Origin of the sequence: Bradyrhizobium sp. DOA1 (assembly GCF_001593325.1) — a bacterium.
Taxonomy (GTDB): domain Bacteria; phylum Pseudomonadota; class Alphaproteobacteria; order Rhizobiales; family Xanthobacteraceae; genus Bradyrhizobium.
Map to the genome: position 1 here is coordinate 23,314 of NZ_JXJM01000001.1, position 115,343 is coordinate 138,656.

The window sequence follows — 115,343 nt, forward strand, 5'->3', positions numbered from 1 at the left end:
GGCGCGCCACCAGCCTGCTCTATCACGTCGCAAGCGCGGTCGCGCTCGCCTGGGAGGCGCACCGCATCCACGACATGCGCGGCGATGCGCGCCGGCTGCTGCTGTCGCGTCTCGTGGTCGACCATCGCGTGTCGCCGGGTGATCCGTTCCGGCTGACGGAAAATCCCGTGCAGGCCAAGATCGCCGCACTGCTGCTTGGCGACAGCTCAGCCGGCATGAGCCAGGTTGGCGAACTGGTTCTGGCGGCGTAGGCTCGCTGCTGCCGCGACCGCAGTCCACCTCTCCCATGGGGAGAGGTGCCGAGCGGACGACCAACGAAACAAAAACACCGAGGAAACACCGATGAAGGCCGCCGTCCTCCATGAAGTCAACCAACCGCTCGTCATCGAGGACATCAGCCTGCCGAAGCCGGGCCCACGCGAGGTCTTGATCCGCACCGCGGTCGCCGGCCTCTGCCACTCCGATCTGCATTTCATGGAGGGGCTCTATCCGCATCCGTTGCCCGCGGTGCTCGGGCACGAATCCGCCGGCGTGGTCGAGCAAGTCGGCTCCGACGTCACTTACGTCAAGCCCGGCGATCATGTCGTCACCTGCCTCTCGGTATTCTGCGGCACCTGCGACAACTGCACCACGGGCCGCACCGTGCTCTGCACCGACACCACGGTGAAGATGATGCCGGGCGTCTCGAACCGGATGCAGTGGTCGAGGCCCGAGAAGCTGCACCAGTTCCTCAATCTGTCCTCCTTCGCCGAGCAGATGCTGGTGCACGAGAACGCCATCGTGAAGATCCGTAAAGAAATGCCGCTCGATCTCGCCGCCCTGATCGGCTGCGGCGTTATCACCGGCTACGGCGCGGTGGTGAATACGGCCAAGGTGACGGCCGGCGAGACCGTGGCGGTGATCGGCTGCGGCGGCGTCGGCATGGCCGCGATCAACGGCGCGCAGATCGCCGGCGCCGGCCGCATCATCGCCATCGATACCAATCCGGCCAAGCTCCAGCTCGCGACCAAGCTGGGCGCGACCGACATCATCAATCCTGCCGATGGCGACGTCGTCAAGCAGGTGCGCGATCTCACCAATGGCGGCGTGCATCATTCCTTCGAGGTGCTCGGCCGCAAGGAGACCGCCGAGCAGGCCTTCGGCATGCTGACGTCCGGCGGCACCGCCACCATCGTCGGCATGATCCCGTTCGGGCAGAAGATCGAGCTGCATGGCTTCGACTTTCTGCGCGAGCGCAAAATCCAGGGCTCCTCGATGGGCTCGAACCACTTTCGCGTCGACATGCCGCGCCTGGTCGATTTCTACCTGCGCGGCCGGCTGCACCTGGAGGACTGGATCTCGGCCAAGCTGAAGCTGAGCGAGATCAACGAAGGCTTCGCCAACATGAAGGCCGGCAAGACGCTGCGCAGCGTGATCATGTTCGATAGCTGACCACACTGACGGCGTCATCGCCCGCGCAGGCGGGCGATCCAGTACGCCGCGGCAGTAGTTCGTTGGCACAAATGCCGCCGCGGAGTACTGGATGCGCCGGTCAAGCCGGGGCATGACAGCGAAGGTTCGGAGGCAATATGCTCGACTCACCGCGACACGTGCGCGGACACCGCGAGCCATCTGCCGTTCTGCTTGGCCCAGCAATCGGTGTACCGCCCCGTCGCCTGCTGGCCATCGGCCGTCGTATAGCTCGTTGCGGCGTGGATGATGGCGAAGTCACCCATGATGCGGATATTGACGTCGTGCGCGTGCAGATTGCGGATCGCGATCGGCCGCGCCGTCTGCTCCAGGAAGGCGGCGCGGTTCACAAGCGTCTTGTCCGGATTCGAGCAGTAGAACTCCGGCGCCAGGATCTCGTCGAAGCGCTTGACGTCGCAATTCTGCACGGCGGCGACATAGTCGTGGTTGAGCGCGGTGAGCCGCTCGAGGTCGTCGCTCATGGTGTTCCTCCTCCTGTTATTCCGGGGCGCGAAGCGCGTATCCGCAATCTCTATGTTGCTTGACCCGTCATTGCGAGCGTAGCGAAGCAATCCAGAAATGTCTCCGCGGATGCTGTCTGGATTGCTTCGTCGCACCAGCGCAAAATTGCTTCGCAATTTTGTCGCGGGCTCCTCGCAATGACGCGTGGGCGAGCGCTAATCGTCAAACATAGGCGGCGGCACGAATCCGCCGAATTCGCGCTCGATCAGCTCGGCAAGCTTGAGCGGCGTCCTGTCCTCGAGAAAGGGGCCGACGATCTGCACGCCGATCGGCAGGCCGTCCTTCGACAGGCCGAGCGGAACGGCCGTTGCCGGCAGGCCCGGAAGCGTCGCAATGCCCGGCCAGGCGAGTTGGTCGGAATAGGGATAGTCCTTGCCGTCGATGCCGATCGTTCGCAGGCGCTGCTCTGGCGAATGATCATGCGGAAACGCCGGCGTTGGCATGATCGGGCAGATCACCGCATCGAAATTCTTGAACAGCGCGCGCCATTGCGCGCGCAGGCCGGCGCGGGCACCGGCGTCGAGCACCCAGGCGCGGTGGCTTTCGGTCGCGCCCCGCAGGCGCTCCGCACTGAGGCTGCGGTCCTCGGGCGACAATTGGCTCGCCCGGGCCTGCACGTCCGCAAGCTCCTCCGGCAGGAAGAACGCGCCGAGAAAGCCCAGCAGCATGCGCATGTACAGCCGGGACGTCTCGGCGAAGTCCGGCAGCAGCGGGCTCTCGCGCGCGACCGCCACGCCGGCCTTCGAAAGATCGGTCGCGAGTTTGTCGATTGCGCCGCGCACGTCCCGGTCGGTCGGCAGCAGCGGGTGGCTCTCGATCAAGAGAACACGGAAATCCCGCAGTGACTGATGCCGTGCCGCCGGCAGATCGAGCTTGTAGGCGACCCCGGCTTCGAGCGGATCCGGTCCAGCCATGACGTCGAGCAGCAGAGACAGATCCGCTGCCGTGCGCGCCATCGGACCGATGACGGCGAGATCGCCCTCGCGCGGAATGGCCGGAAACGGCGGCGGCGTCTCGCCGCGCGCTGCGCAGAGATTGATGGTCGGCTTGTGGGCGAAGATGCCGCAATGAAACGCCGGCACGCGCAGCGAGCCGCCGATGTCGGAGCCGGTGGCGAGCGCGCAATAGCCCGCGGCGAGGGCCGCCGACGATCCCCCGGACGATCCCCCCGGCGTGCGGCCGAGGTCATAGGGGTTGTTCGTGGTGCCGTAGATGTCGTTGTAGCTCTGCCAATCGCCGAGGCCGACCGGGACGTTGGTCTTGCCGAGGATCACGCCACCAGCCTGCTTGATGCGCGCCACCGGCAGCGCATCTTCGGCAGGCTTGAAGTTCTTCTGCGGGACGAATCCCCAGGTCGTCGGAAGGCCGGCGACGTTGAAGGATTCCTTGATCGTCAAGGGTAGGCCGAGCAGCGGCTTGCGCTCGCCGCGCGCCAGTGCGACATCCGCCTCGCGTGCTGCAGCGAGCGCGCGATCGAAATCGCGCACGCAGATCGCGTTGATTCTGCCGTCGTGCCGTTCGATGCGGCCGATCGCGTCCCGGGTGAGCTCGACCGCGGAAACCTTCTTTGCCGTCAGCGCAGTCGACAGCTCGACGGCGCTCTCGAAACTCCATTGCGATCCGGCCACTGCACGTCTCCTGTTCTTATTATCCAAGATGATGCGCAGTTTGGCCGGATGCCGCAACGGGTGTTTGATCGCGATTGATGTGCTGCCGGTGACTCACCGGGAAGGTCCAGCCCATTTTATGTGTCAGCTATGTCTCCGAACACCTGTCAGTGATCTGTCCGGTCTAAACATCAGGCCGGGGCATGACAGCGAGTATGAGGTTGCTACGCCGCCCCGATCACGATCCCCACCGCCAGCACGATGGCGCCGCCGAGCACGATCTGGAACACGGCCTGGAGGAACGGCGTGTCCATGTAGCGCGAGCGGATGAAGGCGATCGCCCACAATTCGAAGAACACGACGACGCAGGCGATTGCGGTCGCGATCCAGAATGCGTTGGCCCAGCTGTCGGGTACCAAATAAGGCGCGGTGTGGCCGAGGCCGCCGAGCGTCGTCATCGCGCCGCAGGTGAGGCCGCGCAGCCAAGGCGAGCCGCGCCCGGTGAGCGAACCATCGTCGGACAGCGCTTCCGCAAAGCCCATGCTGATGCCGGCGCCGATCGAGGCGGCAAGGCCCACCAGGAAGGTCTGCCAGTTCTGGTGCGTGGCGAAGGCCGCGGCAAACAGCGGCGCCAGCGTCGAGACCGATCCGTCCATCAGCCCGGCGAGCCCGGGCTGCACATACTGCAGCACGAACATCCGCCGCCGCGTGCGGTCTTCCTCGGCGCGCACGTCAGGCTTCAAGATCTCGTCGGTGAGCGCGATCGCGCGGTGCTCATGATGCTTCTCTTCCTCGGCGAGATCGCCGAGCAGGCGGCGCACGCTGACATCCTCGGCCTGCTCGGCGGCGCGCGCGTAGAAGCGCTCGGCCTCGAGCTCCATGGTCTCGACCTCTTTCCGGATGGTGTCGAGCGGCAGGTTCTTGGTCAGCCAGATCGGGCGCCGGCGCAAGAAGCCTTTGACGTCGTCGCGGCGGATCGGCGGCAGGTGTGGGCCAAAACGCTGCTCGTAGAGCTGGAGGAGGCGATGCCGATGGCCGCGCTCCTCCTCGGCCATCTGCTCGAAGATCCTGGCCGTGTCCGGATAGCGCTCCCGCAGATCTTCGGCGAAGGTCATGTAGATGCGGCTGTCCTCCTCCTCGGAGGAGATCGCGACCGCAAGCACCTCGCGCTCGGTCAGCTCGGAAAAACTCTTCACGGCGGCCCTGGCACAAGTTTAGAATTATTCTAAACTATATAGGGTGCCCTCGTTCCCCGGTCAAATCAGCCGGTGCAAGTCTTGGCGAGAAACTCCAGCAGCAACCTGCTCACCTCGGCCGGCTGTTCCTGCTGCACCCAATGACCGGCGCCGTCGACGAGATGGCAGCCGAGCATCTTCGTGCAGCCGCGTCCCTGCATTGCTTCGTACACGCCCGGGCGCTGGTAGGTGCCCCAATCCTGCTTGCCCGAGATGAAGCAGGAGGGCACGTCGATGCTTCGCCCGGCGAACAATTGCATCTCGTTGTTGAGCATGCCCGACGTGCCGTAGCGATACCATTGCAGCCCGCCCTGGAATCCGGTGCGGCCATATTCCGCGGCGTAATAGGCGAGATCGCTGTCCGGCAGCCATTGATTGGCGGCGATCGCAGCGGGCGAGGGCATCTCCTTCGAGACCGTTTCGGCCATGGTCTCATTCAAGTCCATGACGTAGTAGGTCGGCAGCTTTGCCAGCTCGCCTGCGGACCATGACTTCAGCGGATAAGGCTTGTTGTCGGTCCAGTCCGCACTCTTGTGATGATAATAGGCGCGCAGGAAATCATGCAGGCCCTGCGGGGCCTGCTGCATCTCGGCATTGGCCTGGCGTGTCGAATAGTACCATTGATAGTGCTTTCGCGGACGCGGCAGCGCGGCGAGCTCGCGATGAACGGGATCTTCCACCGCGGGCTTCGACGGACGGTCGACCGTGTCGAACGGCAGCGCCGGTGGTCCGCCGAAGGGCGCGCTCATCATCGTGACCGAACGAAACACATCGGGCCGGATCAGTGCGCACCAGGCCGCGACCGGGCTGCCGAAATCGTGCCCGGCCAGATCGACCTGCCTGTAGCCGAACGCCGACACCAGGGCGAGCGCGTCGCGCACCAGATTCAAGAGCGAGAAGGGGGTGAGATCGTCGTCATACTCGGCGCTCCATCCCGTCGTGCGGCCATAGCCGCGCTGGTCCGGCGCGATCACGTGATAGCCGGCGGCGGCGAGTGCCGGCATCACCTTGCGCCAGGAGAAGGCGAGCTCGGGAAAGCCGTGGAGCAACAGGATACAGGGCCGCTCTTTGGTTTCGAAGCCGGCCTCCAGCACATGCATCCGCAAGCCGTTGATGCCCTCGACGTAACGCGAGCGAATGCCGGCGGGCAGGGGGATTTCGGGGAGATCGGTCATGGTGTTCTCCACTCGGGCAGTATTGTAGGGTGGGCAAAGGCGCAAAGCGCCGTGCCCACCGATCTCCCACAACAGCCTGGTATGGTGGGCACGCTTCGCTTTGCCCACCCTACAGGTGCGGTGTCTTAGTCACACCGCCGCGCAGACGAATGCGTGGCCCTTGCGCTTGATCTTCCCGACCGACGGCGAGGGGAAATGCGCGGTGCAGCACAGCGTATCGGTGTCACAATAGCGCTCGAGAAAACTGCGGCGCGTTTTTGCTGCTGCGGGCGGATCGACGTCGAACTTGATCGACAGCTCCGGATAGAGCGTCTGAAGCGGCGAATGCATGAGATCGCCGGAGAACACCGCATCGTCCTTGCCACGGCCCATCGTGATGGCGATATGGCCCGGCGTGTGGCCGGGGGTCGGCAGGATGCGCACGTGATCGCCGAGCTGGTGGTCGTTGCCGACGAGCTCATGGCGCTTGGCCTCGACCACCGGCAGCACGCTATCGGCGAAGGGTGGCACCTCCGCCTTCGCGTTCTGGGCGAACCAGTGATCGAATTCCTGCTTGGCGAATAGATAGCGCGCCTTGGGGAAGGTCGGCACCCAGCGGCCGTTTTCCAGCCGCGTATTCCAGCCGACATGGTCGACATGCAGATGCGTACACATCACGAAGTCGATGTCATCGACCGAGAACCCTGCGGCCTTGAGGCCGGTTAAATAGGTGTCGTCGGTCTTCATGTTCCATTTCGGCCGCTGCGGTCGCGGCTTGTCGTTGCCGATGCAGCTGTCGATCAAAATGGTGTGGTGCGGCGTCTTCACCACGTAGGACTGGAAGCACAGCAGCAGCACGTCATGCTCGTCCAGCGCCTTCGCCTCACGCATCCAGGCCCGGTTCTCGGCCAGCACTTCCGGTGTCAGCCCCGGCAGCATCTCCAGTGCCGGGACGAACGAGGTTTCCTGCTCGATGACGCGATGGATGGTGAGATCGCCGACCGAGTATTTGAGGCTCATGAGGAACTCCGCTGCTATGCGGCTGGAGGCACCGAGATCTTCACCGAGGGCCGCTCCAGCATCTTCTGGTGGAAGGCGTCGAGCTTCGGATAGGCCTTGCGCCAGCCGCAATCGGCGAAGCGGAAGTCGGCATAGCCGAGCACGCAGACGAGACCGATCTGCGAGATGTCGAACGGGCCGTTCAGCACCTCGGGCATGTTCTCGAAGCGCGCCATGCCGGTCCAGGCCCTGTTCCAATGGTCGTCCGACCAAGCCTGCCATTGCAGGCCCTGCGGCCGCACCATCTTCTCGTAGCGACACAGCAGCATGGAATCGAGCATGCCGTTGATCAGCGAGTGATTGGTCTTCGTCTTCCAGCGCCGCGGGCCGTAATCCGGCACCAGGCTGCCGCCGGCGAGCTCGTTGAGATATTCGACGATGACGTAGGAGTCCAAAATGACGTCGCCGTCATTGGTGATCAGCACCGGCAACTTCTTCAGCGGGGTGATCTTCGAATAGTCCTCGTTGGCCGTGCCCGGCGCGACGGTCGCGGGCACGAGCTCGATCTTGTCGATCAGCCCGAGCTCGATCGCGGCGATGCGCACCTTGCGGGCAAAAGGCGAGGCGGGGGAGAAGGTGAGTTTCATTGAAGGTATCCTACGATGACTTAACGACAGCTCTCTCATCCGTCATGGCCGGGCTTGACCCGGCCATCCACGTCGTTCCGCAATCCGCACCGTAAGACGTGGATGCCCGGGTCAAGCCCGAGCATGACGACGGAGTGTGACGCGCGCGCCTTACGCCGCGATGATCTCCTGGCGCTGCTCGCCAAGGCCTTCGATGCCGAGCGTGACGACGTCGCCGACATTGAGGAAGGTCGGCGGCTTCATGCCGAGGCCGACGCCGGGCGGGGTGCCTGTCGTGATGATGTCGCCCGGCAGCAGCGTCATGAACTGCGAGACGTAGGAGACGCACTTGGCCATGGAGAAGATCATGGTCTTGGTCGAGCCGGTCTGGCGACGCTGGCCGTTGACGTCGAGCCACATCGACAGATCCTGCACGTCCTTGATCTCGTCCTTGGTGGCGAGCCACGGCCCGAGCGGGCCGAACGTGTCGTGCGACTTGCCCTTGGTCCACTGGCCCAGGCGCTCGGTCTGGAAGTGGCGCTCGGACACGTCGTTGCAGACGCAATAGCCGGCGACGTAGTTCAGCGCGTCGGCCTCCGAGACATATTTGGCGCGCGTGCCGATGATCGCGGCGATCTCGACCTCCCAGTCGAGCTTGGTCGAACCGCGCGGCTTCTCGACCGCGTCGTTCGGCCCGGACAGCGAAGTGTTCGCCTTCATGAAGATGATCGGCTCGGTCGGGATCGCAGCGCCCGTCTCCTTGGCGTGGTCGCTGTAATTGAGGCCGATGGCGACGAATTTCGAGATACCGGTGACCGGAGCGCCGAAGCGGGGCTTGCCGGAAACGGCCGGCAGCGAGGCAGGATCGATGGCGGCCAGCTTCTTCAGGGTATCAGGCGAATAGGCTTCGCCGGTGAGGTCCTTCACATGCGCCGACAGATCGCGCAACTGGCCGGATTTGTCGATCAGGCCGGGCTTCTCCGCACCCTTCTCGCCATAACGAACAAGCTTCATTCTCGTTTCTCCCTGGGAATGGACCGATCGGTTAACAGCTTCATGGAACAGGGCGACGGGAAATTCAACCGCCCAAAACGGGGATCACCCCAGCGCCACGAACCTGAACGCGTCACCGTCGCGCTTGATATGCCCGGCCGAATAATGACCGCCGATCACCAGCGTCGGCGTGTTGGCAAACCGCGAGAACAATGCGTGCCGGCTTGCCGCCGATTGCGCGGGGTCGGTATCCACCGTCGAGCACCAGTCGAGATGCGCCATCTGGCAGGGATGATGGGCAACGTCGCCGGTCAGAAGCGCCTGCTCGCCATCGGACTCGATCAGGACGCTCATATGTCCCGGACTGTGACCTGGGGTTGGGATCAGCTTGATCTCCTCGCAGAGCCGCTGGTCGCTCTGGACGAGCTCGGCCTGGTCGGCATCGACCACCGGCTTCACGGAATCATTGAACACCGCGACCTTGTCCGGCTCGGCCGTGTAATCACGCCAGTGCTCATATTCGATCTTGCCGAAGACGTAGCGCGCCTTCGGGAAGGTCGGCACCCATCGGCCGTCGACCAGTCGCGTATTCCAGCCGACATGGTCGACGTGAAGATGCGTGCACAGGACGGTGTCGATGCTGTCAGGCGGAAACCCCGCCGCGGTCATGGTCTCCAGGAACGGCGTGCTGCGGTTGTTCCAGGTGGGGACGCCGCGGCCCTGCTTGTCGTTGCCAAGACCGGTGTCCACCACGATCCGGCGCGAAGGTGTCTCCACCACCAGCGAATGGATCGACATTTTCAGCCGGCCTTCTTCAGTGGCGAAATGCGGGATCAGCCAGGGCAGCTTCTGGATCTCGTCGTTGGTCGCGGCCGGCAGGATGAAACGGGTCGAACCGACCGTCTCCATTTCGACAAATTTCGTGATCTTGACCTTGCCGACCTTCCACTGCATCCGGCGCCTCCCTGTGTTCTTGCTCTTGCGCTGGAACATGCACGCTTTCTGCCAGCGAGCGCAATGGATCATCTGCGGTGATGTGGCGTTATCGCGGGGAACCGGAAAAGAGTCGAAGAGGAAGCCATGCCAGAGCTTGCGATTTCCGCGGAGAAGGTCGCCTTCATCATCGAGAAGGCGCGTCAATTCGACGTCAAAGAGGGGGCGTCCGATCCCGATTCCGGCTCGAACGCGGCCGACGACGATATGATGGACGTCCTCGATGACGACGGCTCCGATCCCGTCGTCAACGAGCTCGGCAGCTTCATGATCGCGTTGAACGAGGACGAGCAGCTCGATCTCGTCGCGCTGACCTGGCTCGGTCGCGGTGAGGGCACGATCGACGATTGGAATGATCTGCGCGCCCGGGCCGTGGAGGCGAGGAGCGAGTATCACAGCCCGCGCCGCGAGACCGTGCACTATCTGCTCGGCGAACCTATGCTAGGTGACCTGCTCGCCGACGGGCTCGAAGAATTCGGCATCGACTGGACCGACGAACGCACGACGGCCGATTCCTCCGCTCCGAGCCAGCAGGACGAAGACGAGCCGACGAAGCAGCGGTGAGTGCCGGGCCTCGCGGCGAGCTCGAATTCATCGCGCCCCGACACCTCCACATCGTCATGGCCGGGCTTGACCCGGCCATCCACGTCGTCCTGCACAGTCAAAAGAACGTGGATGCCCGGGACAAGCCCGGGCATGACGATCTTCCGTAGATTGCGCAGTTGCGGATGCGCTGATGACTCACAACGTCCCGGGGAACGCGCCGCCATCCAGCAGGATGTTCTGCCCCGTGATGAAGCCGGCCTTGGCGCCGCACAGGAAGGCGCAGGCATAGCCGAACTCGTCGGGCTGGCCGAAGCGGCCGGCGGGGTTGAGCTTGGCGCGCTCGGTCAGGATCTGCTGCGGCGTGACGCCGCGTTTGTCCGCTTCGGCCTTGGCTGTGCCGGTCAGACGATCGGTCTCGAACGGGCCGGGCAAGAGGCCGTTGATGGTGACGTTGTTGATCACGGTCTTGCGCGACAGGCCGGCGATGAAGCCGGTGAGGCCGGCGCGCGCGCCGTTGGAAAGGCCGAGAATGTCGATCGGCGCCTTCACCGCCGCCGAGGTGATGTTGACGATGCGGCCGAACTTGCGCGCCATCATGCCGTCCACCGTGGACTTGATCAGCTCGATCGGGGTGAGCATGTTGGCGTCGATCGCCTTGATCCAGTCGTCGCGCGTCCAGTTGCGGAAATCGCCGGGCGGCGGGCCGCCGGCATTGTTGATGAGGATGTCGGGATCGGGGCAGGCCTTCAGCACGGCATCGCGCCCAGCGGGCGTCGTGATGTCGCCGACGATCTCGGTGACGGTGACGTCAGGATAGGCTTTACGGATCTCGTCGGCCGTCTTCTTCAGGGCTTCGGCGCCGCGCGCAGTCAGCGTGACGTGAACGCCGGCCTCCGCCAGCGAGATGGCGCAGGCGCGCCCGAGGCCCTTGCTGGATGCACAGACGATGGCGCGGCGACCTTTGATCCCAAGATCCACTGTTTCACTCCCGTAAATGTCAGGCAGGTTTGGATGCAGCTACTCTAGCCAACATCGCGGCCGCTGGTAAGGGATGGGCTCGCACCAAAATGCATGCGCGTCCGCGCCGCGATGCAAATGAGCATGCATGATCCGGACCCGAAGGACGCGTAGCGAAAGTGCGCAGCGGTTTTCCGAAAAGATCATGCGAAAACATGAGGTGCGATCTCATCGCGCTCAGATGCGGCGCTCCCGCTTGAGGCGGTCGATGGCGGCCGCGGCGTCCGGCGGCAGCGACTTGAAGCCCATCTGTCCCGCCGCCGAGAACAGCGGCCGCAGATGCGAGCCCGCCAGGAACGGCGGCTGGTGGCTGACCGGCACGATCTGGTCGAACACCAGCACCAGCGTGGTGGCGACGAGGCCGACCCTGGCCGCGCCGAGCGCCGCGCCGCCGAGCCGGTCGCCGATGCCGGCCTCGCCAACGGTGTCGTTCAGCGCGACGCGGCCGATATGGCCTAGCAGCATGCCGACCACAACGAAGATGGCGAAGAACCAGATCCAATTCTGCAGCAGCGGTGGATTCGGGTTGGCCGCGATCTGCGGCACGATTAGCGGCATCAACGTCACTGCCATCGGCGCGGCGAGGAGATAGGCGAGGATCGTCATGGCGCTGCGCAGCAGGCCGGTCCTGAAACCGAGGCCGACCGCGATGGCGAGTGCCGAATAGACCGCAAGATCGAAGCTGTTCATGGGAGCCCTGCCGCGACGGAACGAATGAACGCCGAACCGATCATTCCGGTTTCAGATCGCTAAAATCGTCTGTATTGATGGCTCCAAAGCTCAGGACACGCGCAAGGAATACGTCATGTCAGACCTATTCGACGTCAGTGAAGAAAACATCCTCGTCACCGGCGCGAGCCAGGGACTGGGGCGGCAATTTGCCCGGGTGCTGGCGGCCCATGGTGCATCCGTCGCGCTCGCCGCGCGCCAGACCGAGAAGCTGAGGGGCCTTGAAGAGGAAATCCGCGGCAAAGGCGGCCGCGCCGCCGCAATCGCGCTCGACGTCACCGACACCGCCTCGATCGCGAAGGCCGTCGATGCCGTGGAAGCCGCGCTCGGCCCGGTCACGGTGCTGATCAACAATGCGGGCATCGCCATCGAGAAGCTCGCGACCGAGCAGACCGAGGCTGATTGGGACGCCGTGATCGGCGCCAATCTCAAGGGCGCCTATTTCCTCGCGACGGAAGTGGCGCGGCGCATGATCGCGCGCGGGCAGCACGGCAACATCGTCAACATCGCCTCCGTGCTCGGCACCGGCGTGCTCAAGGCGGTCTCGCCTTACGCGATCTCCAAGGCCGGCATCCTCCAGGCCACGAAAGCGATGGCGCTCGAGCTTGCGGGCCAGAACATCCGCATCAATGCGCTGGCGCCCGGCTACATCGACACCGAGATGAACCACGCCTTCTGGTCGACGCCCGCAGGCGAGCGCCTGGCCAAGCGCATCCCCCAGCGCCGCGTCGGCGCCGAATCCGATCTCGACGGCGCGATCCTGCTGCTGGCCTCGAACGCGTCGCGGTACATGACGGGGAGCGTGGTGACGGTGGACGGCGGGTTCTTGTTGAATTGATTTTCTCCCGCGCCCAACAGGCGGTTTTCACTCGACGTCGTCCCGGACAAGCGCGTCCAAAGTGCGCGCCGGTCCGGGATGACAGCGGAGAATGACGCGCCGGCCTTGCGCTACTGCAGAACGCGCGGCCATGGTGCGGAGGCATCCTCCAGCATTCCAAGCGGGGAGCGTGTCGAGGATTGGTCCAAGCTGCGACCCGGGGCAGGGTCCACGGCGATCCCCTCAATGGGCGTCCGCCCCTGGTTTTCTTGCGGCCCAGCGGCCCTTGGCGGAACTCCCCGCAAGTGCGCGCCAAGCGGACCCAAAATCGGTCCATCCGCCTGTCATAAAGTCGAAAAAAACGTGCCCGCAGCCCTTTCCAAAGGGAGCCCATCTTGATACATACGCCCCGCACCCGACGGGCTTGGCCCCGGGGTTGCCTTCCAAGGAAGCCTTTGGGACGAATGAGGCAAGCCACGCCACCAGCGTAGGCCTCAACCCACCGTCCCCGAGATTTAACAGAAGGCGTGCACGTGTTTAACGCGGGGTGGAGCAGCCCGGTAGCTCGTCAGGCTCATAACCTGAAGGTCATAGGTTCAAATCCTATCCCCGCAACCAAATTCGGATTGACCGGATCCGATACGAAAATGGCCCGCTTGATGCGGGCCATTTTTGTTTTGGGATGAGGCGCCGAGCTGATGCGGCCTCGCGCGACAATGTTGTCGCGCTGTGCAGGATCAAGTTGCATCTTCCAAGTGCGACAACCTGACGCATTTCATATAAATATCAATAACTTAGGTCGGCTTCGACTCCGGAATGTCGAACTTGTTGTATGCGCGCAACGGCTTTTCATTTGCTCTTCCGGTAACATTTTCTTGTTCTGGAATTTGGAATTGGAATTGGGGGTTGGGGTGAAAAAGCTGACATCACTGACGGGCGCTTCGTTGGCTGGCGCCTCGATCATGGTTTCTGCCGGAGCTCTAGCCGCCGACCTGACTGTGAAGGCGCCACCCCGACCGGCCTGGGTCAACAGCTGGGCCGGGCCCTATATCGGCGCTTATTTCGGTGCGGGTGCTGGACATGTGACGGACTCCTCGACTGGCAGTTTCGCCAACAGCTCACTCTCGACCAACGCCGGCGTGGTGACGTCGAACTCGACCTTGGTCGGGACGACTGCGAGCAATCTTTCGGGCGACGTGACCGGTTCGATGGTCGACCTGTTCGCGGGGTATAATTGGCAAACCGGGAATATCGTTGCCGGCGGGCAGGTTGAAGGCACGGTCTTTTCCGATGTCGCCTTGAAGCCGTTCGGCAACCAGACGTTCAACAGCGTCAGCACCAACGTGCTGCTCGGTGCGGTGACCTCGACGACTGCCGGCACGGCGACCGTGCAGAGCAACCAGCAGCTGCGCTCGCGGGTCGGTCTGATCGGCCGGCTCGGTTTTCTCGCGCGTCCGGACCTGCTGCTGTATGGCCTCGGCGGCCTGGAGCTCGGTCACTTCACCTTTGCCGACAGCGCCGACCCTTTCGGCGGCGGCAACAACAAGTGGGTGGCCGGCTACACGGTCGGCGCCGGCGGCGAGTTGAAGCTGACCGGAAACTGGTCGCTGCGCGGCGAATACCGGTACCTGAATTTCGGCTTCAACCGGAGCGCAGCCACCAACTCAACGGCCAGCTCGGCGACTGGCGCAACCACGTTTATCTCGACCAGCAGCGAATCTTCCTCGACACGGACGAATGCCGATTTCCACCTGGCCAAGATCGGTCTGGTCTACCAATTCGGTGATTCCGGGCCGCTGTCCGCGATGGCGGCGATACCGCCGGCGGGACGCGGGCCTTCATTCGCTAGCGCCTGGGGTGACAGCTGGGCCGGACCCTATATTGGTGCTTACTTCGGTGCCGGCGCCGGGCGCGCAAGACAGACCTCCACGAGAATCGACGACGAAGGCAGTGTCAGCACTGTCGGCGGGACGTCGGCGTTCACGCAATCAGGATTCGGCAATCTCGCCGGCGATATGACCGGTTCGATGGTCGATTTGTTCGCGGGCTACAACTGGCGAACGGGCAATGTCGTACTTGGCGGACAGGTCGAAGGCACCCTGTTCAGTGATGTCACCACGAAGACGGTCGGCAACGAGGCATACAGCTCGGTTTCGACCAACAACGGCGTCGTCACCTCGACAAGCTCAGGGACGAACAGCATCGAGGACCGGCAGCAGTTGCGCTCGAACGTCGGCGTGATCGGCCGGGCCGGTTATCTGGTGACGCCGAATGTACTGCTGTATGGCCTGGGCGGCCTCGCGCTGGGGCATCTGACCTATCCCGACAACTATCCCGACTCGGAAGTCCGCGTCGGCGGCAAGAACGGCAAATGGGTGGCTGGTTACGTCGCGGGCGCGGGCGGCGAGGTCAAGCTGACGGACAGCTGGTCGCTGCGCGGTGAATACCGCTACATGCATTTCGGATATGACCGCAACGAGCCGACGGGTAGCTCGCAGACATCCGTATCGGGTGGCGGCACCACCACGTCCACCAACAGCACCGTCAACGGGCGGCATATCGACGCCGATTTCCACGTCGGCAAGATCGGACTGGTTTATCAATTCGGCGCGTCAGGAACGCGGTCGGCAATGGCGGCACTGCCGGGCCCGGCCTGGAACGACGGCTGGGCGGGACCTTATATCGGCGCCTATTTCGGTGCCGGCGCCGGACGTGCCGCGGAAACCATCGCGACGAACAACACCAGCACCAGCACGATCACCATCGTCGGGACCACGACGTCCACCAGCACCCAATCGACGAACGGCCGTCCCGTCGGCGACGTGACGGGTTCGATGGTCGATCTCTTCGCCGGCTACAATTGGCGCGCCGGAAGTGTCGTGGCCGGCGGGCAGATCGAAGGCTCGGTCTTTTCCGACGTGACGTTCAAGACCATCGGCCCTCACACATTCACCTCGGTTGACACCTCGAACGGAGCCGTCACCTCGACGTCTTCAGGCTCGCAAACGGCCGGCAACCGGACCCAGCAGCAACTGCGTTCGAACGTCGGCGTCATCGGCCGGGCCGGATATCTGGTGACGCCGAACGTGCTGCTCTACGGCCTCGGTGGCCTGGCGCTGGGACATTTCACTTACGCTGACGGGGACTTCAGCAGCGGCGGCGCCAACGGCAAGTGGGTGGCCGGCTACACGTTGGGCGCCGGCGGCGAGGTGAAGCTGACAGGCAACTGGTCGCTGCGCGGCGAATATCGCTATGCGCATTACGGCTTTGGCCGCAACGAAGGCAGCAACTTCGCATCGAGCACGCAATCGACCGGATCTTCCAGCACCTCTCTCTCCACCGACAGCACCACTCGCCAGATCAACGCCGACTTCCACACCGGAAAGATCGGCATGGTCTATAGGTTCGGTGAAGGAGGACCGCGATCAGCCATGGCGGCGCTGCCTGGCGCCCCCAGCGACCATTGGGCAGGCCCCTATCTCGGCGCCTATTTCGCTGCCGGCGCGGGCCGTGCCCGACAGATCCTGGCCTCGACTGCCGACTCTGCCCAGCAGAATTTCACCGGTGCGGTGCAGACGACTGATTTCGTCGGCAATACGACGACCCGCGGCAGTGCCGCCGGCGACACCACGGGCTCGATGGTCGATCTGTTCGCAGGCTACAACTGGCGAGCCGGCAATATCGTGGCCGGCGGTCAGATCGAAGGCACGCTCTTCTCGGATGTTGCCTTCAAGATGAACGGCGAGCAGACGAGCAATACCCGTCAAGTTCTCAACGGTGTCGTGACCACGAGTGTCAATCCGACGGCGATGCAGGCCAGTGAGCAATTGCGCTCGAACGTCGGCGTGATCGGCCGGGCCGGCTATCTCGTCACCCCGAAGCTGATGCTCTACGGTGTCGGCGGCTTGGCGCTCGGCCATTTCACCTTTCCCGACCCCGGCGGCGTCAACGGACCCAACGGCAAGTGGGTGGCGGGCTATACGGCTGGCGCGGGCGGCGAGTTCAAGCTGACCCAGCGATGGTCGCTGCGCGGCGAATATCGCTACCTGCATTTCGACATCGACCGCGCCGAGACGCGCACCAGCTCGAGCACGCAGATCCAGGGCGCCACGACCATTCTCAGGGCCAACGCGGACAGCACGTCGCGAAAGACCAGCGCAGACCTCCACATTGCCAAGATCGGCGCAGTCTACGCGTTCTGCTATTGCGACTAAGGTGCGACGAGAACAGGATGAATCGTCATCATCCGGAAAAGTGCACTGCATTTTTCCGGATCATGCTTTGAAAGCTCCGGGACGGGGCTCCCTCAAAACTCCCTGATCGCCTTCCCGTCCGCCCCCGAAGCGGATCATCTTCATGCGACGGGCCCGTGACGGGAGGTGGACACCGGCGACCCGCCACAGTCCCGGCATATCACCCGCGTGCGATGATGATGTCCGCACAAGCCAGAACGCTTCCAATCACGATCTGTGCGGACAGACCATCGTCAGATGGAGCAGTGTCGGCTTGTCCGAGCCCTTCTTGTATTCCCATTCCAGCCGGATCTCGTGCCGGTGGGCATAGGCGTCATTCGGCGCATGGACGATGATGTTGGTCTTCATCGGGATCGGCGGCTCGGAGTTGAAGCACTTCCGCACGCAGGCATCGAGCAGGTCGCATCGCGTCAGGGGGATCACGCCGGGCTCGTCCCGCGATAGGGGGACCGTGTTCGGCTGGGTGCTGAGGTCGAGACGAGCCCGGCCCTTCTCCTTGTGCCAGTACTTGGCACTTCCCTGCGGCCATTTCGATGGCGGCGTCAGGATCAGGTGGTACTGGCCATATTCAAGGGTCGGCAGATCGATGTCGTCCGACGCTTTGAGCTTGGCCACGCTCCTCTTCATGTTCGCCAGGGGGTAGTAATTGCTGTTCATCAATTCCCTGAACGCCTTGCCGCTATATGTCTTGCCGCCCATCGCCTTGCCCTTCGATATGTTCTAATCAATCGGGGTGACGTGCAGCCCAGCAAAGCTCGTCGGCCAGAAGAAAAGCCGCGGCGCCCCTAGAACGCGCGGCCCCATATTTCGCGCGTGCAATTGCTATCACTCGAAATTGTGCTTCGTCCAGAGAGCTGCGGATCGGTGATGGTGCCATACGGCGTGCAAGTTCGATTGCCATGACTCTTTCGATGGGTAATCTTGCGCCGGGCTCCTTGCGAGCGCCGGTCGACAAGCGACGGCGCTGCAGCTTTTGAAGGCACGGAAATGCAGTGTGTCGCGTGTCAGTCGGCGATCGACCCAGGCGATAGCTGGTGCTCCAATTGTGGGGTGGCCGTGCGCCGTTCCGAGCCGGACAACGAACGCCGGTTCGTGACGATTCTCCGTGCCGACGTCGTCGATTCCACCGGACTCGTCGCCGATCTCGATCCGGAGGAGGCGGTCTCGCGCCTGGAGCCGGCGCTGGCCGCCATGAGAGGCGCGGTGCGCCAGTTCGGAGGCATCGTCAGCAAGGAATTGGGCGACGGCATTTCCGCGGTGTTCGGCGCCCCGATCGCGGACGACAATCATGCCCCCCTGGCCTGCCATGCAGCGATCGAATTGGTCCGGCGTGTCGTCGGCTTGGGCGATCCCGGGCTTCAGGTCCGGGTTGGCCTGCACTCGGGCCATGTCGTCGCCTACATGGTCTCCAGCGAGTTTTCCAAGGTCTACGAGATCGGCGGTGCCGCCCAGCATCTGGCCGCCCGCCTGGAATCTGCGGCGGAGGCGAATCAGATTTACGTGTCGAAAGCGTGCCAGGAGCTTGCCGAAGGGCATGTCCGATTCGAGTATCTCGGCGGCAAGCCGCTGCGCGGCTTCAATCAGGCCGTGCCGGTCTACCGCATCGTGGGGGCGAGCGATTTGTCGAGCTGGCGGGTGCGGCGTGCCCGCAGCGTCTCGCGGTTCGTCGATCGTACGACGGAGCGGGCATTGCTGGCCCGTGCCGTCGAGAGCGCCAGAACGGGCCGGCGGACGGTCCTGCTGCTCGGCGACGCGGGCATCGGCAAATCGCGGCTCGCGCACGAATTCGTCCAGGAGCTCAGATCCCGTGGTTGGCGCCTGATCAACGCCGAGTGCAGCCCGAACCTCAAGGGGGCCCCGTTCAGCACCCTCAAGCGCGTTCTGCTGTCCGCCCTGGAGGCCGCCGCAAAGGATCCCGACAGCCCGTCGGATCCGCGGAAGGATCTCGGAGAGATTGCGCAATGCGCCCTCGACGCGGTGCTCGATCTGCCGACGACGAATCCTCGCTGGTCCCAGCTCGAGCCTCACGCCCGGGGGCGCGCGATCTCCGATGCAAGCTGCGCCGTCATCGAGAGCATCGCGCGTCGTCAACGAACCATCCTTCTGCTCGAGGATCTGCACTGGATCGATCGGGCCAGCGATGCGGTCATGGCCACGATGGCGTCGCTTCAGGCACCAGGTCTTCTCGTCCTCCTCACCTCCAGGCCCAACGGCATGCCGGTGTGGATTGCGCGCTGCCATGCTGAGGTCGTCGCGATGCAACCCCTCGACGACGATTCCGGGCTGGCCATGCTCGCCGACATGCTCGGACCCTCCGCGGCCAACGACGATCTGAAGAATCGCATCATCTCGCACACGGCGAATGTCCCTCTGTTCATCGAGGAGGTGTGCCGGGGTTTGCGGGACAGCGGGACGCTCCACGGCCAGTGGGGCGATCTCGCGCTGATGCGTCCGATCGACGAGCTGGGCATTCCATCGAGCATCCAGGGCGTGATCGCGGCGCGCCTGGATCGCGTGTCGCGCCAGGAGCGCGCCATCCTGCAGATCGCGGCGGCGCTGGGACGGCGATCGAGCGTCGCCACGCTGCGAGACCTCGCCGAGCTGCCCGAAAGCGTCCTTCAGGATTGCCTTGCGGCGCTCGATCGCGCCGAGCTGTTGGTGAGGATCGACAGCGAACTGGACGATGTGCTCGAGTTTCGGCACGAGATGGTCCGCCAGGTGACCTATGACTCGATGGTCGAGAAGGTGCGCGAAGGCATCCACGCGCGCATTCTTGCGAGGCTGGAGGGCGATGGAGCAGGCTCAGATCAACCCGATACGCTGTGCTATCACGCCGTGCGGGCCCGCGATTGGTACAAGGCATTCAGTCACGGCAAGAGCGCAGGGCGAAAATGCCTGAGCCGGTCGGCGTTTTCCGACGCGGCCAGCTATTTCGAGATTGCGATGGGCTCGCTCGACAAGACGCCGATGACGCCTTCGCGGGAGGCCGATGCCATCGATCTGAGGATGGAGGCCCGCGCGGCGTTCATCGCGTCCGGCCAGGTCGCCGAGTGGCTCGACCTCGGAATGGATGCCGAACGGCGGGCGGACGGGATCGACGATATCGGACGCAAGGTCGCCGCGATGACGGTTCGAGCCGGCGCGCAAAACTTCTACGGAGCGCCGGTCGAAGCCGTCGCTGTCTCGGAAGAGGTGGTCCGCCTCGCTCAGGAATGGGACAACCCGGGTTGGCTCAATCTCGCCCGGTACGGTCTCGGGCAGGCCTATTTCCTCGCCGGCCGCTACCCCGAAGCCGAACGGACATTGGCGCTGGCGCGCACCCAGCTGGCGGGTCCGCAAGCCCGCGCTCCGATCGGGACGACGCCGAGCTATCTGCTGCTGCTCTGCTGCATGATGAAGAGCTTCACCCACACCGTCATGGGTGAGCTCGATGCGGCCGGGCAGCTCCAGCGCGAAGCCGCTGCGATCGCGGAGGAGACCGGCCGTCCCTATGACCGCGTCGCCGCCGCCTATAGTGGCGGCTGGCTGAAGCTCGGGCAGAACAATCCGGCCGCCGCTGCGTCCATCCTCGAAGACGGGTTCGTGCTCGCGCAGAAGCACGGCATCCGCCTGTTCGTGCCGGTGCTCGCCTGCCATCTCGGCATCGCCTATCTGGAGCAGGGACTGTTCGACCGGGCGCGGGGCATGCTGACGGAGGCGCGCGAAGAGGCCAAGGCGGTCGGATATACCTCGGCGGTGCTGCGCAGCTCGATCTATCTGGCGCTGGCCGCCCACCGGTCCGGCGACGTCAGGGCCGCTCAGAACATGCTGCGCGAGGCCCGCAATACGGCGCGGCAGCAGGGGTTTTCGGGCCTCGAGGCCGAGGCTCTGTTCGGCGAAGCCGTGGTGACGCCGCCCTCCGATGCCGAAAGCAAGGCGGCCATCCGCGCTTCCCTGCGTGCCGCCATCGCGATCGCCTCCGAAAACGGCGCGCGGCCGCTTCAGCACAAGGCCGAGGCGATGCTGAACGAGATGCTCGCGAGCGGTGACGAGGTGACCTGACGGTCGGCTGGAGCCACTCGGCTGCGGGCAGTTCAGGCGCGCGCGGCCGTGCCGCGCGCGCGCGGCCGTGCCGCGCGCGCCTGTGAGCCTCACTTCACCAGCGGACAGCCGCCGTCCTTGAGCGGGCGGAACGCCTGGTCGCCGGGTACTTCCGCGAGCAGCTTGTAATAATCCCACGGTCCTTTCGACTCCTCCGGCTTCTTCACCTGGAACAGGTACATGCTGTGCACCATGCGGCCGTCCTCACGCAGGACGCCATTGTCGGTGAAGGCATCGCGCACCGGCAGCTCGCGCATCTTGGTCATCACGGTCTTGGTGTCCTTGGTGCCCGCGGCCTGCACGGCTTTGAGATAATGCAGCGTCGCACTGTAGGTCGCGGCCTGGTTCATCGTGGGCATCCGCTTGACCCGCTCCATGAAGCGCTTGCCGAAGGCGCGGGTCCTGTCGTTGAGGTCCCAGTAATAGGCTTCGGTGACGATCAGCCCCTGCGCAAGCTTGAGGCCCAGGCTGTGTACGTCGGAGATGAACATCACGATCGCGGCGAGGTTCTGGCCGCCGGCGACGATGCCGAATTCGCCGGCCTGCTTGATCGCGTTGATGGTGTCGCCGCCGCCATTGGCGAGCCCGATGATCTTGGCCTTGGAAGCCTGGGCCTGGAGCAGGAACGACGAGAAGTCGGCCGTATTGAGCGGATGCTTGACGCTGCCGAGCACCTTGCCGCCCGCCTTCTTCACCACGTCGCCCGTGTCGCGCTCGATGGAATGACCGAACACGTAGTCCGCGGTGAGGAAGTACCAGCTGTCACCGCCATTCTTGACGATGGCGCTGCCGACAGTCTGCGCATTGGAGTAGGTGTCGTAGGTCCAATGTGCGGTGTAAGGCGAGCAGGATTTTCCGGTGATGTCGGAGCTCGCCGCATCCGTCACGATCATGATCTTCTCATACTGTTTCGACAGCTCCATCACCGCGAGTGCGGTCGCCGAGGTCGGAAGGTCGATGATCATGTCGACGCCCTCGGTCTCCCACCATTTGCGCGCGATGGTGGAGGCGACATCGGGCTTGTTGAGCACGTCGGCGCTGATCATGTCGATCGGCTTGCCGAACATCTGCCCGCCGAAATCCTCGATCGCCATCTTCGTCGCTTCGACATTCCCCATGCCGCCGATGTCGGAATAGACGGAGGAGAAGTCGGAGAGCACGCCGATCTTGAGCGGTGCCTGTTGGGCGAAGACGGGAGAAATCAGGGCAGCCGACAGCAGGCCGGCCGCAGACATGAGTGCCGCGATAGGTCTCATAAGTACGTTTCCTCTTGCATGGGACTATCCTGTCCCTTTGTCCGACAAAGTTAGAAGCAGCTATCCGCGGAGTCAATTTATTCAGGATGCAGCTTACGTGATGTAGTTTGACGCACCCTTGGCGGCCCAATATAGTTTGTCCGACAATCGACATCGGAGGCCGTCTTGCCTGTCGCGCCGCTGTTTCGTCCCATCGATGTCGCGCCGGCCTATCAGAAGGTCGCCGACGCCATCGAACGTGAGATCGTCAATGGCCGCATCAAGCCGGGCGATCCCATCGGCACCGAGCACGATCTCGTCCGCCAGTTCGGCGTCAACCGCTCGACCATCCGCGAGGGCATCCGTGTGCTGGAGGAAGGCGGTCTGATCCGCCGCGATTCTTCACGCCGACTGCATGCCTGCCTGCCGCGCTACAGCAAGCTGGCGAGCCGGCTCAGCCGCGCCCTGGTCCTGCATGAGGTCACCTTTCGCGAGCTCTACGAGGCCTCGATGACGCTCGAAGTCGCCAGCATCGAAGGCGCGGTGGAGCGCGCGAGCGAGGAAAACATCGCCGAGCTCGCGGCCAATCTCGTGCGCAGCGAGGCGGTGGTCGGCGATCCCGCGATGCTCGCCGAATGCGACGCCGAATTCCACGTGCTGGTCGCAAAAGCATCGCAGAACCGTGTGCTCCAGCTCGCGCGCGAGCCGGCCGCGCAATTGTTCTATCCGACCACCGAGATGATCGTCAGCGGCGTTGCCGAAGGTGGCCCGCGCCTCGTCGCGGCGCACCGCCATCTGATCGATGCGATCCGCCGCCGCGACCGCGAGGCCGGCGTGCTGTGGACGCGCCGGCACTTGCAGGACTGGCGGCGCGGCTTCGAGAAGATCGCCTCGCTCGATCGCTCGGTCGAGCACATGTACATGGAGCACGCCCAGGCGGCCCGGCGCAGATAGCGCAAAAACAAGACGCAAGATTTCGATCAAGTAATCCCGCAAACAAAGACGTTAGACGGAGGAACACATGACCGGCGACACCGCAGCCATCATTGCGAAGGCACGCGAGCATTCCATTGGCGATCTCTTGCGCCGTTCGGCGGCGCGTGAGCCGAACAAGCTTGCGGTGAGCTGCGGCGGGGTGAGCTGGAGCTTCGCCGAGATGGACGTGATCTGCAATCGCCTCGGTCGCGGTCTCCTCGGCCTCGGTGTCAAGAAGGGCGACCGTGTCGCGGTGCTGTCGCGCAACTCGCATGCCTTCGCGGCACTGCGTTTCGCGGTGGCGCGGATCGGCGCGGTCCTGGTGCCGATCAACTTCATGCTCAATCCGGACGAGATCAATTTCATCCTGAAGAGCTCCGGCGCAAAGCTGCTCGCGACCGGCCCCGATTTCGTCGAGCCGGCGCGCGCGGCTAGCGCGAAGGATTGCGCCGTCGAGAAGATGATCTGGCTGCCGGGCGAGGATCCGGCGACGGCGCCTGCGGGCCTCACCACCTTCGACGATCTCCTGCATGCCGACGGCTCGTTCCTGGAGGCGTCGGTCGACAGCCGCGATCTCGCGCAGATCGTCTATACCAGCGGCACGGAGTCGCTGCCCAAGGGCGCGATGCTGACCCATGAAGCCGTGATGTGGCAGTATGTCAGCTGCATCATTGACGGCGGCATGAGCGTGGAGGACAAATTCCTGCACGCGCTGCCGCTGTATCATTGCGCCCAGCTCGACGTGTTCCTGGGGCCGCAGGTTTATCTCGGCGCCTCCGGCGTCATCACGGGCAAGCCGACCGCGGACAACATCCTGGCGTTGATCCAGGCCCACAAGATCACCTCGTTCTTCGCGCCGCCGACGATCTGGATCGCGATGCTGCGCTCGCCGAACTTCGACAAGACCGATCTATCGACACTCCAGAAGGGCTATTACGGCGCTTCGATCATGCCGGTGGAGGTGCTGCTCGAGCTCCAGCGCCGCCTGCCCAACGTCAAGTTCTGGAATTTCTACGGCCAGACCGAGATCGCGCCGCTCGCGACCGTGCTGCGGCCCGAAGACCAGCTGCGCAAGGCCGGCTCCGCCGGCAAGCCGGTGCTCAATGTCGAGACGCGGGTGGTCAATACGTCCATGGAAGACGTGAAGGTCGGCGAGGTCGGCGAGATCGTGCACCGCTCGCCGCATCTGTTGTCCGGCTATTACAACGATCCCGTGAAGACGGCGGCGGCGTTTGCCGGCGGCTGGTTTCATTCCGGCGATCTCGCCACGGTCGATGACGAGGGCCACATCACCGTGGTCGACCGCGTCAAGGACATGATCAAGACCGGCGGCGAGAACGTCGCCAGCCGCGAAGTCGAGGAGATGGTCTACCGCATCCCCGCCGTCTCCGAGGTCGCAGTCGTGGGCCTGCCCGATCCGCGCTGGATCGAGGCGGTGACCGCGATCGTCGTGATCAAGAGCGGCGAGGCGCTGGACGAAGAAACAGTCATCAAGCATTGCGCCGGTCAGATGGCACATTTCAAGGTGCCGAAGCGCGTCATCTTCGTCGATAGCCTGCCGAAGAATCCGAGCGGCAAGCTCCTGAAGCGCGAGCTGCGCCAGCGCTTCGTCGGCGGCGAGACGCTCGACAAGGCGATCCAGACAAATTTTGGTACCTGAAACGGAGCGATTGCCATGAAAGCCTGGCAGGTGGCGCGTGACTGGTCGATCGAAGGGATGGAGCTGGCCGATCTGCCGGAGCCGACGCCTGCCCCGGGCCAGGTCTCCGTGCGGATGAAGGCAGCATCGCTGAACTACCGCGACCTGCTGACCGTGCAGGGCAAGGGCGGCGTTTCCAGGTTGCCGCTAATTCCGTTCTCGGATGGCGCCGGTGAAGTGATCGCCGTGGGTGAGGGCGTAACCCGTGTCGCCGTCGGCGACCGCGTCTGTCCGATGTTCTTCCAATCCTGGATCGATGGGGAAGTTTCGGCAGCCGCGCGCCGTTACGCGCTCGGCGGCACGCGGCCGGGCGTCCTGCAGGAGGTGATGGTGCTCGACGCCGAGGGCGTCAGCCACATTCCGTCGCATCTGTCGTTCCAGGAGGCCGCAACGCTACCCTGCGCCGGCCTCACGGCCTGGCGTGCGTTGTTCGAACACGCAAAGGTACAGCCCGGCGACACCGTGCTGGTGCAGGGCACAGGCGGCGTGTCGATCTTCGCTCTGCAATTTGCAAAGCTCGCCGGCGCAAGCGTGATCGTGACCTCGTCGAGCGACGAGAAGCTCGAACGCGCCAGGGCGTTAGGTGCCGACCACACCATCAACTATCTGTCGGTTCCGGAGTGGGGCAAAGCCGCGGCGGCGTGGACCGGCGGCGGCGTCGACCACATCGTCGAGGTCGGCGGCAAGGACACGTTCGCGCAATCACTGGAAGCCGCGCGCGTCGGCGGTACCATCTTGGTGATCGGCATCCTCACGGGAGTCTCGCAGCAGATCGCGATCTCGAGCCTGTTCGCCAAGAACCTGCACGTCATCGGACTCTCTGTCGGCAGCCGCCGCATGTTCGAGGCCATGACCGCTGCGATCGGGCGCAACGCGATGAGGCCCGTGATCGACCGCGCCTTCGGCTTCGACGCCGTGCCGGATGCATTGCGCCTGATGCAGAACGGTGGTCATTTCGGGAAGATCGTGCTCGAGTTTGGCTAGCCGGCGTCGCCGGCCAGCTTCCGGACGTCATCAGGCGTCTGCCCGAAGCGGCGGCGAAACACGCGGTGGAAGTAGGACACGTCGTGGAAGCCGGCCAGATGCGCGATCTCGATGATCTTGCGCGTGCGCATGGCGGGATTTCGAAGCAGACGCTCGGCGCGCAGCAGGCGTTGCTCCAGCACGAAGCCGCTATAGGTGATGCCGGCCTGCTCGAACAGCAATTGGATGGTGCGCGGGCTGATCCGATGCGCGGCGGCAAGATCGGTGAGCGACAGTGCGGGACTGTCCAGCTGCGCCAGAATGTCTGATTTCAGCGTTTGGAAACGCGCCGCCGCAAGGCCGCGCAGCCGCGCCTCGTCGGCGACATCGCCGCGCGCCCCGATCATCAGCACGGCGAGGTCGAACAGATGTTGCGAGACGGCATCGAGCTCTGCGGGCGCGAGCTTGTCCGCATGAGCATGCGCGAGATCGTAATATCGCAGGAACATCGACGTGATCGCATTGGCTCCGGGGATCGACTGCGCGATCAGGTCCTCGGCATTCGGGCACGCGCGCAGCAGCGCCTTGCGCGGCAGCAGCGCGGTCTGGAAATTGCCGTGCTTGATCTGGGTGATGCAGGCGCCCTTGATCGAGGGATCGCCGATGGTGATGTCGCCGGCGGCGACCTCCAGCGGACGTTTGCCCATGGCCCCGCTCAAGGCCGAATTGGGCGACATCGTAATGATCAACTCGTCGTTCGTCCCCAGCGACACGAAAGACATCGGCGTGCCGAACGAGGCCGAGAGCCTGATCCGGGGAAGAATGGCTGGCGCAATGGTCCGGTGAACGCGCCCTTCGCCGACCGGCACGAAATCAACGTTCGCCACCCGACGGCAGAACTGCTCGCGCCATTCTTCATAGGCCGGACCGTTCGGATCGCCATCGAATGAGAGTTGCGGCTGGGTCATCGGTCGCTGGAAGACATGCGCTGGCGATTTGGTGCGGATTGCATCCTCGTCGGCGCGTCGCGGTGCGGCAACCAGAAAATGCGCGATTGCGCGAAAAACCACTCGCAACTGCGCGCTGAGCCAGTGACGAGGTGCCGCAGCCAGGCGATCGGCGACGTGTGCTCGGATCGCAACAAACGATAGCCGATTTGGCGGTTTTCATGTCAGTCCATCCAACGCTTCGCCGCTCCCCACGATCCGCGACTGCCGCCTTGCCTATTGTCCCGCTCGCAATGACTGGCCGATTGGAAGGAAATGACTCGATGACACGCCGTGCGAGGGGTTTGCTGGCTATTCTGGCACTTGGCTGTGGGGCGGCGACCGCCACCCCTGCGACGGCCGGCGATACCGCTCCAGTCTTCAGCTGGGTCGGTTTCTACGCGGGTGTTCACGCCGGTTATGGCACCGGCGATGGCAATGCTGCGTCCGTCGACCCCGGCGCACTTCTGGCGCTGTTTCCTGGCGTCAACAATGCGACGTCGACGGCATCTCCACCGTTCACGCTCGGTGTCAATCAGTCCGGTTGGCTCGGCGGATTGCAGGCCGGCTACAATTGGCAGGCCGGTCATTTGGTCGCCGGCGTCGAAGCCGACGTCAGCGTTGCCGGGATCGGCGGACGGGCATCGGGCGCTTATGCGCTGCGACCCGTTTTCCTCGTCGGCGATTTCGATAACTACACCGGCACCGTGACGGCGACCCAGGACATCGATTATCTCGGCACGCTGCGCGGCCGCCTGGGTTATGCCAGCAACAATTGGCTGCTCTATGCGACGGGCGGTCTCGCCTGGGCGCATGTCAAGGCGAGCCTCGACAGCAGCCATGCACGCCTGACCAACAATTTGATCATCGCGGGATTTCCGGGCGCGCTGGACGGTCGCGCCTCCGTAAGCGGTTACAATCTCGGATATGCCGTCGGCGGCGGCAGCGAATGGTCGTTCGCGCCGCGCTGGTCGCTCAAGGCGGAGTATCTGTATCTCAACCTCGGCCGCCAGCTCTCTCTGTCGATTCCCGGAACGAGCATGCCGGCCAGCGACATCGAGCTGCACACATTCAGGATCGGCCTGAACCGACAATTTGCGCCGTGACGGGGGCGCCCGCGGTGAAGCTCAATACTTCTTCACCGTCGCCCCGAAGGCCAGCCACAGCGCCATGGAGGCGAGCCCGAAGCCGCCGAGCAGCAGGAAGGTCGGGCCATAGCCGATCCATTGCGCGATCCAGCCGCCGAGCGCGGGGCTGAGGCTCGCGCCGACGCCTTGCACGGTGATGACGGCGCCCTGGCCGAGATTGATGCGGCCGGTGCCGTTGAGCGAGCGCGCGACCATGCCGGGGACGGCAACCGTCTGGAGTCCGGTGCCGATGCCGTCGAGCACCTGCATCGGCACGACGCCCCACCATCCCGTGACGAAGAAGGCGAGCACGCCGCGGATGGGTAGGAACATGAAGGAGACCAGGATGATCGGCCAGTAGTTGCGCTTGCTGGCGACCTTCATCGCGATCAGCGAGGTCACGACCATTACGCCCTGCGCGATCACCACGGTGGTCGCGACGAAGGTCGGTCCGTTGGCTTGCCCCTCGGCCACCGCGGCAAGTCCGTAGAGCGGCACGATCGCGGCGTTGCCGAGATGGAATAACGCCAGTGCCAGCGCTAGAACCAGCAGCGCGCGATGTTTGAGCAGCATCGTGAAGGCGTCGGGCGCGCTGTCGGGATCGTCCTCCTTGCAGCCACGCGCGGCGCGGTCGTCGATCGCCTTGGCCGGAATCATCATCACGCAGGCGATCGCGATGGCGCCGAACAGGGCCGCCAATGCGAACACGGCAAAATAGCCATACTTGTAGCCGAGATAGCCCGAGAGCGCGGCGCCCACCATGTTGCCGGCGTGGTTATACGCCTGGTTGCGGCCGTTGAGCGCGTTGAAGCCTTTCTGCTTGGCAATGCCGAGCGTGATGCCTGTGACCGCCGGCACGATCGCGGCGCTCGCCAGCGACTGCGCGACTTGCGAGAACGTCACCGCCCAGAAATTTTGCGAGATCAGGATGATCGCGGAGGCCGAGACCACGCAGATGCCGGGAATGACGACCCACATCCGCTTGTTGCGGCTGGAATCGATGAAGCCCCCGATCGGCGTGGTCACCAGCATGCCGGCGACATTGCCGATCGTCATCGCAGTGCCGATCAGACCGGGCGCCCAGCCGCGCTCCTGGAGGAAGACGCCGATGAACGGCCCGATGCCCGACTGCATGTCGGCCATGAAGAAGTTGAGCGCAAACAGTGGCCAGATACGAGACGTTGAAGGGCGCGATGTCATCGAGACGCTGAACTTGGTGCTGCCGATCGAATCGGATCTCGCATGAGGCGGGGAGTGCGGGCCAATGGGCCTGCGGCGGACCAGAACTTAACCTGTGCTCATCGCGTTGGTTCCGATCGCGCTTGTGATCGCATGGCGCGCGACGTCATGTCATACTCGCGATGTTTCAACCAGGATCATGGCCATGCCACTCTGGATTTGCGAAACCTGCGGCGCACAATTTCCGGACAGCGGACATCCGCCCGCATCCTGTCCGATTTGCGAGGACGAACGGCAGTATGTGGGTTGGAATGGGCAGATTTTCCTGACGCGTGCGATGCTGGCCGAAGGCCACCGCGTCGTTTGGCGCGACGATCTCGGCCTCACCGGCCTCTCGCTCGAGCCGAGCTTCGCCATCGGCCAGCGCGCACTGCTGGTGCCGCTCGGCGATGGTTGCTTGATGTGGGACTGCGTGCCGCTGGCAACTCCGAAGGCGATCGCGCATGTGCGTTTGCTCGGCGGACTGAAGGCCATCGCAATCTCGCATCCCCACTACTATGGCGCGCTCGCCGATTGGAGCGACGCCTTCGGCGGCGTGCCGGTCTATCTGCACGCCGACGATCGCCAATGGGTGACACGGCCGCATGCGTCGATCGTGCATTGGACCGGCGAGAGCCAGCGCATCTCCGACGAAGTGTTGCTCCTGCGCGCCGGCGGTCATTTCGCGGGCGCCACCATGCTGCACTGGTCGGGCGGCGCGGAGGGCACGGGCGCATTGCTCACCGGCGATATCGCGCAGGTGACTATGGACCGCCGCTTCGTCAGCTTCATGTATTCCTACCCTAACTACATGCCGCTCAACGCCGCCGCGGTGCGGCGGATCGCAGCCGCGGTGGAGCCGCACGCCTTCGACCGGATCTATGGCGCCTGGTGGGGCCGCAATATCGCAGGCGGAGCCAAGGCCGCGTTCGCGGCGTCGGTGGAGCGATATATCGCGGCCATCGCGTGAGGCGGCGCGTCGCTGCCCATCTTGCGTTCGTCAAATAAATGTACTAATGGTACAGTATATGACGAGGGCGCAACGATGCGTTTGCTGGTCCGGCACGATCGATGCATTCGTTTGTTTGGACGGGCGCGTTCTGCGGCCGTGTGAGCGGAAGATGGACGCATGAGCGGGCCGAGCAACTACGAGATTTTCGAGGCCGGAGACGTCACGCTCCAGTCCGGCACCGTCTTTCCGTCGCTGAAGCTCGCCTATAAGACCTATGGCACGCTGAGCCCTGCCAGGGACAATGTCATCCTCTACCCGACCTCCTTCAGCGCCCAGCATTTCGACACCGAATGGTTGATCCGGCCCGACGGCGTGCTCGATCCCTCGCGCTACTTCATCATCATTCCGAATCTGTTCGGCAACGGCCTGTCGTCGTCGCCGTCGAACACCGCCGCGCCGTTCCCGAAGCTGACCTATCACGATGCGATCGCGGTCCAGCACCGGCTGCTCACCGAAGGTTTCGGCATTTCGAAGCTCGCGCTGGTCTATGGCTGGTCGATGGGCGGCATGCAGGCCTACCATTGGGCGGCGCTGCATCCTGACATGGTCGCGCGCGCGGCGATCGTCTGCGGCAGCGCGCGCTGCGCGCCTTATAACCATGTCTTCCTCGAAAGCGTGAAGGCCGCTCTGACCGCCGATCCCGCTTTCCGTGAGGGCCGCTTCGTCGACAAACCTATTGCTGGCTACCGAGCGATGGGGCGGGTCTATGCCGGCTGGGCCATGTCGCATGGTTTCTATCGCGATGAGCTCTGGCGCGAAGCCGGCTTCGCCGCGCTGGAGGATTATCTCGTTCGCACCTGGGATACGACCTTCGCGCGGCGCGACGCCAACGATCTCCTGGCGCAGATCGACATCTGGCAAGGCGGGGACATCAGTGGTTGCCCGGCTTTCGCAGGCGATCTCGATCGCGCGCTGGCGGCGATCAAGGCGGACATGCTGCTGATGCCGGGCGCAACCGATCGCTATTTCGACGTCCGCGACAACGAGGACGAACTCGGGCGGCTGACCCACGCGAAATCGGCCGTGCTGCATCCGATCCCGTCGCTGCACGGCCATCGTGCCGGCAATCCCGTTGGCAATGCGCGCGATGAGGCCTTCATCAAGGCCGAGATCGCGGCGCTTCTCAGCAAACAGGTGGGCTTCCGATCATGACCGACGCAACCGTCTCAGAGCCTGGTCATCGCCTGAAGCCCCTGACGCCGGCAATGCTGCGCGAGCTGTCGGTTCGCTCCAATCTCAGGGGCGCCGTGCAGAGCCTCGGCCATTACGGTGCGATCCTGTTGATGGGCACGCTGATCTGGATCGTCAGCTCGCGCCATGGCGTGCTCTGGGCGCTGCCGCTGATGGCCATGCAGGGTTATGTCGTCGCCTTCCTGTTCATGGCGGTGCACGAGACCGCGCATAAGACGGCGTTCAAAAGCCGCAGCCTCAATCTGATCGTGGGCAATCTCTCGGCTTTCCTGATCGGATTGCCTTACGAATATTACTGCCTGTTTCACTGGGACCATCATCGCTACACGCAGGATCCGGAAAAGGACCCGGAGCTGATCGTTGGCGTGAAGCCGACATCCGACACCCAGCTTGCGATCGCCTATAGCGGCCTGCTCCAGGTCGCCGTTCGTCTCCGGCTGATGCTCGGCCACGCCGTCACCGGGAGGGTCACCGCCCCCTGGATTCCCGAGAACAAGCGCGCCGTCATCGTACGCGAGGCGCGCGCCTATCTCGCGCTTTATGCGCTGCTCTTCGCGCTGTCGCTGTGGTTGTCCTCGGCCCTGCTGCTCTGGGTCTGGGTCCTGCCGCTCGTCATCGGGCAATTCTTCCTGCGGCCCTATCTCTATGCCGAGCACACCGGCTGCGACCGTACCCGCAGCGCCTTCGAGAATACCCGCACCACCTATACCGGTGCGATCGTCAAATGGTTCGCGTGGAACATGCCCTACCATGTCGAGCATCACGCCTATCCCTCGATCCCCTTTCACGCGCTGCCGAAGCTGAACGAGATCGTAGACGGCGAGATCATCCATCGCGGTCGCGGCTACATCAGAACGACGCGCGAGACCTGGGCTTGGTTTCGCCGGCAGCGGCAGACGGGGTAGCTGAACGCAAAGCTCCGGTCGCGGCGCGACCGGAGCTTTGTCGTGACGGCGAGATATCAGTAGATGCCGTAGGCGCAGACATTCACGACGCGAACGCGCAGGCCGTGACGGGTCTGGACGAGGCGTTCGCGATAGCAGCTGCTGACGCCGGTGTTGAGGTAGATGCCGCCAACGCCCCAGCCGGGACCCCAGTGGTGATGACCGTGATGATGGTGATGGAAGCCGCCGGCCGAAGCCGCGGTGGGCGCGAGGGCGGCAACGCCGAGCGAACCGGCGGCGATCAGACCAAGTGCAAGCTTACGAAACATCTTCATTCTCCATGTGGCGCAGGGCCATTGTTGTGTCCCTGCATCTCGGTCGGGTCGAAGCGAGAATGCGTTCACGCCGTTGGCTGAGAATCGTGTTTCAGGACTGTTTCGTCGCCCTCGGCGATGTACGCCGCCGCCCGGCTTTCGGCGCCGTGCGATAGCGCGCGGCCATGGCCTGCGTCAGCTCGGCCAACTTGTCGCGGAGATCGGCAGGCTCCAGCACTTCGGCCTCGGGGCCCAGCCGCAGCAATTCGGACGCCGCATGCCATGACGTCTTGCCCACCGGCACTTTCGCAATGCGCCAGCCATCGGCATCAACTGTCTCCTCGATCTGCGTGCGCGCCTTGACGTAAGGCTGGCTCAGCGCGTCGAGCAGCTTGACGCCGAACGGCGACAGGCGAACGATTGCGACATTGGGATGCATCTCGGTTTCGAGACGAAGTGTCGCAGTCTGCCAATAAGCAGCAAGAGCGAAATCGGCGGGGCGATCGAAGCGCTCGTCGAGCGCCGTGCAGTCGAGCACGCGTGCGATGCGATAGGTGCGCACGCTGCGGTCGACCTGCCCTGCGAGATACCAGCTGCCGCCCTTCAGCACGAGGCCGAGCGGTGCGACCCGGCGCTGCTTCTCCGAGCGCCAGCTCTGATAGCGGATTTTGATCAGCGTCCCCCGTAGAGCCGCGCCGGCAATGGTGCGCAGATGTTTGGGATCCTCGGCCTCGCCGAACCAGCCCGGCGCGTCCAGGTAAAAGCGTTCCTGCATCCGCCCGGCGTCCTCGCGCAGATTCGCGGGCAATGCCGCCATCAGCTTGTTCTGGGCGGCGATCATCGCAGCGTCGAGCCCGAGCGCCGCGGCCGGCCCCGGCAGTCCCGCCAGGAACAGCGCGCCAGCCTCGCTTTGCGACAGGCCATTCAGCCGCACGCGGTAGCCGTCGAGCAAGCGATAGCCACCCTCCGCGCCGCGGTCGGCATAAACGGGAACGCCTGACGCTGCCAGCGCATCGATGTCGCGATAGATCGTGCGCACCGACACCTCGCAGGCCTCCGCAAGCTCGGGCGCGGTGACTTGGCCCCTGGCCTGGAGGGTGGTGAGGATCGACAACATCCGGCTCGCGCGCATGATGCCTTAAACCATACCTGACACAGGATGTCAGGTATGGTCCGCTACAAGCTGCGCCATCGCCAAACGCCAGATGGGATCCCCGCCATGACCGACCGCATCACGCTGTATTACTCGCCGCAGAGCCGGGCCACAGGCACGCGGGTGCTGCTGGAGGAGCTGGGCGCGCCTTACGATCTGCACGTCCTCAACATGAAGGCCGGCGAGCAGCGCCAGCCCGCCTATCTCGCCATCAATCCGCTCGGCAAGGTGCCGGCGGTCCGCCACGGCGAGGCGCTGGTGACCGAGCAGGTCGCGATCACCATCTATCTTGCCGATCTGTTTCCGCAGGCGGGGCTGACGCCCGCCCTCAACGATCCGCGGCGCGGGCCCTATCTGCGCTGGATCGCCTATTACGGCTCATCTTTCGAGCCTGCCATGATCGACAAATTCATGCAGCGCGAGCCGGCGCCGATCACGCAATCGCCCTATGCCGATTACGACACCATGCTGGGCGCGCTCGAGACGCAGCTGTCGAAAGGGCCGTACCTACTCGGCGAGCGCATGACCGCAGCCGACGTGCTCTGGGGCGTGGCGCTCAGCTGGACCATGATGTTCGGCATCGTGCCGAAGAAGGACGTTTTCGTCCGTTATGCCGAGCGCATGACCTCGCGGCCTGCGTTCCAGCGCATCAATGCGGCCGATGATGAGATGGCCGCGCAGCACGCGAAGGCGGTTGGGGGATAGCTGTCGTCCTACCTGCGCCGTCGTCCCGGGGCGCGCAAAGCGGGAGCCCGGGACCCATAACCACAGGATTTGGTTTGGCGAAGACTTGGAGTTACCAGCCCTTTCCATAACCACACCCTGTGGCTATGGGCCCCGGATCGGCGCTCCGCTTCGCTGCGCTTGTCCGGGACGACAGCGGAGAATGAGGCGCCTCCTCGTACTCCTTGGTCAATCCTCAAAACTGCGGCGCTCTCTTCTCTCCAAACGCCTTAATGCCTTCCTTGATCTCGGTGCCGCGCATGCTGTTGCGGTGACGCTGGTCGGCGGCGGCTTCGTCGAGCTCGCCGCGGGTGAACTCGTTGATGGCGCGTTTCATGCCGCGCATCGCCTGCGGCGCGTTGCCGGCGAGGACGGCCGCGAGCTTCTCCACCTCCTCGTCCAGCAATTCCACGGGCACCATCGCCGTGAGATAGCCGATGCGCAGCATCTCCGGCGCACTGATCTTTTGCGCGGTCAGGAACAGCTTCTTCGCATTGTCGAGGCCGAGCCTGGTCACGTAGCGCTTGATGCCGCTCGGGTAATAATGCAGCCCGAGCCGGGCCGCCGGCATGAACATCTCGGCGGTGTCGATGCCGATGCGGAAATCGCAGGCCAGCGCGAGGTCGGTCGAGCCGCCATAGACCCCGCCGTTGAGCCGGCAGATCGTGGGAACGCCGAGATCCTCGAGGCGGTTGACGACCACCTCGAACGCCGAGCCCGCGCTCTGCTGCTCATGGGCGCTGACGGCGCGCTCCGCCACCGAATTGAGATCGTAGCCCGCGGAGAAGGCGCGCCCGGTGCCGGTCAGTACCAGCACGCGAATGGCGGGATCAGTCTCGATCCGGTCGAACAGTCTCACCAGCTCGCCCAGATCCTCTGCCTGGAGCCTGTTGAGATGCTTGGGACGGTTGAGGCGGATGGTGGCGCGTGCGCCATCGATTTCGAGCACGGGGCCGGATGCTGCGTCGGCTGTATCCGACATTCTTGTCTCCACTATTGTTTTCGAGCGCGGGCGTTTTGCATCGTTGCGGCCGGCCGTGGCAACCGCAAACAGGGCCAAGGCAGAGATCAGCGAAGTGAGACATGCAGGACTGCGGCTCGGTTTGGTCTGGGTCCAAGGTTGGACCTCTCGCTGCAAAGTGCCCGCCTGGGCCGAGGCCGTCAACGACAGCGCCGGCAGCGTGGCCGGCATCGGGGCGAGCTTGGCCGCGAACAGCGCCTCGTCGCTGTTGGCAGCACCGACGGCAAAGGTAAGCGTTTCCGAATTGTGCAACAGCGTGCGGCCGGCCCAGACGGTGGCGAACGACAGCAGCAGGGTCAGCACGACGTAGAGGAAAACCTGCTGCTGGTTGGTCTTGATCACCTTGGGACGCCGGGGCGCCGGCTCGGTCGGCGATGGGCCTTCAGCACTCATGGCAGCACTCCGGCCTTATTCTTTGGTGGCGGCGCGCGGCATGGAAAGCGCAGCGAGCGCCCTGTAATTCGTAAACGTTTGAAAAAAGAACGAAATTCTCTGCCGTCGATGATAGCGCCAAGGCAGCGGGATGCAAATTTCGAGCCGGGGGTAACCTTACCCCGCGCCACCGCGGCGATTGGTCATCCTATCACCAGTTAGCCACACTTGGCGATTTTCCGGTTCCCCCGGCTGCATTCCGCCGCGGGAGATGTCATAAATCGCACGTCCCGGCGATTTGACCGGTCCAAGAAGAAGTTGCGCTGAACGCTCCAATTTTTTCTTGTCCACGTCAATGAGGGCGTCAGCTTGTCGTTTCCATCCATGTCATCGGCGGTTCCGGTTGGCGCGCTCATTGGCTGGATGCTGCTGCTCACCTTCAAGCACATCATCGCCGATTTCGTCCTGCAGACCGCCTGGATGGCGCATGGCAAGGACCAGAAGCACGGCTGGGCCCTGCCGCTTCTGGTGCATTGCTTCGTTCACCTCTTAGTTGCGCTGCCGCTGATCCTGATCGTGGCGCCGAGATTCTGGTTCGTGGCGTTCATCGACTTCGTGATCCACATCACGATCGACCGCGCCAAGGGGTTCGTCTCGGCCAATTTCGGTGTCGACCTGGCCCATCCCTGGTTCTGGACCTTGATCGGCGTCGACCAGGCGCTGCACCACCTCACCGGCTTCGGCCTCTCCATCTACATGGCAGCGAACTGAAGGTCGCCTTTAGGCCTCCGGGTAAAGGCAATCGCCATCAGCACGAGGGATCGTCATGCCCGGGCTTGTCCCGCTGCGCGGCCGAAGCCGCTTCGGCGAGGCGAAGGCCCGGGCATCCACGTTCTCCGTGCCTCTCGGCTTTCCGTGGATGGCCGGGACATAGGCGAGCGGAAGCGACGCCGTCCTTTGGACGGCTATGCCCGGCCATGACGCCGTGGATGCTTTTGAAAACCCTATCAAGTCGCCTCCGATTCGCGGCCAGGGCGCAACCACCCCGGGTGACTACCGGGCAGCGTGGTTAACCTTTCATTAGAGAATTGCGCTGCATCTTCCGTACACGAGGGAGAACTGCAATGTTTTCAAACCGCGACGCATTTGAAAGCGATTTCTGCCCGGTTCGCGACGAGCTCCTTGGCGAGATGTATCGCGCCAGCGAGAGTGGCTTGCCGAGGCTGGTTGAGAGTGTTTCCCCTGACGCGCGCGCCAGGCTGGCGCTATTCTGCTATCGCCGCAGCCATCTGCATTCGCTGGCGATCGCGATCGCTGCAAGCTGCAGCGAGCGTGACCTGATCGAGAACGGCGGCCGCGTCGGTTCGACGCTCTACGCGCTGTCGCGCGAAGGGGCGACGAAATCCGCGCCGTCGCTGTCGGGCGGGCGCAAGCCGATCACGCTGTCGACCAAGCCGCTCTCGGTGCTGGCACCGCTGGATGACGAGCTCGACGACGAGATCAGCGAAACGGTCCCGGCCTAAGCGGCGTCGATCGCCGGCAGTCCGAACTTCCGCCGCGCCATCGCGCATTCGGCGTCACCGGGCATGCAGGTGCGGCACACCTCCGGCCGCACCGCATAGATGCCGCACGCCGTCGCTCTTCCGATGTCGCCCTGCAAGGCCGCGCAGCGATCGCCCTCGCAGCGCATGCCTGATTGACGCGCATTGACGAGCGCCTCCGGGATCGCGGCAAGCTCCTCGTCGCTCTCGACCGAGAAGCGCGGCCAGTTCTGCGAATAGCCGCAGCAGGCGCCGCAACTCTGGCAACAGCTCGACAGGTCGATCTCTTCCATCGTCGTCACGTGTCCTTCGGGGGACCCCAGACCAGGCTCTGCCGCCACCTTGCGCGCAGCACGTCGCGCCGTTCCGGATATTTCTCGTCGAGATAGGATGCCTCCACCACGCGGTCGGTGCGGAAGCTGCGGAAGTCGCTGCGCAGCTCGCACCAGGCGGCGAGCAGGCGCACGGCTTCGAGATAGCCGACCGAGATCGGCCAGATCATGCGCTCGCTGGCGCGGCCCTGCTCGTCGCGATAGCGCAGCATGATCTTCTTGCCTTCGTGGATCTGGGTGCGCGTGCGCGCCATGTCCAGACGGTCCGGCTCCCTGTTCCAGCTCGGCCGCGCCCGGCTCGCCGGCTCCAGCACGAAAGGACGCAGGCGCTCGGGCACGGTGTCGGCGATCTTGGCCATCAGATCTTCGGCGGCGCGCGCCAGCGCGGAATCGGCGTGGCCCGCGACCCATTGTGCGCCCAGCACCGCCGCTTCGATCTCGTCGGGCGTCAGCATCAGCGGCGGCAGGTCAAAACCCTTTTCCAAGATGTAGCCCATGCCGGCTTCGCCGCGGATCGGCACGCGCTGGCCGATCAGGGTGGCGATATCGCGATAGATGGTGCGCTTCGACGTCTCGAGCTCGGCCGCAATCGCGTCCGCCGTCAGCGGCTTACGCGTGCGCCTCAGCACCTGGATGATCTGAAACAGCCGGTCGGCGCGTCTCATGACTGGTATCTTATTGCTACTTTTTCTCGGTGGTCTTTTCAGAAGGCGGCGCGCGGCTGCTGACAGGATGTTGGCAGCAGGGGAGTTCTATACCGGGACAACACATCGACTGAAGAGGATTTGTCCATGATCATTCCAACTCATTTCGGCCCGGCGGGTCAGCTGTGGCACGCCCAAATGTGGCAGGCGAGGGCGTTCAGCCGCCTCGTTTCGCTCGATCTCATGGCCGTCGATCTCCGTTTCGCAGTTGCAGGCGTGGTGACACGCTCGCTGGTCCGGGCTGCGGACGCGTTGGTCCACCATGTCGTTCGCCGTGTCATGGGCCGTGCCTTTCTGGGCGCCCGCTTTGCAGAAGATATCACGGCTGCTGCCACCATGGTGGCAGCAGCCGGCCGTTAAGTTCCGCCGGCTTTCGGCAGGTTCAGGAGAGGTTTCATGATCACGCTCTACGGCTTCGGCGCCGGCTTCGGCCTGCCGGAAATCAGCCCCTTCGTCACCAAGACCGAGGTGCAGCTCAAGATGGCGGAGTTGCCCTATCGGAAGGAGCGGGCGATGCCGCCAGCCTCACCCAAGGGGCAGCTGCCCTTCATCGACGACGGCGGTGAGGCGGTGGCCGATTCCACCTTCATCCGCGCCCATATCGAACGCCGCTACGGCTTCGATTTCGACGCTGGCCTATCTTTGCAGGAGCGTGCGCAAGCCTGGGCGTTTGAGCGGATGATCGAGCATCACGTCTACTGGGCTCTGGTTGGCGCGCGCTGGGTCGATCCAGTCAATTTCGCCAAGGGCCCGGCGCATTTCTTCGACGGCGCGCCCGAGCACAACCGCGAGAAGCTGCGCGAGGATGCGCAATTCCGCGTCGCCGAGAATTATCTGCTTTCCGGCCTTGGCCGCCATGCGCCCGATGACGACGTCGATCTCGCGGTGCGCTCGCTGTTCGCGCTCTCGGTGCAGCTCGGTGACAAGCCTTATCTGATGGGCAACAAGCCCTGCGGCGTCGACGCCACCGCCTTCGGCGCGCTCGCCGGCATCCTGACGCCGTTCTTCGAATCGCCCCTGCGCCAGCGCGCCGAGGGATTTCCGAACCTCACCGCCTATGTCGACCGCATGATGGACGCGTACTATCCGGAGTTCGCCTGGATGCCGCTGCGGCAGGCGGCTTAGCGCTCGTCTGTTGGCAGCGAGGGGCGCTGAACCTTCCACACCGTCATGGCCGGACTTGTCCCGGCCATCCACGTAATTGCGCTCGGTTCAAAGAACGTGGATGCCCGGGACAAGCCCGGGCATGACGAGCTGAGAGACCGGAGCAAAACAAAAGAGCCGGCCCGATGGGCCGGCTCTCGTCGCCTCAGAATTCTCGTTATGCCTACTTCACCAGCGTGTATTTGCCGTCCTTCACCGTGAGTAGGATGCGCGAGCGGTCGTCGAGGCCGTAGCGATCCTTTTCGGTGAAGTTGTAGACGCCCTGGCTCGCCGCAAGCTCCTTCTCCGTCAGCAGCGCCTGGCGAATGGCTTCGCGGAATTCAGGCGTGCCGGGCTTGGCCGTTTTCAAGGCCGCCGGAATGATGCGCTTGAGGATCTCGAACGCATCGTAGGCATGGCCGGCGAACTGGCTGCGGCTGTTCGGGCCGTACTTGGCCTCATAGGCCGAGTTCAGCGCGAGGCCCGGCTTCTTGGTCAGCGCGCTATCCGGCTGTTCCTCCGGGGCCATGACGGGACCGGAGGCCATCAGCACGCCTTCCGCCGCTTTGCCGGCGATGCGGATGAAGTCCATGCTGGCCGCGCCGTGAGTCTGGTAGATCAGGCCCTTGTACCCGCGTTCGCGCAGCTCGGTCTGCGGCAGCGCCGCCGCGGTACCGGAGGCGCCGACCAGGATCGCGTCGGGATTGGCGGCAACGAGCTTGAGCACCTGTCCGGTCACCGAGGTGTCGGGACGCGCGAACCGCTCCTCGTCGACGATGGTCATGCCCATCGGCACGGCCTGGGCCTTGAGGTCGTTGAACCAGAGGTCGCCATAAGAGTCGGAATAGCCGATATAGCCGAGGGTCTTCACGCCCTTGGACTTCATGTGGTCGTACAGCACCTTGCCCACGATCGGGATCGGCTGCGGCATTGCCACCGACCACTTCATGCGCTCCGGCGTGATCGGGAACGGCGCGAGGCCGAAATGCGGGATGCCGGCCTCGTTAGCGACGTTGGAGACCGCGATGGTCGGCGGCGTCAGCGCCGAGCCCATGATGATGTCGGCCTTGGATTCGGTCACGAAGCGGCGGGCGTTCGTGGTCGCGGTGGTGGGATCGCCGCCGTCGTCGAGCACGATCACCTTCAGCGGCACGCCGCCGATCTCCTTCGGCACGAACTCCAGCGCATTGCGCTCGGGAATGCCGAGGGCTGCGCCCGGGCCTGTCGTGGTGGTGGTGATGCCGATGGTGACTTCGCTGGTCTGGGCCAGCGCAGGCAATGCCGGCAGCGCCAGCGCGGCCGCGGTGATGGCAGCGGACAAATAAAAGCGTTTCATCTATTCCTCCCTTGACGTGATGCTTTGAAAGCAGAAATCGGGGGGTAATTCAGCCCCCTCTTTTGGTGATGCGGCGATTTAGCTCCCAGCTTGGCTCCCCGTGAATTTGGCCACCATCTCTGCCGGGAATGGTGCCGATTTCAGTTTGTCGGGATTGCCAGGGTCGCGGCCGACCAGCACGCGGGTCTCGAACCCCTCGATCGCCAGCGCCTCGCCCTTGTAGACGTTGTGCTTTACCTCAAAGCTGGAGCGCTTGATGCTCTCGATCTTCGTTTCGATGGTGATCCAGTCGCCATAAGTCGAGGGAATGTAGAACTTGGCCCGCGTGTCGACCATGGGAATGCCCACGAGGCCGTATTTGCGGACCAGGTCCTGCTTGGAGAAGCCGGCGACCTCGAACAGGGTCGAGGTCGAATCGTCGAACATCGCGAAATAGCGCGGGTAGTAGACGATGTTGGCGGGGTCGCAATCGCCCCACTGGATCTGAACGTCGCGCCGGTTCACGAACATGCGCGGCGCCTTATTTCGGCGCCATACGCAGGGAGCCGTCGAGGCGCACCACTTCGCCGTTCAGATACGCATTCTCCACCATATGCAGCGCGAGCGCGGCAAACTCGTCGGCTTGGCCGAGCCGGCGGGGGAAGGGGATCGCTGCGGCAAGCGAGTCCTGGGCCTCCTGCGGCAGGTTGGCGAGCAGCGGCGTCAGGAACAGGCCGGGCGCAATTGTCAGCACGCGGACACCGAACTGTGCCAGCTCGCGCGCGATCGGCAGCGTCATGCCGACGATGCCGCCCTTCGAGGCCGAATAGGCCGACTGGCCGATCTGGCCGTCATAGGCGGCAACGGAGGCGGTGTTGATGATGACGCCGCGCTCGCCGGTCGCCTGCGGCTCGAGCTTGGACATCTCAGTGGCGGCGAGGCGCAGCATGTTGAAGGTGCCGATCAGATTGACCTTGATCACCTTGTCGAAATCGGCAAGCGCCATCGGGCCGTCACGACCGACCACGCGCTTGGCAACGCCGATGCCGGCGCAATTGACCAGCACGCGCGCCGGCCCGTGGGCCTTGGTCGCCTGCGCGATCGCAGCTTCCGCGGACGCGGCATCGGAGACGTCGCAGGTCACGGCCACGCCCTTGATCTCGGCCGCGACGGTTTCGGCCAGCTTGGCATTGAGATCGCACACAGCGACCTTGGCGCCCTGCGCCGCCAGCTTTCGCGCGGTGGCCGCGCCCAGTCCCGATGCACCGCCGGTGACGATGGCTGCCTGATCCTTCAACAACATGGCGTTCTCCTATAGCTTTGAGTTCTTACCCGACCGATATCACACGGCTCGACGGATTGGCAGCGTAGAGCTCTTCGATCAGCTCGCCGCGATGCTCCAGCACCGCGCGCTGGTTGATCGAGCCCTTGTCGGTGACTTCGCCCTTGTCGATCGAGAGCGGCGTGTCCAGCAGGATCGCGCGCGTGACGCGCGTCGAGGAGCCGGTGGCCTGGCTGAGGAAGCCCGTCAGCCGCTCGCGGAAGGCTTCCCGCACCAGCCGGTCGCGAGCGGTGACGGTGAGATCGTCGGCCGGTAGTGTCGGATTGATCAGCCGGCAGCCGTCGAGATCGAGCAGCACGATCGCGGAGATCTCGTCCCGGTTGATGCCGGCGATGACGACGTCGCGCACCAGCGGCGCGCAGGCCGCAACGAAGCGCGCGCGCAAGGGGCCGACGCTGACCCAGGTGCCGCTGGCGAGCTTGAAGTCCTCGCTGACGCGGCCGTCGAAATCGAAGCCGGCGTTGAGATCATCGGGATCGGCGGGCTTCAGCGCATCGCCCATCTTGTAGAAACCCTCCTCGTCGAAGGATTTCGCGGTGATATCGGGCTGGCGCCAATAGCCAGGCATCACGTTCGGGCCCTTGGCGCGCACTTCCATCTTGCCGTTGTTGGGCACCAGTTTCGCGTCATTGCCCGAGACCGGCAGGCCGACATGACCGGAGCGGCTGGTCCGCGGATTGACCGACATGAAGAACGGCGCGGTCTCGGTCGCGCCCAAGCCGGTGAGCATCGGCACGCGATAACCCTTTTCCTTCACCGCGAGCGCGTCGAGGCTGTCCCAGACGAACGGCGACAGCGCCGCGCCCGAGAAGAACATCGCATGCAGCCGGTCGAAGAACTTCGCGCGCAGGCCCTGGTCATCGCGCAAGTAAGGCAGCAGCGACTCATAGCCCTTGGGCACGTTGAAATAGACGGTCGGCGAGATCTCCTGCAGATTGCGCACGGTCTCCTCGATGCCGCCGGGCATCGGCTTGCCGGCGTCCAGATACATCGAGCCGCCATTGTAGAGCGTCAGCCCGATATTGTGGTTGCCGCCAAAAGTGTGATTCCAGGGCAGCCAGTCGATGATGACGGGCGGCTCGTCCTTGAGGAAGGCGAGCGTCTCGCGCAGCATCACCTGGTTGGCGCAGATCATGCGCTGGGTATTGATGACGGCCTTGGGATTGCCGGTCGAGCCGGAGGTCAGCAGAAACTTCGCGATCGTATCGGGGCCGATCTTGCCGTGGACGTCGTCGAGATCAGCGCGGATCGGCGTCGCCATGAGATCGGCGAGCAAGGTGACGTCGCGTCCAGCGACGTGGCCATAGGATGCCGCGATCTCGGTGCCGAGCGAGACATTGGCGGCGAGCGCATCGGCGAACTTGTCGGCATCCTCCGCGAAGACGAGGCCCGGCGTCAGCAGCTTCATCAAATAGGACAGCTTGCCGTAGTCCTTCGATACCAGCGAATAGGCCGGCGACACCGGGCAGAACGGGATGCCGGCATAGAACGCGCCGAAGGCGAGCAGGGCGTGGTCGATCGAATTGCCGGAGAGGATGACGACCGGCCGCTCCGCCGAGAGGCCGCGCGCGATCAGGCCGGATGCGATGTGCCGGCTCGCAGTGAGCAACTCGGCGTAAGTGATCTTGCGCCAACCGCGGCCGCCCTCGCGCTCCGCCATGAAGACGCGGTCGGGCGTCGTGTTCGCCCAGTGATGCAGGCGGTCGGTGATGCGGACCGGATAGTCGCCGAGCGGCTGCTTGGGCCGCAGGTAGATCGTGCCGTCGTCGCGGCGCTCGATGTTGACGACGGGATCGCCGAACGAGATGGGCCGCAGCGGGAAAGTGCTCGCGCCGCGCTCCATGCTGGAAGAGGACGGCTGCGCGCTCATGACTTCGGCTTCACCTTTGCGGTCTTGTGTTCGAGGAATTCACGGATCCGCCGCTTGGCTTCCTTGTCGCTCTGCGCGACGGTCGCCATCAGCGACTCCATCAGGAGGCCCGTTTGCGGGTTGGCCTCCGCGATCATCGGCAGCGCCTGGAGCACGGCGAAGTTCGTTAGCGGCGCGTTGGACGCGACCTTGGTCGCGAGCTCTATCGCCTTGGCAAGCCCATTGCCGGCTTCCGTCACATATTGCGCGAAGCCGTAGGAGGCGCCTTCGGTCGCGCTGTAGACGCGGCCGGTCAGCATCATGTCCATCATCCGGGCAACGCCGATCAACCGCGGCAGCCGCACCGAGCCGCCACCGCCGACGAAGATGCCGCGCTGCCCCTCCGGCAGCGCGAAATAGGTCGAGGGCTCGGCGACGCGGATATGTGCGGCACAGGCAAGCTCCAGCCCGCCGCCGATCACGGCGCCCCTCAGCGCGGCGATGACGGGCACGCGGCTGTACTGGATGCGGTCGAACACCCGGTGCCACATCTGGGAATGCAGCAGGCCGCCGGTGGCGTCGTGCTCGGTCAATTCGGAGAGGTCGAGACCACTGGAGAAATGGTCGCCGATGCCGTGGATCACCACCGCGCCGATGTCCTCGGGCAGGGACGCAAAACACTCGCCGATTTCCAGGATGATGCCGTCATTGAGCGCATTGCGCTTGGCCGGCCGGTTCAGACCAACGGTCAGAACCCGGTCCGCCCGCTCGATCCTCAACAGCCCGGAGGCGCCTGCGTTCGCGGTCTCGGCGTTTCCCTGTGTCATTTGCGTCCTTGTCAGAATAGTTATGTTGTATAACGATTTTTGGGGGAGTCAAGGAGGGGGGGCGGGGCTGGATATGGCCACGGCGGCCACGACTGCGGCGCCCGAGCGGGAAGGGGGCGGGGCCAGGGGTAAGTAGTGGGGTGCGTCCTAACGAGCTTCTCCGTCATTGCGAGCGCAGCGAAGCAATCCAGAATCTTACCGCGGAGGGACTCTGGATTGCTTCGCTGCGCTCGCAATGACGAGGTGACAGCTTCCTCACATCACCTGATGCACGTCGATGACCACGCGATCCGCATGGCGCGCGGCCGAGCCGACGAAAATGTGCTGCATCAGCCAGCGATAGTTTTCGTGCCCGGTCTCGAACCGCGGCACGGTGCGGAAATAGATCAGCTTCGGATCGACCGGCTCACCGCGCTTGAGCTTCTGCAGCAACTCGACCGGGCCGAAGCGCATGCCCCTGTTCTCGACATAGATTGTCGCGCCGTCGTCGGTCTCGAAGGCGTATTTCGCCTCGAGGTCGATCAGCTCGTTGGGGCGGATGGTCTGGAAATCTGCGCCGAACGGCAGCACCTTGCCGGTGATCGCGCCCGTCACCTCGCCGCCGATGATCGGAATGATGCGGCGAACGCCGATCCCGGTCTCGCCGGCGGTGACGACGTCGCCGATACGCGCGGTGATGGTGAAGGCGTATTTCGTCGCTAGTATCGGCGTGGTCATCACGTCGCCTCTCAATGTGCCATCATCCGCGTCGGCAACCAGGTCGCCAGCAGCGGGAAGGCGATCAGGATCACCAGCCGCACCAGGTCTGTCGCCACGAACGGGATCACGCCCTTGAAGATGGTGGAGAAGGAGACGTCCTTCACCACACTCTTGATCACGAAGACGTTCATGCCGACCGGCGGATGGATCAGGCCGAGCTCGACGGTCATGACGATGATGATGCCGAACCAGATCGGGTCGAAGCCGAGATGCATGATCACCGGGAAGATGATCGGCACGGTGAGGATGATCATCGCCATGGCGTCCATCAGGCAGCCGAGCACGAGATACATCACCATGATCAGCGCCAGCACGCCGTAGGGCCCGAGACCGAAACCGGTGAGGAGTTCCGTCACCTTCTGCGGAGTCTGCGTCACCGTGAGGAAATAGCCGAAGATGAGCGCGCCGATCAGCACGGTGAACACCGCGGCCGCCGTGCGCGTCGCCTGCAGCAGCGAGGCCAGCACCTTCTCGCGGTCGAGCCGGCCGGTGAGCACGCCGATGATGAAGGCGCCGGTGGCGCCGACGCCACCGGCTTCCGTCGGGGTGAAGCGCGGCAGGAAGGGCAGGCCGTAGAGGCCGCCGATGACGAAGACGAACAGCAGCACAGGCGCCCAGATCTCCTTCAACCCGGCAAAGCGCTCGCGCCACGGCGTCACCTTGCCCTTGGGCAGGAAGTCGGGGCGGAAATAACCGATCAGGAAGATCGTGATCATGTACATGGTCATCGCGAGCAGGCCCGGGATGATGCCGGCGATGAACAGCTTGCCGATGTCCTGCTCGGTGATGATGCCGTACACCGCGAGCACGGTGGAGGGCGGCAGCATCGCACCCAGTGTCCCGCCGGCCGCGATCACGCCGGTGGCAAAGGACTGTGGGTAGCCGAAGCGGCGCATCTCGGGATAGGCGACGGCGGAGAAGGTCGCGGCGGTCGCGACCGAGGAGCCGCAGATCGCGGCAAAGCCGCCGCAGGCGCCGACGGTCGCGATGCCGAGCCCGCCCCGCAAGTGTCCGACGAAGCCGTTGGCGGCGCGGAATAGCTCGCGGCTCATGCCGGAATTGGATACGAACGAGCCCATCAGCAGGAACATCGGGATGACGCCAAAGGTGTAGTCGGTCACCGTCCGCATGGTGACCTGGCCGACCATCTTCAGGGCCGGTGTCGAGCCCACGAGATAGCTGAAGCCGCACACGCCGACGAGGCCCATGGCCATGCCGACCGGCACGCGCAGCAGCATCAGGGCGAACAGGGAGACGAAGCCGATGACGGCGACGGCGTCGGTACTCATGGTCACTCCGTCACCTTGATCTTGGGTTCATGCATGTCTTCGGGATGGAAGATCAGCCGGTACGTGCGGATCGCGATCAGCAGCACGGCGCAGACGTCGCCGATCCAGGCGACGAGGAAGAACGGCCATGTCGGCATGTGCAGGTCGAAGGTCTGGACGTTGTCGTTGTAGGTCAGCCGGACCTTGTCGAACAGCGTCCAGGTCTGCACGGTGACGACGAACAGCAGCACCAGCGTCGCGAACACGTCGATCATGCGCTGATGGCGCGGCCCGACATTGCCCCAGACCAGATCGACCGTGATGTGGGTGCCGCGATACGAGGTCGCCGCGATGCCCCAGAAGATGAGGATGCCGAGCAGCATGCGGCCGATGTCGAAGCTGTCGGGAATCGAATAGTTCAGCGTGTTGCGCAGCAGCACCGACAGGAAGATGTCGAGCGCGACGATGCCGACGAAGCCGGCCGCGATCCATTCGATCGAGTCGATCACGCGATCCATCCAGGAGCGCTTCATGGGGGAATCCTGTTCAAGGTCAGCGAAGTTGGATGCAGTCGCTTCCGCGAGGAAGGTGCGCTCCCTCCCCCGCTAGCGGGGGAGGGTTGGGGAGAGGGTGCTTCCACAATCGAGAGCCCCCAAGGGGAGAGAACCCTCACCCACGCCTTCGGCGCGACCTCTCCCGCAAGCGGGAGAGGTGCAGCCAGCGCGCGGCCACAGCTTCGCCTCACTCCGCCAGCGCGTTGTACTTCTTCAGCGATGCCTTGAGCTCGGCGAGCGCGGCGTCCGGATCGGCACCGGCTTTCTTGGCGCCGTCACTCCAGGTTTTGACCAGCGGCTCGGCCGCCTTCTTCCAGGCGGCGGTTTGTTCAGGCGTCAGCTTGTAGACCTCGTGGCTGGATTCCGCCTTCACCTTGGCGATGCCGGCGTCCTCGAACTTGCCCCAATGCTCGCCGACTGCGCCCGCCGTCTCGACCGTGCAGTTCTTGTCGATCGCGGCCTTCTGCTTGTCGGACATCGCGTTGTACTTGTCCTTGTTGATCACGAACACGAAGGTCGTGGTGTAGAGCGGCGCCTCCATGTCGTATTTGGTCACCTTGTCGATGCCGAACAGCACCAGGGAGCCCCAGGGAAAGGTAACGCCGTCGGCGACGCCGCGCTCGATGATGTCGCGCACTTCCGGGGCCGATGACTGGACATTGGTGCCGCCGAGCGAGGTGACGAAATTCGCCATGGTGGCGTGGGCGGGGCGGATCTTCAGGCCCTTCACGTCCTCCGGCGTCACGATCTTCTTGGTCTTGGAATGGAAGGACGAAGGCGAGTGCACGAAGGCGAGGCAGTATTTGACGTCCTTCATCTCCTTCTCGGCATATTTGCGATACCAGGCGTCCAGCCCCATCGAGCCGCCCTTGGCGTCCGAGATCAGGAACGGCAATTCGCCGGCGCCGATGATCGGGAAGCGGCCGGGCTGGTAGCCGGGATTGACATAGGTGACGTCCGCGATGCCGTCGCGCGCCATGTCGTAATGGTCGAAGGCCTTGCCGAGCTGCTGGGCCGGAAACACCTTGCCCTTGATGGTCCCGCCGGAATCCTTCTCGACCGCTGCGGCCCAGTCCTCCAGCGATTTTTGCAGCGGATGCGAGGCCGGCACCCAATGCGAGATCTTCAGATCGAAGGTCTTGTCCTGCGCGAACGCTGGGCTCACGCTTGCTGCCAGCAGCAAGGCCAGACAGGCTTTCCTCATCACGCGTCTCTCCCTGTTTTCGACGGCGGGCTTCGATGGCCCGGTCTCATTAATTAACATGTTATCTAATTGGCCGCCGTGTTCAAGCCGGAACTGGCGCGCCTTGTCGCGCCATCTACGTCAGCCATGTTACATGGATTTGTCGCTGCCCCGGCGACGACTGCTCCCTTTTGCGCAAACGTTATATGATATAATTATCTTCTGCGGACCTTTGCGACAAGCAGGCCGCGACCAAAACCTACAGGATCGGGAGGAGCAAGTATTGCGGACAAAAGTCGCAATCATCGGGGCCGGGCCGGCTGGATTGTTGCTTGGGCAACTGCTGCACGGCTACGGCATCGACAACGTCATCCTGGAGCGGCAGACCCCGGATTACGTGCTCGGCCGCATCCGCGCCGGCCTGCTGGAGGAGGGAACTGTCTCCCTGCTGGACCAGATCGGCGCCGGGGCACGGGCCCATGCCGAAGGCCTGGTGCATGAGGGCATCGAGCTCGCCTTCTCCGGAGGCCGTCACCGCATCGACATGAAGGGCGCGACCGGCAAGACCGTGATGATTTACGGCCAGACCGAGGTCACGCTCGACCTGATGAATGCCCGCAAGGCCGCCGGTCTCGTGTCGGTGTACGAGGCCAGGGACGTCCAGCCGCATGATTTCGACGGCAGTCACCCGCGCGTCACTTACGTCAAGGACGGCGTCACCCACACTATCGATTGCGATTTCATCGCCGGTTGCGACGGTTTTCATGGCGTCAGCCGCGCCAGCGTGCCGGCTGCGGCGATCGAGGAGTTCGAGCGGGTTTATCCGTTCGGCTGGCTCGGCATTTTGTCGGATACGCCGCCGGTCAGCCACGAGCTGATCTATTCCAACCACGCCCGCGGCTTTGCGCTCTGCACCATGCGCTCGACCAGGCGCAGCCGTTATTATGTGCAATGTTCGCTCGACGATCATGTCGACCAATGGCCGGACGACCGCTTCTGGGATGAATTGAAGCGCCGGCTCGACCAGGAGGCGGCCGACAGCCTCGTCACCGGCCCGTCGATCGAGAAGAGCATCGCGCCCTTGCGCAGCTTCGTCGCCGAGCCGATGCGCTTCGGCCGGATGTTTCTGTGCGGTGATGCCGCGCACATCGTGCCGCCGACCGGCGCCAAGGGGCTGAACCTTGCCGCTTCCGACGCGCACTATCTGTCGAGCGCTTTCCGCGAGTTCTACGACGAGAAATCCAGCGCCGGCATCGACGCTTACTCGGCCAAGGCGCTGGCGCGGGTCTGGAAAGCGGTGCGCTTCTCCTGGTGGATGACGTCGATGCTGCACAAATTCCCCGACACCGGCACCATCGGCGCCCGTATCCAGCTTGCTGAGCTCGACTACGTCACGCAATCGCAGGCCGCGATGACGTCGTTGTCGGAGAACTATGTCGGGCTGCCGTTCTGAGACGGTGCTGTAGGGTGGGCAAAGGCGCGAAGCGCCGTGCCCACCATCTTCCTATGATCGCGAAAGCTCGTGGGCACGCTTCGCTTTGCCCACCCTACGGCACCGCCGCTGTGAGGCACGTTGTCATCACCTGCGACAGCGGGCCCGTTTCAAACGCCCGCGCAAACTTCGTTTGAAACTTTGTAATTGATGCAACCGTCATCCACATCGCGTTGAATGCGGCCGACACAGCAACGCGAGACATCCATGGCTACTCCCGACATCCCCGCCGGCTTCGAGCCGCATTTCCGCAAAGCCCCGCTCACCGATCCCTGGGAGCCGCTCTATTCGAAGAAGACCGAGAATGGCGTCACCGTAGGGCTGCGGCTGGGGACGCCGCACACCAACGCGCGCGGGCTCATTCATGGCGGGCTCATCGCGGCGCTGGCCGATGCTGCCATGGGGTATAGCTGTGCTCAGGCAACGGGCTGGTCGACGTCGTTCGTTACGATCTCGCTGTCGGTCGATTATGTCGGCGCCGCCGAGATCGGCCAATGGCTCGCGGTCGAAGGCGAGGCGATCAAGACCGGCTCCACGATCTGCTTCGCGCAATGCCTGGTGAAGGCGGATGACGGCGTGATCGCGCGCGCCAGCGGCACGTTTCGCGTGGTGCCGAAGAAGGGGTGAACCCGCCCTCTCCGTGTCCCGGACGCGGTGCGGCGCGAAGTGCCGCTCCGCAGAGCCGGGACCCATTCATCCGCAGTCCAACCTGCTGCTCCTGGATCCCGGCTCTGCGCCGCAACGCCAAGGGCGTTGCAGCTTGTCCGGGACACGCATTTCACACAAACTTCCACTTCGCCGTCTCCACCACGAGATCGACGAACGCCCGCACCTTGGCCGAGAGCAGGCGCGAGGTCGGATAGACGATGTGGATCGGCAGCGCCGGTTGTTCATATCCGGCGAGCAGGATCTTCAGCCGGCCGCGCTTCAGGCCCTCGGCCGCCTGATAGGCCAGCACGCGCGTCACGCCGCCGCCGGCCTCGGCATATTGCAGCGCCGCGTCGGCGCTGTTGCTGATGAAGCGAGGCGACAGCGGCAACGCGATATCGCGGCCGTCGCGCAGGAAGCGCCATTCGGACCAGGGGCCGAACTGGACGGTCTGGTGCCCGGCGAGCGCCTCTGGCGTCTTCGGCTCGCCGTGACGCTTGAGATAGCTGGGCGCGGCCACCACGATCCGCCGCATCTCGCCGACCTGGCGCGCGACCAGCGAGGAATCGGCGAGATGGCCGATGCGGACGGCGGCGTCCACCGCGTCCTCGACCAGATTCACCAGATGGTCCGACAGCCGCAATTCGCAGGCGACCTCGGGATAGCGCTTGAGATAGGCGGTCATGACCGACCCGACATGCAGCCGGCCGAAGCCGACCGGCGCCGACACCACGAGATGTCCGCTGGGTCGATTCCGCTCCTGTCGCGCCGAGCCGTCGGCCTCCTCGACATCGGCAAGGATGCGCCGCGCGCGCTCCAGGTACCGCGTACCGACGTCGGTCAGCGTCACTTGCCGGGTGGTCCGCTGCAACAGCCGCGCGCCGAGATGCTCCTCCAGCGCCGCGATCAGGCGCGTGACCGCCGAGGGCGACAAGCGCAGCTTGCGCGCCGCCGGCGCAAAGCCGCGCAGATCGGCGACGGTGACGAAGACGTGCATGGCGTCGAGCCGGTCCATGGCATTATTGCATATATTGCAACGATGAAGTGTCAAGAGGCGTGATTGTTTTAGCGGCCGGCCAGTCCATCTTAGCTGGCGAAAGACGCAGGAATGCGCCCTGACACTTCAGGAGATGTTCCGATGACGACAGCAGTCCACACTTACGCGAGCGACGTCGCCTTTTCGCCGGCGGTGAAGGCGATCCAGGCGCGCAAGGGCTCGCGCGAGGCCTATGCGCGCAGCGAGCAGCGCGGCTGGCGCACGGAGGTCGATGACAATCTCGCGGCCTTCCTCGCGGAGGCCAACAGCTTCTACTTCGCCACGGCCTCCGCGGACGGCCAGCCCTATATCCAGCATCGCGGTGGGCCCAAGGGCTTTGTCAAGGTGCTGGACAAGCAGACGCTCGCCTTCGCCGACTATGCCGGCAACCAGCAGTTCATCACCCAGGGCAATCTCTCGGAGAATCCCAAGGCCTATATCTTCGTGATGGACTATGCTCATCGCCGCCGGGTGAAGATCTGGGGCGAGGCGCGCATCGTCGAGGACGACGAAGCGCTGACGACGTCGCTCATGCCGAAAGGCTACCGCGCCCGTCCCGAGCAGGTGATCCTGTTCAAGATCGCAGCCTGGGACACCAACTGCCCGCAGCACATCCCGCAGAAGTTCGATGCGGCGGATGTGGCGGCGGCACTCGCTGCAAGGGATCAGCGGATTGCGGAACTGGAAGCGGAGCTGGCGGCGCTGAAGGGGAAGCAAGAGACGCCAGATTGAATGGTCTTCTTCCTTTCGCTGTATCTTTCGACGTCATGCCCCGCGAAGGCGGGGCATCCAGTACGCAGAGGCCTCTCGTCTCGATCGCAACCGCCTCGGAGTCCTGGATCGCCCGGTCAAGCCGGGCGATGACAGCGAGTATACCGCGGCGCTGCGAAACTCAGATCGCGCTCGTGCCTTCGTGCTGGAAGCCGAGATAGCTCGCCGCAACCCGCTCGTTCGCGGCGATGTCGCTGGCCTTGCCGCTGAGCACGAATTCGCCGAGCTCCATCACATAAGCCTGGTCCGCGATCTTCAGCGCGGCCTGCGCGTTCTGCTCGACCAGCAGCACGGAGACGCCGCTGGCGCGCAGCTCGGTGACGATGCGGAAGATGTCGGCGACGATGATCGGGGCGAGGCCGAGGCTCGGCTCGTCCAGCATCAGCAGCTTCGGCTCGCCCATCAGGGCGCGGCCCATCGCGAGCATCTGCTGCTCGCCGCCGGAGAGCGTGCCGGCCAGCTGCTTGCGCCGCTCCTTCAGTCGCGGAAACAGCGCGTAGACGCGCTCCATCGAAGCCCTCGCCTTGCTCCGCTCGATGCGGAAGGCGCCCAGCTCGAGATTGTCCTCGACATTCATGGTGACGAACAGTTCGCGATGTTCAGGGACGAGGCCGAGGCCCATCGCGACGCGGTCCTCGATGTCGAGCCGGCCGAGGTCCTGGCCGGCAAAGGCGACGCGTCCCTTCAGCGGCAGGATGCCCATGATGGCCGAGAGCAGCGTGGTCTTGCCGGCGCCGTTGGCGCCGACGATGGTGACGATCTCATTCGCCCCGACCTCGAGCGAAACCGAGCGCACCGCCTCGACCTTGCCATAGGCGACATGGGCGTCGGCGACGGACAACAGCGCGCTCATGCCGCCACTCCGAGATAGGCCTTGATCACTTCCGGGTTGGTCTTGATCGTGGCGGGGGTGCCCTCCGCGATCTTGGTGCCGAAATCGAGCACCACGATGCGGTCGGCGAGGTTCATGACGAAGCCCATGTCGTGCTCGACCAGCAGCACGCTCATGCCGCCGTCGCGCAGCTCGCGCAGCAGCGTTGCCAGCCGCTGCTTCTCCATGTGGCGCAGGCCCGCGGCCGGCTCGTCGAGCAGCAGAAGCATCGGGTCGACGCAGAGCGCGCGGGCGATTTCGACGATGCGCTGCTGGCCGAGCGAAAGGCTGCCGGCCAGCTGGTGCATCTGCTCGGTGAGGCCGACGCGCTCGATCTGGCGGGCGGCTTCCGCGAGCAGCTTGGCCTCGTCGGCGCGGTCGAGGCGCAGCATCGAGGCAACTGGGCCGGCGTGGCCGCGCAGATGCGCGCCGATCGCGACGTTCTCCAGCACCGTCATATCAGGCACCAGCTTGACGTGCTGGAACGTGCGGGAGATGCCGAGCTTGACGATCTCCTGCGGCGGCGCCTTGTCGACCTTTTTGCCGAGCACCGACACCGAGCCCGAGGTCGCCGACAGCACGCCGGTGATCAGGTTGAACGTCGTGCTCTTGCCGGCGCCGTTCGGGCCGATCAGGGCGACGATCTCGCGGGCGTGGACGTCGAAGGAGACGTTGTTGACCGCGACCACGCCGCCGAACTGCTTCCGCGCCTTGTCGACCTGGAGCAGGACGTCGGACTCGCCGGGTGCGCGGGCACGATGCTCGAGCTTCAGCGAGGTGTCGGGCGTCTTGCCACCGATGCGCTCGGGCAGGAACGACATCAGCCAGGGCCAGAGACCGCCGGGCGCGAGCTGGAGCAGCGCCACCAGCATGATGCCGAACACGATGGTCTCGACCTGCCCGGAGCCGGGCAGGAGCAGCGGCAGATAGCTCTGCAGCACCTCCTTCAAGATCACGACGATCGCGGCGCCCAGCACGCCGCCCCAGACATAGCCGGCGCCGCCGACCACGGCGATGAAGAGGTATTCGATGCCCATATGCGCGCCGAACGGCGTCGGGTTCACCGCGCGCTGAAGGTGCGCGTAGAGCCACCCCGAGAGCCCGGCGAGCACGGCAGCGTGGATGAACACCAGGAGCTTGGCGCGCGGCGTGTGCACGCCGAAGGCTTCCGCCGCGACATGGCCGCGCCTGAGCGCGCGGATGGCGCGGCCGGTGCGGGAGTCCAGCAGGTTCATCGTCAACAGCGCCGAAACGATCACGGCGATCCAGATCGCGTAATAGATCGAGCCGGGCGAGAGCATCTTGAATGTGCCGATCGACAGTGGCGGGATCGCCGAGATGCCGTCGTTTCTCCCCAGGAATTCCAGCTTGCTGAAGAGATAGAACAGCCCGAGCCCCCAGGCGATGGTGCCGAGCGGCAGGTAATGGCCCGACAGGCGGACGGTGATCAGGCCGAGCAGCACTGCGAACACGCCGCTGACCAGGAGCGACAGCGGCAGGGTCAGCCACGGCGAGACGCCATAGGCCGTCGACAGCACCGCGGTGGTGTAGGCGCCGAAGCCGACGAAGGCGGCTTGTCCAAAGGAGGTCAGGCCGCCGACGCCGGTCAGCAGTACGAGGCCCATCGCGACCAGGGCGGCAAGGCCGATATTGTCGAGCAGCACGATCCAGAACGGTGGCATGCCCGGGATGAACGGGATCACCGCCATGACGGCTGCGAAGACGAGAATGGGAAGCCGGCTTTGCATCTTAGCCTCAGTCCTTCTCTTCCTCGACCGCCGGCGCGGCGAGCGAGCGCAGCAGCAGCACCGGGATCAGCAACATGAAGACGATGACCTCTTTGTAATTAGAGGCGTAGAAGGACGAGAATGCCTCGACCGTGCCGACCACGAGTGCCGCGACGGCGGTGAGCGGATAGCTGACCAGGCCGCCGATGATCGCGGCGACGAAGCCCTTCAGGCCGATCAGGAAGCCGGAGTCGTAGTACAATGTCGTGATCGGCACGATCAGGATGCCCGACAGCGCACCGATCACCGACGCCAGCAGGAAGGCGATCTGTCCTGACAGTGTGGTGCGGATGCCGGCGAGCCGCGCCCCGAGACGGTTCACCGCGGTCGCGCGCAGCGCCTTGCCGTACAGCGTCAGGCCGAAGAACAGCCAGAGAGCGACGATGAAGGCGATGGTGATGGCGTAGACGGTGATGCTCTGGCCGGTGAAGCGCAGCGCACCGGCGGTGAAGGCGCCGGACAGCACGGCAGGCCCGCGCTGTCCCTCGGCGCCGAAGAACAACAGGCCAAGTCCCTGCAGCGCGAGATGGACGCCCACCGAGGCGATCAGCAATACCAGCACGGAGGTGTGGGCCAGCGGCTGGAACGCGATGCGGTAGATGTAGAGGCCGATCATCGCCACGATCACCAGCGACAGCGCGATGCAGACCGCGATCGGCGGCTTCTGGGCGGCGAAGTACAGGGTCAGCGCCAGCACGATGGCCGGCAGCACGACGTTGGCGATCACGCTGCGCAGGATCAGGCGGCCGTGCAGGGCCTTGCGCGCGGCGAACAGGTCGAAGGCGAAGGCGCCGATGCCCAGCGCCAATGCGAGCTTGGCCGTGCCCGGCATTTGGCCCGCCGCCAGCGAGGCGTAGGTCAGCGCGCCATAGGTGACGAATTCGCCCTGGGGAATGAGGATGACGCGGGTGACGGCGAACACCAGCACCAGCGCCAGGCCGAGCAGCGCATAGATCGCGCCATTGGTGATGCCGTCCTGCACCAGGAACAGCATGATGGTGGTATTCAAGACCGGACGCTCCCCCTAATCCGGACCGATCCCCGCGATTGTGGTGGACCGTCCGCTCACAGCCATTGAAAAACGCTGACGATATTTGATATGGTCCATAACAATTATCAAATATAACATCAAGGGTAGGGAACGACCTGCCCTAAACTTAGCGGGATTACGAGCACGAGGCGATGACCGTTTCCAAAACCGCTGAAAAGTCCGCTGAAAAGTCCTCCGAAAAGCCGGCTGACGCGGCCAAGGGCCGCAAGGACGCAGGCGAGCCGCAGGCGGAGGCCCTCCAGCTCGGCGAGCTCTCCGAGCAGCTGGGCTACGTCTTGAAGCGGGCCCAGCTCAAGGTGTTCGAGAACTTCCTGCGCTGCATGGCTTCGCTCCAGCTGACGCCGGCGCAATTCTCCGTGCTGCTGCTGGTCGAGAAGAATCCGGGCCGTAACCAGACCGAGATCGCCTCGACGCTCGGCATCCTCAGGCCCAACTTCGTGGCCATGCTCGACAATCTCGAAAGCCGCGACCTGTGCGCGCGCATCCGCTCCACCAACGACCGCCGCTCCCACATCCTGGTGCTCACCGACAAGGGCAAGGCGGTGCTGGCCCGCGCCAAGAAACTCGTCGCCACCAAGCACGAGGCCCGGCTGAACGACCTGCTCGGGCAGAGCAACCGCGAAGCCTTGCTGGGGATGTTGTCGAAGATCGCCAACGAGTTTTGACTCCTACCCTCCTCTGGAGGGGGTGGGTCGACCGCGCGTAGCGTGGGCGGGGCGGGGTGATCTCTCCACTCGGGCACTGCATCGGTTGAGAGACTGTCACCCCACCCCGTCTCGCATCTCGCTGCGCTCGATCGCGAGCCGACCCTCCCCCTCCAGGGGAGGGTAAGCGAACTTCAATCCACCAAAATCACCCGGATGTCGTTCACGTTGGTCAGCGTCGGGCCGGGCTGGAGCAGATCGCCGGTCGCCTCGAAGAACGTCGTCGCGTCGTTGTTGTCGAGATAGGCCTGCGGCTGAAGCCCCTGCGCCTTCATCTTCGCGAAGGTCGCGGCGTCGATCAGCGCGCCGGCAGGGTCGGTGGGATGACCGGCGCCACCATCGGCGCCGTCGGTGTCGGCGGCCAGCGCCGAAATGTTTGGCGTGTCCTTCAGGAGGCCGGCGAGGGCCAGCGCGTATTCCTGGTTCGGTCCGCCGCGCCCATTGCCGCGCACGGTGACCGTGAGCTCGCCGCCGGACAGGATCGCGACGCGCCTGCCTTGCGCGCGGGCTTCAAGCGCGAGCCTGGCATGATCGGCGGCGACCTCGCGCGCCTCGCCTTCGAGATCGGCACCGAGATCGATGGTCTCAAAGCCGGCCTCGCGCGCGAGCTTGACGGCGGCGTCGAGCGACTGCTTGGGCCTCGCGATCAGCTCGAACTGCGCGCGCGCAAAGGCCGCGTCGCCCGGCTTGCAGCTCTCATTGGCGGGATTGTCGAGGGCGCGGCGCACCGCATCGTCGATGTCGAGCCTGTATTTCGCGACGATCGCGCGCGCATCGGCGAGCGTCGTCGGATCCGGCACGGTGGGGCCGGAGGCGATCGCGGAGGGATCGTCATGCGGCACGTCGGAGATCGCCAGCGTCACGATCTCGGCGGCGTTCCTGCCGGCGCGCGCGAGACGGCCGCCCTTGATCCGCGAGAGATGCTTGCGCACGACGTTCATCTCGCCGATCGGCGCGCCCGAACGGAGCAGCGCCTTGTTGACCGCCTGCTTCTGCGCGAAGCTGATGCCGTCCACCGGCGCGATCCAGTTCGCCGAGCCGCCGCCGGTGAGCAGAACCAGCAGCAGATCGTCGGGGCCGGCCTCGCCCGCGAGCGCGAGCGTGTCGGCGGCGCCCCTCAGCCCGGCCTCGTCGGGCACGGGATGGCCGGCCTCGACCACGCGGATGCGGCGCGTCGGCACGCCGTAGCCGTGGCGCGTGGTGGCGATACCGACGAGGCGCTCCGGTGCGAGCTTCAGCGTGTCGAGATAGTGCCGTTCGGCCGCCGCCGCCATCGCGCCGGCGCCCTTGCCGGCGGCGAGGCAGATCACGCGTCCCTTGGGCGCGGGACGCAGATGCGGCGCCAGGATCGTATTCGGATGGGCGGCGGCAACGGCGGCGTCGTAGAGCGCGCGAAGCAGGGGACGGCGATCGGTCATGACGAAAGGCCTTGGTAGACAGGAGAGATCGGCGGTGGGTGCCGCCAGTCACATGCCTACCGCATCAGGCCCGAAAGCGTAAGCCGGCTTCGCCATCATTCGATTGTGCAATCGCGTGATCATGATCGGCGCACAAGCAAAAGCCCCCTGCGCCATCGGCGCAGGGGGCCTGTCATTGCTGGTTCCTTGCGACTAACCGCCGGCGTCGGCGCTGATCACCTCACCGAACAGATCCCACTTGTCGCCCTTGAACTTCATGAGCTGGAGCGAGCTGATCGGTGCGAAGTCGTTCGCGCCGGTGTTGATCTTGATGCCGGGCAGCAGCACTTCGGTGCGGAAGTCCTTCAGGCTCGCCGCCTGCTTCATGACGTTCTCGCGCGTGAGATTGTCGCCGCACTTTTTCAGCACTTCGACCAGCGTCTGTGCCACGCCGTAGCCGACGATGGTGCCGCCGTCGAGCTTGTCGCCTTCGGGGAAGTACTTCGTCATGAACTCCAGGAAGCCCTTCATGCCGGCGTCGTCCTTCCACTGCGGATCGGAGACGTCCTTCAGATAGGCCGCCGAGATGATGTCCTGCGAATTCTCGAAGCCGGCGGGCTTGATCACGCTGCCAACCGAGGCCGAGACGTTGTTGAGGAAGTGCGTTGGCTTCCAGCCCACTTCCGCGATCTTCTTGATCGCCTGCGCCGCGAATTTCGGCGTGGTGATGTTGATGAAGACGTCGGCGCCGGTCGCCTTCAGCTTGACGATGTGATTGTCGATGGTCGGCTCCGAGGTCTCGTAGCTTTCCTCGAGCACGATCATGCTCGCGGCCTTGGCGCCGAGACCGTCCTTCAGGCCCTTCAAATAATCCTTGCCGTAATCGTCGTTCTGGTAGAGCACGCCGATCTTGGCGTTGGGCATCGCCTTCAGGATGTACTTCGCGTAGATCTGCGTCTCGCTCTGGTAGTTGGGCTGCCAGCCCATCGTCCAGGGGAAGTTCTGCGGATCGTTCCATTTGGTGGCGCCGGTGGCGACGAACAGCTGCGGCACCTTCTTCGAGTTCATGTATTTCTGGATCGCCGAGTTCGGCGGCGTGCCGAGCGAGTTGAAGACCAGTAGCACCTCGTCGCTCTCGACCAGCTTGCGTGCCTGCTCCACCGTCTTGGGCGGCGAATAGGCGTCGTCGTAGGAGACGAAATTGATCTTGCGGCCGTTGATGCCGCCCTCTTCGTTGATCTTCTTGAAATAGGCGGCCTCGGTCCGTCCGATGATGCCGTAGGCGGAGGCCGGTCCGCTGTAGGGCATGATGTTGCCGATCTTGATCTCGGTGTCGGTCGCGCCGGTATCGTATTTCTTCTGGGCCGATGCGGTGGACGTCGTGGCCGCGAGAAGCGCGAGCGCCAATGAAGCGGCCGCAAGCTTGCCGGTGACAGCAGGCATTCCAATCTCCCTGTTTTTCTTGATGTGTGCGCGTCCCTTTTCTTGGCTTGCTTGTTTTTGGCGACGCCTCGCAATTCAATACGATTTGCCCGAAGGCTTCAAGGAAAAGACCCTGCGGCAGAGCCGCAGGGGCTGCGTCTTTAGTCGATTTTTGGTCACACGTTCGGCGACTGGTTAACGTTCAGCCTCCGACGTCGCCGCTCAGGATGTCGCCAAATCGCTCCCAATGCTCGCCCTTGAAGCGCATCAGCTGCAGCTGCGAGAGCGGGGCGAAATCGGTGGCCGAGGTGTTTACCTTGATGCCCGGCAACAGGCCGCCCGGCTCGTAATCCTTGATGCTGGCGGCCTGTTTCATGACGTTCTCGCGGGTCAGATTGTCGCCGCAGGCCTTGAGCACGTGGACAAGGCCCTGGGCCACGATGTAGCCGTACATCACCGCGGCATCGGCGCGGTTCGCTTCCGGATAGTACTTGTCCAGGAACTCGTTCCAGCCAATCATCGCAGGGTCGCTCTTCCATTGCGCGTCGGTGGGATCCTTGAAATACTGCGACGAGATGACGTCCTGCGCATTCTCGAAGCCGGCCGGCTTGATCACGCTGCCGATCGAGTTCGAGACGTTGTTGAGGAAGTGCAGCGGCTTCCAGCCGAGCTCGGCATTCTTCTTGATCGCTTGCGCCGCGAATTTCGGCGTGGTGATGTTCATGAAGACGTCGGCGCCCGAGGCCTTCAGTCTCACGATGTGCGAGTCGATGGTCGGCTCGGAGACCTCATAGGTGTCCTCGATAACGATCATCGAGGCCGCTTTGGCGCCGAGCCCATCCTTGAAGCCCTTCAGATAGTCCTTGCCGTAATCGTCGTTCTGATAGAGCACCGCGATCTTGGCGTCCGGCTTGTTCTTCAGGATGTACTTGGCATAGATGACGGTCTCGCTTTGGTAGTTCGGCTGCCAGCCCATGGTCCACGGGAAAGCTTGCGGATCGTTCCATTTGGTAGCGCCGGTGGCGACGAACAGCTGCGGCACCTTCTTCTGGTTCATGTATTTCTGGATCGCCGAGTTCGGCGGCGTGCCGAGCGAATTAAAGATCAGCAGGACTTCGTCGCTCTCGACCAGCTTGCGCGCCTGCTCCACCGTCTTCGGCGGGGAATAGGCGTCGTCATAGGAGACGAAGCTGATCTTGCGGCCGTTGATGCCGCCTTCCGCGTTGATCTTGCGGAAATAGGCCTCCTCGGTCTTGCCGATCACGCCGTAGGAGGAGGCCGGTCCGCTATAGGGCATGATGTTGCCGATCTTGATCTCGGTGTCGGAAGCGCCGGTGTCGTATTTCTTCTGTGCCGATGCTGTCGTGGACAAGGTGGCAGCCATCAGGAAGGCAGCCGAAAAGGCCGCCAACCGCACGTGCATTGCAGGCATCTCGCTCTCCCTGGGTCGGTTGAATGTGTCGATTGTTCTTGATGGGGAGCGATCGTTGCGCGCCGCTCCGTCGCACATTGAATACCCATCCATCGCGGCCAGCAAGAAAAAGCGCGCCTGGGTCACCGGCGCAGGACGTGCAAATGATTTGAGGCCGCGGGGAATATTCCGGCGCGTGAGATTTCGCGCGCCGTTAATCAATTGCGCTTAGGTTGCTGAAGTAAAGCAGAGCGATCTTGAATTGTGTGACGCTCAGTGGCCGAGCTGGCTCGAGATGACGTCGCCGAACAGCTCCCACTTCTTGCCCTTGAAGCGCATCATCTGCAGCTGCTTGATCGGCGCGAAATCGTCCGGCGCGGTGTTGATCTTGATCCCGGGCAAGAGTGTATCGGGTTCGAAATCCTTCAAGGAAGCGGCCTGCCTCATGATGTTCTCGCGGGTGAGATCGTCGCCGCACATCTGCAGCACCTTCACCATCGTCTGCGCTGCCGCATAGCCGAACACCACGCCGGCATCGAGCTTGTTGGCCTTCGGCTCGTACTGCGCGAGGAAATTGTAGAACTTCTTCATGCCGTCGTCGGCGTTCCATTGCGGGTCGGAGCCGTCCTTGGCGTAGCTCGCCGACAGCACGCCTTGCGAGACCTCGAGGCCGGCCGGCTCCAGCACGCCGCCGACCGAAGCCGACACGTTGGAGATGATCTGGATCGGATGCCAGTTGATCTCCGCCGCCTTCTTGATCCCCTGCGCGGCGAATTTCGGGCTGGTAATGCTGATGAAGATATCGGCGCCCGTGGACTTCAGCTTCACAACCCGCTCGTCGATCGCCGGCTCGGAGGTGTCGTAGCCTTCTTCCCGCACGATCATCGAGGCCTTCGGGCCAAGGCCCTCCTTCAGTCCCTTCAGATAGTCCTTGCCGAAATCGTCGTTCTGGTAGAGCACGCCGATCTTGCCGTCCGGCTTCTCCTTCATGATGTACTTGGCGTAGATGCGCGCCTCGCTGACGTAGCTCGGCTGCCAGCCCATGGTCCAGGGGAAGTTCTTCGGGTCGTTCCACTTCGAGGCGCCGCTCGCCACGAACAATTGCGGCACCTTCTTCTCGTTCATGTATCTGCGGATTGCATTGTTGGTGGAGGTTCCGAGCGAGCCGAAGATTAAAAGCACGCCGTCGCTCTCGACCAGCTTGCGCGCCTGCTCCACCGTTTTCGGCGGCGAGTAGGCGTCGTCATAGGAGATGAACCTGATCTTGCGGCCGTTGATGCCGCCCTCGGCATTGATCTTGTTGAAATAGGCCTCCTCGGTCTTGCCGATCGCGGCATAGGCGGAGGCGGGGCCGCTATAGGGCATGATGTTGCCGATCTTGATCTCGGTGTCGGAGGCGCCGGTATCGTATTTCTTTTGCGCCAGTGCCCCGCTGCTCATCGCAGTGCACAACGCGAATGCGGCCGAGAAGGTCGCAACCTGAAATCGAACGGCGATCATAGTTCTCCTACCCCGGGCTGGATCGGCGCCGCATTGAACAAGATTGACGCCGGCCGTCAACAAAAAGCCCCCGCGGTCGCCCGCGGGGGCTTGTCAGCTCGAATTGTTGCGTCAGCGGTTCACTCGGAGGCGACGTCGCCGCTGATGATCTCGCCGAACAGTTCCCACTTCTCGCCCTTGAAACGCATCATCTGGAGCTGCGCGATCGGAGCGAAATCGGTGGCACTGGTGTTGATCTTGACGCCGGGCAGCAGGGTGTCCGGAGCGAAGTCCTTCAATGCGGCGGCCTGCTTCATGATGTTGGCGCGGGTGAGATCATCGCCGCACATCTCCAGCACCTTGGCGAGGGTCGAGGCGGCGCCATAGCCGTAGACCATGCTGGTGTCCGATTTGTCGGCGCCAGGCATGTACTTGTCGACGAACTCATTCCACTTCTTCATGCCGGGGTCGTTGGCCCATTGCGGATCCGTGGAGTCCTTGGCATAGGCCGCCGACAGCACGCCCTGCGCGTTCTCGAAGCCGGCCGGCTTCATCACGCTGCCGACCGAGATCGACACGTTGGTGAGGATCTGGAGTGGCTTCCAGCTGAGCTCGGCGGTCTTTTTGATGGTCTGGGCCGCGAACTTCGGCGTGGTGTAGATCAAGAGCACGTCGGGATTGGCGGCCTTGATCTTGACGATGTGGCCGTCGATCGACGGCTCGGACACCTCGTAGCTCTCCTCCATGATGATCATGGACGAGGCCTTGGCGCCGAGGCCGTCCTTGGTGCCCTTGAGGTAGTCTTTGCCGAAATCGTCGTTCTGGTAGAGGATCGCGACCTTGGCGTCGGGCTTCTCCTTCATCAGCCATTTCGCGTAGATCTGCGCTTCGCTCTGGTAGGAGGGCTGCCAGCCCATGGTCCAGGGGAAGTTCTTCGGGTCGTTCCACTTGGTGGCGCCGGTGGCGACGAAGAGCTGCGGGATCTTCTTGGCATTGAGGTACTTCTGAATCGCCGTGTTCGAGGGCGTGCCGAGTGGGTTGAACACCACCAGCACCTCGTCGCTCTCGACCAGCTTGCGCACCTGCTCGACGGCCTTCGGCGGCGAATAGCCGTCGTCATAGCTGACGAAGTTGATCTTGCGGCCGTTGATGCCGCCCTTGTCGTTGATCATCCGGAAGTAGGCTTCTTCGGTCTTGCCGATGATGCCATAGGCCGACGCCGGACCGCTGTACGGCATGATGTTGCCGATCTTGATCTCGGTATCGGACGCGCCGGTGTCGTACTTCTTTTGGGCGAGTGCAGCGCCGGAGGTGAGGGAAATGGCCGCCGTTGCCGTGACCAGCGCGGCGGCTCGCAGTGTTCTTCCAAAAAGCAATTCGATCTCCTTCTTCAATGAACGCCTGGATGAGGGTCTTCAGTTCTTCCTGATCTTGCCAGCGAGTTGCTGGCCCAGGATCGCGATCTGCCTTGCGCCGTGCGGCACCAGGTAGATGACGAGGAACAGCAGCACACCGAACACGGCGCCGGAGAGGCCCTTTGAGATGCTCTCCGCCATGTTCGGCACGAAGATGATGAAGGCCGCGCCGACGAACGAGCCGGGCAGCCAGCCGACGCCGCCGACGACCATGCCGAGGAACAGCGAGATCGCGAGCGTGATGGTGTAGCTGTCGGGCGCGACGAATTGCACGGCGATGGCGCCGAGCGAGCCGGCGACGCCGGTGATGCCCGCGGACACCCCGAAAGCCAGTGTTTTGTAGAGCGCGACGTTGACGCCCATCGAGGACGCCGCGATCTCGTTGTCGCGGATCGCCATGAAGGCACGCCCCGAGCGGGAGCGCAGCAGGTTCACCGAGAAGATGTAGATCGCGATCGTCACGATGAGCGTGAAATAGTACAGCCACATGTCCTGCGACATCGGCAGGCCGAACGGCGCGTCCGGCTTGGTGACGACGAGGCCCTGCACGCCGCCGGTCCAGTGCTCGAGGAAGTTCAGCTTGAGCAGCTGCGGCATTGCGGTGGCGAGTGCGAAGGTCGCGAGCGCGAGATAGATGCCCGACAGTCGCAGCGCCGGCTTGCCGAACAGGTAGCCGAACCCGAAGCAGATCGCCGCGGAAATCGGAATGGTCAGCGCATAGTTGACGTTGGCATGCTCCATCAGCACCGCCGAGGTATAGGCGCCGACGGCGTAGAATGCGCTCTGGCCGAGCGAGAACTGGCCGGAACCGCCGGTCAGGATGTTCAGCGCCAGCACCGCGAGCCCGTAGATCAGGAGCATCGTCATCTGGAAGATGATGAAGTTCTTGACGAACAACGGCACGACCAACAACGCCGCCAGCACCACCAGCGAGGTGCCGGTGCCCAGCGTCATGGCCCGCTTCGGGACCGCCTCGACCGCCTCGTGGCCTTCGGTGACGACTTCTTCTGCTGCGCTCATGATCAAACTCGCTTGACGATTGGCCGGCCGAACAGGCCAGCGGGTTTGACGACCAGGACGGAGATGATCAGCGCGAGCGCGATCGGGAGCTTCAGTTCGTTGCCGACGCCGGGGATGTAGGTGCCGGCGAGGTTCTCGAACACGCCGACCAGGAAGCCGCCGACCACGGCGCCGAACGGGCTCGACAGACCGCCGAGCACCGCGGCGGCGAAGCCGTAGATCAGCACGCCGCCCATCATGTTGGGCTCGAGGAAAACAACCGGAGCGATCAGCATGCCGGCGATCGAGCCGATCGCGGTTGCCATGCCCCAGCCGAGCGCGATCATCCAGCTCGTGTTGATGCCGACGAGGCGGGCCGATTCAGGCACCGAGGCGGCCGCGCGCATCGCAAGACCGATCCGCGTGTACTGGAAGAAGAAATACAGCGCGAGCAGCAGCGCTATCGTGACGCCGATCATGCCGGCCTGGTGGGTGGAGATCAGCTGGCTGCCGAGGAACGGTGCGGAGCCGAACGGGGTCGGATATTGCTTGATCGTGAAGTCCCAGATCAGGCCGGCCGAGGAGTTGATGATCGCAAACAGCGCGATGAAGCCGGCGACGTTGGTCAGCACCGGTGCTTTCGCGAGCGGCTTGAACAGGATGCGCTCGATCGCGATGCCCGCGACGAAGGAAAATGCCAGCGTGATCAGGAAGGCGGCCCAGTAGGACACGCCCCACTGCATCAACTGCCAGGAGATGAAGGTCGAGAACATCGCCATCTCGCCTTGCGCGAAGTTGAGATGATCGATGGCCTGGTAGATCATGACGACGGCCAAGGCCATGCAGGCATAGATCGCGCCCGTGGCGATGCCGGCGAGGACCTGGTTGGTGAACAGCTCCATTGTCCCGGCTCCCTCAGTAACCCAGATAGGATTTGCGGATTTCTTCGTTGTTCGCGATGTCCTTGGCCTTGCCGGACATCACGATACGGCCCGTCTCGATCACATAAGCCTGGTCGGCGAGTTCGAGCGCGAGTTGCGCGTTCTGCTCGACCACGAGGATCGACACCTTGTCCTCGCGGTTGATCTTGCCGAGGATGCCGAACAGGTCACGCACCACCAGCGGCGCGAGGCCGAAGGACGGTTCGTCCAGCAACATCAGGCGCGGCCGCAGCATCAACGCGCGCGCGACCGCGAGCATCTGCTGCTCGCCGCCGGAGAGCGTCCCGGCCTGCTGGGTGTGGCGCTGCTTCAGGACCGGAAAATGCGCATACATGCGCTCGATGTCGGAGACGATGCCGGCGCGATCCTTGCGGGTGATGGCCCCCAACTGGAGATTCTCCTCCACCGTCATATTGGTGAAGGTGCCGCGGCCCTGTGGCACGTGGGCGATGCCGAAACGCACGATGCTCTCGGTGGAGCGGTTGTTCAGCGGCTTGCCTTCGAACTCGACGTCGCCGGTGGAGCGCACCATGTTGCAGATCGCGCGCAGTGTGGTGGTCTTGCCGGCGCCGTTGGCGCCGAGCAGCGTCACGAGCGAGCCCTCGTTGAGCGAGAAGGACAGGCCGTGGAGCGCCTGGACCTGGCCATAATAGGCGCGCAGATCCTTGACGTTGAGCAGCTGCGTCATTGATCCTTGCTCCCGAGATAGGCCTTGATGACGTCGGGATCGGCCTGCACCTGAGCCGGCGTGCCTTCCGCGAGTTTCTTGCCGAAATTCAGCGCGACGACGTGGTCGGCGATCGACATCACGAGGCCCATGTGGTGCTCGACCAGCAGCACGGTCATGTGGCGCTCATCGCGGATGCGGCGAATGAGGTCCCCGAGTACGTAGACTTCTTCGTGGTTGAGGCCGCCGGCCGGCTCGTCGAGCAGCAGGATCTTCGGATCGGCTGCCAGAGCGCGCGCCAACTCGACCCGCTTCTGTGTGCCGAAGGGCAGGCCGGACACGACGGTGTGGGCGACGTCCTCAAGGCCGAGATAAGCGAGGATCTCGTGCACCTTCTTGTTGACGCTGGCCTCGCTGCGCCGGACCCAGGCGAGCTTCAGGGAGTCGCTGATGATGTCGCTGGAGGTCTTCGAATGCGCGCCGACACGGACATTGTCCATCACCGATAGGTTCGGAAACAGCGCGACGTTCTGGAAAGTGCGGCCGATGCCGATCTCGGCGATCCGGTGCGGCGCCCGTGTCAGGATGCTCACGCCTTCCATCAGGATGTCGCCGGACGACGGCTGATAGAGCCGCGAGAGACAGTTGAAGAGCGTTGTCTTGCCGGCGCCGTTTGGCCCGATCAATCCGAGGATCTGGCCCTTGTGCATGTCGAAGGACACGCCGTTGAGCGCGACGATGCCGCCGAACACGACGCTGACGTCGCGAACGGCGAGCAGGGGCGATGTCCCCTGCGCGAGCTGTGCCTGCGTCATCTCGTCTCGCCCACGTGATTGAGTGGGCAAAGGGGCGATGCAAACCGCTCCCAGCGATGACAAAGACTATCTGATCCCCTCGGCCACGCGTGCAACTCTTCCTCCTGATCTCAGCTTTTTGCTGGGTTCTTTTTTTGATTGCGGCATCAGACCCCCGAGTGCCGCTTCGATGTTCCTTACCATCGCGAGCAGACGCGGTCCAATGTCGTTGATCAAACGCTCTTCCGTGAAACGGAATGCGGGCGCGCCGCAATTGAATGCGTAAGGTCCAGTTCCGTCGTTGAGCTTGAGCGCGACGCCGGCGGCGCCGATGTCGTCGTGCCAGTCGCCGACCGAAATCGCAAATCCGTACTTCGCCACGGTCTCGCCGGAACGTTCCAATCCATCGCGCATCTTTGGCCAGCGGCTGCCGTAATGCTCGCGCAGCAGACGCGAGAGCTCCGCGCGATCGTCGGCGTCGAGCGCCCAGAAATAGGCGCGGCCCATCGCGCTGGTTGCAATCGGTACGCGGGAGCCGACGTCAAGTTGAACGCCGACGGTCTCGCTGCCGCGGCTCTGTCCGAAATAGATCATGCTGTGACGGTCGCGGCCGCCGACGGCGACCGCGCCGCCGGTCGCGCGCATCATTTCCTCGCGAAACGGTTCGGACAAATGCCGAACACCGAGATTTGCGAGTGCGGCGTAGCCGAGTGACATCGCCGCGGGCGTGAGCTGGTACTTCTCGAAGCGCGGAACCGGCGTCAGATAACCGAGCTTTGTCAGTGTATAGGTCAGCCGCGACACGGTCGGCTTGGGCAGATTCGTCCGCGCCGCGATCTCTTGATTGCCAAGAAGGCCGTCATTGGGGTGGAATGCGCGCAATACGTCCAGTCCGCGGGAAAGCGCGACGACGAAATTCCGATCGGTCGCAGTCTTCTTTCCTGTACGCTTCATCCCTGATCTGCTTCTTGCGCGGAGTCGTTGACAACGTCCGTGCTTCAAAATAACCCTGCCGTCAAGATGCGGAATTAAATTCCGCACCGCGAAATCGACAAAAGCATATAGCCCCACCAAGGAGGGACACCGTGAGCGAAGTGGTCAAGCTTGAGCGTCATGACGAAGTCGGCATCGTCACGGTCAACAGTCCTCCGGTCAACGCGCTCAGTGCCGCAGTGCGCGGCGGAATCCTGGAATGCATCAAGGCCGCTGTCGCCGATCCCGCCATCAAGGGCATCGTGCTGACCTGCGCCGGCCGCACCTTCATTGCGGGTGCGGACATCACCGAGTTCGGCAAACCGCCGAAGCCGCCGGCTCTCAACGACGTGCTGTCCGAAATCGAGAATTCGTCGAAGCCGGTGGTTGCTGCGATCCACGGCACCGCGCTCGGCGGCGGGCTCGAGGTTGCGCTCGCCTGCCATTTCCGTGTCGCGGTGAAAGAGGCCAAGCTCGGCCTGCCCGAGGTGAAGCTCGGCCTGCTGCCGGGCGCCGGCGGCACTCAGCGTCTGCCCCGCGCGGTCGGTCCCGAGCTCGCCGTCAAGATGATCGTCGGCGGTGATCCCATCGGTGCTGCGGAAGCACTGAAGAACGGTCTGATCGAGGAGATCGTCGAGGGCCCGGCCTCCGGCGGCGAGGCCTTCGTGCGCAAGCTGATCGCGGAGAAGCGTCCCCTGCGCCGCCTGCGCGACGACGATTCCAAGCTCGCCGCGGCCAAAGCCGACCGTTCGATCTTCACCAACGCCGTTGCCGCCATGACCAAGAAGTCGCGCGGCCTTGAGGCGCCGTTCGCGGCGGCCGACGCCGTTGGCTGCGCCATTGACCTACCCTTCGACGAGGGCCTGAAGAAAGAGCGCGAGGGCTTCCTCAAGCTCGTCGCCAGCGACCAGTCCAAGGCGCAGCGCTACGCCTTCTTCGCCGAGCGCGAAGCCAACAAGATCGCGGGCGTGCCTGAGGGCACCAAGGGGCGGCCGGTGAACCGGGTCGCGATCCTCGGCGCCGGCACCATGGGCGGCGGCATCGCGATGTCCTTTGCCAATGCCGGCATCCCGGTCACCCTGATCGAGACCGCCGAGGAGCAGCTCAAGCGCGGCATGGGCATCATGCAGAAGAACTGGGAAGCGACCGCCGCGCGCGGCGGCATCCCGGCCGATGCGCCCGCCAAGCGCATGGCGCTGATCGACGGCAAGGTCGGCATCGAGAATGTCGGCGATGCCGACCTCGTCATCGAGGCCGTGTTCGAGACCATGGCGGTGAAGAAGGAAGTGTTCGGCAAGCTCGACCAGTACGCCAAGCCGGGCGCGGTGCTCGCCTCCAACACGTCCTATCTCAACATCGACGAGATCGCGAAGTCGACCAAGCGTCCGCAGGACGTGCTCGGCATGCATTTCTTCTCCCCGGCCAACGTCATGAAGCTGTGCGAGATCGTGCGCGCCGACAAGACCGCGCCGGATGCGCTGGTCACCGCCGTGACGATCGCACGCAAGATCGCAAAGGTGCCGGCCGTGGTCGGCGTCTGCGACGGCTTCGTCGGCAATCGCATGCTCGCCCAGCGCAGCAAGCAGTCCGAGAAGCTGCTGTTCGAAGGCGCGCTGCCGCAGCAGGTGGATGCCGTCGTGACGAAGTTCGGCATGCCGATGGGACCGTTCGCCATGGGCGATCTCGCCGGCCTCGACATCGGCTGGCGCTCGCGGAAAGATCGCGGCATCAAGTCCGAGATCGCGGATGCGCTGTGTGAAGCCGGCCGCTTCGGCCAGAAGACCGGCAAGGGCTACTACAAGTACGAAGCCGGTTCGCGCGCGCCGATGCCCGACCCCGAGGTCGAGAAGCTGATCGATGAGACGCTGCTCCGTCTCGGCCGCAAAAAGCGCGTCGTCAGCGACGAGGAGATCCTCGAGCGCATGATGTATCCGATGGTCAACGAGGGCGCGAAGATCCTGGAAGAGGGCATCGCGGCGCGTCCCTCGGACATCGACGTGGTCTGGCTCTACGGCTATGGCTGGCCGATCTACCGCGGCGGCCCGATGTTCTGGGCCGACAGCGTCGGCCTCAAGCACATCGCCGATCGTTTGTCGTTCTATGCCAAGGAGACCAACGATCCCAGCCTCGAGCCCGCGCCGCTGCTGAAGAAGCTCGCGGCAGAAGGCAAGACGTTTGCCTCGCTCGCGGCGGCGTCAAAGGCGGCGTGATGGCCGTAGTCTATCCGCACGTCATTCCGGGATGGCCCGAAGGGCCAGGCCCGGAATCCATTTCTCCTCAGAGCGTGCGGCCTGATGGATTCCGGGCTCGCGACTTCGTCGCGCCCCGGAATGACGACTGATTGTGATGCAGGAAATGACCCATCCCGGCGAACAGTTTTATCCCGAAGGCGTGCATTGGGACGACACCATCGTCCAGGGCACGCTCCCGGACCTGTTGTCGAAGGCCGCCGCCGAGTACGGCCCGCGCACCGCGCTGGAATTTCGCGACCGCGCCATCTCCTACGCCGATCTCGCCGCGCGAGCCGAGCGTGCGGCTGCGGCGTTCCTGCGCGCCAGCTGCGGCAAGGATTCCTCCGTCGCGCTGTTCCTCGGCAACACGCCGGATCACCCCATCACTTTCTTCGGCGCGCTGAAGGCAGGTAGCCGCGTCGCGCATCTGTCGCCGCTCGACGGCGAGATCGCGCTCACGCACAAGGTGTCCGATTCAGGATCGCGCCTGCTCGTCACCTCGAACCTCCAGGCGCTGCTGCCGACCGCGCTGAAATTTCTGGAGAAGGGCCTGGTCGACCGCCTCGTCGTCTGCGAGGACGATGATTGGGGCAAGGTCGGCACACCGCAGGCCGCGATCCCCAACGATCCCCGCATCGTCACCTTCAAGACCTTCGTCGAGGGCGCGGCCGCGCCGGCAGCATGGCCGAACGTCGGGGCCGACGACGTCGCGCTGCTGCAATATACCGGCGGCACCACCGGCCTGCCCAAGGGCGCGATGCTGACGCACGGCAATCTCACCTCGGCGGTGTCGATCTACGACGTCTGGGGTAAGCCGTCGCGCGCCGCGCGCGGCGAAATCATCGAGCGCGTGATCTGCGTGCTGCCGCTGTTCCACATCTATGCGCTCACCGTCGTGCTGCTGTCCTCGCTCCGCCGCGGCAATTTGATCTCGCTGCATCAGCGCTTCGACGTCGAAGCCGTGATGCGCGACATCGAGGTCAAGCGCGCGACATATTTTCCGGGCGTGCCGACGATGTGGATCGCGATCGCGGCGCTGCCTGATCTCGACAAGCGCGATTTCTCCTCGCTCAACGCCATCGGCTCCGGCGGCGCGCCGCTGCCCGTCGAGGTCGCAAGCTTCTTCGAGCGCAAGGTCGGCAAGAAGCTCAAGAGCGGCTGGGGCATGACCGAGACCTGCTCGCCCGGCACCGGCCATCCGCCCACCGGTCCCGAGAAGTCCGGCTCGATCGGTCTCATGCTGCCTAGCATCGAACTCGACGTCGTCGCGCTGGACGATCCGAAAAAAGTGCTGCCGCCCGGCGAAGTCGGCGAGATCCGCATCAAGGGCCCGAACGTCACCAAGGGCTACTGGAACAAGCCGGAGGGCTCCGCGGACGCCTTCGTCGACGGCCGCTTCCTCACCGGCGACATCGGCTACATGGATGCGGACGGCTACTTCTTCCTGGTCGACCGCAAGAAGGACATGATCATCTCCGGCGGCTTCAACGTCTATCCGCAGATGATCGAACAGGCGATCTACACCATTCCCGGGGTGCATGAGGTCATCGTGCTCGGCATTCCCGACCCGTATCGCGGCGAGGCCGCAAAAGCCTTCATCAAGCTGAGGCCGGAGGCAAAACCGTTCTCGCTCGAGGAGCTGCGCAGTCAGCTCACGGGCAAGCTCGGCAAGCACGAATTGCCGGCCGCGGTCGAGTTCGTCGACGATCTGCCGCGCACGCCGGTCGGAAAGCTGTCGCGCCACGAGTTGCGTCAGCAGCAGAAACCGTCACAATCCGCTCAACACTCATCAGGAGGTCGCTCTTGACCGACGCCGTCATCGTTTCCACCGCCCGCACCCCGATCGGCAAGGCCTATCGCGGCATGCTCAACGCCACCGAGGGCGCGACCCTGCTCGGCCACGCCATCGGCGAAGCCGTCGCGCGCGCCAAGGTCGATCCGAAGGAGGTCGAGGACGTCGTGATGGGCGCAGCGCTGCAGCAGGGCGCGACCGGCGGCAACATCGCGCGCAAGGCGCTGCTGCGTGCCGGCCTGCCCGTCACCGTCGCCGGCACCACGATCGACCGGCAATGCGCCTCGGGCCTGCAGGCGATCGCGCTCGCCGCGCGCTCGGTGATCTTCGACGGCGTCGAGATCGCGGTCGGTGGCGGCGGCGAGTCGATCAGCCTCGTGCAGAACGACAAGATGAACGGCTTCCACGCGCAGGATCCGGCGCTGCTCAAGATCAAGGGCGAGGTCTACATGCCCATGATCGACACCGCCGAGGTCGTCGCCAAGCGCTACGGCATCTCGCGCGAGAAGCAGGATGAATATTCGCTGGAGAGCCAGCGCCGCACCGCTGCCGCCCAGCAGGGCGGCAAGTTCAAGGACGAGCTCGCGCCGATCACTACGCAGATGGCGGTGACCGACAAGGCGACCGCTGCCGTCTCGATGAAGGATGTCACGCTGTCGCAGGACGAAGGTCCGCGCCCCGAGACCACCGCGGAAGGCCTTGCCGGCCTCAAGCCGGTGCGCGGCGATGGCTTCACCATCACCGCCGGCAATGCCAGCCAGCTCTCCGATGGCGCCGGCGCCTCCGTCATCATGAGCGACAAGGAAGCTTCCAAGCGCGGCCTCAAGCCGCTCGGCATCTTCCGCGGCTTCGTCTCCGCGGGCTGCGAGCCGGACGAGATGGGCATCGGCCCGGTGTTCGCCGTGCCGCGCCTGCTCAAGCGCCACGGCCTCACCGTCGACGATATCGGCCTTTGGGAGCTCAACGAAGCCTTCGCCGTGCAGGTGCTGTATTGCCGCGACAAGCTCGGCATCGACCCCGAGAAGATCAACGTCAACGGCGGTGCGATCTCGGTCGGCCATCCCTACGGCATGTCCGGCGCGCGCCTGACCGGCCACGCCTTGATCGAGGGACGCCGCCGCAAGGCCAAGTATGCAGTCGTCACGATGTGCGTCGGCGGCGGCATGGGCGCGGCCGGATTGTTCGAGGTGTTGCAGTAACTCTTTCTGTCATTCCGGGCCTGCGCCTTACGGCGCATCCCGGAATGACGGCGGATTTGGTAAGAATAAAATCGCTCACAGGAGGATCCGATGGATCTCGCATTCACGAAAGAAGAGCAGGCGTTTCGCGAGGAAGTGCGGCAGTTCTTCCGCGACAACGTGCCGCCGGACACGCGGCGCAAGATGGTCGAGGGTCGTCATCTCTCGAAGGACGAGATGGTGACTTGGTGGCGCATCCTCAACAAGAAGGGCTGGGGCGTCAGCCACTGGCCGAAGGAATATGGCGGCACCGGCTGGACGCCCGTGCAGCACTACATCTTCAACGAGGAGCTCCAGGCTCATCCGGCGCCGCAGCCGCTCGCCTTCGGCGTCAGCATGGTCGGCCCCGTCATCTACACCTTCGGCAATGATGAGCAGAAGAAGAAGTACCTGCCGCGCATCGCCAATGTCGACGATTGGTGGTGCCAGGGTTTTTCCGAGCCCGGTTCGGGATCCGACCTCGCCTCGCTCAAGACCAAGGCCGAGCGCAAGGGCGACAAGTGGATCATCAACGGCCAGAAGACCTGGACCACGCTGGCCCAGCACGCCGACATGATCTTCTGCCTGTGCCGCACCGACAACAACGCCAAGAAGCAGATGGGCATCTCCTTCATCGTGTTCTCGATGAAGTCGAAGGGCGTCACCGTGCGCCCGATCCAGACCATCGACGGCGGCGTCGAGGTCAACGAAGTCTTCTTCGACGACGTCGAGGTGCCCTACGAGAACCTGATCGGCGAGGAAAACAAGGGTTGGGACTACGCCAAATTCCTGCTCGGCAATGAGCGGACCGGCATCGCCCGCGTCGGCGTCTCCAAGGAGCGCATCCGCCGCATCAAGGATCTTGCGTCGAAGGTCGAGTCCGGCGGCAAGCCGATCATCCAGGACCCCGCCTTCCGCGAGAAGCTGGCGGCCTGCGAGATCGAGCTGAAGGCGCTCGAGCTGACGCAGCTGCGCGTCGTCGCCGACGAAGGCAAGCACGGCAAGGGCAAGCCGAACCCGGCGTCCTCCGTGTTGAAGATCAAGGGCTCCGAGATTCAGCAGACCACCACCGAGCTGTTGATGGAAGTGATCGGCCCGTTCGCCGCGCCCTACGACGTGCACGGCGACGACGGCTCCAACGAAGCCATGGACTGGACCGCCCAGATCGCGCCGAGCTACTTCAACAACCGCAAGGTCTCGATCTACGGCGGCTCCAACGAGATCCAGCGCAACATCATCGCCAAGGCGGTGCTGGGGCTGTGACGGTGCGCGCAAGGCAATGACGGTGTCGTCCCCCGCGAAGGCGGGGGACCCAGTACGCCGCGGCGGTCGTGAGTACGGCAGGCGCCTGCGTTTACTGGATCCCCGCTCCAGTGCGCAATTGCGCACAAGGCGGGGATGACGTCTGAGGGTGAGGCGACGGCAGGGCAATTCCCGCCGATTTGGAGAGAAACATGGATTTTGATCTGAACGAGGAGCAGCGGCTTCTCAAGGAAAGCATCGACGGCCTGCTGACCGATTCCTACGATTTCGAGCAGCGCAAGAAATACATGAAGGAGAAGGGCGGCTGGAGCAAAGCCGTCTGGCTCAAGCTCGCCGAGCAGGGCCTGCTCGGCCTTCCCTTCAGCGAAGCCGATGGCGGCTTTGGCGGCGGCGGCGTCGAGACCATGATCGTGATGGAGGCGCTCGGCAAGGCGCTGGTCCTCGAGCCTTATCTCGCGACGGTCGTGATCGGCGGCGGCTTCCTGCGCCATGCAGGCACCGATGCGCAGAAGGCTGCTCACGTGCCCGGGATCATCGACGGCAGCAAGACGCTAGCCTTCGCCCAGCTCGAGAAGAACGCGCGCTACGATCTGTTCGACGTCGCCACGACCGCGAAGAAGAAGGGCGACGGCTGGGTGATCGACGGCGAGAAATTCGTCGTGCTCAACGGCGAGAATGCCGACACGCTTGTCGTCACCGCGCGCACCAAGGGCGATCGCCGTGACAAGATCGGCATCGGCGTCTTCCTGGTCCCCGCCGACGCCAAGGGCGTTGCGAAGAAGAGCTATCCGACCCAGGACGGCCTGCATGCCGCCGACGTTACCTTCACCGGCGTCGAGATCGGCCCGGACGCCGTGCTCGGCAACCCCGAGGATTCGCTCGCGTTGATCGAGCGCGTCGTCGACGAAGCCCGCATCGCGCTCTGCGCCGAGGCGGTCGGCCTGATGGACGAGTCGCTGAAGACCACCGTCGAGTACATCAAGACCCGCAAGCAGTTCGGCGTCGCGATCGGCTCGTTCCAGTCGCTGCAGCACCGCGCCTCCGACATGTTCGTCGCCGCCGAGCAGGCGCGCTCGATGTCGATGTTCGCGACCATGGCTGGTGATTTCGAGGACGCGAAGGAACGCAGCAATGCGATCGCCGCGGCCAAGGTGCAGATCGGCAAGTCGCTGAAGTTCGTGGGCCAGCAGTCGATCCAGCTCCACGGCGGCATCGGCATGACCATGGAGGCGAAGATCGGCCACTACTTCAAGCGCCTGACCATGATCGAGAATACCTTTGGCGACACCGACTACCACCAGCGCCGCGTCGCCGACGCGGGCGGGTTGATTTGAGTTGATCTAGACCACACGACGACTGTCGTCCTCCGCGAAGGCGGGGGACCCAGTACTCCGCGGCGCCAGATCGTTTGCACAATATCCGCCGCGGAGTACTGGATCGCCCGATCAAGTCGGGCGATGACACCGTGTTTGGGGACATGGCGGAGCCGAAAATGAAAAACACCCCGTTCGATCTCACCGGCAAGGTCGCCGTGGTCACCGGCTCCAGCCGCGGCATCGGCCGCTCCTCCGCCGAGTTGCTCGCAAAGCTCGGCGCCAAGGTCGTGGTGTCCTCGCGCAAGGCCGATGCGTGCAAGGAGGTCGCCGACGGCATCAATGCTTCCGGCGGCGATGCCATCGTCATCCCCTGCAACATCGCGCGCAGGAACGAGGTCGAGGCGCTGATCGCGGGCGCGACCAAGCATTACGGCAAGATCGACATCCTCGTCTGTAATGCCGCGGTGAACCCGTATTACGGCCCGCTGCTCGACATCACCGACGAAGCCTTCGACAAGATCATGGGCTCGAACGTCAAGAGCAACATCTGGCTCTCGGCGCTTGCGATCCCGCAAATGGCCGAGCGCGGCAACGGCTCGGTGATCATCATCTCGTCGATCGGGGGCCTGCGCGGCTCCACGGTGATCGGCGCCTACGGCATCTCGAAGGCTGCCGATTTCGCGCTGTGCCGCTCGCTCGCCGGCGAATGGGGTCCGAAGGGCGTCCGCGTCAACTGCATCCCGCCCGGTCTCGTCAAGACCGATTTCGCCCGCGCGCTGTGGGAAGACGAGGCGAATCTCAAGCGTCGCACCGCCACCACGCCGCTGCGTCGCATCGGCGAGCCCGACGAGATCGCCGGCGCCGTGGCCTATCTCGCCTCTGACGCCTCGAGCTTCATGACCGGCCAGACCATCGTCATCGACGGCGGCGTGACTACCGCGGCGGTGTAGTCGCCGCCCGCACGGTCAGCGCGCCTTCGATGGCGCGCACGACGATCAGAGCGGACCGTTCGTCGAGATGCACGCCGTCGGCCCAGCGCAGCTCGCTGCGCGGCGGCTCGATCGGAAGCCAAAGCCCGCGATCCGGAAAGGCGTTGTCGACGATCTCGTCGGTCGTCCTGACAAGGCGCGAGCGCTCGATCTCCGGCGCGAAGGGCACATGAATGAGGAGGACGCGCGCGCCGCGCCGCTGCAGATCGTCGATGAGCTGTCGGATGCGAATCGCATTGGCGCGAACGGGCACGGTCGGGTCACCCTCGTTCATCTGCGCCACCGCACGGTCGAGATAGACCCTGTTGTCGAACGGATCAGGCGGCTGGCCGAGCAGGCGATCCCGTTCGGCACGCGCCTGGGCCGGATCCGGCGGCGCGTGATTCCACGTCTCATAGGCCGCAACCGCCGTTCGCAGCGGGCGCAGCAACGAGGCCTCCGCGCTCGCGCCATGCGAAAATCTCTCGACCAGCGCGCTGTCGGTTTCGCGCGTCAGCACGTTCGTCTCGATCAGAATGGTGTTCGGCAGGCTCGCCTGCCGTGCAACGATCTCGAGCCCGGTGACCGGCGATCCGCCGGCCAACGCCAGATTGCGGATGCGGGGCAGCGAGAAATATTCCTCCTTGAGGCGCCACGTCACCGAGCTGCCGACCAGCACGATGTCAGGCGTGGGCTCGCGCACATAGCGGTTGAGGGTGACGAGCCTGCCGTCGCGGGTGGTGACGGCCGGCTGCTGCAGGGCCGAGCCGAAGCGCGCGGTGGCGAAGCCGCAGACGAACAGCACCACCGCCGCGACACTGGCGCATTTGATCATCCACGAAACTGTCGAATCCTGCCGCATGATCAGAACTGGAAGTAGATGAAGGCGCTGTCCGGCCCGGCTTCGAGATAGGCCAGCGCCGCCAGCGCACCATAGAGATACGGCTCCCATCGCCGCAACCGGCCGTCGACCAGCGCGCCGATGCCGGCATGCTGGATGATCACCGGCAGCGCGTAGAGCAAAGCGAGGTTATAGAACAGCTTCGGCGGATTGGGTGCATCCGTGGCGATGAACATGCCCTTGAGGTAGCCGAGGGCGTGGTCGAAATTCGGCAGCTTGAAGAAGATCCACAGCATCGTCACGCAGAAGAACACGACGCCCATCCGGATCACCCGCACCGCAGGGTTCGCATCGCCGAGAAGCTTCAGGAACGGCCGCTCGATGACGAGCAGCAGCCCGTGCGCCATGCCCCACAGCGCGTAGCTCAGGCTCGCGCCATGCCAGAGCCCGCCGAGGGTCATCACGATCATCAGGTTGAGATAGGTGCGCGCCGGGCCATGCCGGTTGCCGCCGAGGGGAATGTACAGATAGGTCCTGAGCCAGGTCGACAGGGAGATGTGCCAGCGCGTCCAGAACTCCGAGAACGATGCCGAGATGTAGGGCAGGTTGAAGTTCACGGGCAGGCGATAGCCGAACAACAGGCCGAGGCCGAGCGCGATCGCGGAGTAGCCGAAGAAGTCGGCATAGATCTGGTAGCTGTAGAGGAACACGAGCAGCCAGCGGTCCTGCGTGCGCAGCGTCTCGTAGAGCGGGAAGTCCATATAGGACGTCATCTCGTTGAGATTGTTCGCCACATACAGCTTGAAGAAATAGCCGACCAGAATCCATTTCGCGGCCTCGGCGAAGGCAATGTCGTTGATGTGCTTCGGAACGATCTGCGGCATGAACTGGGCCGCGCGCGTGATCGGTCCCGACACAAGCTGCGGGAAGAAGATGATGTAGAGGAACACCTCGCGCAGGCTCACGCTGCGTTTCTCGCGCGTCAGGTCGACCAGCAGGCTGATGTTGTGGAACACGAAGAAGGAGATGCCGATCGGCAGCGGCAGCCGCAGCAGGAAATCGACCGGCGCGACGTCGGTGAGGTGAGCCGCGCCGGCGTCCACGAACAGGAATTTGTATTTGAAGAACGCCAGCAGGCCGAGGTTAAAGACGATGCCGGCCGGCATCCACACGCTTCGGTGCTCGAACGCAAGGACCAGGCAGACATGGGTTCCGAGAACCGCGACCAGCAGCAGCGGCAGCAGCTCGGGCTGTCCGAAGCCGTAAAAGAACACGCTCGCAGCCACAAGCAACTGCACCTGGAAGCGGCGTAGCGGCGGCAAATAATAGGCGCCGAACACCACCGCGACGAAGATGCCGAACTGAAAAGAAGTGAAAGTCATGCCGCCCCGTTAACTTGGCCCGGCGTGTAACATCTTTGCAGGAGCGGTCCTAGTCTTGCGGGCCGAGGCTGCTTCTTTCCCTCTCCCCTTGTGGGAGAGGGTGGCTCGCCGCGGAGCGGCGAGACGGGTGAGGGGTTCTCACCACGTGTGACGTTCTCGCAGTACTTCTCGTGGATAGAACCCCTCATCTCGTGGATAGAACCCCTCATCCGGCGCTTCGCGCCACCTTCTCCCACAAGGGGAGAAGGGAAAGCACTCGGCACCCCGCTCATCCAATCTTGACCTTCCGCCTCCAATCCGCTCCCTTTGGCGCGACACAATGATCCCTTCAGGGAAACACCAAGGTAAGCCGCCATGTCTTTCGTCCTCGCCATCGACCAGGGCACCACCTCTTCGCGCGCCATCGTGTTTCGCGGCGATATTTCCATTGCGGCGAAAGCGCAAGCCGAGTTTCCGCAGCATTTTCCGGCTTCGGGCTGGGTGGAGCACGAGCCGGAGGACATCTGGACGTCGACCGTGATGGTGTGCCGCGAGGCGATCGAGCACGCCGGCATCACGGCAAAGGACATCGCCGCGATCGGCATCACCAATCAGCGCGAGACCACGGTGGTGTGGGACCACGCCACCGGGCAGGCCGTGCACCGCGCCATCGTCTGGCAGGATCGCCGCACTGCCGATATCTGCGCAAAGCTCAAGGCCGACGGCCGCGAGCCGGTGATCTCCAAGAAGACCGGCCTGATCATCGATCCCTATTTCTCCGGCACCAAGGTCGCCTGGATTCTCGACCACGTCCCTGGTGCGCGCGCGCGCGCCGCGCGCGGCGAATTGATGTTCGGCACCATCGATTGCTATCTGCTCTGGCGCCTCACCGGCGGCAAGGTGCACGCCACCGACGCCACCAACGCCTCGCGCACACTGCTGTTCAACATCCATACCGGGCAGTGGGACGACGAGCTCTTGGAGATCATCGGCGTGCCGCGCTCGATGCTGCCCGAGGTGAAGGATTCCTCCGCCCGCTTCGGCGAGAGCACGCCGGATCTGTTCGGCGGCCCCATCGCGATATCAGGCATCGCCGGCGACCAGCAGGCCGCCACCATCGGCCAGGCCTGCTTCCGTCCGGGCATGATGAAGTCGACTTACGGCACCGGCTGCTTTGCCTTGCTCAACACCGGCACGACGCCGGTGGTGTCGAAGAACAAGCTGCTGACCACCGTCGCTTATCAGCTCGACGGCAAGCGCACCTATGCGCTTGAAGGCTCGATCTTCGTTGCCGGGAGCGCCGTGCAATGGCTGCGCGATGGCCTCGGCATCATCAAGCACGCCGCCGAGACCGGGCCGCTCGCCGATCAATCCGACTCCATGCAGAGCGTCTATCTCGTCCCCGCCTTCGTCGGCATGGGCGCGCCCTACTGGAATCCGCGCGTGCGCGGCGCGCTGTTCGGCCTCACCCGCAACACCGGCCCGGCCGAGCTCGCCCATGCCGCACTCGAAAGCGTCTGCTACCAGACCTTCGATCTCTGGGCCGCGATGCGCGCGGACTGGCCCAGCTCTGAAACCGCCAGCGTCGTGCTCCGCGTCGACGGCGGCATGACCGCCTCCGACTGGACCATGCAGCGCCTCGCCGATCTCTTGGATGCGCCGGTCGACCGCCCCGTGATCCAGGAGACCACCGCGCTGGGCGCGGCCTATCTCGCCGGCCTCCAGGCCGGCGTCTATCCCGAGCCGACAAAGTTCGCCGACAACTGGCGCCTCGAGCACCGCTTCAAGCCGAACATGAGCCAGGCCACGCGCGAACGGAAGCTCGCCGGATGGGCAAGGGCGGTGAAGGGCGTGCTGACAAGCGACGAGGGGGAGGGGTAGCGACTTCCTCAGCTCTCCCCATTTGCAGCAGGGCTATCGAATATGGGTTCTTGCTGCAGCCGGTGCGCACGCCTCGTCCTTCGAGACGGCGCTTACGCGCCTCCTCAGGATGAGGCTAATCAGCGTCAGTGCCCCTTGAAACTGCAGCAACGCACTCCGTCCTCATCCTGAGGAGCCCGCTCAAAGCGGGCGTCTCGAAGGATGGCCACAGGGAAAAGCTCACAAATGCGATAGCCCTGCCCCTTGCAGGGAGAGGTCGCCTCAGCCGCTAGTTTGCTCCATAGGAATTCCCCATGATCCTCCCCGACGGCTATTCCGACGTCCCCAACGGCAAGATTGCCGCCGTCGTCACCCATCTGGAGATGACCGCACCTCCCGCGCGCCGCGACGATCCGCCAGGCGCTTGGACCGTGCGCAAGGTCGATGCCCCCGCACTCAATTGGTATCGCGATCTCCACCGCCGCGTCGGCGAAGAGTGGCTGTGGTTCTCGCGGGCACGCATGCCAGACGCTGAACTCGCCGCGATCATCCACGCATCTGATATCGAGGTCTACACGTTGGGCGTGGACGGACGCGACGAAGGCCTGCTCGAACTGGACTTCCGCGAGCCCGGCCAGTGCGAGCTGGTCTATTTCGGCGTCACTGCCCCCTTGATCGGCACCGGCGCCGCTCGCCTCCTGATGAACCGCGCGCTCGGTCGCGCCTGGTCGCGCGACGTCCGCCGCGTCTGGGTCCACACCTGCACCTTCGATCATCCCTCCGCCGTCGCATTCTATCAGCGCTCCGGCTTCCGCCCCTTCCGTCGCCAGATCGAGATCGCCGACGACCCGCGCCTCGACGGCACCGCGCCGCGCGACGCGGCGAGGCATGTGCCGATCATCGAGTGATGCGCGGCCGCTTCTCCCACGCTCCATGCGACGATAGATAGGTTACAGATTGGCCGTGTTAACGCCGAGGTTCTAGTGCTTCGATGAGGCCATTGCTTATTTGCTTCATTTGTCCTTGAAGACCACCAATCTTCGTAAGAGCTGCAGTCTTCTCTTTCCCGCAGGTGCGAGCAAGACTCACCTTCACTAGATGAAGCTTTTTGTGCTGCCGCTGTGGGGCCAGCAAGCGCTCTCGATTGACGATTACGCCGGTTATTTCCGCGGGCCGGTCAAAGTACGACTTCTCTTTATGATATCGAAGGCCAGAGGAGTGAATTACCTTTTCGATCTCCCAGACAATCTTCCTTGGAACACGCTTGCCAGACAAAGTTACATCATCAACATAGACAGTTAGCGTCACCCCGTGATCTCGCGCAATCGAAGCAACTCTTTCCCAGATACTGCAGTAAGCAAAATAGGCGAGGAACGGACTGAGTGGGCTCCCTGTAGGAAGCCGTTTTCGATAAGTGGACAATCGTGTGAGTGTGTCCGCGACGTCAGTCTCACATTTCAATATCGATCTGAAGAACCAGTAGACTCGATGCGAAGGTGTCGAGGGGAAATACTTCTTGATATCGAGGCAGCGGACGACGCGATTGTTCAAGTGCTGAGCCGCGTTCGAAATGTAAGAGCGTCCTTTGACGGGACAGTACAGATAGTTTGGCGGCTCAATTCGAGTAAGGAGGCGGGCCAATTTCGCTTGAACGCGCTTAAGATTGCGCGCGGGATTCTCGATGCGCCGACTTCCTCCCCCTTTCTTAGCGAGATCAAACTCTCTGTACATCGCCTCTGAGTGGCGAAATCTGCGTAAATCTAGAACGGATATACCGAGCAGATTTGCTAACTTGCGATGGCTTCCCAGCCGATACAACGGCGACTGATCGATCGCATATGACCGTCGCTTACTTGCGCTTTTTGGGGCGCCTTCCATCGGTTTTCTCTTCGATGAACTTGAGCAGCTTTACAATTTTGGGAGCGATCATGCTTCGAGCAGCTTCGTATGGCGTACTTCTATCGATCGATTCCGCAAAGAACATGATCGACGATACTGGAACGTCGAACTCAGTTGAGTACTTCTCAAGAAGCGCTAAAGTAGGCTGCTTGTCGCCGCTCTCAATTTCAGACAAGTACGATTTCGATATCCCCAAGCGTAGTGCCGTTTGTGTTTGATTGAGATCGTGAAAGGTTCGCAACAGGCGTAACGCTTCGCCTAACATCCCGCTTCCTCTTAGAAGATTACAAATATAGGGGCGGCATCTATTCCCGTAGCGCCCGATAGATAAGAATTCCGACCTGTGCCAACTTGGCCAGCAGAACTCCGATACGGATCAAGGCTCTTATCGTAGACGGGCGACGCAGCTTCTTGGCCAGCGCAGACCGTCTCGGTTTCGACTGCCTCCGTTCTCGTTCGAGTTGATCCAATGTTTCCATTGGCATTCTCCCTCTTCACCGGTCGAACGACATGTTCGACCTGTCGCCATGGGAAGAGAGCAGGAGGAGAACGGTTTTAACCCCTATACTGCACTTGGGACGCGCCTAGTCGTCGGGCGCGTCCCTAGCCGCATCGCACTGCGCGCCGGCTAATCGGACAGGAAGCTTTTGACCTCCCACGGAGTGGCTTGTGGCCCTCCAACAAATTGGCAACTTATCTCCTAATCAACATCGATGCAGCGAATAAGCTGTGATTCGCCGATCATCAGCAATAGAATGTTCGCTGTTAGCGAACTAATTTTCTTGTTGCGTGTTTACCGGAAATGTCCTTCTACGACATTGATTCGACTCAGCCGAGAGCTTGTCGGCCTCCTCAAAACACCTCCTGCTTCGCCCGCGCCAGCGAAAACCCCCGCTGCATCGCGTTGAAGCACGTCACCCCCGTCTGCTCCGACCGGCACGTGAATCCCCCACGTTGCCACACCTCGCCATAGGCGAGCACCGGAAGCGAGGCATCCATCACCGTATCTCCGGCGCAGATGCGTCCCGCGGTGCCCTTTGCGCTCATCTCGAAGGCGTGGCCGTAGTCGAGCTCGCAATCGGCGGGGCGGCGCGGGCGGAGCTCCATGTTCATGATGTCGCAGCGGAGCAGGCCCTGTCCGTCATTTCTGAAGAACTGGCAGGCGATGTTCTTCGAAGGCGTGAGGAAGCCGACCGGACGGTCCTGGGCGTGGACTGCAGTGGCCGCGACGAGGGACGCGAGAAGACAAAATTGCAGATATCGCATGCGTACCATGAACTCCGATCGGTCATGCCCGGACTTGATCCGGGCATCCATCGCTTTCTAATCTGAAGAGAGATGGATTGTCGGGTCAAGCCGCACAGAAGGGGGCTTCGGCCCCGCAGGCGGATCAAGCCCGGCAATGACGTGAGGTGCACCATGTTCCTGATCGGCCAATACGATTCGCCCTTCGTCCGCCGCGTCGCGATTGCGCTGCGGCTTTATGGGCTCGCGTTCGAGCACAAGCCATGGTCGACCTTCGGCGATGCCGACAAGATCGCGCCGTATAATCCGCTGCGCCGCGTGCCGACGCTGGTGCTCGACGACGGCGAGGCGCTGATCGAGAGCATGATCATCCTCGATTATCTCGACGACCTCGTCGGGCCGGACAAGGCCATGCTGCCGCGCGGCGGCACCGAGCGGCGCAAGCATCTGCGCGTCTGCGCACTCGCCTCCGGCCTCGGCGACAAGGCGGTGAGCCTGCTCTATGAGCGCGTGCTGCGGAAGGAGCAGTTCGCGCTGTGGGTCGAGCGCTGCCAGGCGCAGATCGCCGACGTGCTCGCCGTGCTGGAGGTCGAGCGCGCGAGGGTGACGACACCGTACTGGCTGGGTGATCGTATCGGCCATGCCGACGTCGCAGTCGCCTGCGTCGTCCGCTTCACCCGGGAGGCGCATCCGCAGCTGTTCGATGCTGCGCGTTATCCGGCGCTGAGCGCGCATGCCGAGCGCTGCGAGGCGCTGGCGCCGTTCAGGGAGATCATGCAACCGCTAGCGCCGCCGAAGGGGTGATCTTTACCTTCTCCTGGAGGGGGAGGGTCGATCGCGCGCAGCGCGAGCGGGGCGGGGTGACAGACCATCCGCAATCTCGTTGCTTCTGTTCGCCGTCTCGAGGCTCTCAGCGCTCTCGTTCTTGGCTTCACCCCACCTCGGTCCGCATTCCGCTACGCTGCATGCGAACCGATCCTCCCCCTCCAGGGGAGGATGGGCATCGTGTGTGCGTGGGAGAGTGACAGAGCCATCGACCGCCTTTGCGTCACCGCGCGCACCAGCCGATGATGCAATACTACCCCTGTTTTGCCCGACGCCGCAAACCGCTTTCGGTATGTCAGAAATTACTCAAGCTTTTCAACCCCATCGCTACTGTGCATGGGGTTGTTTTCTCACTTGTGTTTTGGAGGCGCGCTTACCCCGCCCCCACGCGCTTCTTCTGCCAGACCAGATGCACCGCGCAGGTGCAGCCCGGCGGGTGCGAGGCGAGGTCCTCAGGCGTCTCGTCGTTGGCCGGCCTTGCCGCGAAAGCCTTGTCCTCTCGCGACGGGATGTAGTTCAGCACCGGCGCGAGCCAACGCTCCGTCTCCGCCACCGTCATGCCCTTGCGCGCGGCGTAGTCCTCGACCTGGTCGCGCTCGATCTTGCCGACGCCGAAATAATAGCTCTCGGGGTTTGCGAAATAGAGCCCCGACACCGACGAGCCCGGCCACATCGCAAAGCTCTCGGTCAGCTTCACGCCGGCCGTCGCTTCCGCGTCGAGGAGCTCGAACAGCGTCGCCTTCTCGGTGTGATCGGGCTGCGCGGGATAGCCGGGCGCGGGGCGGATGCCCTGATACTTTTCGAGGATGAGCTCCTCGCTGGAGAGCGCCTCGTCCGGTGCATAGGCCCAGAACTCGCGGCGCACGCGGGCATGCATGCGCTCGGCGAAAGCCTCGGCGAGGCGGTCGGCCAGCGCCTTGCACAGGATCGAGGAATAATCGTCGTTGGCCATCTTGAAGCGATCGGCGACCGCATCCTCGCCGATCCCGGCGGTGACGACGAAGCCGCCGATATAGTCGGGCACGCCCGCGGGCGCTATGAAGTCGGCCAGCGCCGCGTTGAAGCGGCCCTCGCGCTTCTCCAGCTGCTGGCGCAGCGTGTGCAGCGTCGCGATCGGCTTGGTCCGGCTTTCGTCGGCATAGAGCACGATGTCGTCGCCTTGCGCATTGGCCGGCCAGAAGCCGATCGTCGCACGCGCCCGGAACCATTTTTCCTTCACGATGGTGTCGAGCATCTTGCGCGCGTCGTCATAGAGCGAGCGCGCGACCTCGCCGACCTTGGCGTCGTCGAGGATGGCGGGGAAGCGTCCCGCGAGCTCCCAGGTCTGGAAGAACGGCGTCCAGTCGATATAGGGCACCAATTCTGCAAGGTCGTATTCGTCGAAGCTCTTGATGCCGAGGAAAGTCGGCTTCACCGGCTTGCTCTTCGCGAAATCCACCGGCACGCGGTTGGCGCGGGCGTCGGCGAGCTTCAGGCGCTTCTTGTCCGCCTGCGCGCGCAGATGCGCCTCCGAGATCTTTGCGTATTCGGCACGGACCTCGGCGGCGTAGGCTTCGCGCTTCTCGGGCGAAAGCAGCGCGGAGGCGACGCCGACGGCGCGGCTGGCGTCGTTGACGTGCACGACCGGGCCGGCGCGATAACTCGGGTCGATCTTGACGGCAGTGTGGACGCGGCTGGTGGTGGCGCCGCCGATCAGCAGCGGCAGCTTCAACCCTTCGCGCTGCAATTCGCCGGCGAAGAACGCCATCTCGTCGAGCGATGGCGTGATCAGGCCGGAGAGCCCAACGATGTCGGCCTTCTCCGCCTTCACGATCTCGACGATCTTGGCGGCCGGCACCATGACGCCGAGGTCGATGACCTCGAAATTGTTGCATTGGAGCACGATGCCGACGATGTTCTTGCCGATGTCGTGGACGTCGCCCTTCACCGTCGCGAGCACGATCTTGCCGGCGGAGGAGGAGCCTTCGGTGCCAATGCCATTGGCGAGGTTGCGCGCCTTCTCTTCCTCCATGAACGGCATCAGCCAGGCCACTGCCTGCTTCATCACGCGAGCGGACTTCACCACTTGCGGCAGGAACATCTTGCCGTCGCCGAAGAGGTCGCCGACCACGTTCATACCGGCCATCAGCGGGCCCTCGATCACGTCGAGCGGACGCGACGAGGACTTGCGGGCCTCCTCGGTGTCCTGCTCGATGAACTCGGTGATGCCATGCACGAGGGAATGCGACAGGCGCTTCTCCACCGGCCATTCGCGCCAGGCGAGATCAGCTTCCTTGCTCTCGGTCTTCTTGCCGCGGAATTTCTCGGCGAGCGCCAGCAGCCGCTCGGAGGCGCCCGGATCGCGATTGAGGACGACGTCCTCGCAGGTCTGGCGCAATTCGGGGTCGATGTCGTCATAGACGATCATCTGCCCGGCATTGACGATGCCCATGTCCATGCCCGCCTTGATGGCGTGATACAGGAACACCGAGTGCATGGCCTCGCGCACCGGCTCGTTGCCGCGGAACGAGAACGACAGATTGGAGACGCCGCCCGAGATATGCGCGCCGGCTAAGTTCTGGCGGATCCAACGCGTCGCCTCGATGAAGTCGACGCCGTAATTGTTGTGCTCCTCGATGCCGGTCGCGATCGCGAAGATGTTGGGATCGAAGATGATGTCCTCGGGCGGGAAGCCGACCTTGTTCACCAGGATGTCGTAGGCGCGCTTGCAGATCTCGGTCTTGCGCGCGAACGTGTCGGCCTGGCCGACTTCGTCGAAGGCCATGACGACAACGGCCGCGCCGTGGCGGCGTGCGATCTTGGCCTCGTGAATGAACTTCTCCTCGCCTTCCTTCATCGAGATCGAGTTGACGACCGGCTTGCCCTGCACGCATTTCAGGCCGGCCTCGATCACCGAAAATTTCGACGAGTCGACCATCACGGGGACGCGCGCGATGTCGGGCTCGGCGGCGACGAGGTTGAGGAAGGTCACCATCGCCGCTTCGGAATCGAGCAGGCCCTCGTCCATGTTGACGTCGATGATCTGCGCGCCGTTCTCGACCTGATCGCGTGCGACTTGCAGCGCGGCGGTGTAGTCGCCATTGGTGATCAGCTTGCGGAATTTCGCAGAGCCCGTGACGTTGGTGCGCTCGCCGACATTGACGAACGGGATCGCGTCCGTCAGCACGAACGGCTCGAGCCCGGAGAGCCGCAGGCGCGGTTCGACCTCCGGCACGATGCGCGGCTTGTGCGGGGCGACGGCGGCTGCGATCGCCGCGATGTGGTCCGGCGTGGTGCCGCAGCAGCCGCCGACGATGTTGACGAGGCCGTCGCGCGCGAACTCGCCGATCAGGCGGGCCATATATTCGGGGCTCTCGTCATACTGGCCGAATTCGTTGGGCAGCCCGGCATTGGGATAGGCGCAGACGAGCGTGTCGGCGACGCGGCCGATATCGGCGATATGCGCCCGCAGATCCGCGGCGCCAAGCGCGCAGTTGAAGCCGATGGTGACGGGCTTGGCGTGCCGCACCGAATTCCAGAACGCCTCCGGCATCTGGCCCGAGAGCAGGCGGCCGGATTTGTCGGTGATGGTACCCGACACCATCACGGGCACGTCGATGCCGCGCTCTTCGGTGATCTCGGCGATCGCATAGAGCGCCGCTTTGGCGTTCAGCGTGTCGAAGATGGTCTCGACCAGCAGCAAATCGACGCCACCGTCGAGCATGCCGTTGATCTGTTCGCCATAGGATTTGCGCAAATCGTCGAAGGTGACGGCGCGGTAGCCGGGATTGGAGACGTCCGGCGAGATCGAGGCGGTGCGGTTGGTCGGGCCGATGGCACCCGCAACGAAACGCGGCTTGCCGTCTTCGGCCTCGACGCGCCGTGCGGCGTTGCCGGCGAGGCGGGCGCCTTCGCGCGCCATCTCGTAGACCATGTCGGTGAGGTCGTAATCGGCCTGCGCGATCGACGTGGTCGAGAAGGTGTTGGTCGCGACGATGTCGGCGCCGGCGCGCAAGTACGCGGCGTGGATGTCCTCGATCGCCTGCGGCTGGGTCAGGATCAACAAATCGTTGTTGCCGCGCAGGTCGCGATGGAAGTTCTTGAAACGCTCGCCGCGGAAGGCCGCCTCGTCGAGCTGGAGATTCTGGATCATCGTGCCCATGGCGCCGTCGAGCACGAGGATACGCTCGCGCGCGGCATTGAGCAGGGCAGTTCGCTTGGGAGAGGTGGGCACGGTCATGTGTCTCAAGCCGCCTTCTGCGCGCTCTTGGCGCGGATGCCGAGCAAATGGCTGATCGCGAACACGAGATCGGCGCGGTTCATGGTGTAGAAATGGAAGGTGTCGACGCCGCGCTTGGCCAGCTTCTGCACCTGGCCGGCGGCGACCGTCGCGGCCACCAGCTTGCGGGTTTCGGCATCGTCGTCGAGGCCGTCGAATTTCGCGGCGAACCAGTCCGGCACGGTGGTGCCGGCGCGGGTGACGAAATTGCGCGCCTGCTTGAAATTGTGCATGGGCATGATGCCCGGCACGATCGGAATGTCGATGCCGCGGGCACGGACGCGGTCGAGATAGCGGAAGTAGAGATCGTTATCGAAGAACACCTGCGTGATCGCCCGCGTCGCGCCGGCGTCAACCTTGGCCTTCAGCGTGTCGATGTCGGCGTCGAAGTCACGCGCTTCCGGGTGCTTCTCCGGATAGGCCGACACGCTCACTTCGATGTCGGCATGCCGCTTCTTGATTCCCGCGACGAGCTCGGCCGAGCTCTGGTAGCCGTCGGGATGGCTGCAATAGGGCGTGCCGATGCCGCCAACGGGATCGCCGCGCAGGCCGACGATGTGGCGGACGCCGACCTCGTGATAGCGGTCGACGATCTCGTCGATCTCGCCGCGCGAGGCGCCGACGCAGGTCAGGTGCGCGGCCGGCAGCAGCGCGGTCTCCTTCAGGATGCGGGCGATGGTCGAGTGGGTGCGCTCGCGGGTCGAGCCGCCGGCACCGTACGTCACCGAGACGAATTTCGGGTCGAGCGGGGCCAGCCGGTTGATGGTGTCCCAGAGATTGCGCTCCATCTCTTCCGTCTTTGGCGGAAAGAACTCGAAGGAGATTGCAGGCCGCCTCAGGTGCCCCTCTGCTGTCGCAGGCGTCGTCACGTCAGTCATGGCACCACTCACTCCAATGTCAGGCAGCGGTCCGGTCTACCTCGGAGAGGCTAAGATACGCCAAAGGTGGTATCGCCAACAGCCCATCGGTAATGGGAAGCTGCCCATCCATATCTATTTGCGGCGTATTTCGTTGATAGAAGACGTGGAAGTGGGAAGTGGAGCGGCGGCGTGATGTAGTAGAATTTGTTATGATTTTACCTGAATTCCTTCGTTCGGAATCATTGGTTCTGCGGTGGGCAGAAAAATCGATGGATTTGCACATGCCGAGTGTCCCAACTGCTAACTCCGCATTGCCCCGCCGGTTCGTACACGTCAGGCCTGCGCAGCCTGCCCATTGCCGCGGCACAGCTCTCCATTACGTTAACGCGCCATGATCCCGCTCTCAGTCCTCGACCTCTCGGTCGTCACCACCGGCACCAAGCCCGCCGCGGCGCTGCGCAACAGCATCGATCTGGCGCGCCATGTCGACGGGCTCGGCTATGTCCGCTATTGGCTCGCCGAACATCACAACCTCGCTTCCGTCGCGAGCCCCGCGCCCGACGTGATGATCGGGCAGATCGCGGCGGTGACGAAGCACATCCGCGTCGGCTCCGGCGGCGTGATGCTGCCCAACCACGCGCCGCTGGTGGTTGCCGAGCGCTTCAAGATGCTGGAAGCGCTGTTTCCCGGCCGCATCGACCTCGGTCTCGGCCGCGCCCCCGGCACCGACGGAGCCACCGCCTACGCGTTGCGCAGCCGGCTCGACCGCCGCGAGGGCGACGATTTCCTGGAGCGGCTGCACGAGTTGATTCTATGGGAGACCCGCGAATTCCCCTCGGGCCATCCCTACAACAATGTCGTCGCCATGCCGGACGATACCAGGCTGCCGCCGATCTGGCTGCTCGGCTCCAGCGACTATTCGTCCGAGCTCGCCGCGCAGGTCGGCATGGGCTTCGCCTTCGCCCATCATTTCGCCTCCCACGACGCGATCGACGCGATGGTGCATTATCGCAACCGCTTCCAGCCCTCGGCCTGGCGCGCGGCCCCGCATGCGATCCTCGCCGTCGCGGCCATCGCGGCCGACACCGATGAGGAAGCCGAAAGGCTTGCGAGCTCCTTCGACCTCAACCGTCTTCGCCGCGACCGCGGCCAATATCTGCCGCTGCCGAGCGTCGAGGAGGCGCTGGCCTATCCCTATACGGATGCCGAGCGCATCTCGATCCTGCGCAACCGCTCGCGCCTGTTCGTCGGCAGCCCGGCAACAGTGCAGAAGAAGCTTCAGCCGCTGATCTATGCCAGCAAGCCCGACGAGCTGATGGTGATCACCGCGGTGTTCGACCACGAGGCGCGGAAGAAGTCGTATTCGCTGCTGGCGGAGGCGTTTGGGATCAAAGCGGGCACATAACGCTCTCGTGCCCCGGACGCAACGCGTAGCAATTGGCAGTCCACGTCTCGCGGCCTCGGGGTCCCGGCTCGCGCTCCGCGCGCCCGGGACACGAGATCAATCCTGCGTCTCGCTGAACGTCGCGCGGAACGGATGGCCGGGATAGACGCCGACGATGCGGAATTCGCGCGAGAAGAACTTCAGCTCTTCGATTGCAAAGGCGAGGCCCTTGTCGTCGGGGTGACCGTCGACGTCGGCATAGAACTGCGTGGCGAAGAAATTGCCGTCGACCATGTAGCTTTCGAGCTTGGTCATGTTGACGCCGTTGGTGGCAAAGCCGCCGAGCGCCTTGTAGAGCGCGGCCGGCAGGTTGCGCACCCGGAACACGAACGTCGTGACCAGCGAACCCGAATTTTGCACGGCCCATTTCGGCTCGCGTGCCAGCACCACGAAGCGCGTAGTGTTATGCGCCTCGTCCTCGATGTCCTCGGCGAGGATATCGAGGCCGTAGATCTTTGCGGCGAGGCGCGAGGCGATCGCGGCGACGCTCTTGTCCTTGCGCTCGGAAATGTCACGGGCGCTGCCGGCAGTGTCGGCGTGCACGATCGGCTTGATGCCGAGCTTGCGGATGATGCGCCGGCACTGGCCGAGCGCATGCACATGGCTCTCGACGCTCTTGATCTCTTCGAGCCTGGTGCCCTTCACCGCCATCAGCTGGTGCCGGACCGGCAAGAACCATTCGCCGATGATGAAGAGGCCGGAGGCCGGCAGCAGATGGTGGATGTCGGCGACGCGGCCGGCGACCGAATTCTCGATCGGGATCATGCCGAGATCGGCCTCGCCCGAGGAGATCGCCGACAGCGCGTCCTCGAAGGTGGCGCAGGGCATCGGCTCGGCGTCGGGATAGGCCTCGACGATGGCGATGTGGGAATTGGCCCCAGGTTCGCCCTGGAATGCGATCTTCATCTTGCTCATGATCGGCCTTGTAACAGCGCCTCAGGATTTGGAAAGGATGCTGCGCGCGGTTTCGAGATCGGGCGGCGTGTCGACGCCGCGGGGCACGCTGTCGACGATCATGATGTCGATACGCATGCCGGCTTCCAGCGCTCGGAGTTGCTCCAGGCTCTCCTGGCGTTCCAGAGGCGAAGGCGGCAGCGACACGAACCGGTTCAGCGCCGCGCGGCGATATGCATAAAGGCCGATGTGGTGGTAACGTGGTCCGTTGCCGTAAGGCGCAGTGGCGCGGGTGAAATAAAGTGCCCGCAGCCGCCGCGGCCCGATCGGCGAGCCGATCGCCTTCACGACGCTCGGGGCGAGGTCCTCCTCCTCGGTGTGGATCTGGGACGCCAGCGTCACGATGTCGACCGCGAGGTCGTCGAAGGGCGGCAGCACCTCGCGGATGGTCTGCGGCGTGATCGTCGGGAAGTCACCCTGGAGATTGATCACGATTTCGGCCTTGCCCTCGGGATCGAGCTTCTGCATGGCCTCGTGGATGCGGTCAGAGCCGGAGGGGTGGTCGGAGCGGGTCATCACGGCCTCGCCGCCATGGGCCGTCACCACGGAGGCGATCTCCGGCGTGTCGGTTGCGACCGCGACCCGGCCTATCGCAGCGGCCTCCGCGCGGCGCAGGACATGCACGATCATCGGCATGCCCGCGATGTCGGCGAGCGGCTTGCCGGGCAGGCGGGTGGCGGCCATGCGGGCCGGGATAAGCACCAGGATGCGGGGGTCGATCATTGGGTTCAAAGGTCTGGGGTCAAGGGCCTGGAACGGGGCGTTTTCCGCGCCGACAAGGGGCTGGGGACGGGCGGAAAGCGGGGTCGCTTATACGGGTTGCCAGACCCCGGGCAAACCGATATCTCAATGGCAAAACTCGGGGAAACCATGGGAATGTTTGATTCTCCCGAGGCGCGTCCTGGCGGCCGCTTGGGCCGCTGTTTCCTTCTTGCGGTGGGGCCTAGCCGGAAATGGACTCTTTCGAACTCAATAAAATCATGGGTGCCGTGCTTGGCACCTGTCTTTTTCTTCTGGTGACCAGCTTCACCGCCCAGGCGCTGTTTTCGCCCAAGATGCCGGAAAAGCCGGGCTTCGAGATCGCAGTGAAGCAAGATGCCGGCGGCGGCAAGGAAGGCGCCGCTGCCGCCGCACCGTCCGAACCAATCGAGAAGCTGCTCCAGACCGCCTCCGTCGAGAAGGGCTCAGCAGCGGCCAAGAAGTGCGGCGCCTGCCACACCTTCGAGAAGGGTGGTCCGAATCGCGTGGGTCCGAATCTCTATGGCGTCGTCGGCGAGGCCAAGGGCCAAGGCCGTGGCGGCTTCAACTTTTCGGCTGCCTTGAAGGGCAAGGGGGGCAACTGGACCTTCGACGATCTCAACAAGTTCCTCGCCAATCCGAAGGGCTTCATTCCGGGCACCGCCATGGGCTTTGCCGGTATTGCCAAGGATTCCGAGCGCGCCGATGTGATTGCCTATCTGAACTCGCTGTCGGAGAGTCCGCAGCCACTGCCGACTGCGTCGAAATAAGGTCCAAGAAACCGTCTCGGAATTTGCGGCCAGGCTCAAGAGCCTGGCCGTTTCCTTATCCGGGCCTCGCGGCGACGTTATCGGGGCGTTTGGCCGCATCCGAGAAGCCGGCCGGGCTTTCAAGATGAGGAAAAAGCAACATATTCGGTCGAAACCTCGCCTATATTGGGAACTTAAAGGAGTAGCCTCCTTCAAGACAGGGATGTTGATTTGGCCATTACCCGACGCGATCTCCTGCTCACCGGCACTGCCGCCGCAGCGCTTCCCGCCCTCGGTTCCTTCGCGGGCGTTTCCGTCGTCGGCGCGGCGCATGCACAGTCTTCCAACGAGCTGCCGTGGCGCCACGCATTGTCACTGTTCGGTAAGGTGAAGTACCCCGCCGACTTCAAACGTTTCGATTACGTCAATCCGGACGCGCCGAAAGGTGGCGTCGCGCGCCAGATCGCGGTGGGCACATTCGACAATTTCAACATCGTCGTCTCCGGTGTGAAGGGGCAGGTCGCCGGCGCCGTCGCCTTCATCTACGAATCCCTCACGACGCCCTCGCTCGACGAGGTCTCGACAGAATACGGCGCACTCGCCGAAGCGGTCAGCCATCCCGACGATTTCTCTTTCGTCACCTACCGCTTGCGGCCGCAGGCAAAATGGCATGACGGCAAGCCCGTCACGCCGGAGGACGTGATTTTCTCGCTCGAGTCCTTCAAGAAGCACCACCCGATGTACTCGGCCTATTACAGCCACGTGGTGAAGGCCGAGAAGGTCGGCGAGCGTGAGGTGAAGTTCGTATTCGACGCGCCCGGCAACCGCGAACTGCCGCAGATCGTCGGACAGCTCACGGTCTTGCCGAAACATTGGTGGGAGGGCACGGACGCCCAGGGCCGCAAGCGCGATGTCTCCGCCACCACCTTGGAGGTGCCGCTCGGTTCGGGGCCCTACAAGGTCAAGGAATTCGTAGCCGGCCGCTCGATCGCGCTGGAGCGCGTCAAGGATTATTGGGGCCGCGATTTCGCGATCAATGTGGGCCGCAACAATTTCGACGAGCTGCGCTACGAATATTTCCGCGACGGCACTGTGGCGATCGAGGCCTTCAAGGCCGATCAGGTTGACTGGCGCACCGAGAACAGCGCGAAGAACTGGGCTACGGCCTACGACTTCCCGGCCGTGAACGAAAAACGCGTGATCCTCGAAGAGTTCGCCAATCGCAGCTCCGGCGTGATGCAGGCGTTCGTGCCGAATCTGCGCCGCGCCAAGTTCAGCGATCCGCGCGTGCGGCGTGCGCTCAACTACGCCTTCGACTTCGAGGAGATGAACAAGCAGATCTTCTACGGTCAGTACAAGCGCATCAGCAGCTATTTCGATGGCATCGAGGAGCTCATGGCGACCGGCGTGCCGCAGGGCAAGGAGCTCGAGATCCTGGAGACGGTCCGCGCGCAAGTCCCGCCCGAAGTGTTCACGACGGCCTACAGCAATCCGGTCGGCGGCAACCCGGAAGCCGTGCGCGATAATTTGCGCGAGGCGCTGCGGCTGCTCAAGGAGGCCGGCTACGAGGTGCGCGATCGCAAGCTGGTCGACGCCAAGACCGGTGCCCAGTTCACCCTGGAGCTGCTGAACTCTGATCCGAGCTTCGAGCGGATCACGCTGTTCTACAAGCCGTCGCTTGAGCGCCTCGGCATTGCCGTGAGCGTGCGGACGGTCGATCCGACCCAGTACGAGAACAGGACCCGCGATTGGGATTTCGACATCATCACGAATTCATGGGGCGAGTCGCAATCGCCCGGCAACGAGCAGCGTGAGTTCTGGTCGTCGAAAACAGCCGATATCGCGGGGTCTCGCAATATCGCCGGCATCAAGAATCCGGCCATCGACAAGCTGATCGAGCGGGTGATCTATTCTACGGACCGCGACGACCTCGTCGCCGCCACCAAGGCGCTCGACCGCGTCTTGCTTTGGAATCACTATGTCGTGCCGCAATGGACCTACAACAAGGTTCGTACCGCGCGCTGGGATCGCTTCGGCCGGCCGGCGGAATTGCCCAGATACGGTCAATCCAGCTTCCCGTTCATCTGGTGGTATGACGCAGACAAGGCGGCGCGGATCGCAAAGAAGTCGTGAAGGACATTGCCCGCATGACGCAGATGTCACGCCGCCATGTGTTGGCCCTGGGTGTTGGCGCTCTGGGTGCGTCCATCGGCACGCCGTTGCTACGCAGTGCGCGGGCATCGGAAGCGTCCACGGAGGCCCACGGCATCTCCGCGTTCGGCGATCTCAAATACCCCGCCGATTTCCGCCATTTCGACTACGTCAATCCGGCTGCGCCAAAGGGCGGCACATTCTCGCTGATTCCGTCGACCAAGTCGCATAACCAATCCTACCAGACCTTCAATTCGCTCAACGCTTTCATCCTGAAGGGCGATGGCGCGCAAGGCATGGACATGGCGTTCTCGCCGCTGATGGTGCGCGCCAGCGACGAGCCGGATGCAATGTACGGGCTTGCCGCGAAATCCGTGCAGATTTCGCCGGACCGGCTGGTCTATCGCTTCACGATGCGGCCGGAGGCGAAATTTCACGACGGCACCAAGCTCACCGCGCACGATGCGGCGTTCTCGCTGACGACGCTCAAGGCCAAGGGCCACCCGCTGATCGTCGTGAACATGCGCGACTTCGTAAGCGCTGAAGCGATCGACGATGCGACGCTCGTCGTCACCTTCGCCAAGGGACGCGCCCGCGATGTGCCGCTCTATGTCGCCGGACTGCCGATTTTCTCGAAAGCCTATTACGCCTCCCGGCCGTTCGATGAATCGACGCTGGATGTTCCGCTCGGCTCCGGTCCGTACAAGGTCGGCAGGTTCGAGGTCAATCGCTTCATCGAGTTCGAGCGGGTCAAGGATTGGTGGGCCGCCGATCTGCCGCCCTGCCGCGGCAGCTACAATTTCGATGTCGTGCGATATGAATTCTATCGCGACCGCGACGTCGCCTTCGAGGGCTTCACCGGCAAGAACTATCTCTACCGTGAGGAGTTCACCTCGCGCATCTGGGCGACGCGCTACGACTTCCCGGCCGTGAAGGACGGTCGCGTCAAGATGGAGGTCGTGCCCGACGATACGCCCTCCGGTGCGCAAGGCTGGTTCATCAATACGCGGCGCGACAAGTTCAAGGACCCGCGCGTGCGCGAGGCTCTGATCAACGCCTTCGATTTCGAGTGGACCAACAAGACCATCATGTACGGCGCCTATGCCCGTACGGTGTCCCCGTTCCAGAATTCTGACCTGATGGCGGGCAATGCGCCGCCCTCGCCGGAAGAGCTGAAGCTGCTGGAGCCGTTTCGCGGCCAGGTTCCCGACGATGTCTTCACCGCGCCGTTCACGCCGCCGGTCAGCGACGGATCTGGACAGGATCGCGGCCTGTTGCGCAAGGCGCAGCAACTGCTCAACGAGGCCGGCCTGCCGATCAAGGACGGCAAGCGGATGCTGCCGAATGGCGAGGTGTTCAGGATCGAGTTCCTGCTGGACGAGCCGTCGTTCCAGCCGCATCACGCGCCCTACATCAAGAATCTGGCGACGCTCGGGATCGAAGCCAACATACGCCTCGTCGATGCCGTGCAGTACAGGGCGCGCCAGGACGAGTTCGACTTCGACTTGACGATCCAGCGCTTCAGCATGTCGGCAACGCCGGGCGACGCCATGCGTTCGTTCTTCTCCTCTCAGGTCGCGGCGACCAAGGGCTCCTACAATCTCGCAGGGATCGCCAGTCCGGCCATCGACGCCATGATCGAGAAGATCATGGCGGCGGATAGCCGCGAAGAGTTGACCGTTGCCTGCCGCGCGTTCGATCGCTTGTTCCGCGCCGGCCGCTATTGGGTGCCGCAATGGTACAACAAGACGCATCGGCTGGCTTATTGGGATCAGTTCGGCCATCCACAGAAGCTGCCGCGTTATGCCAACGGCGTCGGCGCCCCCGACATCTGGTGGCATGAACCGGCCAAGGCCGCCAAGCTCGAGCAGACGAAATAATCATGAGCGCTTACATCGCCCGCCGTCTCCTCCTGATGATCCCGACGCTGCTGGGAATCCTCTTCGTGTCCTTTGTCGTGGTGCAGTTCGCGCCGGGCGGTCCGGTCGAGCGCGTGATCGCGCAGCTTTCGGGCGCCGACACCGGCGGCACCTCGCGCATTTCGGGCGGCGGCGATTTTGCGCAGCGCGCGCCTGGGCAGGTTGGCGCCGGCGGTGATGCCGCCAACTCGAAATATCGCGGCGCGCAGGGGCTCGATCCTGATTTCATCAAGAAGCTGGAGGTGCAGTTCGGCTTCGACAAGCCGGCGCCCGAACGCTTTCTCCTGATGGTGTGGAATTTCGCGCGCTTCGATTTCGGCAAGAGCTATTTCCGCGACGTCAGCGTGATCCAGCTGATCAAGGAGAAGCTGCCGGTTTCGATCTCGCTCGGGATCTGGCTGACGCTGGTCACTTATCTGATCTCGATCCCGCTCGGCATCCGCAAGGCGGTCAACGACGGCGCGCGCTTCGATACCTGGACGTCGACCGTTCTCGTGCTGGGCTATGCCATTCCCGGCTTCCTGTTCGCCATCCTCCTCATCATCCTGTTCGCCGGCGGCTCCTTCTTCAACTGGTTCCCGCTGCGTGGTCTGACCTCGGACGGCTGGTCGCAGTTTCCCTGGTACTGGAAGATCGTCGATTATTTCTGGCACCTGACGCTGCCGCTGATCGCCATGGGATTAGGGGCGTTCACCACAATGACGTTCCTGACCAAGAACTCGTTTCTGGACGAGATCCGCAAGCAATATGTCATGACCGCGCGGGCCAAGGGATGCAGCGAGAGCCGGGTGCTCTACGGCCATGTCTTCCGCAATGCGATGCTGATCGTGATCGCGGGCTTTCCCGGGACCTTCATCCACGCCTTCTTCTCGGGCTCACTCCTGATCGAGACCATCTTCTCGCTGGACGGGCTGGGGCTGCTCAGCTTCGAGAGCGTGCTCAACCGCGACTATCCCGTGGTATTCGGCACGCTCTACATCTTTTCGCTGGTCGGCCTCGTGATCAATCTGATCTCCGACCTGACCTATATGTGGATCGACCCCAGGATCGATTTCGAGGCGCGGGAGGTCTGATGACGTTGACTGCGCCGACGCCGATCGAGACCACGGCGAAGTCGCCGCTTGGCGATGCCGTGCCGATCACACGCAAGGCGTTCGCTCCGTCGCCGCTCAACAAGCGACGCTGGCAGAACTTCAAGGCGAACCGTCGCGGCTACTGGTCGTTCTGGATCTTCATCGCCCTGTTTGTGATCTCGCTGTTCGCCGAGTTGATCGCCAACGACCGGCCGTTCCTGATCAAGTTCGACGGCCGGCTCTATTGGCCCGCCTTCGTGACCTATTCGGAGACGACCTTCGGCGGCGATTTCGAGACGGCCGCCGACTATCGCGATCCCTATTTGCAGAAGCTGATCAAGGACAAGGGCGGCAGCATCGTCTGGCCGCTGATCCGCTATTCCTACGACACCCACAATCTCGATCTGCCGACGCCGGCGCCATCGCCGCCGACCTGGATGCTGACCGAGAAGCAATGCCAGCCGGTGGTGGAGAAGAAGGGGCTGAAGAGCTGCCGCGACCTCGAGTACAACTGGCTCGGCACGGACGATCAGGGGCGTGACGTGGTCGCGCGGCTGATCTACGGATTCCGTATCTCGGTGCTGTTCGGCCTTTGCCTCACCATCGTCTCGTCCGTCATCGGCATCGCCGCCGGCGCGGTGCAGGGCTATTTCGGCGGCTGGGTCGATCTGATCTTCCAACGCGTCATCGAGATCTGGACGGCGATTCCCTCGCTCTATCTTCTCCTGATCCTGTCCTCCGTGCTCGTACCCGGCTTCTTCGTGCTGCTCGGCATCCTCCTGCTGTTCTCCTGGGTCTCACTCGTCGGTCTCGTCCGGGCCGAGTTCCTGCGCGGGCGGAACTTCGAGTACATTCAGGCGGCACGCGCGCTCGGCGTCTCCAATCAAGTCATCATGTTCCGCCATTTGCTGCCGAATGCGATGGTCGCGACCATGACCTTCCTGCCCTTCATCCTGTCGAGCTCGGTGATGACGCTGACGGCGCTCGATTTCCTCGGCTTCGGCCTGCCGCCGGGATCGCCCTCGCTGGGCGAATTGCTGTCCCAGGCCAAATCCAATGTGCAGGCGCCCTGGCTCGGCTTCTCTGGCTTCTTCTCCGTTGCGATCATGCTGTCGCTCCTGATCTTCATCGGCGAAGCCGTGCGCGACGCCTTCGATCCGCGCAAGACGTTCAGGTGAGGGCGTGATGGACGCGATCAACCAGCCTCTGCTTGCCGTGCGCGATCTCTCGGTGGCCTTTCACCAGGGCGGCGCCACCACGCTCGCGGTCGACAAGGTCTCGTTCCAGATCAAGCGCGGCGAATGCGTTGCCCTGGTCGGCGAGTCCGGCTCCGGCAAGTCGGTCAGCGCGCTCTCGATCCTGAAGCTGCTGCCCTATCCGAACGCCTCGCACCCCTCGGGCAGCATCCGCTTCAAGGGCCAGGAGCTGATCGATCGGTCGGAGCAGGAGATGCGGGAGATTCGCGGCAGCGACATCTCCATCATCTTCCAGGAGCCGATGACCTCGCTCAATCCGCTGCACACGATCGAGGCGCAGATCGGCGAGATCATCCAGCTGCACAATCCGACCAGCAATGCGCAGGCGCGCAAGCGGACGCTGGAGCTGTTGACGCAGGTCGGTATCCCCGAACCCGAGACGCGGTTGAACAGCTATCCGCACCAGCTCTCCGGTGGCCAGCGCCAGCGCGTGATGATCGCGATGGCCCTCGCCAACGAGCCGGATCTGTTGATCGCGGACGAGCCGACCACGGCGCTCGACGTCACCGTGCAGGCGCAGATCCTGGCGCTGCTCGCCGAGATCCGTTCGCGGCTCGGCATGAGCCTGCTCTTCATCACCCACGATCTCGGCATCGTGCGCCGCATCGCCGACACAGTCTGCGTCATGAAGAACGGTGAGATCGTCGAGCAGGGACCGGTCGAGCAGGTCTTCAGGACACCGAAACATCCCTACACGCGCGACTTGCTCGCGGCGGAGCCGAAGCCGGATCCTGCGCCACCACAGCCGGATGCGCCCGTGGTGATGTCGGTCAATGATCTGAAGGTCTGGTTTCCGATCAAGCGCGGCCTGATGCGCAAGACGGTCGGCCACATCAAGGCGGTCGACGGCGTCAGCGTCGCCGTACGCAAGGGCGAGACGCTCGGCGTGGTCGGCGAATCCGGGTCGGGCAAGACCACGCTGGGCCTTGCGCTGCTGCGGCTGATCTCCTCGAACGGGCGCATCGTCTTCCTCGGCAAGGACATCCAGGGCCTGCGCTTCAAGGAGATGCGGCCGTTCCGGCGCGACATGCAGATCGTGTTCCAGGATCCGTTCGGCTCGCTCTCGCCGCGCATGTCGGTCGCAGACATCATCGCCGAAGGCCTCTCCGTGCATCAGCCGGGCCTTTCGCGCGAGGAGCGCGAGGCGCGCGTCGTCAAGGCGCTGGAGGACGTCGGGCTCAATCCCGAGACGCGCTTCCGCTATCCGCATGAATTCTCCGGCGGCCAGCGCCAGCGCATCAGCATCGCGCGCGCGGTGGTGCTGGAGCCCGATTTCGTCGTGCTGGACGAGCCGACCAGCGCGCTCGATATGCTGTTTCAGGCGCAGATGGTCGACCTGTTGCGCGAGCTCCAGCGCAAGCGCGAGCTCACCTACATGTTCATCTCGCACGATCTGCGCGTCGTCGCCTCGCTCGCCAGCCACCTCATCGTGATGCGCGGCGGCAAGGTCGTCGAAGAGGGGCAGGCCGCCGAGCTGTTCAAGAATCCAAAGACCGATTACACGCGCGCACTGTTCGCGGCGGCATTTCGGCTGGAGACGGCCGGGAATGGGTCAGTGGCGACGTAGCGTCGCTCATTACGGACACGCGAGCGCACAAGTCACCCTCGGAAAAGCAGCGACCCAATCCGTCATTCGGCAGCGGCGTCCCGCGCGTGCCGTTCACGTTCAGAGGCACGCGGCTCACTGGAATCTCTTCTGGCGTAACGCACGCCGCGCGGCGAATCGCCGAAGCGAGCCCGGAACAAGCGATTGAAATGCGAAACATCCGAGAAGCCGACTTCAAGGGCAATATCGGAAATCCGCTGCGCGCTAAGGCGCGCCTCGGTCAGTAGCTTGAGTGCAAGCTGGAGGCGCAGCTCATTCACGTGCCCGGTAAACGATGATCCTGCCGACGCCATCAGGCGCTGTAGGTAGCGAGGCGAGATGCCTTGGCGACGAGCGACGGCCTCGACCCTAAGTCCCGGGTCCTGAAAGTGTGTCGCGATGTAGTCGAGTACGGCGCTGTGGCGCGCGGCGACGATGGCACTCGCGTCGCTATCGCCCAAGGGGGCGCACTCGCCGACCGCGAGGGCCGTGAGATCATAGATGTGAGCTACGACCGCATCACGCAGCTTGGGCGCGGCCAGAGCGCCCTCCTTGAATGCCGACTTGAGATAAGCCATGAGAAGGCGGAGCGCTTCAGTTCGCTGGGGAATTAGCCGCATGGCCAGGCTTTCGATGTCCGCCACGCGCTGCGCAAGCGCGTCGCGCGGCACCGCCAGGCCGAACAGCAGTCCGTCGACGTAGGTGACAGTGGCGGGCTCCGAATGCAAAATCGCGAGTGCGTCGCCGCCGCAAAGCGCAATCTCCCGCCCCCGCTGCGACAGCTGACTTCTGTTAGGTGAGCAGACGATGAGCCCGATTGAGTCATCGCCATCGGCAAGGCTCGCTTTCAAGCGCTTGAAACGCATGGAAGAGCCTTTCAGTGCAAGGGTGCGCAAACCCCGGTTCGCCTGCAGGGTCGCGTCAGCATGAAACGGAGCATTCGATAGGGGCTCGATGTCGGCGTGGACTATCCCGCGCACAAAGCTCTCGCGCCATAGCGGAAGTCGCATCCGCTCCGGAAGTTCGCGCGTTGAGAATCTGTGCGATACAAAATCGGCTGCGTCCGTAGACATGAGGACCTCCAGCCTAGATAAAACGTCGGGTTGAAATGCTGCGTCGACGCTGTCGTTATCCGCATTTTGCAATTCGCGCACCAACCGTCTTCGTAAGGTACGCAGAACTCCAAGAACTTACATCCTTGGTTTGCTAGTCTCATTCACCTGTGATGGATGCCGATGTGAACTGGCTCACGTGGCGCCCAAGAAATAACGCCAATAATGATTGCGAATTCGCGGTGAGAAAATCTCCTTTAAGAGGAGACTATCGTGATAGGTCTATTTCTAATTGTCGCCATCGTCTCCGGTTTGAACGTCCCTGGCGGAGTGAAATCGCAAATCCAGATTTACGACGTCATTCGCGATTGGTCGAACTCAACGACCCGCGGTGCGGACTGTTCTGCAGCACTGGGTGTTCTCTGATACCGATTTCGTGTCGGGCTTCGTCATCAGGGTTTGTTGAACACAAATGTTCTCTGGCGCCGTTCGTCTTACCGCCGGTTGAAATGGACGAGAGTTATCGCGGGGGGCAGCGGTGATGTTCAAGCGAGGGTTCGATCATGTTCACCATAGTAGACATACTTTACCGGGAGTACTGCCGCGCCCGTCTCGCCGAAATGCGAAAGCAGCTTTTGATGTCGGTTGCCGGCGGCGAGAACCTGGAAGCGCCATGGGAGACCGGTGATCCTTGCGATGACGACGATCAGAGTGGCGGCTGGACGACGAAAGAACCCCGGCCATCGGGCAGTTGGGGCGCGTAAACGCATCGTTCGGTCTGAGGCTCGCTCGGCCGCCCAAGCTCCGGAGCATCTGAGCGTCTCATTGACCTATCCGATGAGGGCGTCCGCAGACGCCGGGCAGGTCCGCAGATGCATGATAGAGTTCACACCTCAACGCGGTTGATCGGTGAAACTTCGCCGGAGTTCCGGGCCGATGGCCGCGACCTGCGCATCGATGTTTGTCGGGGGATCGCGCTGTGGTGGATCTTTCTTGACCATGTTCCTAACAACATCGGAAGCTGGCTGACACCGCGCAACTACGGCTTCTGCGATGCTGCCGAGATATTCATGTTCATCTCGGGCGTGACCTGTGCGCTGGCCTACGGCAGGGCACGGCAGCGCGAGGGCTGGAGCGGCACGATCGGCCGTTCGCTGCGACGGGGATGGGACATCTACGCCGCGTTTCTGCTGCTCACGCTTGCCTGCGCCGTCTTCGTTTACCTCGCGGGGAGCGATGATCTTGCCGACGAGAGCAATACGCGAGTTCTCCTCGAGAGCCCGGGGCCGACGCTGGCGCACGCTGCAATCCTGCAATACCGCCCCGTCAATACCGACGTCTTGCCAGTTTTCGTGATGTTTCACGTGTTGTTCGCGCCACTGCTGTGGCTGCTGCTGCGAGCGCCAAAGGTAACGTTTGGAGTCTCGTTCCTGCTCTATGCACTCGTGCATGCATTCGGTTGGAGCGTTCCAGCTTGGCCCAACGGCGTCTGGTTCTTCAATCCGCTGGCTTGGCAGCTTCTCTTCGTGCTTGGCGCGTGGTGCGTCATCGCGGGAGAGACGATCCGACCCTGGGTGATGTCGCGCACGGTGCTTGCTCTCGCTGCTCTTTACCTGGCTTTCAGTTTGGTTCTTGCACTGAGTTGGGGCATCCATCCGCCGGTTCCGCAATCCTTTACGGCTCTACCGTTTGATAAGTCCAACCTTGGTCCGTTGCGGTTGCTACATTTTCTGGCCCTTGCAATCGTGGTGTTGCGGCTCATTCCCAGGAATTGGCGCGGACTATCGACGCCGGTGCTGCACTGTGCGAAGTTTTGTGGTGAGAATTCGCTGCCAATCTATTGTCTCGGCGTGCTCCTGGCGCTTGCGGGCCACCTTGCGCTGCTCGACATCTCCGGGGGGCTCATGATGCAGATCATGCTCAGCATCGCCGGGATACTGATGATGATTTTCGTCGCGAGGCTTCTGAACACGATCAACAACAAGCTGGCGACAGCCCCCGCTGGCGCTCCCGATCGAGAAGGTCGGGCCGGCGTTCTCACGTTGTTGGGCGAGTGAAACTCTTTCACCCAAGAGCGGCGTGCGGCCATCTCGGCCGCAACGTCGCCTTCCAAAGAGCAAAGCCGGCGCAACGCTTCATGATCAGTGACGTCGATCTACGCGGCGCGCTCCTTGTCTGATTGTTCCTCGCGCGTGGTCGCAGTCTCTTCCAGCCGCTTTTCGTAATTGGCCTCGAGCCTCTCGATGCTATCGGCCCACATCCTAAGCACGGAGACCTGAAAGTGCATCATCGGCTTCAAAGCGTTCATGCCGATTGCTGTCGCGGCGGCGATGCGCCGTTGCGGTTCGCTCGCGAGATGGTTCGCAGGGGTCTTGTCTGCCATGGTGTTCCTCCTTCGCTTGCGGTGCTATGACCTAAAGTCACCTCTCGGACTTTGCATTGCGTGCTTCTAAGCACTCGGCCAAAACTTGATCTGCCGCGATTCGCGCACATTGGTCGTCATACAGTTCATCCAGCTTTTTCAAGTAGGCGACTGCGACAATTTGCAAGAGAGCGAAATCCTCTTCGCCAGTAGTGCGAAGATTGGCGATGTAGCGGTAGAGGGCGGAACGCCTGTTGTCGTTCTCGCTGATGCCGCTGTGCAGCAGCAAGTGGTTTCGCCAAGCGAACGCACACGCGCCTTCTCTGGCCTGAGAACTCATGGGCACCTCCCAAAGCCAGAGAAAGACTGACGCCGCGTTTCGTTCCGCAGATCCCCCATATGTAACGTTGTTCCGTAGCTGCGCCGCGACGTGCCTATGTGCCGAGGTGACAGTGGCCTTTCGAGTCCGGATTGCGGCGGGACCGTGCGTGGAAAATGAGAGGTTCCGTTACGTCAGCAATCGCGTCCGAAACCTGTTCGGACACCTAGAATTGGGTCCGGGTTTACGATCCGCTTGATCCACGTCTACAGCCGCTTGATCGCGGCGAGGTCGCTGCCGGCCTGCCTGATCCGCGCGATCGCCGGCTCAATCGGCTCGATCACCGTGGCCATATGATACGCATTGGCATGGACCATGGAGCCGGCATCGCGCACGATCGCGACGTGGCCCTTCCAGAAGATCAGATCGCCCCGCCGCAGGCTGCTCCGCTCATGCCTCTCCAGCGCGCGGCCGAGACCTGCCAGCTGCATGTCGCTGTCGCGCGGGCAGCCGATGCCTGACGATGTCAGCGAGACCTGCACCAGGCCCGAACAGTCGATGCCAAGACTGCTCTTGCCGCCCCAGAGATAAGGCGTGCCGACGAAGCGCTCGGCAACAGTGACGAAATCCGGCTCGCGATGATCGAGCGGCGCCAGATGCGTCCTCGGCAGGAACGTTCCGTCGCGCGCCACCGCGAAGGGCCCATCCTCGCGGACGATCGTGAGCTTCGATCCCAGCACCAGCGTGTTCGCCGGCGGCAGCTTGATCGAGGGGCCGGGAAACGCAAACGTCCGCAGCGCGCTGACGACGTGGGTCGGTGCCGCCGCAGGGCGCGCCAACCCTGCATCGGGCAGCCAGCCGACATAGCCGTCGCCATTGAGCTGACCCCAGGCCCAGCCTTCGCCGTTGCGGTCATAGACCGTGACGCGTTCCCCGCGCAGCGCCTCGGTCATCAGCATTGCACTCGAGGAGGGCTGCTCGCGCATCGGCGCAACCGGCTCGACCACCTCGAATTCCTCGCCGCTGACGTAGCGATCCGCCTCGACCTTGCCTTCAAGATATTTCGCGGCGATGTCGCCCCGTGCGGGCGTTATTCGCGGATCATGCATAACGTTCGCTCAGGAGTGCGTAGATGGCCCGCGCAGCCTGGCACTCGCCGCCTTCGGGCCGCGCCGGCTTCGCCGACGGCGTCCAGCCGTAGATGTCGACATGCAGCCAGCTCCCGGCATGCTCGACGAAGCGTTGCAGGAACAGCGCGCAAGTGATCGAGCCGGCAAAGCCGCCCGACGGGGCATTGGTGATCGTTGCCGACTTGGAGTCCAGCCACGCGTCGTAGGGCGGCCATAGCGGCATGCGCCACAACGGATCGTTCTCCTTCGCCGCGCAACGCGCGACATCGGCGGCGAGCGTCTCGTCATTGGTGTAGAAGGGCGGAAGGTCCGGCCCCAGCGCCACGCGGGCCGCGCCGGTCAGTGTGCCCAAGTCAATCAGCAGCTCCGGTTTCTCCTCGTCGGCCAGCGCCAGCGCGTCGGCAAGCACCAGGCGTCCTTCCGCATCGGTGTTGCCGATCTCGACCGTGATGCCCTTGCGCGAGGTGAAGATGTCGAGCGGGCGGAAGGCATTGCCGGCGACCGCATTCTCAACGGCCGGAATCAGCACGCGCAGCCGCACCTTCAGCTTTGCGTCCATCACCATGCGCGCGAGCGCCAGCACGTTGGCGGCGCCGCCCATGTCCTTCTTCATGATCAGCATGCCGCTCGATGGCTTCAGGTCGAGTCCGCCGGTGTCGAAGCAGACGCCCTTGCCGACCAGCGTCACCTTGGGATGACCAGGATCGCCCCAGCCGATGTCGATCAGCCGCGGTGCGCGGCTGGACGCCATGCCGACTGCGTGGATCAGCGGAAAGTGCTTCTCCAGCTCCTCGCCGATGGTGCAGGCGAAGCTTGCGCCGAACTCGGCGGCGAGCGCTTGTGCAGCCGCGGCGAGTTCCTCCGGTCCCATGTCGTTGGACGGCGTATTGATGAGGTCGCGGGCTAGCATGGCCGCATCCGCGATGCGGTCGATCTCGGTCGCGTCGACGCCGTCAGGCGGCACCAGCCGGACCTCGGGCCTGTCCGCCTTGCGGTAGCGCGCGAAGCGGTAAGTGCCGAGTACGAAGGCGAGTGCTGCGAGCCGTGCGTCGTGCGGTGCATTGGCGAAGCGATAGGCCCCCGGCGGCAGCAGGCCGGCCAGGGCGCCCGGCCTGAACAGGTCGCGCGATTTCGCACCTTCGCCCTCGAGACCGAACAGCACCTGCGCGATCGTACCATCGGAGGCGGGCAGGGCGAGATAGGCGCCCGGCTTGGCGGAGTAAGCGCTCGCGGCGGCGAACTGGCGTTGCGCCGGCGGCAGCGTCTCGCGAACGGCATCCCAGCTCGTCTTGGTGACGAAGGTGATGGGGATGGCAATTGAGGTCGTCTCGAAGACAGAAGGCATTGCGGATCCGGATCAACAAGGTCATGCGAACGGACGAGACTTCGCAGAGTTTCGCCGCCGCTGCAATCGGCTTCGCCATCGAGATCGGTTCCTGCGCCGCGCTGAAGCTGGATCAGGCTGCAGCGCTCGCCCGCTGGCTGCTGATGCGCCGCAGCTTCTATGATGAAGCGGAGCCGGATTGGACGCATGCGTTCTGCACCTACGTCGTCTCGGCGCCGCGCGAGGGCGTCGAGCTTCAGGTGCGACGAACAGCCGAATTGCTGCGCGACCTGAACGAGGAGTTGAGAGCGATCGGCGTCGATCTCGACCTTGGCGGCGAAGCACCGCCGCAGGCGCTGCCATGGGGCAGGCAGGCTGACGTTAACCCCCCGTTAGGGTTAACAGTCTATTGCTGGCACGTTCGGCTCGATCAATTGGCTCGAGAGTCAAAGCGTCATGCGTCAACGGTTCAGTCCTGCCCGGCTTCTTGCGTCCGCCTCGCTCGTCGCGATGGTGGCGATCAGCCTCGGCGGCTGCACGGCCATGTCGAAGCTCTCCGATGTCACGGGCTCGGTCGGGACGCGCGCGGAAGCTGCCCCCACCGATCCCGCGCGCGCCGCCGAAGTCTATGGCGAGCGCTATCGCGCCAATCCCAAGGACGCCGAAGCTGCGCTGGCCTATGGCCAGGCCCTGCGCGCCAATGGCCAGCGTGCCCAGGCGGCCGCCGTGCTCGAGCAGGCGACCATCGCCAATCCCGGGAACAAAGCGCTGCTCGCCCAGTACGGCCGTGCGCTCGCCGACAACGGCAATTTCCAGCAGGCCTTCGACGTGCTGTCGAAGGCGCATTCGCCCGACAATCCGGACTGGCGCCTGCTCTCGGTACAGGGTACCGCGCTCGATCAGATGGGCCGTCACGAGGAGGCGCGCTCCTACTACGCGAGCGCGCTGAAGATCGCGCCCGGTGATCCCGGCGTGCTCTCCAATCTCGGCCTGTCCTACATGTTGACGAGGGACCTGCCCAAGGCCGAAGAGGCGTTGCGGCAGGCTTACGCTTCGCCGCGCGCGAGCGCCCGCGTGCGGCAGAATCTCGCTCTGGTCGTCGGTCTTCAAGGTCGCTTCGCCGAGGCGGAGACCATCGTGAAGGCAGACCTGCCGCCGGATCAGGCCGCGGCCAACGTCGCCTATCTCAAGGACATGCTGAGCCGCAACGACGTCCCGCGCGGCGCTCCGAAGCGGACTCCGGTCGCCTCGCTTAGCCAGCCCGACTGATTGGCCTGATCATTGGAAGGCAGCGATGCCGGCGAACGGCGCGCGGTCTCGCGCCTCAGTGCAGCTCGGTGATCTTGATGCCCGTCGGTCCGAGAATGACCACGAACAGCACCGGCAGGAAGAACAGGATCATCGGCACCGTCAGCTTCGGCGGTAGCGCGGCGGCCTTCTTCTCGGCTTCGTTCATGCGCATGTCGCGATTTTCCTGCGCCATGACGCGCAGGGAATGCCCGAGCGGTGTACCGTAACGCTCTGCCTGCTGAAGCGCGAGACACACCGACTTGACGCCTTCGAGCCCGGTGCGCCGCGCCAGGTTCTCATAGGCCATCTTCCGGTCCTGCAAATAGGACAGTTCGGCCGTGGTCAGCGCGAACTCCTCCGAAAGTGCGATGGACTGGCCGACGATCTCGGTCGCGACCTTCCGGAACGCCATTTCAACCGACATGCCGGATTCGATGCAGATCAGCAGCAGGTCGAGCGCGTCGGGAAAGGCGCGCTTGATCGAGAGCTGGCGCTTGGAGATCGCATTCTTGAGGAAGAGCATCGGCGCCTGAAGGCCGAGATAGGCTGCGCCGATGCAGATGCCGATCTTGATCGGCATTGGCTGCTCGAGGTGCGCGATCAAGAAGACGTAGATGGCGGCGCCGACGAAGAGCGCGAGCGGAGCGACCGCGCGGGCAAAAAGGAAGGTGATGTACGGAGCCTGGCCGCGATAGCCCGCCATGATGAGCTTGTCCCGGGCGGCTTCCTGCGCCACCCATTTGGTGAGGTTGAAGTCCTCGACCACCTTGGAGACGAGCTGCTTTGGAGTCTGGCGCAGCGAAACCTTTTCGTTCTTGTTGAGGCGCTCGCGCTCGCGCTGCCGCAAGCGCTCTCGCTCGCTCGCTACCGCCTTCATGCGCTTGGAGAGGCCTTCGCCGGCAAACAGCGGCATCACCAGCGTATAGACGGTGGCGCTGGCGGCAATGGCCGCCAGCAGCATGGTCATGAAGCGGACGTCATGTAGCTTCGAAACGAGAAACTCGACCATACGACACCGTCAAAAATCGAAATTGATCATCTTCTTCATCACCATGATGCCGATCGACATCCAGATCACGCAGCCGACCAGCATGAGCTGACCGGTGGGGTGGGTCCAAAGCAGCGAGATGTAGTGCGGCGTGGTGAGATAGACGAGGAACATAACGATCGGGGGCAGCGAGCCGATGATGCCGGCCGAAGCCTTGGCTTCCATCGACATCGCCTGGATCTTCTCCTTCATCTTCTTGCGGTCGCGCAGCACCTTGGAGAGGTTGCCGAGCGCTTCGGAGAGGTTGCCGCCCGACTTCTGCTGGATCGAGATCACGATGCCGAAGAAGTTCGCCTCCGGCAGTGGCATGCGTTCATAGAGCCGTGAGCAGGCCTCGCCGAGCGGCATGCCGATCGCCTGCGTCTCGATGATGGCCAGGAACTCGCTGCGCAGCGGCTCCGGTGCATCGGCCGCGACGACCTTGATCGAGTCGAACAGCGGCAGACCCGCCTTGATGCCGCGGACGATCACGTCGACCGCGTCGGGAAGCGCCGCCAGGAACTTGGTCTCGCGTCGCTTCTTCAGGAAGTTCAGCGCCCAGCGCGGCAGGCCGAAGCCGCCGGCAAAAGCGAGGCCGGCGGCGCCCAGCAAGCCGCCTCCGACGAACATCGCCGCGGCGAACAGCAGGCCTGCCACGACGGCGGACACGACCCAGAATTTCTGCGGGGTCCAGTCGAGCCCTGCCTGCGAGATGCGGACGCTGAGCGGAACGCTCTTTTCCTGCTGACGCCGCGCCTCGAGATCCTTGAGCGAGGTCTCGACCTGCTCACGACGCGATCGTTGGTTCTTCTCGGACTGCTTGGCTGCGGGCGCGTCGGCGCGCGCGATCGAGGCGCGGCGGCTTTCGGCCTTCCGCTCTCCGGACAGCAGTGGATAGAGGAAGACCCAGGCGATGCCGCCGACGGCGGCAGTGGCGAGAAAGGCGAGGGCGAGGACCTGAATGTTCATGGCGACCTGCTCAATTCGGCGGTGCCGATTCCGCGGCGTCGAGCGCGGCGGCGAGACGCTTTTCCTCGCCGTAATAGCGGGCGCGTTCCCAGAATTTCGGGCGGCCGATGCCGGTCGAGCGGTGCTTGCCGATGATCTTGCCGTTGGCGTCTTCGCCGATCAGGTCGTAGAGGAAGATGTCCTGCGTGATGATGGTGTCGCCTTCCATGCCCAACACCTCGGTGATGTGCGTGATGCGGCGCGAGCCGTCGCGCAGGCGCGCGGCCTGGACGATGACGTCGATGGAGGCGCAAATCATCTCGCGGATGGTGCGCGACGGCAGCGAGAAGCCACCCATCGTGATCATGGATTCGCAGCGCGACAGCGCCTCGCGGGGATTGTTGGCGTGGAGCGTGCCCATCGAGCCGTCATGGCCCGTGTTCATAGCCTGTAGCAGGTCGAACGCCTCGGGTCCGCGGACTTCGCCGACGATGATGCGCTCGGGGCGCATACGCAGGCAGTTGCGCACCAGCTCGCGCATGGTGACCTGGCCTTCGCCTTCGATGTTGGGCGGACGCGTCTCGAGCCGCACCACATGCGGCTGCTGGAGCTGGAGTTCGGCGGCGTCCTCGCAGGTGATGACGCGCTCGTCGTGCTCGATGTAGTTGGTCAGACAGTTGAGCAGCGTGGTCTTGCCCGAGCCGGTACCGCCGGAGATCAGCACGTTGCAGCGGACGCGGCCGATGATCTGGAGGATCTCGGCGCCTTCAGGCGAGATCGCGCCGAACTTGACGAGCTGATCGAGCGTCAGCTTGTCCTTCTTGAACTTTCGGATGGTGAGGGCGGGGCCATCGATCGCCAGCGGCGGCACGATGGCGTTGACGCGGGAGCCGTCGGCGAGGCGCGCGTCGCAGATCGGCGAGGATTCGTCGACGCGGCGTCCGACTTGGCTGACGATCCGCTGGCAGATGTTGAGGAGCTGCTGGTTGTCACGAAAGCGGATGCCGGTGCGCTGGATCTTGCCCCCGACTTCGATGAAGACGGTGCCGGCCCCGTTCACCATGATGTCCGCGATGTCGTCGCGCGCGAGCAGCGGCTCCAGCGGGCCGTAGCCGAGCACGTCGTTGCAGATGTCGTCGAGCAGCTCTTCCTGCTCGGCGATCGACATCACGATGTTCTTGATCGCGATGATCTCGTTGACGATGTCGCGGATTTCCTCGCGCGCGGACTCCGAATCGAGCTTGGCGAGCTGCGCGAGGTCGATGGCCTCGATCAGCGCGCCGAAGATGGTCGCCTTGACCTCGTAGTAATTGTCCGAGCGCCGGCTCTCCATGGGGGGAGGCGGCGGGGCCTTGGCAGGGGCAAGCGGCGGCGATGCGACGGCCGGCGGGGGCGGGGCGCGCGACACCGTCGGCGCCGGAGCCAGGGAAGGCTCGGGCGACACGGCGCCGGGCTCGGGAGCCCGCAAGTCGGTGTCTGTTCCGCTACGCTTACCGAACACTTAACAACTCCATGCGGCGGCTATTTTCCCCGCAACTTCTCAATCAGGGGTGAAAACAGGGACGACTTTTGTTTCTTCGTCTCGCTGCGGCCGGTGAGGCGCTGGGCGATCTGAAGGAACATCTCGATCGACTTGTGGTTGGCCGAGATCTCCGCGATCATCTGGCCGTTGTTGGCCGCCGAGCCGAAAATCTGCGGCTCGAACGGGATCGAGGCGACCGGCTGGCTCTCGATCGCCTTGGCGAATTCCGCGGCGGCGATTTCGGGCCGTTTCGGGACACCGACCTGGTTCAGGCAGTAGATCGGCGGCCGGTCGTTCGGGCGCGAGGCCTTCAGCAGGTCGAACAGATTCTTGGTGTTGCGCAGATTGGCGAGATCGGGCGCGGCCACTATCAGGATGTCGTCGGCTCCGACCAGGGCGCGCTTGGTCCAGCCCGACCATTGGTGCGGAATGTCGAGCACGATGCAAGGCATGGTGGAGCGCAGCGTGTCGAACACGGAATCGAACGCATCGGAGCCGAAATCATAGACCCGGTCGAGCGTCGCGGGCGCCGCCAGCAGGCTGAGATGGTCGGTGCATTTCGACAGCAGGCGGTCGATGAAGGCCGTGTCGACGCGATCGGGAGAAAACACGGCGTCGGCAATTCCCTGTGGCGGGTCCTGGTTGTAGTCCAGGCCGGCCGTGCCGAAGGCGAGGTCGAGATCGGCGACGACCGCGTCCATCGCAAGGTCGCGGGCGATCGCCCAGGCCACGTTGTGCGAGATGGTGGACGCGCCGACGCCGCCCTTGGCGCCGACTACGGCAATGATGCGGCCGACCGCTTTGGCTTCGGGCGCCGAGAACAGGTTGCAGATCGAGCGCACGACGTCGATCGCGCCGACCGGCGCGAGCACGTAGTCGCTGACGCCGCGGCGCACCAGCTCGCGGTAGAGCATGACGTCGTTGATGCGGCCGATCACGACCACGCGGGTGCCGGCGTCGCAGACAGTGGCGAGCTGGTCGAGCCCGCCCAGGATGTCGTTGCGGCCGTCGCTCTCGAGCACGATCACGTTCGGCGTCGGGGCAGGGCGATAGGCTTCGATCGCCGCCGCCATGCCGCCCATCTGGATCTTCAGATGGGCCTTGCCGAGACGGCGATCCTCTCCGGCCGACTGCACCGCGGCCGCGGTCTCCACGGTCTCGCAGAAGGCCTGCACCGAGACACGCGGCGAGGGTGCAATATGCTCCTCGACAGGTGGCGGCGGAGTCTCCGGCTGCTCTTCTTGAGGTTGGCGAGCGTAGCTGATCATTTGCCGGTGTCGCTGAGTTTGGCCTTGTCGGCCTCGGGATAAGTGGTCGCCGTCGTCGTGCCCTTGCGGTATTTCTCGAAGGACATGGTGCGGCGCGCCGTGTAGGACGGCGTTTCAGGCCTTGGCTGCTCGAGATCCGAAGGATTGGCGACCATCGCAGCGAGATTGCGCTGATAGGCGCAGCCGTAATTGTAATAGTCCTTGTTCTCGAACCAACGCTTGTTCTTCAGCGAGGGACCGATGTCCTCCGGCCACAGGCCGCAGGGACCCGCGACGGCGGCGATCTTCGAGTAAGTGAGCCGGATCGGCGGCAGGAAGCGCTTGTCTTCCGGCTGATAGGGACGAGCGACGATGCCGCGGGGCGGAACGCCCGCCGCCGCCAGCATCGCCTGGATTTCACGCATGGTGTCCGCCACCGGACGCGCATTCGGCGTGCCGGACGGCACGTCGATACGGATGGCGCCGGTCCCCTCCTGCAGCCAGGCCGACGCGACCCCCATCACGTCCGCGCGTTGGGCGGCGGTGAGGCCCCCGCGCGCATGGCCGACGAAAACGACGATCGAGCGGTTCTGCTCTTCGACCGCGATCGGATGGCGCTGTTTGTAGTCGTCCGGAATGGAGGCGGTGAGCGCTTCGTCGTGCTGGCAGCCGCCGAGGGCGAGCGCCATGCCGACGAGCGCGCCACCGAGGCATAGGGCGCGCTTGCGAAGCTGGGGTGGTCTTGTGTTC

At 63.9% G+C, this 115,343-nt stretch carries 100 protein-coding genes, 1 tRNA gene and 1 pseudogene (1 of these 102 running past the window's edge); 41 read left to right on the forward strand and 61 right to left on the reverse strand.

Going from position 1 to position 115,343, the window contains the following annotated elements; all coding sequences use genetic code 11:
- Both SE91_RS00115 and SE91_RS00120 read left to right on the forward strand, forming a co-directional pair.
- Positions 1-251, forward strand: a pseudogene (locus tag SE91_RS00115) (DNA alkylation response protein); the annotation flags it as partial.
- 91 nt (positions 252-342) lie between these two features.
- Complete coding sequence (locus tag SE91_RS00120; protein ID WP_061846145.1) at positions 343-1,431, forward strand: Zn-dependent alcohol dehydrogenase; 1,089 nt, start codon at positions 343-345, stop codon at positions 1,429-1,431.
- Positions 1,432-1,577: 146 nt separating this feature from the next.
- Here the strand turns inward: SE91_RS00120 and SE91_RS00125 are convergent, their stop codons facing one another.
- From SE91_RS00125 to SE91_RS00160, 8 genes are all read right to left on the reverse strand, one after another.
- Positions 1,578-1,931, reverse strand: a complete 354-nt coding sequence (locus SE91_RS00125; RefSeq protein ID WP_060737236.1) for a nuclear transport factor 2 family protein — start codon at positions 1,929-1,931, stop codon at positions 1,578-1,580.
- 195 nt (positions 1,932-2,126) lie between these two features.
- Positions 2,127-3,599, reverse strand: coding sequence for an amidase (locus SE91_RS00130; RefSeq protein ID WP_061846146.1), 1,473 nt, complete (start codon positions 3,597-3,599; stop codon positions 2,127-2,129).
- A gap of 203 nt (positions 3,600-3,802) precedes the next feature.
- Positions 3,803-4,774, reverse strand: a complete 972-nt coding sequence (mbfA, locus tag SE91_RS00135) for an iron exporter MbfA (RefSeq protein ID WP_061846147.1) — start codon at positions 4,772-4,774, stop codon at positions 3,803-3,805.
- 65 nt (positions 4,775-4,839) lie between these two features.
- The gene (locus SE91_RS00140; protein ID WP_061850839.1) at positions 4,840-5,988 is read right to left on the reverse strand and encodes an alpha/beta hydrolase; all 1,149 of its coding nucleotides are present in this window, start codon (positions 5,986-5,988) and stop codon (positions 4,840-4,842) included.
- Between the two features lie 129 nt (positions 5,989-6,117).
- Positions 6,118-6,987 (reverse strand): MBL fold metallo-hydrolase, encoded by an 870-nt coding sequence (locus SE91_RS00145; protein WP_061846148.1) that lies wholly within the window; start codon positions 6,985-6,987, stop codon positions 6,118-6,120.
- A gap of 14 nt (positions 6,988-7,001) precedes the next feature.
- On the reverse strand, positions 7,002-7,613 hold the full coding sequence (locus SE91_RS00150; RefSeq protein WP_061846149.1) for a glutathione S-transferase family protein: 612 nt from the start codon (positions 7,611-7,613) through the stop codon (positions 7,002-7,004).
- Positions 7,614-7,763: 150 nt separating this feature from the next.
- Complete coding sequence (locus SE91_RS00155) at positions 7,764-8,606, reverse strand: fumarylacetoacetate hydrolase family protein (protein WP_061846150.1); 843 nt, start codon at positions 8,604-8,606, stop codon at positions 7,764-7,766.
- 84 nt (positions 8,607-8,690) lie between these two features.
- Positions 8,691-9,539, reverse strand: a complete 849-nt coding sequence (locus SE91_RS00160) for an MBL fold metallo-hydrolase (protein WP_061850840.1) — start codon at positions 9,537-9,539, stop codon at positions 8,691-8,693.
- 126 nt (positions 9,540-9,665) lie between these two features.
- On the opposite strand from SE91_RS00160, the gene SE91_RS00165 reads away from it, so the two are divergent.
- Entirely contained in the window at positions 9,666-10,142 is a 477-nt protein-coding gene (locus tag SE91_RS00165) for a DUF3775 domain-containing protein (RefSeq protein WP_061846151.1), read from the forward strand.
- Between the two features lie 177 nt (positions 10,143-10,319).
- Here SE91_RS00165 and SE91_RS00170 read toward each other — a convergent pair whose 3' ends face one another.
- Positions 10,320-11,102 carry an SDR family oxidoreductase gene (locus SE91_RS00170; RefSeq protein WP_008541526.1) on the reverse strand — a complete coding sequence of 261 codons (783 nt, stop codon included), beginning with the start codon at positions 11,100-11,102 and terminating at the stop codon, positions 10,320-10,322.
- 216 nt (positions 11,103-11,318) lie between these two features.
- On the reverse strand, positions 11,319-11,831 hold the full coding sequence (locus SE91_RS00175) for a CvpA family protein (protein ID WP_061846152.1): 513 nt from the start codon (positions 11,829-11,831) through the stop codon (positions 11,319-11,321).
- Between the two features lie 115 nt (positions 11,832-11,946).
- Here SE91_RS00175 and SE91_RS00180 point away from each other — a divergent pair, with 115 nt between their 5' ends.
- The 3 genes from SE91_RS00180 to SE91_RS00190 all read left to right on the forward strand — a co-directional run bounded on the left by SE91_RS00180 (position 11,947) and on the right by SE91_RS00190 (position 16,901).
- Positions 11,947-12,708: an SDR family NAD(P)-dependent oxidoreductase gene (locus SE91_RS00180; RefSeq protein ID WP_061846153.1), complete on the forward strand. Its 762-nt coding sequence runs from the start codon at positions 11,947-11,949 to the stop codon at positions 12,706-12,708.
- A 520-nt stretch (positions 12,709-13,228) separates the two neighbouring features.
- Positions 13,229-13,305 (forward strand) — tRNA-Met (locus SE91_RS00185).
- A 137-nt stretch (positions 13,306-13,442) separates the two neighbouring features.
- On the forward strand, positions 13,443-16,901 hold the full coding sequence (locus SE91_RS00190) for an outer membrane protein (RefSeq protein WP_197489400.1): 3,459 nt from the start codon (positions 13,443-13,445) through the stop codon (positions 16,899-16,901).
- A 246-nt stretch (positions 16,902-17,147) separates the two neighbouring features.
- Here the strand turns inward: SE91_RS00190 and SE91_RS00195 are convergent, their stop codons facing one another.
- The gene (locus tag SE91_RS00195) at positions 17,148-17,639 is read right to left on the reverse strand and encodes a hypothetical protein (RefSeq protein WP_061846155.1); all 492 of its coding nucleotides are present in this window, start codon (positions 17,637-17,639) and stop codon (positions 17,148-17,150) included.
- Between the two features lie 288 nt (positions 17,640-17,927).
- On the opposite strand from SE91_RS00195, the gene SE91_RS00200 reads away from it, so the two are divergent.
- Positions 17,928-20,981 carry an ATP-binding protein gene (locus tag SE91_RS00200; protein WP_061846156.1) on the forward strand — a complete coding sequence of 1,018 codons (3,054 nt, stop codon included), beginning with the start codon at positions 17,928-17,930 and terminating at the stop codon, positions 20,979-20,981.
- Positions 20,982-21,070: 89 nt separating this feature from the next.
- On the opposite strand, the gene SE91_RS00205 is transcribed toward SE91_RS00200, so the two are convergent.
- Complete coding sequence (locus SE91_RS00205; protein WP_061846157.1) at positions 21,071-22,276, reverse strand: ABC transporter substrate-binding protein; 1,206 nt, start codon at positions 22,274-22,276, stop codon at positions 21,071-21,073.
- 165 nt (positions 22,277-22,441) lie between these two features.
- Between SE91_RS00205 and SE91_RS00210 the strand changes: the two genes are divergently transcribed.
- The 3 genes from SE91_RS00210 to SE91_RS00220 all read left to right on the forward strand — a co-directional run bounded on the left by SE91_RS00210 (position 22,442) and on the right by SE91_RS00220 (position 25,913).
- The gene (locus SE91_RS00210) at positions 22,442-23,209 is read left to right on the forward strand and encodes a FadR/GntR family transcriptional regulator (RefSeq protein WP_061846158.1); all 768 of its coding nucleotides are present in this window, start codon (positions 22,442-22,444) and stop codon (positions 23,207-23,209) included.
- A gap of 67 nt (positions 23,210-23,276) precedes the next feature.
- The gene (locus tag SE91_RS00215) at positions 23,277-24,890 is read left to right on the forward strand and encodes an acyl-CoA synthetase (protein ID WP_061846159.1); all 1,614 of its coding nucleotides are present in this window, start codon (positions 23,277-23,279) and stop codon (positions 24,888-24,890) included.
- Positions 24,891-24,905: 15 nt separating this feature from the next.
- Positions 24,906-25,913 (forward strand): zinc-dependent alcohol dehydrogenase family protein, encoded by a 1,008-nt coding sequence (locus SE91_RS00220; RefSeq protein ID WP_061846160.1) that lies wholly within the window; start codon positions 24,906-24,908, stop codon positions 25,911-25,913.
- Here the strand turns inward: SE91_RS00220 and SE91_RS00225 are convergent.
- Positions 25,910-26,962 carry an AraC family transcriptional regulator gene (locus SE91_RS00225; RefSeq protein ID WP_245318243.1) on the reverse strand — a complete coding sequence of 351 codons (1,053 nt, stop codon included), beginning with the start codon at positions 26,960-26,962 and terminating at the stop codon, positions 25,910-25,912. The two genes, SE91_RS00220 and SE91_RS00225, sit on opposite strands and share 4 nt — an antisense overlap.
- Before the next feature lie 200 nt (positions 26,963-27,162).
- Between SE91_RS00225 and SE91_RS00230 the strand changes: the two genes are divergently transcribed.
- Complete coding sequence (locus SE91_RS00230) at positions 27,163-27,984, forward strand: outer membrane protein (protein ID WP_197489401.1); 822 nt, start codon at positions 27,163-27,165, stop codon at positions 27,982-27,984.
- A 21-nt stretch (positions 27,985-28,005) separates the two neighbouring features.
- Here the strand turns inward: SE91_RS00230 and SE91_RS00235 are convergent, their stop codons facing one another.
- Positions 28,006-29,205 (reverse strand): MFS transporter, encoded by a 1,200-nt coding sequence (locus tag SE91_RS00235; RefSeq protein WP_061846162.1) that lies wholly within the window; start codon positions 29,203-29,205, stop codon positions 28,006-28,008.
- Positions 29,206-29,389: 184 nt separating this feature from the next.
- Between SE91_RS00235 and SE91_RS00240 the strand changes: the two genes are divergently transcribed.
- The 3 genes from SE91_RS00240 to SE91_RS00250 all read left to right on the forward strand — a co-directional run bounded on the left by SE91_RS00240 (position 29,390) and on the right by SE91_RS00250 (position 32,331).
- Positions 29,390-30,193 carry a hypothetical protein gene (locus SE91_RS00240; RefSeq protein ID WP_061850842.1) on the forward strand — a complete coding sequence of 268 codons (804 nt, stop codon included), beginning with the start codon at positions 29,390-29,392 and terminating at the stop codon, positions 30,191-30,193.
- A 159-nt stretch (positions 30,194-30,352) separates the two neighbouring features.
- Positions 30,353-31,387: an alpha/beta fold hydrolase gene (locus SE91_RS00245; protein WP_061846163.1), complete on the forward strand. Its 1,035-nt coding sequence runs from the start codon at positions 30,353-30,355 to the stop codon at positions 31,385-31,387.
- On the forward strand, positions 31,384-32,331 hold the full coding sequence (locus SE91_RS00250; RefSeq protein WP_061846164.1) for a fatty acid desaturase: 948 nt from the start codon (positions 31,384-31,386) through the stop codon (positions 32,329-32,331). The genes SE91_RS00245 and SE91_RS00250 overlap by 4 nt, the downstream gene beginning before the upstream one ends.
- Before the next feature lie 56 nt (positions 32,332-32,387).
- On the opposite strand, the gene SE91_RS00255 is transcribed toward SE91_RS00250, so the two are convergent.
- Together SE91_RS00255 and SE91_RS00260 are read right to left on the reverse strand one after the other, a co-directional pair.
- Entirely contained in the window at positions 32,388-32,639 is a 252-nt protein-coding gene (locus SE91_RS00255) for a hypothetical protein (RefSeq protein WP_060737992.1), read from the reverse strand.
- Between the two features lie 97 nt (positions 32,640-32,736).
- Positions 32,737-33,756 carry a helix-turn-helix transcriptional regulator gene (locus SE91_RS00260; protein ID WP_061846165.1) on the reverse strand — a complete coding sequence of 340 codons (1,020 nt, stop codon included), beginning with the start codon at positions 33,754-33,756 and terminating at the stop codon, positions 32,737-32,739.
- 87 nt (positions 33,757-33,843) lie between these two features.
- On the opposite strand from SE91_RS00260, the gene SE91_RS00265 reads away from it, so the two are divergent.
- Positions 33,844-34,482 carry a glutathione S-transferase family protein gene (locus SE91_RS00265; protein WP_061850843.1) on the forward strand — a complete coding sequence of 213 codons (639 nt, stop codon included), beginning with the start codon at positions 33,844-33,846 and terminating at the stop codon, positions 34,480-34,482.
- A gap of 214 nt (positions 34,483-34,696) precedes the next feature.
- Here SE91_RS00265 and SE91_RS00270 read toward each other — a convergent pair whose 3' ends face one another.
- Complete coding sequence (locus SE91_RS00270; RefSeq protein ID WP_061850844.1) at positions 34,697-35,482, reverse strand: enoyl-CoA hydratase/isomerase family protein; 786 nt, start codon at positions 35,480-35,482, stop codon at positions 34,697-34,699.
- A gap of 834 nt (positions 35,483-36,316) precedes the next feature.
- Here SE91_RS00270 and SE91_RS00275 point away from each other — a divergent pair.
- Both SE91_RS00275 and SE91_RS36780 read left to right on the forward strand, forming a co-directional pair.
- The gene (locus SE91_RS00275) at positions 36,317-36,664 is read left to right on the forward strand and encodes a DUF3307 domain-containing protein (RefSeq protein ID WP_061850845.1); all 348 of its coding nucleotides are present in this window, start codon (positions 36,317-36,319) and stop codon (positions 36,662-36,664) included.
- 353 nt (positions 36,665-37,017) lie between these two features.
- Positions 37,018-37,416 carry a hypothetical protein gene (locus SE91_RS36780; protein WP_061846166.1) on the forward strand — a complete coding sequence of 133 codons (399 nt, stop codon included), beginning with the start codon at positions 37,018-37,020 and terminating at the stop codon, positions 37,414-37,416.
- Here SE91_RS36780 and SE91_RS00285 read toward each other — a convergent pair.
- Positions 37,413-37,727: a YkgJ family cysteine cluster protein gene (locus tag SE91_RS00285; RefSeq protein WP_061846167.1), complete on the reverse strand. Its 315-nt coding sequence runs from the start codon at positions 37,725-37,727 to the stop codon at positions 37,413-37,415. The genes SE91_RS36780 and SE91_RS00285 overlap by 4 nt on opposite strands.
- A 5-nt stretch (positions 37,728-37,732) precedes the next feature.
- Entirely contained in the window at positions 37,733-38,431 is a 699-nt protein-coding gene (locus SE91_RS00290) for a helix-turn-helix transcriptional regulator (RefSeq protein WP_061846168.1), read from the reverse strand.
- Between the two features lie 126 nt (positions 38,432-38,557).
- On the opposite strand from SE91_RS00290, the gene SE91_RS00295 reads away from it, so the two are divergent.
- Both SE91_RS00295 and SE91_RS00300 read left to right on the forward strand, forming a co-directional pair.
- On the forward strand, positions 38,558-38,830 hold the full coding sequence (locus tag SE91_RS00295) for a hypothetical protein (protein WP_061846169.1): 273 nt from the start codon (positions 38,558-38,560) through the stop codon (positions 38,828-38,830).
- A 36-nt stretch (positions 38,831-38,866) separates the two neighbouring features.
- On the forward strand, positions 38,867-39,595 hold the full coding sequence (locus tag SE91_RS00300; protein WP_061846170.1) for a glutathione S-transferase family protein: 729 nt from the start codon (positions 38,867-38,869) through the stop codon (positions 39,593-39,595).
- 202 nt (positions 39,596-39,797) lie between these two features.
- Here the strand turns inward: SE91_RS00300 and SE91_RS00305 are convergent, their stop codons facing one another.
- From SE91_RS00305 to SE91_RS00345, 9 genes are all read right to left on the reverse strand, one after another.
- Positions 39,798-40,949: an ABC transporter substrate-binding protein gene (locus SE91_RS00305; protein ID WP_061846171.1), complete on the reverse strand. Its 1,152-nt coding sequence runs from the start codon at positions 40,947-40,949 to the stop codon at positions 39,798-39,800.
- 78 nt (positions 40,950-41,027) lie between these two features.
- Positions 41,028-41,459: an acyl-CoA thioesterase gene (locus SE91_RS00310; protein ID WP_061846172.1), complete on the reverse strand. Its 432-nt coding sequence runs from the start codon at positions 41,457-41,459 to the stop codon at positions 41,028-41,030.
- 10 nt (positions 41,460-41,469) lie between these two features.
- A complete protein-coding gene (locus tag SE91_RS00315; protein ID WP_060737208.1) occupies positions 41,470-42,231 on the reverse strand; it encodes an SDR family NAD(P)-dependent oxidoreductase in 762 nt (253 codons plus the stop codon).
- A 25-nt stretch (positions 42,232-42,256) separates the two neighbouring features.
- The gene (locus SE91_RS00320; protein ID WP_061846173.1) at positions 42,257-44,140 is read right to left on the reverse strand and encodes a feruloyl-CoA synthase; all 1,884 of its coding nucleotides are present in this window, start codon (positions 44,138-44,140) and stop codon (positions 42,257-42,259) included.
- Positions 44,137-44,946, reverse strand: a complete 810-nt coding sequence (locus SE91_RS00325; protein ID WP_061846174.1) for a crotonase/enoyl-CoA hydratase family protein — start codon at positions 44,944-44,946, stop codon at positions 44,137-44,139. Before SE91_RS00325 ends, SE91_RS00320 begins: the two co-directional genes overlap by 4 nt.
- 255 nt (positions 44,947-45,201) lie before the next feature.
- A complete protein-coding gene (locus SE91_RS00330) occupies positions 45,202-45,663 on the reverse strand; it encodes a DUF3237 domain-containing protein (protein WP_061846175.1) in 462 nt (153 codons plus the stop codon).
- 11 nt (positions 45,664-45,674) lie between these two features.
- The gene (locus SE91_RS00335) at positions 45,675-46,994 is read right to left on the reverse strand and encodes a TRAP transporter large permease (RefSeq protein ID WP_061846176.1); all 1,320 of its coding nucleotides are present in this window, start codon (positions 46,992-46,994) and stop codon (positions 45,675-45,677) included.
- A gap of 2 nt (positions 46,995-46,996) precedes the next feature.
- A complete protein-coding gene (locus SE91_RS00340; protein WP_008541672.1) occupies positions 46,997-47,506 on the reverse strand; it encodes a TRAP transporter small permease in 510 nt (169 codons plus the stop codon).
- A gap of 208 nt (positions 47,507-47,714) precedes the next feature.
- On the reverse strand, positions 47,715-48,731 hold the full coding sequence (locus SE91_RS00345) for a TRAP transporter substrate-binding protein (protein ID WP_061846177.1): 1,017 nt from the start codon (positions 48,729-48,731) through the stop codon (positions 47,715-47,717).
- A 262-nt stretch (positions 48,732-48,993) separates the two neighbouring features.
- Here SE91_RS00345 and pobA point away from each other — a divergent pair, with 262 nt between their 5' ends.
- Together pobA and SE91_RS00355 are read left to right on the forward strand one after the other, a co-directional pair.
- Positions 48,994-50,163 (forward strand): 4-hydroxybenzoate 3-monooxygenase, encoded by a 1,170-nt coding sequence (gene pobA / locus SE91_RS00350; RefSeq protein WP_061846178.1) that lies wholly within the window; start codon positions 48,994-48,996, stop codon positions 50,161-50,163.
- A gap of 246 nt (positions 50,164-50,409) precedes the next feature.
- Positions 50,410-50,829, forward strand: coding sequence for a PaaI family thioesterase (locus tag SE91_RS00355; protein WP_061846179.1), 420 nt, complete (start codon positions 50,410-50,412; stop codon positions 50,827-50,829).
- Positions 50,830-50,980: 151 nt separating this feature from the next.
- Here SE91_RS00355 and SE91_RS00360 read toward each other — a convergent pair whose 3' ends face one another.
- On the reverse strand, positions 50,981-51,865 hold the full coding sequence (locus SE91_RS00360) for a LysR family transcriptional regulator (RefSeq protein ID WP_061846180.1): 885 nt from the start codon (positions 51,863-51,865) through the stop codon (positions 50,981-50,983).
- 123 nt (positions 51,866-51,988) lie between these two features.
- Between SE91_RS00360 and SE91_RS00365 the strand changes: the two genes are divergently transcribed.
- Entirely contained in the window at positions 51,989-52,618 is a 630-nt protein-coding gene (locus tag SE91_RS00365; protein ID WP_061846181.1) for a pyridoxamine 5'-phosphate oxidase family protein, read from the forward strand.
- A 160-nt stretch (positions 52,619-52,778) separates the two neighbouring features.
- On the opposite strand, the gene SE91_RS00370 is transcribed toward SE91_RS00365, so the two are convergent.
- The 3 genes from SE91_RS00370 to SE91_RS00380 are packed head-to-tail and all read right to left on the reverse strand — an operon-like array spanning position 52,779 to position 56,324.
- A complete protein-coding gene (locus SE91_RS00370; protein ID WP_061846182.1) occupies positions 52,779-53,510 on the reverse strand; it encodes an ABC transporter ATP-binding protein in 732 nt (243 codons plus the stop codon).
- Positions 53,507-55,276, reverse strand: a complete 1,770-nt coding sequence (locus SE91_RS34900) for a branched-chain amino acid ABC transporter ATP-binding protein/permease (RefSeq protein ID WP_082813625.1) — start codon at positions 55,274-55,276, stop codon at positions 53,507-53,509. Before SE91_RS34900 ends, SE91_RS00370 begins: the two co-directional genes overlap by 4 nt.
- Before the next feature lie 7 nt (positions 55,277-55,283).
- Entirely contained in the window at positions 55,284-56,324 is a 1,041-nt protein-coding gene (locus SE91_RS00380; RefSeq protein WP_061846184.1) for a branched-chain amino acid ABC transporter permease, read from the reverse strand.
- Between the two features lie 173 nt (positions 56,325-56,497).
- Here SE91_RS00380 and SE91_RS00385 point away from each other — a divergent pair, with 173 nt between their 5' ends.
- Complete coding sequence (locus SE91_RS00385) at positions 56,498-57,031, forward strand: MarR family winged helix-turn-helix transcriptional regulator (RefSeq protein ID WP_008541699.1); 534 nt, start codon at positions 56,498-56,500, stop codon at positions 57,029-57,031.
- Between the two features lie 173 nt (positions 57,032-57,204).
- On the opposite strand, the gene SE91_RS00390 is transcribed toward SE91_RS00385, so the two are convergent.
- The 10 genes from SE91_RS00390 to SE91_RS00435 form a co-directional block, all read right to left on the reverse strand.
- Entirely contained in the window at positions 57,205-58,488 is a 1,284-nt protein-coding gene (locus tag SE91_RS00390; RefSeq protein ID WP_061846185.1) for a glycerate kinase type-2 family protein, read from the reverse strand.
- A gap of 192 nt (positions 58,489-58,680) precedes the next feature.
- Positions 58,681-59,910, reverse strand: coding sequence for an ABC transporter substrate-binding protein (locus SE91_RS00395; protein WP_061846186.1), 1,230 nt, complete (start codon positions 59,908-59,910; stop codon positions 58,681-58,683).
- A gap of 181 nt (positions 59,911-60,091) precedes the next feature.
- Complete coding sequence (locus SE91_RS00400; RefSeq protein WP_061846187.1) at positions 60,092-61,321, reverse strand: ABC transporter substrate-binding protein; 1,230 nt, start codon at positions 61,319-61,321, stop codon at positions 60,092-60,094.
- A 252-nt stretch (positions 61,322-61,573) separates the two neighbouring features.
- Positions 61,574-62,800, reverse strand: a complete 1,227-nt coding sequence (locus SE91_RS00405) for an ABC transporter substrate-binding protein (protein ID WP_061846188.1) — start codon at positions 62,798-62,800, stop codon at positions 61,574-61,576.
- A gap of 119 nt (positions 62,801-62,919) precedes the next feature.
- The gene (locus tag SE91_RS00410) at positions 62,920-64,155 is read right to left on the reverse strand and encodes an ABC transporter substrate-binding protein (RefSeq protein WP_060737989.1); all 1,236 of its coding nucleotides are present in this window, start codon (positions 64,153-64,155) and stop codon (positions 62,920-62,922) included.
- A 39-nt stretch (positions 64,156-64,194) separates the two neighbouring features.
- Positions 64,195-65,214 (reverse strand): branched-chain amino acid ABC transporter permease, encoded by a 1,020-nt coding sequence (locus tag SE91_RS00415; RefSeq protein WP_060737195.1) that lies wholly within the window; start codon positions 65,212-65,214, stop codon positions 64,195-64,197.
- A gap of 2 nt (positions 65,215-65,216) precedes the next feature.
- Complete coding sequence (locus SE91_RS00420; protein ID WP_060737194.1) at positions 65,217-66,095, reverse strand: branched-chain amino acid ABC transporter permease; 879 nt, start codon at positions 66,093-66,095, stop codon at positions 65,217-65,219.
- A 13-nt stretch (positions 66,096-66,108) separates the two neighbouring features.
- Positions 66,109-66,822 carry an ABC transporter ATP-binding protein gene (locus tag SE91_RS00425; protein WP_060737193.1) on the reverse strand — a complete coding sequence of 238 codons (714 nt, stop codon included), beginning with the start codon at positions 66,820-66,822 and terminating at the stop codon, positions 66,109-66,111.
- Complete coding sequence (locus SE91_RS00430) at positions 66,819-67,616, reverse strand: ABC transporter ATP-binding protein (protein WP_008541737.1); 798 nt, start codon at positions 67,614-67,616, stop codon at positions 66,819-66,821. Before SE91_RS00430 ends, SE91_RS00425 begins: the two co-directional genes overlap by 4 nt.
- Positions 67,617-67,682: 66 nt before the next feature.
- The gene (locus SE91_RS00435) at positions 67,683-68,549 is read right to left on the reverse strand and encodes an IclR family transcriptional regulator (RefSeq protein ID WP_008541739.1); all 867 of its coding nucleotides are present in this window, start codon (positions 68,547-68,549) and stop codon (positions 67,683-67,685) included.
- 131 nt (positions 68,550-68,680) lie between these two features.
- On the opposite strand from SE91_RS00435, the gene SE91_RS00440 reads away from it, so the two are divergent.
- The 6 genes from SE91_RS00440 to SE91_RS00465 all read left to right on the forward strand — a co-directional run bounded on the left by SE91_RS00440 (position 68,681) and on the right by SE91_RS00465 (position 77,336).
- Entirely contained in the window at positions 68,681-70,777 is a 2,097-nt protein-coding gene (locus SE91_RS00440) for a 3-hydroxyacyl-CoA dehydrogenase NAD-binding domain-containing protein (protein ID WP_060737192.1), read from the forward strand.
- A gap of 145 nt (positions 70,778-70,922) precedes the next feature.
- On the forward strand, positions 70,923-72,605 hold the full coding sequence (pimA, locus tag SE91_RS00445) for a dicarboxylate--CoA ligase PimA (protein ID WP_061850846.1): 1,683 nt from the start codon (positions 70,923-70,925) through the stop codon (positions 72,603-72,605).
- Positions 72,602-73,789 carry an acetyl-CoA C-acyltransferase gene (locus tag SE91_RS00450; RefSeq protein ID WP_061846189.1) on the forward strand — a complete coding sequence of 396 codons (1,188 nt, stop codon included), beginning with the start codon at positions 72,602-72,604 and terminating at the stop codon, positions 73,787-73,789. Before pimA ends, SE91_RS00450 begins: the two co-directional genes overlap by 4 nt.
- 90 nt (positions 73,790-73,879) lie before the next feature.
- Entirely contained in the window at positions 73,880-75,070 is a 1,191-nt protein-coding gene (pimC, locus tag SE91_RS00455; protein ID WP_008547097.1) for a pimeloyl-CoA dehydrogenase large subunit, read from the forward strand.
- A 191-nt stretch (positions 75,071-75,261) separates the two neighbouring features.
- Complete coding sequence (pimD, locus tag SE91_RS00460; protein ID WP_061846190.1) at positions 75,262-76,404, forward strand: pimeloyl-CoA dehydrogenase small subunit; 1,143 nt, start codon at positions 75,262-75,264, stop codon at positions 76,402-76,404.
- Between the two features lie 158 nt (positions 76,405-76,562).
- Complete coding sequence (locus SE91_RS00465; protein WP_061850847.1) at positions 76,563-77,336, forward strand: SDR family NAD(P)-dependent oxidoreductase; 774 nt, start codon at positions 76,563-76,565, stop codon at positions 77,334-77,336.
- On the opposite strand, the gene SE91_RS00470 is transcribed toward SE91_RS00465, so the two are convergent.
- Together SE91_RS00470 and SE91_RS00475 are read right to left on the reverse strand one after the other, a co-directional pair.
- Positions 77,320-78,189, reverse strand: coding sequence for a hypothetical protein (locus SE91_RS00470; RefSeq protein WP_061846191.1), 870 nt, complete (start codon positions 78,187-78,189; stop codon positions 77,320-77,322). The genes SE91_RS00465 and SE91_RS00470 overlap by 17 nt on opposite strands.
- Before the next feature lie 29 nt (positions 78,190-78,218).
- Positions 78,219-79,577 (reverse strand): MBOAT family O-acyltransferase, encoded by a 1,359-nt coding sequence (locus tag SE91_RS00475; RefSeq protein WP_061846192.1) that lies wholly within the window; start codon positions 79,575-79,577, stop codon positions 78,219-78,221.
- Between the two features lie 354 nt (positions 79,578-79,931).
- Here SE91_RS00475 and glpK point away from each other — a divergent pair, with 354 nt between their 5' ends.
- Together glpK and SE91_RS00485 are read left to right on the forward strand one after the other, a co-directional pair.
- A complete protein-coding gene (gene glpK / locus SE91_RS00480; protein ID WP_061846193.1) occupies positions 79,932-81,437 on the forward strand; it encodes a glycerol kinase GlpK in 1,506 nt (501 codons plus the stop codon).
- 293 nt (positions 81,438-81,730) lie between these two features.
- Positions 81,731-82,324 carry a GNAT family N-acetyltransferase gene (locus SE91_RS00485; RefSeq protein WP_061846194.1) on the forward strand — a complete coding sequence of 198 codons (594 nt, stop codon included), beginning with the start codon at positions 81,731-81,733 and terminating at the stop codon, positions 82,322-82,324.
- 58 nt (positions 82,325-82,382) lie between these two features.
- On the opposite strand, the gene SE91_RS34905 is transcribed toward SE91_RS00485, so the two are convergent.
- The 3 genes from SE91_RS34905 to SE91_RS00500 form a co-directional block, all read right to left on the reverse strand.
- Positions 82,383-83,294, reverse strand: a complete 912-nt coding sequence (locus SE91_RS34905) for a reverse transcriptase family protein (protein ID WP_082813626.1) — start codon at positions 83,292-83,294, stop codon at positions 82,383-82,385.
- Positions 83,266-83,580, reverse strand: coding sequence for a helix-turn-helix domain-containing protein (locus SE91_RS00495; protein WP_061846196.1), 315 nt, complete (start codon positions 83,578-83,580; stop codon positions 83,266-83,268). Before SE91_RS00495 ends, SE91_RS34905 begins: the two co-directional genes overlap by 29 nt.
- Before the next feature lie 587 nt (positions 83,581-84,167).
- Complete coding sequence (locus SE91_RS00500) at positions 84,168-84,590, reverse strand: DUF6636 domain-containing protein (RefSeq protein WP_061850848.1); 423 nt, start codon at positions 84,588-84,590, stop codon at positions 84,168-84,170.
- 144 nt (positions 84,591-84,734) lie between these two features.
- On the opposite strand from SE91_RS00500, the gene SE91_RS00505 reads away from it, so the two are divergent.
- Positions 84,735-85,364 carry a glutathione S-transferase family protein gene (locus SE91_RS00505; RefSeq protein WP_061846197.1) on the forward strand — a complete coding sequence of 210 codons (630 nt, stop codon included), beginning with the start codon at positions 84,735-84,737 and terminating at the stop codon, positions 85,362-85,364.
- Positions 85,365-85,758: 394 nt separating this feature from the next.
- On the opposite strand, the gene metH is transcribed toward SE91_RS00505, so the two are convergent.
- Positions 85,759-89,604 (reverse strand): methionine synthase, encoded by a 3,846-nt coding sequence (metH, locus tag SE91_RS00510; protein ID WP_061846198.1) that lies wholly within the window; start codon positions 89,602-89,604, stop codon positions 85,759-85,761.
- A 5-nt stretch (positions 89,605-89,609) separates the two neighbouring features.
- Positions 89,610-90,521 carry a methylenetetrahydrofolate reductase [NAD(P)H] gene (metF, locus tag SE91_RS00515; protein ID WP_061846199.1) on the reverse strand — a complete coding sequence of 304 codons (912 nt, stop codon included), beginning with the start codon at positions 90,519-90,521 and terminating at the stop codon, positions 89,610-89,612.
- 373 nt (positions 90,522-90,894) lie between these two features.
- Here metF and SE91_RS00520 point away from each other — a divergent pair, with 373 nt between their 5' ends.
- Positions 90,895-91,908, forward strand: a complete 1,014-nt coding sequence (locus SE91_RS00520) for an LLM class flavin-dependent oxidoreductase (protein ID WP_061846200.1) — start codon at positions 90,895-90,897, stop codon at positions 91,906-91,908.
- A gap of 96 nt (positions 91,909-92,004) precedes the next feature.
- On the opposite strand, the gene SE91_RS00525 is transcribed toward SE91_RS00520, so the two are convergent.
- A complete protein-coding gene (locus SE91_RS00525) occupies positions 92,005-92,862 on the reverse strand; it encodes a prephenate dehydratase (protein ID WP_061846201.1) in 858 nt (285 codons plus the stop codon).
- A 21-nt stretch (positions 92,863-92,883) separates the two neighbouring features.
- A complete protein-coding gene (locus SE91_RS00530) occupies positions 92,884-93,624 on the reverse strand; it encodes a 3-deoxy-manno-octulosonate cytidylyltransferase (RefSeq protein WP_008547014.1) in 741 nt (246 codons plus the stop codon).
- Positions 93,625-93,854: 230 nt separating this feature from the next.
- On the opposite strand from SE91_RS00530, the gene SE91_RS00535 reads away from it, so the two are divergent.
- From SE91_RS00535 to SE91_RS00560, 6 genes are all read left to right on the forward strand, one after another.
- Entirely contained in the window at positions 93,855-94,409 is a 555-nt protein-coding gene (locus tag SE91_RS00535; RefSeq protein ID WP_008547012.1) for a c-type cytochrome, read from the forward strand.
- Between the two features lie 210 nt (positions 94,410-94,619).
- Positions 94,620-96,521, forward strand: a complete 1,902-nt coding sequence (locus tag SE91_RS00540; protein WP_061846202.1) for an extracellular solute-binding protein — start codon at positions 94,620-94,622, stop codon at positions 96,519-96,521.
- 14 nt (positions 96,522-96,535) lie between these two features.
- Positions 96,536-98,419 (forward strand): extracellular solute-binding protein, encoded by a 1,884-nt coding sequence (locus tag SE91_RS00545; protein WP_061850849.1) that lies wholly within the window; start codon positions 96,536-96,538, stop codon positions 98,417-98,419.
- A 2-nt stretch (positions 98,420-98,421) separates the two neighbouring features.
- Positions 98,422-99,531, forward strand: a complete 1,110-nt coding sequence (locus tag SE91_RS00550) for a microcin C ABC transporter permease YejB (RefSeq protein ID WP_061846203.1) — start codon at positions 98,422-98,424, stop codon at positions 99,529-99,531.
- Entirely contained in the window at positions 99,531-100,709 is a 1,179-nt protein-coding gene (locus SE91_RS00555; RefSeq protein WP_060737184.1) for an ABC transporter permease, read from the forward strand. The genes SE91_RS00550 and SE91_RS00555 overlap by 1 nt, the downstream gene beginning before the upstream one ends.
- A 7-nt stretch (positions 100,710-100,716) precedes the next feature.
- Entirely contained in the window at positions 100,717-102,354 is a 1,638-nt protein-coding gene (locus SE91_RS00560; RefSeq protein ID WP_061846204.1) for an ABC transporter ATP-binding protein, read from the forward strand.
- A 62-nt stretch (positions 102,355-102,416) separates the two neighbouring features.
- Here SE91_RS00560 and SE91_RS00565 read toward each other — a convergent pair whose 3' ends face one another.
- Positions 102,417-103,526: an AraC family transcriptional regulator gene (locus tag SE91_RS00565; RefSeq protein ID WP_245318587.1), complete on the reverse strand. Its 1,110-nt coding sequence runs from the start codon at positions 103,524-103,526 to the stop codon at positions 102,417-102,419.
- 770 nt (positions 103,527-104,296) lie between these two features.
- On the opposite strand from SE91_RS00565, the gene SE91_RS00570 reads away from it, so the two are divergent.
- Positions 104,297-105,481, forward strand: a complete 1,185-nt coding sequence (locus tag SE91_RS00570; protein WP_082813628.1) for an OpgC family protein — start codon at positions 104,297-104,299, stop codon at positions 105,479-105,481.
- A gap of 98 nt (positions 105,482-105,579) precedes the next feature.
- On the opposite strand, the gene SE91_RS00575 is transcribed toward SE91_RS00570, so the two are convergent.
- From SE91_RS00575 to SE91_RS00590, 4 genes are all read right to left on the reverse strand, one after another.
- On the reverse strand, positions 105,580-105,807 hold the full coding sequence (locus SE91_RS00575; protein ID WP_061846206.1) for a hypothetical protein: 228 nt from the start codon (positions 105,805-105,807) through the stop codon (positions 105,580-105,582).
- A 37-nt stretch (positions 105,808-105,844) separates the two neighbouring features.
- Positions 105,845-106,126 carry a hypothetical protein gene (locus SE91_RS00580; protein WP_061846207.1) on the reverse strand — a complete coding sequence of 94 codons (282 nt, stop codon included), beginning with the start codon at positions 106,124-106,126 and terminating at the stop codon, positions 105,845-105,847.
- Between the two features lie 245 nt (positions 106,127-106,371).
- Positions 106,372-107,214, reverse strand: a complete 843-nt coding sequence (locus tag SE91_RS00585; RefSeq protein WP_061846208.1) for a C40 family peptidase — start codon at positions 107,212-107,214, stop codon at positions 106,372-106,374.
- A complete protein-coding gene (locus SE91_RS00590) occupies positions 107,207-108,580 on the reverse strand; it encodes a leucyl aminopeptidase family protein (protein WP_061846209.1) in 1,374 nt (457 codons plus the stop codon). The genes SE91_RS00585 and SE91_RS00590 overlap by 8 nt, the downstream gene beginning before the upstream one ends.
- Before the next feature lie 435 nt (positions 108,581-109,015).
- On the opposite strand from SE91_RS00590, the gene SE91_RS00595 reads away from it, so the two are divergent.
- Positions 109,016-109,828, forward strand: coding sequence for a tetratricopeptide repeat protein (locus SE91_RS00595; protein ID WP_061846210.1), 813 nt, complete (start codon positions 109,016-109,018; stop codon positions 109,826-109,828).
- Positions 109,829-109,883: 55 nt separating this feature from the next.
- Here SE91_RS00595 and SE91_RS00600 read toward each other — a convergent pair whose 3' ends face one another.
- The 5 genes in view from SE91_RS00600 to SE91_RS00620 are tightly spaced (at most 20 nt apart) and all read right to left on the reverse strand, a layout consistent with a single transcriptional unit that may run on beyond the window.
- Positions 109,884-110,858, reverse strand: coding sequence for a type II secretion system F family protein (locus tag SE91_RS00600; RefSeq protein ID WP_060737180.1), 975 nt, complete (start codon positions 110,856-110,858; stop codon positions 109,884-109,886).
- Positions 110,859-110,867: 9 nt separating this feature from the next.
- Entirely contained in the window at positions 110,868-111,845 is a 978-nt protein-coding gene (locus tag SE91_RS00605; protein WP_060737179.1) for a type II secretion system F family protein, read from the reverse strand.
- Positions 111,846-111,855: 10 nt separating this feature from the next.
- Complete coding sequence (locus SE91_RS00610) at positions 111,856-113,325, reverse strand: TadA family conjugal transfer-associated ATPase (protein ID WP_061846211.1); 1,470 nt, start codon at positions 113,323-113,325, stop codon at positions 111,856-111,858.
- Between the two features lie 20 nt (positions 113,326-113,345).
- On the reverse strand, positions 113,346-114,614 hold the full coding sequence (locus tag SE91_RS00615; protein WP_061846212.1) for a CpaE/TadZ family protein: 1,269 nt from the start codon (positions 114,612-114,614) through the stop codon (positions 113,346-113,348).
- Positions 114,611-115,343, reverse strand: the 3' portion of a protein-coding gene (locus tag SE91_RS00620; RefSeq protein ID WP_061846213.1) for a CpaD family pilus assembly protein. The gene runs 2 nt beyond the window's last position; the window shows 733 of its 735 coding nt (coding positions 3-735); the start codon is cut by the window's right edge — 1 of its three bases falls inside, at position 115,343; its stop codon occupies positions 114,611-114,613. Before SE91_RS00620 ends, SE91_RS00615 begins: the two co-directional genes overlap by 4 nt.

Bases quoted from the DNA above. Each gene is read 5' to 3' on its own strand.
- SE91_RS00120 (WP_061846145.1), top strand. From the start codon at position 343: ATGAAGGCCGCCGTCCTCCATGAAGTCAACCAACCGCTCGTCATCGAG.
- SE91_RS00125 (WP_060737236.1), bottom strand. From the start codon at position 1,931: ATGAGCGACGACCTCGAGCGGCTCACCGCGCTCAACCACGACTATGTC.
- SE91_RS00140 (WP_061850839.1), bottom strand. From the start codon at position 5,988: ATGACCGATCTCCCCGAAATCCCCCTGCCCGCCGGCATTCGCTCGCGT.
- SE91_RS00145 (WP_061846148.1), bottom strand. From the start codon at position 6,987: ATGAGCCTCAAATACTCGGTCGGCGATCTCACCATCCATCGCGTCATC.
- SE91_RS00150 (WP_061846149.1), bottom strand. From the start codon at position 7,613: ATGAAACTCACCTTCTCCCCCGCCTCGCCTTTTGCCCGCAAGGTGCGC.
- SE91_RS00155 (WP_061846150.1), bottom strand. From the start codon at position 8,606: ATGAAGCTTGTTCGTTATGGCGAGAAGGGTGCGGAGAAGCCCGGCCTG.
- SE91_RS00160 (WP_061850840.1), bottom strand. From the start codon at position 9,539: ATGCAGTGGAAGGTCGGCAAGGTCAAGATCACGAAATTTGTCGAAATG.
- SE91_RS00165 (WP_061846151.1), top strand. From the start codon at position 9,666: ATGCCAGAGCTTGCGATTTCCGCGGAGAAGGTCGCCTTCATCATCGAG.
- SE91_RS00175 (WP_061846152.1), bottom strand. From the start codon at position 11,831: ATGAACAGCTTCGATCTTGCGGTCTATTCGGCACTCGCCATCGCGGTC.
- SE91_RS00180 (WP_061846153.1), top strand. From the start codon at position 11,947: ATGTCAGACCTATTCGACGTCAGTGAAGAAAACATCCTCGTCACCGGC.
- SE91_RS00195 (WP_061846155.1), bottom strand. From the start codon at position 17,639: ATGGGCGGCAAGACATATAGCGGCAAGGCGTTCAGGGAATTGATGAAC.
- SE91_RS00200 (WP_061846156.1), top strand. From the start codon at position 17,928: ATGCAGTGTGTCGCGTGTCAGTCGGCGATCGACCCAGGCGATAGCTGG.
- SE91_RS00205 (WP_061846157.1), bottom strand. From the start codon at position 22,276: ATGAGACCTATCGCGGCACTCATGTCTGCGGCCGGCCTGCTGTCGGCT.
- SE91_RS00215 (WP_061846159.1), top strand. From the start codon at position 23,277: ATGACCGGCGACACCGCAGCCATCATTGCGAAGGCACGCGAGCATTCC.
- SE91_RS00220 (WP_061846160.1), top strand. From the start codon at position 24,906: ATGAAAGCCTGGCAGGTGGCGCGTGACTGGTCGATCGAAGGGATGGAG.
- SE91_RS00230 (WP_197489401.1), top strand. From the start codon at position 27,163: ATGACACGCCGTGCGAGGGGTTTGCTGGCTATTCTGGCACTTGGCTGT.
- SE91_RS00235 (WP_061846162.1), bottom strand. From the start codon at position 29,205: ATGACATCGCGCCCTTCAACGTCTCGTATCTGGCCACTGTTTGCGCTC.
- SE91_RS00240 (WP_061850842.1), top strand. From the start codon at position 29,390: ATGCCACTCTGGATTTGCGAAACCTGCGGCGCACAATTTCCGGACAGC.
- SE91_RS00245 (WP_061846163.1), top strand. From the start codon at position 30,353: ATGAGCGGGCCGAGCAACTACGAGATTTTCGAGGCCGGAGACGTCACG.
- SE91_RS00250 (WP_061846164.1), top strand. From the start codon at position 31,384: ATGACCGACGCAACCGTCTCAGAGCCTGGTCATCGCCTGAAGCCCCTG.
- SE91_RS00255 (WP_060737992.1), bottom strand. From the start codon at position 32,639: ATGTTTCGTAAGCTTGCACTTGGTCTGATCGCCGCCGGTTCGCTCGGC.
- SE91_RS00260 (WP_061846165.1), bottom strand. From the start codon at position 33,756: ATGCGCGCGAGCCGGATGTTGTCGATCCTCACCACCCTCCAGGCCAGG.
- SE91_RS00265 (WP_061850843.1), top strand. From the start codon at position 33,844: ATGACCGACCGCATCACGCTGTATTACTCGCCGCAGAGCCGGGCCACA.
- SE91_RS00270 (WP_061850844.1), bottom strand. From the start codon at position 35,482: ATGTCGGATACAGCCGACGCAGCATCCGGCCCCGTGCTCGAAATCGAT.
- SE91_RS00275 (WP_061850845.1), top strand. From the start codon at position 36,317: ATGCTGCTGCTCACCTTCAAGCACATCATCGCCGATTTCGTCCTGCAG.
- SE91_RS36780 (WP_061846166.1), top strand. From the start codon at position 37,018: ATGTTTTCAAACCGCGACGCATTTGAAAGCGATTTCTGCCCGGTTCGC.
- SE91_RS00285 (WP_061846167.1), bottom strand. From the start codon at position 37,727: ATGGAAGAGATCGACCTGTCGAGCTGTTGCCAGAGTTGCGGCGCCTGC.
- SE91_RS00290 (WP_061846168.1), bottom strand. From the start codon at position 38,431: ATGAGACGCGCCGACCGGCTGTTTCAGATCATCCAGGTGCTGAGGCGC.
- SE91_RS00295 (WP_061846169.1), top strand. From the start codon at position 38,558: ATGATCATTCCAACTCATTTCGGCCCGGCGGGTCAGCTGTGGCACGCC.
- SE91_RS00300 (WP_061846170.1), top strand. From the start codon at position 38,867: ATGATCACGCTCTACGGCTTCGGCGCCGGCTTCGGCCTGCCGGAAATC.
- SE91_RS00305 (WP_061846171.1), bottom strand. From the start codon at position 40,949: ATGAAACGCTTTTATTTGTCCGCTGCCATCACCGCGGCCGCGCTGGCG.
- SE91_RS00310 (WP_061846172.1), bottom strand. From the start codon at position 41,459: ATGTTCGTGAACCGGCGCGACGTTCAGATCCAGTGGGGCGATTGCGAC.
- SE91_RS00315 (WP_060737208.1), bottom strand. From the start codon at position 42,231: ATGTTGTTGAAGGATCAGGCAGCCATCGTCACCGGCGGTGCATCGGGA.
- SE91_RS00320 (WP_061846173.1), bottom strand. From the start codon at position 44,140: ATGAGCGCGCAGCCGTCCTCTTCCAGCATGGAGCGCGGCGCGAGCACT.
- SE91_RS00325 (WP_061846174.1), bottom strand. From the start codon at position 44,946: ATGACACAGGGAAACGCCGAGACCGCGAACGCAGGCGCCTCCGGGCTG.
- SE91_RS00330 (WP_061846175.1), bottom strand. From the start codon at position 45,663: ATGACCACGCCGATACTAGCGACGAAATACGCCTTCACCATCACCGCG.
- SE91_RS00335 (WP_061846176.1), bottom strand. From the start codon at position 46,994: ATGAGTACCGACGCCGTCGCCGTCATCGGCTTCGTCTCCCTGTTCGCC.
- SE91_RS00340 (WP_008541672.1), bottom strand. From the start codon at position 47,506: ATGAAGCGCTCCTGGATGGATCGCGTGATCGACTCGATCGAATGGATC.
- SE91_RS00345 (WP_061846177.1), bottom strand. From the start codon at position 48,731: ATGAGGAAAGCCTGTCTGGCCTTGCTGCTGGCAGCAAGCGTGAGCCCA.
- SE91_RS00355 (WP_061846179.1), top strand. From the start codon at position 50,410: ATGGCTACTCCCGACATCCCCGCCGGCTTCGAGCCGCATTTCCGCAAA.
- SE91_RS00360 (WP_061846180.1), bottom strand. From the start codon at position 51,865: ATGGACCGGCTCGACGCCATGCACGTCTTCGTCACCGTCGCCGATCTG.
- SE91_RS00365 (WP_061846181.1), top strand. From the start codon at position 51,989: ATGACGACAGCAGTCCACACTTACGCGAGCGACGTCGCCTTTTCGCCG.
- SE91_RS00370 (WP_061846182.1), bottom strand. From the start codon at position 53,510: ATGAGCGCGCTGTTGTCCGTCGCCGACGCCCATGTCGCCTATGGCAAG.
- SE91_RS34900 (WP_082813625.1), bottom strand. From the start codon at position 55,276: ATGCAAAGCCGGCTTCCCATTCTCGTCTTCGCAGCCGTCATGGCGGTG.
- SE91_RS00385 (WP_008541699.1), top strand. From the start codon at position 56,498: ATGACCGTTTCCAAAACCGCTGAAAAGTCCGCTGAAAAGTCCTCCGAA.
- SE91_RS00390 (WP_061846185.1), bottom strand. From the start codon at position 58,488: ATGACCGATCGCCGTCCCCTGCTTCGCGCGCTCTACGACGCCGCCGTT.
- SE91_RS00395 (WP_061846186.1), bottom strand. From the start codon at position 59,910: ATGCCTGCTGTCACCGGCAAGCTTGCGGCCGCTTCATTGGCGCTCGCG.
- SE91_RS00400 (WP_061846187.1), bottom strand. From the start codon at position 61,321: ATGCCTGCAATGCACGTGCGGTTGGCGGCCTTTTCGGCTGCCTTCCTG.
- SE91_RS00405 (WP_061846188.1), bottom strand. From the start codon at position 62,800: ATGATCGCCGTTCGATTTCAGGTTGCGACCTTCTCGGCCGCATTCGCG.
- SE91_RS00415 (WP_060737195.1), bottom strand. From the start codon at position 65,214: ATGAGCGCAGCAGAAGAAGTCGTCACCGAAGGCCACGAGGCGGTCGAG.
- SE91_RS00420 (WP_060737194.1), bottom strand. From the start codon at position 66,095: ATGGAGCTGTTCACCAACCAGGTCCTCGCCGGCATCGCCACGGGCGCG.
- SE91_RS00425 (WP_060737193.1), bottom strand. From the start codon at position 66,822: ATGACGCAGCTGCTCAACGTCAAGGATCTGCGCGCCTATTATGGCCAG.
- SE91_RS00430 (WP_008541737.1), bottom strand. From the start codon at position 67,616: ATGACGCAGGCACAGCTCGCGCAGGGGACATCGCCCCTGCTCGCCGTT.
- SE91_RS00435 (WP_008541739.1), bottom strand. From the start codon at position 68,549: ATGAAGCGTACAGGAAAGAAGACTGCGACCGATCGGAATTTCGTCGTC.
- pimA (WP_061850846.1), top strand. From the start codon at position 70,923: ATGACCCATCCCGGCGAACAGTTTTATCCCGAAGGCGTGCATTGGGAC.
- pimC (WP_008547097.1), top strand. From the start codon at position 73,880: ATGGATCTCGCATTCACGAAAGAAGAGCAGGCGTTTCGCGAGGAAGTG.
- pimD (WP_061846190.1), top strand. From the start codon at position 75,262: ATGGATTTTGATCTGAACGAGGAGCAGCGGCTTCTCAAGGAAAGCATC.
- SE91_RS00465 (WP_061850847.1), top strand. From the start codon at position 76,563: ATGAAAAACACCCCGTTCGATCTCACCGGCAAGGTCGCCGTGGTCACC.
- SE91_RS00470 (WP_061846191.1), bottom strand. From the start codon at position 78,189: ATGATCAAATGCGCCAGTGTCGCGGCGGTGGTGCTGTTCGTCTGCGGC.
- SE91_RS00475 (WP_061846192.1), bottom strand. From the start codon at position 79,577: ATGACTTTCACTTCTTTTCAGTTCGGCATCTTCGTCGCGGTGGTGTTC.
- glpK (WP_061846193.1), top strand. From the start codon at position 79,932: ATGTCTTTCGTCCTCGCCATCGACCAGGGCACCACCTCTTCGCGCGCC.
- SE91_RS00485 (WP_061846194.1), top strand. From the start codon at position 81,731: ATGATCCTCCCCGACGGCTATTCCGACGTCCCCAACGGCAAGATTGCC.
- SE91_RS34905 (WP_082813626.1), bottom strand. From the start codon at position 83,294: ATGGAAGGCGCCCCAAAAAGCGCAAGTAAGCGACGGTCATATGCGATC.
- SE91_RS00495 (WP_061846196.1), bottom strand. From the start codon at position 83,580: ATGTTAGGCGAAGCGTTACGCCTGTTGCGAACCTTTCACGATCTCAAT.
- SE91_RS00500 (WP_061850848.1), bottom strand. From the start codon at position 84,590: ATGGTACGCATGCGATATCTGCAATTTTGTCTTCTCGCGTCCCTCGTC.
- SE91_RS00505 (WP_061846197.1), top strand. From the start codon at position 84,735: ATGTTCCTGATCGGCCAATACGATTCGCCCTTCGTCCGCCGCGTCGCG.
- metH (WP_061846198.1), bottom strand. From the start codon at position 89,604: ATGACCGTGCCCACCTCTCCCAAGCGAACTGCCCTGCTCAATGCCGCG.
- metF (WP_061846199.1), bottom strand. From the start codon at position 90,521: ATGACTGACGTGACGACGCCTGCGACAGCAGAGGGGCACCTGAGGCGG.
- SE91_RS00520 (WP_061846200.1), top strand. From the start codon at position 90,895: ATGATCCCGCTCTCAGTCCTCGACCTCTCGGTCGTCACCACCGGCACC.
- SE91_RS00525 (WP_061846201.1), bottom strand. From the start codon at position 92,862: ATGAGCAAGATGAAGATCGCATTCCAGGGCGAACCTGGGGCCAATTCC.
- SE91_RS00530 (WP_008547014.1), bottom strand. From the start codon at position 93,624: ATGATCGACCCCCGCATCCTGGTGCTTATCCCGGCCCGCATGGCCGCC.
- SE91_RS00535 (WP_008547012.1), top strand. From the start codon at position 93,855: ATGGACTCTTTCGAACTCAATAAAATCATGGGTGCCGTGCTTGGCACC.
- SE91_RS00545 (WP_061850849.1), top strand. From the start codon at position 96,536: ATGACGCAGATGTCACGCCGCCATGTGTTGGCCCTGGGTGTTGGCGCT.
- SE91_RS00550 (WP_061846203.1), top strand. From the start codon at position 98,422: ATGAGCGCTTACATCGCCCGCCGTCTCCTCCTGATGATCCCGACGCTG.
- SE91_RS00555 (WP_060737184.1), top strand. From the start codon at position 99,531: ATGACGTTGACTGCGCCGACGCCGATCGAGACCACGGCGAAGTCGCCG.
- SE91_RS00560 (WP_061846204.1), top strand. From the start codon at position 100,717: ATGGACGCGATCAACCAGCCTCTGCTTGCCGTGCGCGATCTCTCGGTG.
- SE91_RS00570 (WP_082813628.1), top strand. From the start codon at position 104,297: ATGCATGATAGAGTTCACACCTCAACGCGGTTGATCGGTGAAACTTCG.
- SE91_RS00575 (WP_061846206.1), bottom strand. From the start codon at position 105,807: ATGGCAGACAAGACCCCTGCGAACCATCTCGCGAGCGAACCGCAACGG.
- SE91_RS00580 (WP_061846207.1), bottom strand. From the start codon at position 106,126: ATGAGTTCTCAGGCCAGAGAAGGCGCGTGTGCGTTCGCTTGGCGAAAC.
- SE91_RS00585 (WP_061846208.1), bottom strand. From the start codon at position 107,214: ATGCATGATCCGCGAATAACGCCCGCACGGGGCGACATCGCCGCGAAA.
- SE91_RS00590 (WP_061846209.1), bottom strand. From the start codon at position 108,580: ATGCCTTCTGTCTTCGAGACGACCTCAATTGCCATCCCCATCACCTTC.
- SE91_RS00595 (WP_061846210.1), top strand. From the start codon at position 109,016: ATGCGTCAACGGTTCAGTCCTGCCCGGCTTCTTGCGTCCGCCTCGCTC.
- SE91_RS00600 (WP_060737180.1), bottom strand. From the start codon at position 110,858: ATGGTCGAGTTTCTCGTTTCGAAGCTACATGACGTCCGCTTCATGACC.
- SE91_RS00605 (WP_060737179.1), bottom strand. From the start codon at position 111,845: ATGAACATTCAGGTCCTCGCCCTCGCCTTTCTCGCCACTGCCGCCGTC.
- SE91_RS00615 (WP_061846212.1), bottom strand. From the start codon at position 114,614: ATGATCAGCTACGCTCGCCAACCTCAAGAAGAGCAGCCGGAGACTCCG.